Source organism: Elusimicrobium sp. (assembly GCA_015062115.1).
Taxonomy (GTDB): domain Bacteria; phylum Elusimicrobiota; class Elusimicrobia; order Elusimicrobiales; family Elusimicrobiaceae; genus Avelusimicrobium.
The window spans coordinates 1-114,735 of the sequence record SUVG01000002.1; the positions used below are offsets into that span (position 1 = coordinate 1).

Sequence of the window (114,735 nt, forward strand, 5' to 3'; positions counted from 1 at the left end):
CCCCTTTCTGCTCCGGATCGGATAAAATCGTTTTCAAAAAGCCCCGGGGATTTTCGGCCCTGCCGGGGCTTTTTATCATCCTATACAGAAAATTATTTTAACATCTTAAAATAACTTTCTTCCCCCAAGTTTCTGTTTCCCTTCTCTTGGCTTTTCGCCGGTTTACCCCCGAAACAGGAACCTTATATACTTACAATAAAAAAATCGTTACCCGCAGTAAAGCCAAAAAAAGGGTTAGTTTTTTGCGTTCGGATAACAACCGGGCAATAAAAACCCCCGACGGAATTATCGGGGGTTATCAATTTTATTTTCCAAGGGGTTTTCCTAACAGAAGTTTGGAGCCGGGAATTTTTTTCAAAACGCGTTTTGTTTTATCGTAAGCGCGCCGTATTTTGCGTAAGCACAAAATAGGGATATATAGTTTTTGGCTTACACCGCGGCATTTGGCATATTCCAGTACAAATTCTTTTAGCAACGCATCATTGTCATACGGTTTCATCAAGGCTTCAAAGGCAGACCAAGCGGAAATAGGACTGTTTTTGAACTTAAACCGGTTGATATCCACCAACCAAAATTTATATTCTCCGTTTTCTTTGCGGAAAAGGATATTGCCGGGGGTGTAATCTTTATGCAAGCAACCTTTTTCATGCATATCTGCCGTGTATTTGGCGACGGCTTTCAGCAAATCTCTGTCTTCGCTGTTTTGGCGAATCGTTTGCAAGCCTTCCACTTGTTCGCTGAAAAAGTAGGAAAAGCGAATCAGCCAACCGTCTTTTTCAATAATATACGCAAACGGCGCCGGGGTTTGGATACCGCGTTTAAGCAGTTCCAAGGCATTTAAGTAAGTGGTTTTGGCTTTAGGGGTACGCAGACCGACGGAATAAAAAATACGATTGATGATAGGCGGGATACAGTATTTTTTTACATTGATTTTCGAGCCGTTTTCTATCGGGCTATCGAACACTTTAATCAAGTTGCGGGCTTTGTGAATAGTGGTGCCGTGTTCTGCAAAATAAAACGGCATATTTTCTACAAAGTCTTTAGGGAGTTGGGTGTTCGGTGCGAAAAAAAACTGGCGTTTAATGGCTTGTTCGGACATGGCGATAGGGCCCCTTTTTATGAAAATCGTTATTATATATTTTACTAATTATCTTTCGTTTTGGGCATGGGTATTTATTTGCTTAAAATATAAATGTTTTCTTGTTTTGATTGAATAGATTTTATATAATAATTATAAGAGCCGCGGATAAGACGTTTGCAAAAAGGATTGCAATTGGCGGCTTTTATTGATAAAATATAAAAGAAGTAATTAACCCGATTTTTAACGAGAACCATGATCCCTCCGACGAGAAATCAAGGAAAGGGGGTCTATGGCTGTCGTTTTCTCTGCTTAAAAAGCAAAGAAAAAGAGAGCGATTCTCGTTCTAAAACAGGCAAAAAAATGAACCTGACAAAAGACCAAAAGAAACAAAAGTCGCAAGACTTAGCTTCTGAAATTACCACTGCCGGCACCTTGTTCTTCACGGCCTATCAAGGCTTGAAGTTCGTGGATATGGCTGCTCTGCGTGCGGAATTGGTTCCTACCGGTGCGAAATTCCGTGTAGAACGCAACGCTATCGTAGAACACGCCATTCGCCAGGCCAACATTGAAGGGGCTGATTCCAAGCTCTTCCAAGGGCCGACGGCTATTGCGGTAGGCGGCGATATCGCTGCTGTTGCCAAAGCGTTGGTGGACTTTCAGAAAAAGTTTGCGGCTTTGAAGCTTCGCGCTTGCTATGCGGACGGTGTCTGGTACAACGAAGAACAGGTTAAACAATTGGCTACCATCGGTACCAAAGAAGAAAACCTTTCCAAATTGGCCGGTACCTTGCACAACTTGGTTGCGCAATCCGCTCAAGTGTTGCAAGCTCCGATACGGGATTTTGCCTACGTTATTAAAGCTGTTGAAGATAAACAAAACGGCAAATAATAACGCGTCAGGTGTCAGTTGGCGTTATGCCAACTGATGCCCGGTAAAATCTAAACCCGCCAAGAGCGGTAGTAGCCCCGCAAGGGATAAAGGTACGGGCGTAAACTAGGTTTGCGCAGAAGGCCGCTACTCTATAGTAAAAAAGGAAATAATAAAATGGCTAAATTGACCAATGAAGAATTAGTAAATGCTATCGCTGAACTCACCGTTTTGGAACTCTCCGAACTCGTGAAAGCGATTGAAGAAAAATTCGGCGTAAAAGCCGCTGCCCCGGCCGTGGCCGTTGCCGCCGCTGCCGCCCCGGCTGCTGCTGCCGCTGAAGAAAAAGATGAATTCAACGTCGTGTTGACCGCTGTTGATGCCGCCAAAAAAATCGGCGTAATCAAAATCGTTCGCGAAATCACCGGCTTGGGCTTGAAAGAAGCCAAAGACCTCGTTGAAGGTGCCCCGAAAGCCGTGAAAGAAAACGTTGCCAAAGCCGAAGCTGAAGAACTCAAAAAGAAAATTACTGAAGCCGGCGGTACCGTCGAACTCAAATAGTTCAACCGATGAATTATTTAATCCCAATCCCCCGGTTTTCCGGGGGTTGGGATTACGTGCCCTAAACAGGGTGCAACGACGGGCGGCGATTTTGGCGGCGAGTGCGTGCCGCGAAGAACTCCGACCGTTGACACTAGCAGGAAGAATAAGAAATGATTGAAAAACAAACAAATTTCGGCAAAATTTCCACCAAACTTCCCTTACCCGATTTGCTGGACATGCAAAAACAGTCCTTCGTGGACTTTTTGCAATTAGATGTCCCTCCCGCCAAGCGGGAACTCAAAGGCTTACAAGCCGCTTTTGAAGATGTCTTCCCGATCGAAGCACCCGACGGAAGCATGAGACTTGAATTTTTGAAATATGAACTGGGTGCCCCCCGCTATGCCACCCCGGCCGAAGCCGCCGTGCGCGATAGCACCTATTCTGCTCCCTTAAAAGCCTTGATGCGCTTGTATGTAAAGCAGAAAAACGGGAAAATGAAAGAAGCCTCCGACCAGGATGTTACCCTTTGCGATTTGCCTTTGATGACCGACTCCGGCTGTTTCGTGTTTAACGGCGCGGAACGCGTTGTCGTCAGCCAAATGCACCGCTCTCCCGGTATTATTTTTGAAGAAGACGAAGAAAAGAAACAATCCACCTTCGGTAAACGCTTGTATGTTGCCCGCATTATTCCTTATCGCGGTGCGTGGATTGAATTTTCGTTCGACTTGATGAACGCTTTGTGGGTCCGCATTGATCGCAAGAAAAAAGTGCTGGCCTCTACCTTCCTTCGCGCTTGCGGCTTGGAAACCAACGCACAGATTATCCAAACCTTCTACAAATGCGAAGATATTGAAGTGAAACCTTCCAACTTAGATACCGTCATCGGTCGCTATGCCGCCGACGATATTTACGATCCGGCCACCGGCGAAGTGCTTTGGAACTTGGACGACAAAGCCGCCTTGCCGATTGACGACAAACTTTTCAAAACTTTAATTGAAAAGAAAGTAAAAACCATTAAAGTAATTTCCGGTAAACCGCGCCAGGAAGACCCCGGTATTTTAGCCACCTTGGAACACCGCAAAGATTCTATCCGCACTGCGGCCGAAGCACAAGCCGAAATTTACAAAAAGATGAGAGGGCAAGATTTCGTCGTAAAAGAACAAGCCGAAACCTTCCTTAACAACTTGGTTTTTGATAATATTCGCAGATATGATTTGAGCTTCGTCGGTCGCTACAAAATCAACAAAAAATTTGCGAAAATGTTTGATTTGATTAGCCAATTCAAATTCAAAAAATTGCATACCCCGTCCGAAAAACGCCGCACCTTGGCTCCGGAAGATGTGATTGTAACCGTGAAATATCTTTTGGCGCTCAACGCCGGCGAAGATGCCCAAAAACAATATGGTGATGACTTCTCTTTCAAAGTCGACGATATTGACCACTTGGGTAACCGCCGTGTGCGCGGTATCGGGGAATTGTTGGAAAACCAAATTCGCGTGGGTCTTTCCCAAATGGCTAAGACTGCCCGCGACCGCATGAACCGCGAACTCACTTCTTTGACCCCGCGCGCTTTGGTAAACGCGCAACCGGTACAAGCCATCGTTCGCAAGTTCTTCGGTACTTCCCAATTATCTCAATTCATGGATCAAATCAACCCCTTGGGCGAACTTACGCACAAACGCCGCTTGTCCGCCTTGGGGCCCGGCGGGTTGAACCGCAAACGCGCCGGCTTCGAAGTGCGCGACGTACACTACACGCACTACGGCCGCGTCTGCCCGATTGAAACCCCCGAAGGTCCGAACATCGGTTTGATCACCTCTTTGGCGTGCTACTCCAAAGTAAACAAATACGGCTTGATCGAAACTCCCTACCGCAAAGTGGTAAACGGAAAAGTGACCGATCAAATCGAAGAATTGACCGCTGACGCCGAAGACGATAAACTCGTCGCCCAGGCCAACACGCCTACCACTAAAGACGGTAAATTAGATACCGACTTGGTAGCCTGCCGTGTTCGCTCCGATTACCCGATGGTTGCTCCGAAAAACGTTAACTACATGGACGTTTCTCCGTTGCAAGTCATCAGCGTATCCGCGGCCTTGATTCCGTTCTTGGAACACGACGACGCCAACCGCGCCCTCATGGGTTGTAACATGCAACGCCAGGGTGTGCCGCTTTTGATGCCGGAAGCCCCCTATGTGGGTACCGGTATTGAACACGAAGTCGCCCGCGACTCCGGTACCTCTATGGTAGCCAAACGCGACGGCCGTGTACAATTTGCGGACGCTTCCAAAATTATCATTGAAGCCAAAGACGGTTCTGTGGACGTGTATGAATTGTTGAAATACAAACGCTCCAACTCCGATACTTGTATCAACCAACGCCCGATTGTTAAAACCGGCGATAATGTAAAAGCCCGCCAAGTAATTGCCGATGGCCCGTCCATGGATAACGGTTACTTAGCCTTGGGCCGCAACATGCTCGTAGGTTTTATGTGTTGGGAAGGGTACAACTACGAAGACGCCATCTTGGTTTCCAGCCGTCTGGTGAAAGATGATGTATTCACCTCTGTTCACTTGCACGAATTTACGGTAGATGCCCGTAACACCAAATTGGGTGCGGAAGAAATCACCCGCGATATTCCCAATATCGGTGCGGAAGCCTTGTCCCACTTGGACAATGACGGTATTGTTCTTCCTGCCACGGTGGTAGAACCCGGCGATATTTTAGTCGGGAAAGTAACGCCTAAAGGCGAACAACAACTTACCCCGGAAGAAAGACTTTTGAAAGTAATCTTCGGTAAAAAAGCCGACGACGTGGTGGACGCTTCCTTGCGCGTACCGCCCGGCACCTCCGGCAAAATTTTGGGTACCCGCGTATTTGTACGCAAAGAAAAATTGACCAAAGCCGAAGAAAAAGCGCGCTTGAAAGAATTGGAAGAAGAAAAGAATTCTACGTTGGAACTCTTAAAAGAACAACGCAAACGCGCCTTGGCCAATGCCAAAGAAACCATCAAGAAGGAAGCGGAACTTAAGAAGGAAGAAGCCCGCATTACTTCCCTCTACAAATTGATGGAAAAGAAAGCCGTGGAACACTACGAACGCGAAATTGAATTCTCCAAACAAGGCGACGAACTCGCCGTAACGGTGAACAAATCCGTCAAAGTGTACATCGCTTCCAAACGCAAACTGCACGTAGGCGATAAGATGTCCGGTCGCCACGGGAACAAAGGGGTTGTAGCCCGCATTTTACCGGAAGAAGATATGCCTTACTTACCGGACGGCACCCCGCTTGATATCGTGCTTTCTCCGCTCGGTATTCCTTCTCGTATGAACGTCGGGCAGTTGCTTGAAACGATGCTCGGTTGGGCTGCGCACCACCTCCAATACAACGCTGCCACCCCGGTCTTTGATGGCCCGAGTGAAGCCGAAGTTGTGGAACAAGTCCGCAAAGCCAAAGAGAAAATTTTAGACGATAAAGGCCTTACCGGCAAAGCACGCGAAGAATACGCCGCCAAATACTTGCCGGACGATTACTGCCGCATCACGCTTTATGACGGCAGAACCGGTCAGCCTTTTGAAGAAAAAGTAACCGTCGGTTATATGTATATGATGAAACTGATCCACTTGGTGGAAGACAAGGTTCACTCCCGCTCCACCGGGCCGTACAGTTTAATCACGCGCCAACCTTTGGGCGGTAAAGCCCAGTTCGGTGGTCAGCGCTTCGGGGAAATGGAAGTGTGGGCCATGGAAGGTTACGGTGCTACCTATACCTTGCAGGAATTCCTGACGGTGAAATCCGACGATTTTGTCGGCCGCACCAAGATGTATGAATCCATCGTCAAGGGCGAAGCTCCCACCCAGCCCGGCGTACCGGAGTCCTTCAAAGTACTTATTAAAGAACTCCAAGCGCTTGGTTTGAGCGTAGATTTGCTTAAAAAGGTAGAAGACGGCGCTGCCGCGCCGTCTGCCTCCGAAGAAGAAACGGAGGCCAACGCCGAGGCTGAAGAAGCCGGAGCCGCTAACTAAGCCGGGGATTTGAAACCATGCAAACGAAAAAAGTTAAAAAATTAAACGAACTCAACTTCTTTGATTTTGATGCCATCAAATTGGGCATTGCCAGCCCGGAACAGATTTCGGCGTGGTCTTTCGGGGAAGTAAAAAAACCGGAAACCATCAACTATCGCACCCTTAAACCGGAGCGCGACGGTCTGTTCTGCGAACGCATTTTCGGGCCTACGAAAGATTACGAATGCTCCTGCGGAAAATACCGCTGGGTAAAATTCAAAGGCATTAAATGTGACCGCTGCGGTGTGGAAATTACGGAATCTAAAGTCCGCCGCGAACGCATGGGCCACATTGAATTGGCCGTGCCGGTGGCTCACGTGTGGTTCTTGAGAAAGAACCCCTCCCGCATCGGTATTATCTTGGATATGCGCACCAGCGATTTGGAACGCGTGGTCTACTATGCTTCTTATGTAGTAATTGAAGACTGTGTAGATAGCGTAACCGGCCGCGTAGACTTCAAAAAAGGCACGCTCCTTACCGACGTGCAAGTGCGCGAAGCCCGCAAAAAACACGGTGCCCGTTTGAAAGTGGACATCGGTGCCCCGGCTATTAAAACCTTGTTGGAAGGTATCGATTTTGACAAAGAAATCCCTGCCTTGCACGAACAATTGATTGCCACGCAAAGCGAAATGGAACGCACCAAACTCATCCGCCGCATTAAAACGATGGAAGAGTTCAAAGAAAGCGGCAACCGCCCGGAATGGATGATTTTAAGTGTTCTTCCCGTTATCCCTCCGGACTTGCGCCCGCTCGTTCCGCTCGATGGTGGCCGCTTTGCCGCTAGCGATTTGAACGATTTGTACAGAAGAATTATCAACCGCAACAACCGCTTGAAACACATTGAATCCTTGCGCGCCCCCGAAGTGATGATTTACAACGAAAAGCGCCTCTTGCAAGAAGCGGTGGACGCTTTGATTGAAAACGGCGCCCGCGGTAAAGTATTCATCGGCCCCGGCGGCAGACCGCTTAAATCTTTGTCCGACAGCATTAAGGGTAAACACGGCCGCTTCCGCCAAAACTTGTTGGGTAAACGCGTGGACTATTCCGGTCGTTCCGTCATCGTCGTCGGCCCGAACTTGAAACTCCACCAATGCGGTTTGCCTAAACTTATGGCCTTGGAACTCTTCAAACCTTTCATCATCGGCGAACTTATGAAGAAAGAAGGCGTGACCTTGAAATCCGCCAAAAAGATGTTGGAAAGAGTTCGCCCGGAAATTTGGGATATCTTGGAAAAAGTAACCAAGAATCACCCCGTTATGTTAAACCGTGCTCCCACCTTGCACCGCTTGGGTATTCAAGCCTTTGAACCGGTACTTATTGAAGGTAAAGCCATTCAGTTGCACCCGCTTACCTGTGCCGCCTTCAACGCTGACTTCGACGGTGACCAGATGGCCGTACACGTACCGCTTTCTTTGGAAGCGCAAATGGAAGCCCGCACTTTAATGCTTGCTTCCAACAACATTTTATCTCCTGCTTCCGGTAAACCGATTGCCGCTCCGTCCCACGATATGGTCTTGGGTGTAAGCTTCTTGACCAAAGTGAAAGACGGCGATATCGGTGAAGGTTCTATCTTCGGTAGCAAGGAAGATGCCTTAGTGGCCTTGGAATACGGAAAACTTTCCTATCACGCCAAAATTAAAGTGCGCGGCATCAACGCTATCCCTGAACCGGGTGCGAACGGCAAAGCCGAAACCGATGCTTCCAAATGGAAAGATTATACCTCCGTGGGCCGCATTATTTTCAACCAAGCCATGCCGAAAGGTTGGGAATATATCAATAAAACCATCGGTAAAAAAGAATTGGGCGCCTTGGTGGACGAATGTTACAAGAGCAAAAAGTATGGCCGCTATGAAGCCGTACAACTCTTGGATAAAATCATGAAAATGGGTTATCACTATGCCACCTTGTCCGGCTTGTCTATCTCCATTGCGGATATGACAATCCCGTCCGTCAAACAAAAATATATTGACGACGCCAAAAAGAAAGTGAAAGAAATTCAAGCCCAAGCCGAAGCCGGTATCATTACCGAAGGTGAACGCTATAACAAAGTTATCGATATTTGGACTCGCGTTACGGACGATGTAGCCAACGAACTCTTCAAAGAAATGAAAAAATTTGAAGAATCTAAATACGATCCGTCCAACAAAGAACACAGCGGTCAACGCTTTAACTCCGTCTATTTAATGGCGGACTCCGGCGCCCGCGGTTCCCGCCAACAGGTACGCCAGTTGGCCGGTATGCGCGGTCTTATGGCTAAACCGCAAAAGAAACTTACCGGTGGTCAAGGGGAAATTATCGAATCTCCTATTACCGCTAACTTCCGTGAAGGTTTGTCCGTACTCGAATACTTTATTTCCACTCACGGTGGTCGTAAAGGTTTGTCCGATACGGCTTTGAAAACCGCCGACGCCGGTTACTTAACCCGCCGTTTGGTGGACGTTGCCCACAATGTGGTAGTAACGGAAGAAGACTGCGGTACCCACAACGGTATTGTGGTTAAATCTTTGATGAGCGGTGAAGAAATGGTGGAACCCATTGAAGAACGTATTTTGGGCCGCACCAGCTTGGAAGATGTCGTGGTGAAAGTGAAAAAAGCCGACGGCACCGAAGAAGAAAAAACCATCATCAAAGAAGGCGATTTAATTACCTTGGAACAAAGCAAGCAAGTCAAAAAATATGGTGTGGAATCTGTACGCATCCGCTCCGTATTAACCTGCGAAGCCCCCTTCGGTGTGTGCTCTCGCTGCTATGGCTTGTCCTTGGCTACTTCTTCCAAGAGCAACCCCGGCGATTCCGTGGGTATCATCGCTGCCCAATCCATCGGTGAACCCGGTACGCAGTTAACCCTTCGTACCTTCCACATCGGTGGTACGGCCTCCCGCGTGCTCTCTCGCAGCCAAGCGGTGGCCGAAATCGACGGTAAGGTAACCTTCAAAGATATCAAGATTATTACCAACCGCTACGACAATAAAATTTGTATTTCCAGAAACGGCTCTATCTTTGTTGAGGCCGGAAATGGTACAATAAAAGAATACAAGATTCAGTACGGCGCTTCCGTGTACACCGCGGATAAAGCGACCGTCAAAAAAGGCTCGCTCCTCGCGGAGTGGGACCCGCACTCTATCCCCGTGCTCGCGGAAGTTTCCGGCACGGTCCGTTTGACGGATGTGGTGGAAGGTATCACCTTGCAGGAAGAGCGCAACAAAGTAACGGGCGTAATCGAACGCAAAATTACCGCTAGCCGCATGGGTAAGAAAAACCCGCGCATTAGCATCGACGGCAAAGACAAGAAAATCAATTTCCCCTTGCCTATCGATACGATTTTGATGGTAGAAAACGGTGAAGAAGTGGAACCGGGTGATGTGCTCGCTAAAATCGGGCGCGAAGCCGGCGGTACCAAAGACATCACCGGCGGTCTGCCCAGAATCGCGGAATTGTTCGAAGCTCGCAGACCCAAGAGCCCCGCTATTATTTCGGAGTTCGAAGGTATTGTAAGCTTGGAAACCTCGCCCAAAGGTTTGATTGAGGTGGTTGTACGCAACGAAGAAACCAACCAGGTTAAACAGTACAGCATTCCGCAAGGAAAACACCTTGTAGTATATGAAGGCGACCATGTAGGTGTGGGTGAAGCCCTTACCGACGGCGCCATCGACCCCCACGACGTGCTGCGCGTGAAGGGCGAAAAAGAAGCGCAAGAGTTCCTGTTAAACGCTATCCAAGAAGTGTACCGCTTGCAGGGCGTAACAATCAACGACAGACATATCGAGGTTATTGTCCGTCAGATGTTAGGGAACGTGAAAATTCTGGATGCAGGAGATACGCATTTCCTCAAAGGCGAAGTGTTAAGCCGCGCCAGCTGGCTTAGAGAAAACGCCAAGATGAAAGCTGCCGGCAAACGCTTGGCAGATGCTGAAACGATCCTTTTGGGTATCAGCAAAGCGTCTCTCGCTTCCGAATCCTTTATTTCCGCGGCTTCGTTCCAAGAAACCACCAAGGTTTTGACGGATGCCGCTATCACGGGCCAGGTAGATGAACTTGCTGGTCTGAAAGAAAACGTAATCGTAGGCCATTTGATCCCCGCGGGAACTGGTATTTCCGCCAGACAAATTGCTGAAGAATTTGAACAAAAACGCAAAGAAACAGGAGAGAAGTAATAATGCCGACAGTAAACCAATTAGTAAAATACGGCCGGGCTAAAGAGTCCACTCGGACCAAATCCCCGGCGTTGCAGGCCTGCCCGCAAAGACGCGGCGTCTGCACCCGTGTTTATACCACGACCCCTAAAAAACCGAACTCTGCTTTAAGAAAAGTAGCGCGTGTAAAACTCACCTCCAAAGTGGAAGTAACCGCTTATATTCCGGGTGAAGGACATAACTTGCAAGAACACTCCATCGTGCTCGTGCGCGGTGGCCGTGTGAAAGACTTGCCGGGTGTGCGCTATCACATCATCCGCGGTGCGCTGGACGCTTCCGGCGTAGAAAACAGAAAACAAGGCCGCTCTCTTTATGGTGTAAAGAGACCGAAAGCCGGAAAATAATTTTTTAGGAGTTGAATAGTAATATGCCGAGAAAAGGTTTAAGACCCAGAGACAGAAGACCGCAGCCCGCGCCGGACTACAAATATAATTCCGTGCTCGTTGCCCGGTTCATTAACAAATTGAATTTTGAAGGCAAAACCGCCACCGCCACCCGCATTTTGGATGACGCCATGGCCATCATTGCCGAAAAAACCAACGAAAACGCTTTGGAAGTTTTCAACAAATGCATTGAAAACGTTCGCCCGCTCGTTGAAGTAAAAGCCCGCCGCGTAGGTGGTGCTAACTACCAAGTACCCACTGAAGTAAAACCCTTGCGCAGCACCTCTTTGGCCATGAGATGGTTGATTGGTGCCGCTCAAAGCCGCAAAGGCCGCCCGATGGCTGAAAAATTGGCCGAAGAAATTATTTTGGGCTCCAAAAAAGAAGGTACTGCCTTTAAGAAACGCGAAGATGTGCACAAAATGGCCGAAGCCAACCGTGCCTTCGCCCACTTCAAATGGTAATTGGGAAATAAGATATGGCTGAATTTAAAACCTATCCGTTAGACAAAATCAGAAACATTGGTATTATCGCTCACATTGACGCGGGTAAAACCACCACTTCCGAACGCATCTTGTACTACACCGGTAAAGTGCATAAAATCGGCGAAACGCACGATGGTGCTTCCGTTACCGACTGGATGGAACAAGAAAGAGAAAGAGGTATCACCATTACCTCCGCCGCTATTTACTGCGTATGGAAAGATTGCCAACTCAACATTATTGACACTCCCGGCCACGTGGACTTCACCGCCGAAGTGGAACGTTCTTTGCGTGTGTTGGACGGCGCCGTCTGCTGTTTCGATGGTGTGCAGGGTGTAGAACCCCAATCTGAAACCGTGTGGCGCCAGGCGGACAAATACCATGTTCCCCGTATCGCTTACATCAACAAAATGGACCGCATCGGCGCGGACTTTATCCGCTCCGCCAACTCCATTAAGGAAAAATTGGGCGGTAACGCCTGCCCGATCCAACTTCCTATCGGTGCCGAAGACAAATTCATCGGTATCGTGGACTTGGTAAAAATGAAAGGTATTATTTGGGACGGCGACCACAACGGTGCTACTTTTAACGAAGTAGAAATTCCGGCTGACCTCGCGGACGCTGCCCAAAAAGCCCATACGGAAATGATTGAAAAACTCGCCGATTTCGACGAAGTCATCATGGAACGCTACTTAAACGGCGAAACGGAATTTACGGTTGAAGAAATCAAAGCCGCTATCCGCAAAGGTACGCTTACCGGTAAATTCTTCCCTGTAATTTGTGGTTCTTCCTACAAAAACAAAGGCGTGCAACCGCTTTTGGACTGCGTAAACGATTATCTACCCTCTCCTGTAGATGTACCCGCAGTCAAAGGGACTAACCCCAACACGGGCGAAGAAGTATTCCGCAAACCTGAAAACAAGGAACCTTTCTGCGGTCTTATCTTCAAAGTACAAACCGACCCCTTTGTGGGTAAACTCAGTTTCTTCCGCATCTATTCCGGTACTATCAAAGCCGGTGATGCTGTATTCTTCCCGGGCAAAAACGCCACGGAAAGATTCGGCCGTATGATGCGCATGATGGCCGACAAACGCGAAGAAGTAAAAGAACTCGGTGCCGGTGAAATTGCCGCTACCGTGGCTATCAAAAACTCTCGCGTAGGCCAAACCATCTGCTCTCCCGAACATCCGATCGTGCTTGAAAGCATTTCCTTCCCGGAACCGGTAATTTCTATCGCCGTGGAACCGAAATCTAAAGCCGACGAAGAAAAAATGTCCAACGCGTTGGCCCGCCTCGCCGAAGAAGACCAAACCTTCCGCGTCCGCACCGACGAAGAAACCGCCCAAACCGTTATCAGCGGTATGGGTGAACTCCACTTGGACATCATCGTGGATCGCATGAAACGCGAATTTAACGTGCAAGCCAACGTAGGCGCTCCGCAAGTAGCCTATCGCGAAACCATCACCAAAACGGTGGAACAAGAAACCAAATTCGTCCGCCAGTCCGGTGGTCGTGGTCAATACGGGCACGTATTCTTGCGCCTCGAACCGCAGGAAAAAGGCAAAGGGTTTGAATTCGTTAACGAAATTACCCAAGGCCGCATTCCGAAAGAATACATCCCTGCCATCGAAAAAGGTTGCCGCGAAGCGTTGGACTCCGGTGCTATGGCCGGTTACCCCTTGGTGGATATTAAAGTGGCCGTATTTGACGGTTCTTTCCACGAAGTGGACTCCTCCGAAATGGCCTTCAAAATCGCTGCTTCTATGGCCTTGAAAGACGGTGCCAAAAAAGCCAACCCGGTTATTTTGGAACCGATCATGAAAGTAGAAGTTGTGGCTCCGGAAGCCAACTTGGGCGACATCATCGGTGACCTCAGCTCCCGCCGCGGTCAAATCGGTGAAATGGGTGTGCGCGGTAACGTGCGCTACGTAAAAGCCGAAGTTCCGCTCGCTGAAATGTTTGGTTATGCTACGAACGTACGCTCCTTGTCTCAAGGTCGTGCTTCGTTCACCATGGAACCCAGCCACTATGCTGAAGTTCCGGCCAACGTTGCCAAAGCGATTGTGGAAAAACGCACTGCTGAAAAAGTGGCCGCGTAATTCACGCAAGCATTTAACAATAAACTCCCCGATATGCCATTGGCTATCGGGGAGTTTTTTGTTGGCAGAAGAACTAAAAATAAGAGAGGAGAAACTTTTGTATTTGGTATAATATCTCATACCTAAATAAAGGAGAAAAGAATGAAAGTAATCGCTTTATTGTTTGCTGCCTTGTTATTCGTGGGATGTGGCACGGTGGAAAAAGGTTATTCGCCGATTGATTTGAAGGCCAAAAATTATGCCGAAGCCTTGAAATCTGCAGATAAATCTTGCCAAATCGATGCCGATTGCACCTCTGTTTCCAAGGGTTGTTGTTTGTGCCACGGCAAAGAAGCCGTTAATAAAGATGCCGCCAATGCGCTCAAATCGTTTTGGTTGAACGAATGTGCCACTGCCGCTTGCACCTTGCAAATGTGCTATGTGGAAATTAACACTTCCTGCCAAAAAGGCCAATGTGTAGGTACACCGAAACCCATGCGTGAGTACGCCGCCTTCTAAGGAGAAAAAATGAAAAAACTATTATTGTTAACTTGCTGTGCGGCTGTTCTTTCCGCGTGTGCGGCCTCTAACCCCGGCATCAATGCCGTTCCTGCCAAACTAACCGCCGCTATTAAAAAAGCCGACAAATCTTGCCAAGTAGATGCCGACTGTGTGGCCGTTCAAAAAGGTTGCTGTATGTGTGCCGGTTACGAAGCCGTCAACAAAAATGCCGCTACCAAAGTGGAAAGCGTGTTTGAAAAACAATGTGCCAGCGGTGCTTGTACGCGTGAAATGTGCTATGTGCAAATCGAGCCCATTTGCAAACAAAATGTTTGTACCGGAAAACTTATTTTGCCCAAAGGCCAAAACTAATTACTGTCTTGATTTAAAAAACCCCGCCTATTAACAGGCGGGGTTTTTTGTATCTTCCAGTAACTGGATAATTCCCGTCAAATTTTTTTCTTTGGCTAGATCCAAAGCGGTCTTACCTTCGTTGTTCTTAATTCGGGAATCAATGGTGGGTTGTTGTAATAAAATTTCCACTATATCTTTATGTTCGTTCCATACTGCCACATGCAAAGGGGTGTTGCCATTGGCGGCATAGGGAGTGTTCACAAATTCGGGGTATTCGGCCAAAGTAGTGCGCAGGGTTCTTTCGTCCTTATCAATAACCGCCTGAAGAACAGGGGAGATAAAATTAGGTTTTTTAAGTCCCTTTTCCTCTTTCTTGGATTGTTCTGCTTGTTGTTTTCTTCGTTTTTTCTCGACTTGTTGAAACTCTTCCCATTTAAGGCGCTCTTCTTTTGGCGTCTTCATTTTTTTCCAATAGTAGGTAATGCCAAATATAGTATTGACGATGAAAGCAATAAATAAAACAGGGCTTAACACAAACAGCAAAAATATCATTAACCAACCTGCACCTTGAGAGGCTGTTGGGTCGTTTGGATAGTTCATTTTTGCCAAAACACCACAACCATAAGGAAACACAAAAATAATGCAAAATAAACCTATGAGAATATAACGGCTGATTAAATATTTTCTTTTAATGCGCACATAAGAAGGTTCGGGAATAGTATCCGGAGCTTGCTGTTTGGTCAAATGCGGAATGGGCTTTTTCTTGGCTGCGCAAAAAAAAGCAATGAGAAGGCCTAAAGGAATGATGGCTGATATTAAAAGAATCATAAAATCACCTTTTCTCTATTTACAAAAAGCTCCAGTTATTATACAATATACTAAGCGAATTTTAGTGCTAAAACATTGAAAGCGAAAGGGTGAAACACGCGAGTAAAATGTATAGCGCAAAAGCCCGTAAATTTGGTATAATAAAATGTACTGAATTGGACTTAGGTAAGAAATTCCTAGCACCGGCTCGTCGAGGATAACGAACCGGAGTAGGGATTTCTGCCGAATAATTTTTTTGTAAAAAACATTTAAGGAAAACCAAAAATGGCAGAAAAAACAGAAAAAAAGGCTAAAGTATTGAGCCAAGAAAGAATCCGCATTAAATTGCGTTCTTACGACCATCGCATGTTGGACGCCTCCGTTTCCCGCATCGTGGAAACCGCGCAGAAAACCGGCGCCATCGTGGCGGGTCCTGTTCTTCTCCCGGTTCGGATTAAGAAGTACACCGTGCTTCGCTCTCCCCATACCGATAAAAAGAGCAGAGAACAATTCGAAATGCGTATTCATAAAAGACTCATTGATCTGAAAAGTCCCACCTCTAAAACCGTCGATGAATTGATGAAACTCGACTTGCCTGCCGGCGTAGATGTGGCAATCAAAAGCAACTAATTAATTAGGAACTGAAGAGATATGACAGAAGAAATCAAAAATGCTGCTGGTGCCCAAGAGGCAACCCCTGTTGCTGAAGTGGCCAAAGCAGAAACTGTCAAAGAAGCGCCCGAAACTTTCCGCTTTGTATTAGGCGAAAAACTCGGTATGACGCAAATCTTTGATGAAAAAGGCAATCTTCATGGCGTTTCCGTTGTAAAAGCGGGCCAATGCAAGGTTGTGCGTGTCAGAACCCAAGAAAAAGACGGCTATACCGCCGTATGCGTGGGTTTTGGCGAAGTGAAAGAAAGCAAACTTAACAAACCGGAACTCGGTTACTTCAAAAAAGCCAACGTCGCTCCGGTCAGACACATGAAGGAATGCCGTGTCGCGGACGTGAACGGTTTTGAAATCGGTCAAGTCATTTCACTCGAAAAAATCTTTAAACCCGGTGATTATGTAGACGTACAGGGTAAAATCAAAGGCCACGGTTTTGCTGGCGCCATGAAACGCCACGGCTTTGCCGGTCAGCCCGCTTCGCACGGTGCTTCCGACAGAGAAAGAGCCCCGGGTTCTTTGGGTTCCCGCCGTTCTTTGGGTAAAGTGCTCTCCGGTCAACGCATGGCTGGTCACTACGGCACCACCACCCACACCGTATCCAAAATTGAAGTTGTAAAAGTGGACAACGAAAACGGACTTATCTTCTTGAAAGGTTCCGTGCCCGGTGCCAAAGGCTCCATCGTGTCCGTCTTGGAAACTTCCAAATACAAAAAACACTATGTGGCGCCTCAGGAACATAAAGTATCCGCTTCCAAGGCTGCTAACAAGAAGTAAGGACTTTGACCCATGGAAACTAAAGTTTTAGATATTAAAGGTAAAGAAAAAGGGACTGTCGCTCTTCCGGATAGTTTGTTTGCCGTAAAAGCCAACCCTACCTTCCTGCACGAAGTCATCACCGCCTTTTTGGCTAACCAAAGACGCGGCACCGCTGATGTAAAAACCCGCAGCGAAGTTTCCGGTACCGGTAAAAAACCGTGGAAACAGAAAGGCACCGGCCGCGCCCGCCAAGGCAGCCTCCGCGCCGTTCAATTCCGCCACGGTGGTATCGCTTTTGGTCCTACCCCGCACTCCTATCGTCAGGACTTGCCGGCCGCCAAAAGAAGAACCGCTCTTGCGATGGCTTTGTCCACCAAACTCGCCGAAGGCAACTTGGTTGTACTCGATTCTTTGACCCTCAAAGAACCCAAAACCAAAGCTTTCGCCGAAATTTTGGAAGTATTGTCCGCCGGACGCAAACCGCTCGTGTTGGATAACTTCGCTGATGCTAATGCCGCTTTGGCTTGCCGCAACGTGGCGGGTTTAACCCACATGCAAACGCAAGACATCAACGCTTATGTAGTGTTGAACAGCAGCAAAGTCATCTTGACCCAAGATGCTGTAGCCAAACTCAGCGATACGTTTGCTAAGGAGGCCAAATAATGACCACCTATACTACGCTTAAAAAACCCCTTTTGACTGAAAAAAGCTTAATTGAACGCGATACCCACAACCGCTATGGTTTTGTGGTAGCCAAAAACGCGTCCAAAGGTGAAATTAAAACTGCGGTTGAAAAAATCTTCAATGTAACCGTAGTGAAAATCAACACCATTTCCGTCACGGGTAAGACCCACCGCATGGGTCGTTTTGAAGGCAAAAGACCTGATTACAAAAAGGCTTTTGTAACCTTGAAAGAAGGCGATAAAATCGAATTGGTGGAAGCCTCTTCGAAGTAGATGAAAGGAGAAACTACTAACTATGCCTATTAAGTCATTTAGACCTTACACCCCTTCCCGCAGAACGATTACGGTTTCGGATTACTCCGATATTACCAAAACCACTCCGGAGAAGAGCCTTACCAAAGGTCTGCGCAAAACCGGCGGTCGCAACAACACCGGTATGATCATGGTTCGCCACATCGGCGGTGGTCACAGACGCGCATACAGACAAATTGATTTCAGACGGGAAAAATTCGGGATTCCTGCTAAAGTCGTATCTATCGAATACGATCCGAACAGAAGCGCCCGCATTTGCCTGTTGAACTATGCCGACGGTGAAAAAAGATATATTCTTCACCCCCTCGGTGTAAAAGTGGGCGACGTACTTATGTCCGGCCCGGCCGCTGATATTAAAGTGGGTAACTGCCTTGCTCTTAAAAACATTCCCGAAGGTACTTTTATCCACGCCATTGAACTGAAAGTCGGTAAAGGTGCGCAACTTGCGCGCAGCGCCGGCAGCCAAGCTCAACTTATGGCCAAAGAATCGGACTATGCCCATATCAAAATGCCGTCCGGCGAAATCCGCTTGGTACCCAGCGCTTGCTGTGCCACCATCGGTCAAGTTGGCAACGTGGATCACTCCAACATTGTCATCGGTAACGCCGGCCGCAACAGACACCGCGGTCAAAGACCTACCGTCCGCGGTAGCGCCATGAACGCTGTTGATCACCCGATGGGTGGTGGCCGCGGTCACGGTAAAGGTGGCAACATTCCGCGCTCTCCGTGGAACCAACAAACCCGCGGTTTGAAAACGCGCTCTACTAAGAAAGCGTTTGGCTGGATGATTGTCAGCGACAGAAGAAAAAACAAGGCTAAGTAATTATGGGAAGATCAACTAAAAAAGGTCCTTTTGTGGATTTAAACCTGTTGGAAAAAGTTCAAGCGATGAACGCTTCCAACGAGAAAAAACCTATTAAGACGTGGGCAAGAGCCTGCACCATCGTGCCGGAATTTGTAGGACACACTTTCCTCGTGCACAATGGCAGAAAATTTCTTCCCATTTACGTTTCCGAACGTATGGTAGGTTATAAACTCGGTGAATTTTCTTTCACCCGTTTGTTCAAAGGTCACGGTGGCATGACGAAAGATTCCACCGCCCTGAAATAAGAGTTGAGGATTTGATATGGAAGCTTGTGCAAAAGCTAAATTTCAACGGTTTGGTAGCCGCAAGGTGAACCTGGTGTTGGATCAAATTCGTGGTAAAAACGTGAAAGCGGCGGAAGATGTATTGCCTTTCGTTGCCAAACGCACCGCTGATTTGGTTGCCAAAACCCTTCACAGCGCCGCTGCTAACTTGGAAGTGAAAGCCGGCAAAAAACTGGACTTCAGCAAAGTCTTCATTAAAGAAGCGTTTGCGAATCTCGGCCCCAGCGGCCATTTGAAAAGAGTGCAGCCCGGCCCTCAAGGCCGCGCTATGCCCTACAAAAAGAGCATGTGCCACTTGACTGTTATCGTCACTGACGAAAAAAAGGGAGGTCGCTAATTTATGGGACACAAGATTCACCCCCGGTCCATTAGACTTGGTTATATTCAGGACTGGCGCTCCAGATGGTTTGCCCCTAAAAATATGCCTGCGTTGATTATGGAAGATTTCCAAATCCGCAAGATGATTGAAGACAAATTCAAAATGGCGGCCGTTAGTTATGTAGGTATCGAAAGAGCCGGCGCGTTCTTGCGCGTCAATGTTCACACCGCCCGCCCGGGTGTGGTGATCGGTAAAAAAGGTGCCGACATTGAAGCCCTTCGCAAAGAATTGGAAGCCTTTACCGGCAGCAAAACCTTTGTGAACGTAATTGAAATCAAGAACCCGGAAACGGATGCTCAGTTGGTGGCTCAAAACATCGCTATGCAACTCGAAAAACGCGCCCACTACGGTGCCGCGATGAAAAAAGCGATTGAAAAAGCCCTTTCCAGCAAAGCGCTTGGTATCAAAATTATGGTGTCCGGCAGACTCGGCGGTGCTGAAATTGCCCGCACAGAATGGAAACGCGAAGGCCGCGTTCCGCTGCACACCTTGTGCGCCGATATTGACTACGGTTTCACCGAAGCCAACACCATCAGCGGTAAAATCGGCATTAAAGTCTGGATTTTCAAAAGAACTCACTTCGCCAAATCTCCGAAAGAGATTATGAATGAACTTAAGAAACATCGCGACATGGAAACCGGTTCCACCGAAGGCGTAACGGAAGTTGCCGCCCCGGAAACCAAATAGAGGACTTTGACTTATGTTAATGCCTAAAAGAGTAAAATACCGCAAGCCCTTCAGCGCGCCCCGCATTAAAGGTAATGCCAAACGCGGCACGGAAGTGGTATTCGGTGAATTTGGGTTGAAAGCCTTAGAACCCAAATGGATTACCGCCCGGCAGATTGAAGCTGCCCGTATTACTTTGTCCCGCTTCATCAAGAAAAAAGGTAAACTTTGGATCCGTGTATTTCCGGACAAAGCCATTACCAAACACCCCGCCGAAACCCGTATGGGTAAAGGTAAAGGTGCGCCCGAATACTGGGCCGCTGTGGTGAAGCCCGGCAGAATTTTGTTCGAATTGGAAGGCGCTACGCTGGAAGATACCAAAAGAGCCATGCGTTTGGCTTCCGACAAACTGCCGATCAAAACGAAACTGGTAACCAGAAGGTAGTTTATGAAAACGAACGAAAAAGAAGTTTTGAAGAAAAAAACGTTGGCCGAACTGAACGAAGCGCTCGGCAAAGCCCAAGAAAAGAAATTTAACCTTCTTTTCAAACACAGCACCACTCCCATCGCCAACCCGATGGAAATTAGAGCGGTAAGACGCGAAATTGCCCTTTTGCAAACGCTGATCAACCAGAAAAAAGAGCAAAAATAGAGGTTCAAAATGGAAAATAAAGAAACCCGTGCCAAAAGAAAAGTGCTGAGCGGTGTGGTAGTGTCCGATAAAATGGACAAAACCCGCACGGTATGTGTAGAACGCTTGGTGCATGATGAACGCTATGGCAAAACGCTTAAAAGAGCGGCTAAATTCCATGCTCACGACGAGGCCAACGAAACCAAAATCGGTGATAAAGTGGAAATTATGAGCACCCGCCCCGTTTCCAAAACGACGAAATGGCGCATTTCCAAAATTGTGGAAAAAGCCAGAGCTTAGTTTCTAAAAACTACGGAGTTATTAAAGTATGATTCAATTAAGAAGCATCGTCAATGTGGCCGACAATTCCGGCGCGCGTAAAGTTCAATGCTTTAAAGTGCGCGGCGGCCACCACCGGGATATCGCAACTTTGGGAGACGTTATTATGTGCTCCGTCAGAGATGCGATCCCTACCTCCGCCATTAAAAAAGGCGACGTGGTCCGCGCCGTAGTAGTTCGCGTGGCCCGCGAAAGAAGAAGAAAAGACGGTTCCTACATTCGTTTTGATGACAACGCCGTTTGCATCATCAACGATAATGGGGAACCCAAAGGCACCCGTGTATTCGGTCCTATTGCCAGAGAGCTGCGCGAAAAGAATTTCTTGAAAATTATTTCCTTGGCTCCTGAGGTGGTATAGTATGATCATCAAGAAAAAAGATACCGTTTTAGTATTGTCCGGTAAGGACAAAGGCAAGAAGGGCGAAGTGAAATCTGTTAACCCGTCCAAAAACAAAGTAGTAGTAGCGGGTGTAAACATGGTTTCCAAACACGTGAAACCTTCTCAAAACAAGCAGGGCGGCATTGTACAAGTAGAAGCCGCGTTGGACGCTTCCAACGTAGCCATTGTCTGTGGCAAATGCAAAAAAGCCATGACGCCCAAAGTGCAAATCTCGGCTGACGGCACCAAAACGCGCGTCTGCCGCAAATGCAATGAGCCGATCATTTAATCTAGGTACAGTTAAAAATGACTAAGAAAGAAACTAAAAATGTAACGAAGGCGCCCGAAGGCTATACGCCCAAATTGCAGGCCCTTTACAGAGAAAAAGTGCTTCCGGCCTTGCTCAAAGACATGAACGTCAAAAGCCCCATGGCCGTGCCGAAACTCACGAAAATCGTGATTAACATCGGCGTCAAAGAAGCTCGCGAAGATATCAAAGCGCTGGAAATCGCCAAAGACGATTTGACCGCTATTGCCGGTCAAGCCGCTCAAATCCGCCGTGCTAAAAAATCTATCTCTAACTTCAAACTTAGAGAAGGTATGCCCATCGGTGTGCGCGTAACCTTGCGCGGTGCCAGAATGTATGAATTCTTGGAACGCTTCATCTGCATTGCTTGCCCCCGCATCCGCGACTTTCAGGGCTTCAATGCCAGCTTTGACGGTAAAGGCAATTTGAACCTGGGTATTAAAGAACATTATATCTTCCCGGAAATTGATGTTGAAAAATCGCCTAAAGCCCATGGTATGAACATTACGTTCGTCACCACTGCCGCCGACAACGCCAGCGGTCGCTTGCTCATGGATTACATGGGTATGCCTTTCCGCAAAGCGGCTAAATAAAAGGAGCAAGAAACTTTATGGCTACTAAAGCATGGGTTGCAAAAATGGCTAAAGACCAAAAGTTCGCCGTGCGCTATCACAACAGATGTCAAGTCTGTGGGCGCGCGAGAGGTTACTACCGCGACTTCGGCCTTTGCCGTATCTGCCTGAGAAAAATGGCACACCAGGGTTTAATCCCGGGTCTTAGAAAATCGAGTTGGTAATTTAAGGAGGAGGTACCTTTTTCGGGCCAACTCCGTATAACGGAAAGTGGTTTGGAGAGGTAACCTATACACATGGATCCGATCGCAGATTTCTTAACCAGAGTAAGAAACGCTAACATGAAAAAGAAAGAAAAAGTGGATATCCCTTTTTCTAAAATTAAAACCGAAATTGCGCGTGTACTGAAAGAAGAAGGCTACATCGCCAATTTCAAAGCCGTCCACAACGAAACCAAAGGCGGCGTCGTCAGAGTGTTCTTGAAATATACGCCTGAAAACGAATGCGTAATCCAAGGTTTGAAACGTATTTCCAAACCCGGTTCCCGCGTTTACAGCGCTTACAACAACATTCCGAAAGTACGCGGTGCTTTTGGCGTAACGATTCTTTCCACCTCTAAAGGTGTAATGACGGACGCTCAAGCCAAAGCCGAAAAAATCGGCGGCGAATTGTTGTGCCAAGTTTGGTAAGGGGGGAATATGAGCAGAATTGGTAAAAAAATCATCAATATTCCCGCCGCTACCAAAGTGGAAATTAAAGACAGCGTAATCACCGCCACCGGCGCTTTGGGCACCTTGTCTTATTCCATTCCGGAAGGCATTACCCCGAACTTGGAAAACGGCGTATTGACTTTCTCCGTAGCCGAAAACCGCGTGAAAGAACTCAACGCTTTGCATGGTACTACCCGCGCTAACGTTTTCAATATCATTGAAGGCGTAACCAACGGTTTTACCAAAGTGTTGGAAATCAACGGTTTGGGTTATCGTGCCAATGTGGCCGGTACCAAACTGAACTTGGAACTCGGTTTCTCTCACCCCGTCAATTTGGATATCCCCGCCGGCCTTACGGTCGTGGTGGATCCCAAATCCGGCGCGGTATCGATTAAAGGTAGCGATAAGTTCAAAGTGGGCGATTTCGCTGCTAAAATCAGAAGACTTAGACCGCCGGAGCCCTACAAAGGCAGTGGTATCAAATATCAGGGCGAACATATTACTCGCAAAGCTGGTAAAACTGCGGCGGGAGGTAAATAATTATGGCTACTAAACAAGAAAGATACCAATACAGAAAAGACCGCAGCCGCGGACATCTTTTGAGAAACGGTGCCGTCCGCCCGAGACTCTCCGTTTACAGAAGTCTTAAATACATTTACGCCCAAATTATTGACGACAACACCCACAGCACTTTAGTGTCTGCTACCACGTTGTCTAAAGAATTTGAAGGCAAGTTTGAAACCTCCGCCAAGAGCATCGAAGCGGCGAAAGCCCTGGGTGCCGTCATCGCCAAAAAAGCGATTGAACAAGGCATTACGGAAGTAATGTTTGACCGCGGCGGACGCGTTTACCATGGCAGAATCAAAGCTCTTGCTGATTCCGCCAGAGAAGCAGGATTGAAATTCTAAGGTCATAGGTGAATTTAATGTCCAATGAAACGCTCGTGAAAAGCGACAACAGAAAAGAAGCGAAAGGCAAAAGAGCCGAGTTTCAAAAAGCAAAACCGGCGGTAGAAGGTAAAACCACGGTTATCCACGTTGCCAGAACGGCCAAGGTAGTCAAAGGCGGTAAACGCTTTGGCTTCCGCGCGCTCGTAGTAGTCGGAAACGGCTTGGGCAAAGTGGGCGTTGCTATTGGCAAGGCGAATCAGGTTCAGTTGGCTATTGCTAAAGCTGAATCCCATGCGCGCAAACACATGATCACGTTCCCGATCGTGGGCGAAACCATTCCGCACGAAACCATCGGTAAATTCGGTGCCGCTTCCGTGTGGATGAAACCCGCGGCCCCCGGTACCGGTGTAATCGCCGGTAGCGGTGTGCGCTTGTTGTTTGAAGCTGCCGGTATCAAAGACGTGTTGGCCAAAAGCCTTGGCAGCACGAACCCGTGCAACTTGGTCTATGCGACCTTGGAAGCTTTCAAACAATTGAAAAGCAAAGAAACCGTGAACGCTGTGCGCGGTAAAGCCGCCCCTGTGGCTGAAGCCCCCAAAGCGGAAACCGAAGCCGCGAAGGCCGAATAGTTTTGTGGAGAGATAAAAATGGTAACTTTGAATAAACTTTTCCCTAAACATGGGTCTAGAAAAGAAAAAAGACGCTTGGGCTTAGGCCCCGGTTCCGGTTTGGGCAACTACTGCACCAAAGGGATGAAAGGTCAGTCTTCCCGCTCCGGTAACACCCGCAAAGAAAGTAAAGAAGGCGGACAAATGCCTCTTATCCGCCATACGCCGAAAAGCGGCTTTTCCAATAAAGATTTTGCCAGACGTTTTGATTATGTAAACGTTGGCTCTTTGGAAAAAGCCTTTGCGGCGGGTGCCGAAGTAACCCCCGAAGCCTTGAAAAAAGCCGGTATCATCCATGATGTTACCCGCGTGAAAGTGTTGGCCAATGGTACCATCACGAAGGCTTTGAAAGTGTCTGCTCACGGTTTTTCTGCCACCGCCAAAGCGGCGATTGAAAAAGCCGGCGGCACTGTAACTGTTATTGAACAAAAGACCAAATAATGTCTAACAACACAGTTGCAAATATCTTTAACGCCCCCGAACTCAAGAAGAGACTTCTCTTCTTGATCGGGGCGTTGGCTGTTTTCCGGATTGCCGCTGCAATCCCAATACCCGGTATCAATACGGAAGTTTTGAAACAAATGTTCGCTGCCCACCAAAACGGTATTCTCGGTTTTATGAATATCTTTTCGGGCGGTGCTTTGGGCAGATTTTCCATTTTGGCTTTGGGTATCATGCCGTACATTAACGCCTCCATCATTATGGGGTTGGTGCGCGGGGCTCACATTTTCCCGGCATTAGACCGCATGCATAAAGAAGGTGAATCCGGCAGAAGAAAAGAAAACCAGATTACCCGTATTTTTGCACTGTTTTTGGCCCTTTTACAAGGGTCTATGATGACTTTTGCCATCACGCGTGTGGAAGGCGCGGGCGGCGTATCGGCGGTAGTGAATCCGTCTTTTATGTTCTTCGTCACCACTGTGCTCACCCTGGCGGCGGGCACGATGTTTGTTATGTGGTTAGGTGAACAGATTACCGAAAAAGGGGTAGGGAACGGTATTTCTCTTATCATCTTTGCGGGAATCGTAGACCGCTTGCCCGGTGCTATTATGGAAGTGGTCAACCGCGTGAAAACGGACGAAATGGACTTTTTTATGGCGCTCGTTATTTTCGGTGCGGCTATTGTTATTACGGCTTTGGTGGTGTGGTTGGAAACGGCCCAACGCCAAATCCCGGTGCAATATGCCAAACGCCAGGTAGGGAACAAAACCTATGGCGGGCAAACCAGTTATTTGCCGCTTAAAATCGATCAAAGCGGTGTAATTGCCGTAATCTTTGCCTCCTCCGTTATTTCCTTGCCGTTAACGATTGCCAGTTTCAACCAAGAAGCTCCTTGGGCGCAAAAGTTGTTGGAATCTATGAATCATAGCAGCGCGCTGTATATGATTCTGTTTTCCGCGCTCATCATTTTCTTCTGCTATTTCTACAATTCGATGACGATTAACCCGTCCGATTTGGCTGATAACATGAAGAAATGGGGCGGTTTTATTCCGGGTATTCGCCCCGGAGAACCCACCAAGAATTACATTGAATGGGTGATGAACCGCTTGACCTTCTGTGGGGCTATCTTTGTGTGTTTAATTGCGGTCATGCCGGACGCTTTCCGTGCGAAATTCGGCGTGGACTTTTATTTTGGCGGAACGGCGCTCCTCATCGTTGTAGGGGTAGCGTTGGATACGGTCGGCCAAGTACAAGCCCACTTATTGGCCCGCAACTATGAACCGTTGATGAAAGGCTCCAAACGGATTAAAGGCCGCTGGTTTAACGTCGGTCAATAAGGTTTTAATCAATTTTGCTTTTGTGCTTTGTGTCGGTTTTTAATCGCACTTGGCACAAAAGCAACTTTTGTGAAATACTGTTTTTTGAAAAGTTTTAATTTGCCGTAAGGACGATTTTGCGTTTGGGTCTGTGAGGGCCTAAACGCAAAGTTGTCTGTAAGTTAATGAGGATTGATAGAAAGTGAATATTGTTTTGATGGGCTGTCCGGGTGCGGGAAAAGGCACCCAATCAGCAAAGTTGCAACAAAAGTTTGATTTACAACATATTTCCACGGGAGAAGTCCTTCGTAAAGAAATTGCATCCGGTTCGGAGTTAGGCAAACAAATTGCCGGGATTATCAATAACGGAAATTTAGTACCGGACGAAATGATTGCTTCCATGTTGGAAAACAAAGTCAAGAATACGGAAAAAGGAATTATTTTTGACGGATTCCCCAGAACGGTGGCACAAGCCCGGGTGTTGGACGAAATGATGAAACGGTTGGGCCGCGATCTTACCCATGTGGTAATGATTGATTTGCCGGAAGGGGAAGTGATAAACCGTATTTGTTCCCGCCGTCAATGCAAAAAATGCGGAGCAATTTTGCATGTGGATATAAAGGCTCCGTTGGCGAACTGCCCCGTATGTGAGGGGGAATTATACACCCGTGCAGATGATACGCCGCAAAGCGCCAAACACCGCTTGGAAGTATATCATCGCGATACTTTACCGGTGAAAAATTATTATCTAAACAGCGGGAAATATGTGGAAGTAAAAGGGGATCAAACCCCCGAACAGGTTTTTGAGGACATTGTAAAAGTCCTTGAGAAGGTAAAATGATTGAAGTAAAAAACGAAAGCGAAATCCAAAAAATGCGTGAAGCCGGCAAAGTTACCGCGGCGGTTCTTAAGTTGATGACCGAAATGGTAAAGCCCGGTGTGTCCACGCTTGAGTTGGACATCGCAGCCGAAAAAACGATTCGTTCCTTCGGAGCGACACCGCTTTTTCTCGGTTATTACGGGTTTCCGGCCAGCATTTGCGCCTCGGTAAATGAAGAAGTCGTGCACGGAATCCCAAAAAAAGATAGAATATTAAAGAGTGGTGATATTATCAGTATAGATACAGGAGCCCGCCTTGACGGTTTCTGTTCTGATGCCGCAATCACCCTCGGCGTGGGAGAAGTTTCTGATGAGGCCCAAAGATTGATGGACGTTACCAAAAAATCTTTGTATAAAGCAATCGGCCAAATCAAACCGGGCCGTCGTTTAGGCGATGTGCAAAACGCGGTGGAAACTTTTGCCAAGTTACATAATATGGGTTTGGTTCGCGATTATTGCGGGCATGGTATTGGCCGTAATATGCACGAAGAACCGAGCATACCGAACTTCGGTAAGCCGGGTACCGGCCCTGTGTTACAAGCGGGAATGGTACTCGCAATAGAACCCATGTTGACTGCGGGAACTTATAAAGTCAGGGAGTTGGATGATGGCTGGACGGTGGTTACAATGGACGGCAAATATGCGGCCCATTTTGAACACACGGTAGCCGTTACCGCTAACGGCAGCGAGATTCTCACTGCTTTTGAATAAAATGCTTCGCGCTTCCGTAAAAGGAAAAGCGCGGATTGCGTTTGTTCTGGATTTATCCGCACTCGGAGTTGTATGAGCGATAAAATCGAAATTGAAGGTAAAGTTCTGGAAGCCCTGCCCAACGCAATGTTCAAAATTGAAATACCGGGCGGTAAAGTAATTCTGGGACACATATCCGGCAAAATGAGAGTTCATCATATAAGAATTCTTCCGGGCGACAAGGTGAAGTTGGAACTTTCCCCATATGATCTGACCCGCGGAAGAATAACTTATAGGGAGAAATAAATGAAAGTTAGAGCCAGTGTAAAAAAGATATGTCAGAAATGCAAAATCATTAAACGCAACGGCGTCGTCCGTGTGGTTTGCGAAGTCGCGAAACACAAACAGCGCCAAGGTTAATTTATAGGAGTTTTATAAAATATGGCTAGAGTCGCAGGTATTGATTTACCGAAAAACAAAAGAATAGATGTCGCGTTGGAATACATTTATGGCATCGGCAAGAAAAACGCGAAAGAAGTGCTTGCCAAATTAGAAGGCCAAATTGATCCCGCCACCCGCGTGAAAGATTTGACCGAACAACAAGCCGGTCTCTTGAACACGATCTTGCAAAAAGAATACAAAGTTGAAGGTGAACTTCGCCGTGAAGTTGCCCAAAACATTCACCGCATGATCGAAATTGGTTCCTACAAAGGCCAGCGCCACCGCCGCAATCTGCCCGTCCGCGGCCAACGCACCAAAACCAACAGCAGAACCCGCCGCGGCAGAAGAAAAACCGTGGGTTCCAAAACCAAATAACTTTAGAAGGATTTAATATATGGCAGAAGAAAAAGTAACAACGTCCGCGGCTAAAACTGCGGCGAAAGGTAAAAAGAAAAACGCGAAAGCCCCTGCTTTCGGTGTCGTGCACATTTACTGCTCGTTCAACAACACGATTGTAACCGTGTCTGACGATAAAGGTAACACGATTGCTTGGTCTACCGCCGGTTCTCACGGCTTCAAAGGCACCAAGAAAAGCACTCCGTTTGCTGCGCAAATCACCAGCAACAAAGCGGCCGAAAAAGCCGTTGCGCTCGGTATGCGCGAAGTAGCCGTTAAGGTCTGCGGGCCTGGTCAAGGCCGCGAAACCGCCGTGCGTGCCGTACAACAAGCCGGCCTTATCGTGTCTTCCATTAAAGACATTACCCCCATCCCCCACAACGGATGCAGACCGCCCAAAGCCAGGAGAGTATAAAATTTATGTCTAGATATACAGGACCCAGCTGCAAAAAATGCAGAAAATTAGATTGCAAACTTTTCTTAAAAGGAACCAAATGTTACACCAACTGTGTGATTGACAAATTGGCCGCCGTTACCAAACGTGGCGGTAAAGTAAGAAAAGCCAAAATTTCCGAATACGGTATCCGCTTGCAAGAAAAACAAAAAGCCAAATTGCAATCCGGTATGTCGGAAATTCCGTTTCACAATATGTTTGCCGCCGCGGCCAGAGCCGAAGGCCAAACCGGTGAAAACTTCCTTCGCAAATTGGAAACCCGCTTGGATAACATTGTGCGCCGCTTAGGTTTTGCCGTTTCTTTGAAAACCGCCCGCCAAATCGTTCTCCACGGTTATGTGACGGTAAACGGTAAATCGGTAAATGTTCCTTCTTACCAATTGCGTATTGGTGATAAAGTAACCTTGGATAAATCCTTGGCCGAAAACGTACAAGTGAAACAAGGTTTAACCGAAACCGAAAAACGCAACCAGCGCCCCAGTTTCTTGGAATATGACGCGGAAAAATTAACCGGTAAACTTTTGAGATGGCCCGACAGAGCGGAAATGTCCTACCCTGTCAATGAGCAGCTGATTGTAGAATACTATTCTAAATAGTTTGGAGGCTTATAATGGCTTTGAACGAAATTAAACTTCCCCAGGCGATTCAATTAGAAGAAAAAACCGCGTCCGACTTTTACGGCAAATTCATTGCCGAACCGTACGAAAGCGGCTATGGCCACACTGTAGGTAACTCTCTGCGCCGGATTTTGCTTTCCGGTATGGAAGGTGCCGCTGTTACCGCCGTCAGAATCGCCGGTGCCGTGCACGAATTCAGCACGGTTCCCAATGTCCGGGAAGATGTTATCAACATTTTGCTCAACCTCAAACACCTTCGCGTGAAGATGGAAGGCAAAACTCGTGAATATTTGCAATTACACGCCGCCAAACCCGGTGTTGTAACGGCCGCCGACATTGAAGAAACCGACGGGGTTGAAATTGTCAATAAAGACCTGGTTTTGGCTACCTTGGAAGTAGGTGGCAGTCTGGAAATGGAAATTGAAATTTCCCGCGGTAAAGGCTATGTTCCCGCTGAAGATTTGGCCAAAGTCCAACGCCCGGCCGGGTTTATCCCCATGGACGCGTTGTTTTCCCCGATTGTGAAGGTTCACTATGATGTGGAACCTGCCCGTGTCGGCCAGAAGACGGACTATGACCGCTTGATTTTGGAAATCACCACGGACGGCACCTTGGCTCCTGCTAAAGCGCTTCACCGTGCTGCGGTGTTGTTGTCCAAATCCTTGCACATTTTCACGATTGAAGGAGAAGAAGATTGCGTAGCTACCACTAGCGATGAAGCCGTGGTAGAAGAAACCGTCGCTACCGGGGTAAACACCTCCAGCGCCGCTTCTAAGCAAGATGAGTTGTTGAACCAATCTATTGAATTCATCGAACTCTCTTCCCGCTCCATCAATTGCCTCAAGTCCGAAAACATCAACACGGTGCGCGACTTGGTGAAAATGACCGAAGATGACTTGAAAATGATTAAGAACTTCGGTGCCAAATCTATGGACGAAATCAAAGAAAGACTCGCCGAAATGAATCTTTCTTTGGGTATGAAATTTTAAGGAGTAAGTTTTAGTATGATTAAGAATACCGGATACAGAAAACTTGGCAAGACTGCGTCCCACCGCAAAGCGATGCTTAACAACATGGCTACCAGCATTATCCTTCACGAAGAAGTGACGACGACCGTGCAAAAAGCCAAAGAAGTAAGACGCGTGGTGGAAGGACTCATCACTTTGGCCAAGGCCAATAACGAACGCGCCGCTAAAGATACTTTGAAAGATGCGACCGCCGTTAAAAAACTGTTTGAAGTGTTGGCTGTCCGCTATGCCAACCGCGCCGGCGGCTTCTGCCGCATTTACCGCGCGGGGCTGCGCAAAGGCGACAACGCCGAAGTAGCCATCATCAAATTGGTTGACTAGGGGAAACTAAATGGTAATAGACTATCTCGGGGGACTTTTTTCTTCTGACTTGGGAATGGACCTTGGCACGGCCAACTGTCTTATCTATGTCAAAGACAAAGGGATTGTGCTACGCGAACCTTCTGTGGTTGCCGTGGAAAGAGAAACCGGCGAAGTGAAGGCAGTAGGCTCTAAAGCCAAGCAAATGCTGGGCAGAACCCCCGCCAACATTGTGGCCGTGCGCCCGATGAAAAACGGTGTAATTGCGGACTTCGAAGTTACGCAAGAAATGATCCGCTATTTCATTCGCAAAGTGCATAGCCGCAGCAGTCTGTTACGCCCCCGGATTGTTATTGGTATCCCTTCGGACATTACCGGCGTAGAACGCCGCGCAGTGGACGACGCCGCCCGTCAGGCCGGCGCCCGGGAAGTATATTTGATCGAAGAACCCATGGCTTCGGCCATGGGTGCCGATTTGCCGATTGCGGAACCGCACGCCAGCATGATTGTTGACATCGGCGGCGGCACAACGGAAGTGGCCGTCATTTCGCTGGGCGGAATGGTCGTAGCCAAATCTATTGATGTTGCCGGTGACGAGTTGACCGAGTGCATTGTGCAGTATTTCCGCAAAAAATACAATCTGATCATTGGCGAAACCACCGCCGAGGAAGTAAAGATTAACTTGGGTTCCGTTTATCCCTTGAAAGAAGAAAAATCCATGGAAGTAAAAGGACGCGACCAGACACAAGGTTTGCCGCGCACCTTGACGGTTACTTCGGAAGAAATCCGTCAGGCTTTAATGGAACCGGTGCGGTTGATTATTGATGTAATCAAAAGCACCTTGGAAGAAACCCCGCCGGAATTGGCTGCTGACCTCGTAGACAGAGGTTTGGTGGTTGCCGGAGGCGGAAGTCTTTTAAGAGGAATTACGGAGTTAATCCGTAAAGAAACGGATATCCCCGTCCACCGCGCGGCTGATCCTCTTAGTTGCGTGGCGTTGGGCACGGGTAAATTTTTGGAACAACTGAACGAAAAAGGTTCCCGTTTCTTCGGTTCCCGCAGTAAATCTTTCTAGCCTAGGGCTTTTGAAACCATTTAAGCGGACACGCGTTCTGTAAAAGGGACCGTGTCCGTTTTTTTATTTGGGCACACAAACCGAAGGCCAAGTGCCTTGAGATTAAAAACAAACGGGCCGCACCAGCCCTAAAACGATTTTTATTTTTATGTTGCATACCAAAAACAAACAACGCAAAAAAACCTCTTCCGGCGCGCGCAGACGCTTTTTGTTGCCGGCGGTGTTTTTGTTGCTCTCTTTTTTGCTTATGATTTTGCCGTTGGAAGGCTTTGTTTCTTCCGTCAAGGCGGTTCTATCGTATATTTTTATTCCGCAAATTCGCCTTGCGCACGGTACGGCTAAATATGCCGAAAACGTACATCAAACGGTACAGGAGTTGCTCAATACCCATCGGGAAAACGGCGAACTGAAACAACAGTTGGAAATGAACCGTTTGGAAGCCCAGCAATCTGCCAGTGTTTTTGCCGAGAACGAACGCTTAACCCAAATGATGAACCTGAAATCTAATAAAAGATGGAACGGGGTTTGGGCGAAGGTGGCGTATCGGGAGCCCAGCCAGTGGAACTCGGTTATTATCGACAAAGGTTCAGCTGACGGAATCAAAGAAAGAAGCGCCGTTATTTCTGTGGAAGCCGGGAAAGAAGGATTAGCCGGCGTGGTGGTGGAAGTGACGGAAAAAACTTCTAAAGTTTTGTTAGTGCGAGACGAAGATTTTTCTGCCGCCGTCTTTTTGGAAGGCGGTAAAGAGGAAGGCCTTTTAACCGGAAACGGTTTGCGTCCGGTACGCATTAAATATATCCCGCTTTTGACGAAGGTTCAGCCGGGGGACAAAGTCTATACGGCCGCCACCAGCAGTATTTTCCCGGCGGGTATTTTGGTGGGAGAAGTGAGTGCCGTCCGCGGCGAAGACGACTTCCAAACCGCCTTGGCGGTGGAGGTTATCCCACAAGTGCGTTCCTCTGCGGTAAAAGAAGTTTTTGTGATTTTGGAAGGAGGGGAAAAGTAATTTATGTGGAGTTTTTGTAAACTGATTTTGCTTTTTCTGTTGGCAACCGTATGCCATTGGGCGTTGGCTACCTTGTTCTCTTTCTGCGGTTTAAGCGTAAATATGATGCTTGTTTTTGCCGTGGCTTTTTGTGCAGTGTTAAAGCCGGTTTTCGGTTATTCCGTTGCCTTTTTATGCGGACTTTTTTTAGATTTTTTCGGCACAAAATTATTCGGCAACAATGCTTTTTCCTTTACGGTAGCCGCTTGCACGGTATATGCGCTTGCTCAACGGTTTGATTTTGAGGCCGTTTTCCCGCAAATGTTCAGTGTGTTTGGTTTAACCATCGGGGTTGCCGTATTAAATACATTGCTTTTGTACTGGTTTACTTCGTCTGCCATGTGGCCCGGTTTTTGGAGTTTGTTAGGCGGGGCGGTGGTAGTTTCTTTGGTGGCGCCGGGCGTTTTTTGGTTGGTTCGCCGGGTGCTGGGGCAAGGAATCGTTTGCCGTTAACCTGTCCGGAAGGATAACAAATGGCCGTTACTAAAATTTTCTTTAATATGCGTTTGAAGGTAATGATGGCACTTGCCTGTATGGTATGTGCCGTGATTGCTTTGCGCCTTATAGATATTCAGGTATTACGCCATCAAACTTACCTGCAAATGGCCGAACGGAACCGTACCCAGGTAATCTATCAAACGGCTCCGCGCGGACGCGTATTTACCGCAGACGGTGTAGCCGTGGCTTCTAACGAGCCTTCTTTCAGTTTTTATTATCTCGCCGCCGGGAATAAAGATCCGGAGTATTTAAGCCGCTTGGCGCACGATTTTGCCCCTCATCTTAAAATGACTTCCGAAGAAGTATTGGAAAAATTGGAAAAAGGGGTAAAGAGCGGCAAAGCCACCGTGCTTGCGGAAAACCTTTCCACCAAAAGCACCGTAGCCTTGCAGGAACTTCAACTGTATTACCCCGGTGTGTATTTGGTGGAAGAAACCAAGCGCAATTATCCGTACGGCGGTTTTGCCAGCCACTTAATTGGCTATTTGGGAAGTATGGACGACCGCGAGTGGCGCAAACGCGACCTAAAAATGGGATACCGCTTAAATTCCAAATTGGGCAAGAACGGTATTGAGAAAAAATTTGAAAAAGAACTGAAAGGCCGAGACGGCGGTGTTTATTTGGAAGTAGATTACCGCGGCCGTGTAAAAAGCATTATTGAAGATAAAAAATGGGCTGCCGGAAGCGATGTGTATTTAACGCTTAATTTTGATGTACAAAAAGCGGCGGAAGAAGGCCTTAAAAACTCCCTTACCGGAAGAGGCGCGGCCGTTGCGTTAGATCCCCGCACGGGGGCGGTACTGGCCCTGGCCAGTGCGCCTTCGTACGACCCGAACATTTTTGTTCCGTACAGCGATGAAGAATTTCCCAAAAAATCTAAAAAAATCAGCGAATATAACTTGGCAATTCAAGGTATTTATCCGCCTGCCTCCACCTTCAAAGTAATCACGGCCGCTGCCGCTTTGGAAGGGGGGCATATCCAGGTGGAACGCAAAATCAACTGTCTCGGTCATTACGATTCCGGCCCGCGTGTTTTTAAGTGTTGGGGCACTCACGGCCCCGTGAACTTTTTTGAAGGCATGAGCAATTCTTGCGATGTTTATTTCTACACGATTGCTTCCCAAATCGGGGCTGCGTCTATTGAGAAAATCCAACGCAAATTTATGTTCGGCCGCCAAACGGGGATTGATTTGCCGGGGGAAAAGGCGGGCAATATGTACGGCCCCACCCGCCGGGCCCGCAACAAAACTTATTGGTTTGTGGGAGATACCCTGAACCTTTCCATCGGGCAGGGCGAATTATTGGTAACCCCTCTTAAACTTGCCCAATTTGCCGCTGCTATTGCCAGCCGCGGAAATGTGTATAAGCCTTATTATGTGGAAAAAATTGTGAGCAATCAAACGGGTAAAGAAGAAAAACTGGGCAAAACCGAAATTTTACAAAAGGCCGAATTAAAACCCGAAACCTACGATTTAATTTTTGAAGCCCTGAAATATACCGTGGACAAAGGTACCGCCGCCCGCGTAAAACTGAAAGGAAAAGATGTCTATGGCAAAACGGGTACGGCGCAGAATCCGCACGGAGCCGACCACGGTTGGTTTATGGCTTTTGCCGCCGAACCGGGGCAGGAGCCTTCTATCGCGCTAGCCGTGTTTGTGGAATTTGGGGAAGGGGGCAGTAGTGCCGCCGGCCCGATTGCCCGCAAAATGCTGGAAGCCTATTTCGGTATGAATAAACCCAAGCCTGCCGCGCCTGCCCGCACGGCGGAAGATTACCGCGAATTATTGCCGGAGGAAAATATCAATGCTGTCGTTTAAAAACAAAACCGCATCCGGCCGAAGCCGTATGGATTTTTTACTTTTCGGAGCCATGATTGGACTTGTAATCATGGGGGCTTTGTGCATTATGTCGGCGGTGAACAGTTTGTCTTTTACAAACCCGGTCGTGCGTACTCACTTGGTGGCGCTGCCTATCGGGGCATTTGCCTTTTTTGTAGGGTGGAGTTTTAACTATCAAATTTATGACGAACAATGGAAAGCCCTGTATGGTTTTATTTTGATGTTGTTGGTGGGAGTATTGCTGTTCGGCTCGTATCAGCGGGGTTCTCGCTCTTGGTTTGTATTGCCGTTTTTCTCTATGCAACCTTCCGAAATTTGCCGTGTGGCTACTATTTTGGTGGCAGCCGCTTTTTTGGATAGACGCGGGCGCCGTATTCGGGAAGTGCCCACGCTGTTTGGGTTGGGAGCAATCCTCTTACCGATTTTCGGGCTGATTATGATGCAACCCGACTTCTCTTCCGTAGTGGTTACTTTGCCTGCGTTGGCGGTGCTCCTGTTTTGTACCGGGGTGAATATTTTTTATCTTATTTTGGCGGGCCTTTTTGCCGGGGTAACCGGGTTTTTTACGATTACTTGGACCTATCTTTATCTGCACCCCGAACTCATGGATTTTTGGCTGTTTAGAACTTTTTATGAACTTGGGCACAACGGGTGGTATATTACGGGTTTTTGTGTGCTTGTTATGTTGTTGGGGTACGCGGCTTGGTGGTTTTTTAAGCAACTTCGTATTTTTCTTCCGTCTATCTATTTCGTTTTGGCTACGCTTGTGGTGTTGGCGGGCTTATTCGGCGGAATGTTTGTGGATCACCAGATGAAACCGCACCAACGCAAGCGCGTGGAAACTTTTTTGGCCCCTACCGCAGACCCCCAAGGGGCGGGATACAACGTGTTACAAGCGCAAATTGCCATGGGGGCGGGTGGTGTGTTTGGCAAAGGGCTTTTTTCGGGTACCCAATCGCGCCTCGGTTTCGTGCCGGAAAAACATACCGATTTTATTTTGGCTGTAGTAGGTGAAGAGTTAGGCTTGTGGGGCACTTTGGGCGTTTTGGGGCTTTATTTGCTCATTTTATGGCGCATCATCGTGGTAGCCTACAGTTCCAGTGACCGATACGGATATTTGGTTTGTTCCGGCGTTTTCGGTATGTTCTTTACTTATGTGTTGGTAAACTTCGGCATGCTTATCGGCATTGTGCCGGTGGCAGGGATTCCGCTGCCGTTTATCTCGTACGGAGGGTCTAACCTGGTGGCCAGTTTTTGGGCACTTGGGGTAGTGCAATCTGTGTACGCAAGGCGGATTCGGGCATAAAAAGATGATGAATACGCCAAAAATTTATAAAATACGAGTAGTATTCCGTTGGTTGAAAAACCAAGCGGACAGAAACACTTTTAACGCGGTAAGAAAAATGGTGCTTACGGCTGGGTTGCCGTTTGAGCCGGCCAAAGTAAATAAAAATTGGCCGCGCTTGGCATACGGGCCGTCCCCTGCGTTGGGGCAACGGGCCGAGCGTGAGTACCTGGACATTTATTTGCAGAAGTCTATTGCGGCGGAAGAAGTACAAAGCGCATTGGAAAAAGCAGCCCCGTCCGGGCTGGAGTTACTGAGCGTGCGCAGAGTACCTTATCCGTTGCCTTCCGTGCAGAACTTGGCGGCCGCGGCCCGGTACCGGGTGGAAGGGAATTTTTCTTCCTATCAACCTGGGCGGAAGTTGGAAGAGTTTTTAAGTTCGGGGCGGGTGGAAATTACCCGTCGGGCGGAAAACGGCCTTTCGTGCGTGAAGGAATTGAGTGCGCATATCGGCCCGTGCCGCACGATATCCCCGGAAGTTGTATCCCTGACGGTTTTATCCGTGCAAGGGAAATGGATTAACCCGGAAGAAATAATCGCCGCGTGGCTGGGTTTGGAAGTTCCGGCCGGTGAGGAAAACTTTACGGTGGAAGGTTTAACTTTTATAAGAGAAGGACTTTTTTGGCAAGATTCCCAAGGGGAATTTCACCTGATTTAGGGCCTTTTTAAGAGAGGATTTTTAATATGAGTAGAAATTTGGAAGGATTACCGACCGTAGAAGTATTGGTCAATACATCTTTTGAAGAAACGCGCATTGCCATTTTGGAAGATGAACGCGTCAACGAACTGATTTGGGAACGCCGCGGTTCGCTTAACATTGTGGGTAATATCTACAAAGGTACCGTGGAAAATGTACTGCCCGGTATCTCCAGTGCGTTTTTGAATATCGGGTACGAAAAAAATGCGTATCTGTACATTTCCGATGTGCTCGGCGGAGACAAAAAGAACATCGATAAAGTACTCCACAAAGGCCAGGAAGTAATGGTGCAAGTGGTAAAAGATGCCATCAGCACCAAAGGCATGAAGGTAACCATGGATGTTACCCTTCCCGGCCGCTACTTAGTGTTAACGCCGCATCAAAGTTTTGTGGGCGTATCTAAAAACATTGAAGATTCGGATGCCCGCCACAAACTGAACGATATTATGCAAGAACTTGCCGCCAAACACTTAAACGGCATGGGTTGTATCGTCCGTACGGAAGCCGAAGAAGCCAGTAAAGAAGAGTTGGAACGCGAAGTCAAATACTTATATCGCCAATGGCAATCTATCGTCAAAAAATTTGAAACTTCCCGCTCTCCGCGCTTACTGCACGAAGATATGGACGCCGTACTCCAAGTGGCGCGCGATGTGCTTTCCGAAAACGCTAAAGTGTATATGCTTGATAACAAAAAAGACTACGAACGGGTACTCGATTTTGTGGAAAAGAACTCTCCCGATTTGGCTGACCGCGTGAAACTTTATAAAGGCAAAACACCGATTTTTGAAGCCTATAACATCGAGCCGGAAATTGACAACCTGCGCAAAACCAAACTTCCTTTGCCCAATGGCGGAAGTATCATTATCCAGGAAGCTGAATCTCTTTGTGCTATCGATGTAAACACCGGTAAATTTACGGGTAACAAATCGCAGGAAGAAACCGTTACCCAAACCAATATCGAAGCCGCGCAGGAAATTGCTCACCAACTTCGCTTGCGTAATATCGGCGGCATCATTGTAATTGATTTTATCGATATGCGCAAAGCCTCCAGCCGCCACCGCGTGGTGGAGGCCTTGGCCAAAGCCGTTCAGGGAGACCGCGCCAAAATTCGTATCTTGCCGATTACCCGCTTGGGCCTTGTGGAAATGACGCGCGAACGCAAACGCGCCAGCACGGGCAGTTTTATCAGCGAAGAATGTCCCCAATGCCACGGTTCGGGCCGTGTGCTTTCCGCGGAAAGTATGCGCATTAAAATTCAACGCGAAATTTACGATTTAACCAACGGCCGTCCCGGCGGTAATTTGCGCGTGGTGTTACACCCTGTGTTAGCCGAAGCCATCAAACAACGCCAACACGATATCGAACAAAATATCCACCGCACACTTAAAATTCAGGCCGATCCGCAACTGGCTTGGGAAGATTATAAAATCGTATTGGAATAATAAACGGGGCCCGGCCAACTACCGGGCCCGGCTTTATGATTTATGAAAAGAGTTTTTAGTTATATTTTATCTCTGCTGCTTTGTTTGTTTTCCGGTGCCGTTTATGCGCAGGACGAAGTGTCGTTTACCGTTGCCGGGCGCGATAAAGGCTCCGTGGAAGCCATGGAAGCAAACGGGGTAATGTATGTGGATTTGCAAAAAACCGCTCGCAAGTTGGGAGCGGAAGTAGAACTTTTTGCCCAATCTAAGCAGGCTAAAGTAACGGGGAAGGGCTTTTATGCCATTTTAACGGCTTCTTTGAAGGAAATTATCGTTAATGCCCGCCCAAAAACGCTCAAAGCACCTATTATCATCAACGGAAGCAAAATGATGGCTCCGGTGGAATTTTTTCTGTTGCCGTCTTTTCAAAAAGCGATAGGGAAAGAGATTTCTTATCACAAAAAAACTTTTACGGTGGAACGCCCGTATGACCTGCAACGCACGGAAAATAAACTAAGTAAGCAGGATAGTTTGATTGTTTTTGATAAGCAGAAAAAATTGACTTGGACGACTTCCCAACCCAACAAACATACCGTACTTGTTACCTTCCCGGGGGCAACCGTTAAGCGGGACGAATTTTTCCGCTTGAAAACAGACTTTATTTCGTCTGCCGATATCCGCCAATCGAGCGACAATGCGGTGTTAAAAGTAATTTTAGGTAAAGATGCAAACGATTGGAGTTTTACCGAACAACAAGGGAAATTGGTGTTTCGGGCCGGGGCCAAAAAGGCCGACCCGGTGCTTACTCCCGAAAAACCGACCGTTCTAACGCCGGAACCTGCACAAGAACCCGCGCCGAAGGCTCCCTTTGTTCAAGGCCCCAGCGAAGTTGCGCCCAAACCTTCCGTATTGACGGAAGATGACGGGTTTGTAGAAATGTTTGCTGAGGAAAAGCCCGCCCCTGTGATGTCCCCCGCGCCAAATACGGACGACAAAAACAATCAACCTGCCAAAACCGCGCCCGTTATCAAAACGGAACCGCACCCGTTAGCCATAAAACCGGCGCACAAAAAAATGCGTATTATGGTGGATCCCGGTCATGGCGGTAAAGACCCCGGCGCTGTGCGTAGCCGCTACCGCGAAAAAAATTGGAATTTAGATGTTTCCAAAGAACTCGTCCGCTTGCTTAAAAAAGGCGGTTTTGAAGTAAAAATGACGCGCGAAGATGATACTTTTATTTCCCTTTCCGGGCGTTCTAAAGCCTCCAATACTTTTAAGGCGGATTTATTTGTATCCATTCACACCAATGCGTCTAAAAACCGCCGTGCGCATGGGTTCCAGGTTTATTTCCGTTCTGAAAAAGCCACCGACGAAGAAGCCGAAGAAGTTGCTGCCTTGGAAAACGAAGCCATGCAGTACGAAGAAGTGCACTATAATTTTGTAGATGCGCTGTTGCAATCTTTGGCCAAAAACGAATACATTAACGAAAGTTCCAAAGTGGCGGGCTATGTGCGTAATGCCGTTTACAAACAACCCGGCATCGGCATTGCCGTCAACCAAAACAGCAGTGTCCGTCAGGCCAACTTTTATGTGTTAAAAGGGGTACAAAGCCCGGCGGTACTGGTGGAAATGGGCTACATCAGCAGCACCAAGGACCGCGCTCGCCTGTCCAACTCTACCGTGCGCAAACGCATGGCGCAAGGTATTTATAACGGTATTTACAATTACGCCAAAAAAGAAGGTTGGATAAAATAACAGTTTACTACGAAAAAACCCTCGGTATTACCGAGGGCTTTTTTATAGTTTGTACATGGTTTGGCCCATTTTACTAAATCCATTTGAGGGATGTAGTCCTAACATTTTTTTACAGAAACTTCTTGTAACACGGGAGCCTTCGGCAGAATAGAGTTAGACCGTACTTATATGGGAGGAGTAGAGCGCGGGGAGCGAAATTTGGCTCTTTTGAATATCCGCAAAATTGCACAAGGGCTTGGCATTAGCGTAAGCGAATTATTTTCTTTTTCCGAAGGACTAAAATAGTAAAATAATTGCATGAAGGCATTACTGAACCTTTTTATTTCGTTTGCCAAAATCGGCCTGTTTACCTTGGGGGGAGGGTATGCTATGCTTCCCCTGATGGAGCAGGAACTGGTGGATAAACAACACCTGTTTGAGCGGAAAGATTTTTTGGATATGGTAGCCGTTGCCCAAGCGGCTCCCGGGGTAATGGCTGTTAACTTATCTATTCTCGCAGGGCATAAAACCAAGGGTTTTTGGGGTGCTTTTTTTGCAGCACTCGGGGCGGCCTTTCCTTCTTTTGTCATTATTCTTTTGATTGCGGTTTTCTTTCGCAAATTTGCCGAAAACACATATGTTCAACGCGTATTTATGGGCCTTCGTCCTGCGGTGGTGGCCCTGATTGCCGTGCCTGTTTTTAACTTAGCCAAAACTGCCGGCGTAAATTGCAAAACGGTTTGGGCTTGTGTGGCCTGTGCATTAGCCGTTTGGCTGATGAAAATTTCTCCCGTTTACATTGTTCTGGTCATGGGCCTCGGCGGATATTTATTTACCCGCAAACAGGAGGTTAAATGATTTACCTGAAATTATTTTTAACCTTCTTCAAAATCGGTCTCTTTAACTTTGGCGGCGGATATGCCATGATTTCTTTTATCCAAAACGAAGTGGTTTATAAACAGGCCTGGCTGTCTACGGCGGAGTTTACCGATGTAGTGGCTATCAGCCAAGTAACGCCCGGCCCGGTGGGTATTAACATGGCTACTTATACGGGCTATATGGCCGCCGGAGATGCGTGGGGGGCCCTGGTAGCCACCTTGGCGGTTTGCCTGCCTTCGTTTGTACTCATGATTTTAGCCAGCCGTTACTTTTTGAAATACCAACACACCCGCACGGTGAAATCTGTTTTTAAGGGCCTTCGCTTGGGAGTAGTGGGGCTGATTGCGGCGGCGGCCTTATCCCTTTGCAATGCGGAAAACTTTGTGGACTATAAAAGCGTACTTTTATTTTTAGGTGCGTTTTTGGCGGTGTGGAAATGCAAAAAAGGGCCGATAGCAGTGCTGGCGGTCAGCGCGGTGTTGGGCATTTTGTTCTATTAAAAGATAAATAAAAATGCGTTAGTTGTTTTGTAATAACTCCGTTTTTACGACGGGGTTATTTTTTTGAAAAAATAATTGTTAGTCTTGCCTAACTTTTGTATAATATAATTATCAAAACGAAAAAGAGGGAATAAAATGAAAAGAAGATCAGTTGTTTTAGTTGCTTGTATGTTGTTTGCGGGAGGGGTTTATGCACAGGAAAATTCGCAACGCCAATATTTGGCAAACGCTCTTGTGCGTGCCAGTAAAAAGGCCCAGCAAAATAAATATGCTCAGGTAAATTTATCGTTTGAGTGGGAAAAGAAAATATGGTTGAGTGATATGGTACATCGCCGTCGGCCCGGGTTTCGCGATGTAGTACTGCAAGTGGAAAAAGATTCCAAACGTTGCGTGGGGGTATTATTGGCCGGGCAACAACGGGTGGTTACGGCGGCTTCCTGCGCGCAGGGGAAAAAGGGGTTTGAATTAAAAGAAATTTCCTTGGGGTTTGCTAACGGCAAGAAGGGCAATATATCGGCCGACTTCGTGCAAATTAAACAAGGAGTGGCACATGTGACGGTCTCGCGAGAATTGACCGAAGGGATAGAAGGGGCCGCCTTTGAACAGGTACCGCAAGGTCACTCGTTACGGGAATATTTCGGTTCTTCCGTTTTGACAGAACTTTCGCAATTTTTTATTTCCAAAGGGGTTCTTTCCCCAAAGGCCCGAGGTTTTAATCGCGAACGCTTAACACTCAAACAAGGGGAACCTTTTTTCTATCGCGGGAAAGTGGTGGCATTGGTAAACTCGGTTCCTACGCGGTTGCCTATTGCTTTTCCGGGCAGGATTTCGGAAGAGAATTTAGTGATTCTTAGATCGTAAGAAACAAAAAACGCTGCCCGTTTTACAGCCATGAAACGGGAAGTCTCCTATACAATCCCTGTCGGGTTTTGGTCCCGACAGGGGTTTTGTTTGTTAAATTTTATAACCCGCCAACCCTTAGGAACAACTTATTTTTTGTGCCGTTTGGTCCCGCCATTACCCGGTTTATGAGTACGCTGGGCACTATTATTGTTTCTTTTTCTGGTGGCAGAAAAAGAAAGAGTTGTTTTTTAATTGAAGAAAAAAGAGCAACATTTCTAAAACAGTGTGGCTACCCTCGTCGAAAGAGGGCGGAAAAAGAAGCATTTCTCGCCCAAGGCTTGACCCGTTTTTTTTTTTTCTTACAATGTACCTAATCGGCAGACAGGAAGGATTGTAGTGTTGTTTGTTTGCCGAAAACCAGTTTATAAGAGGTTTTGTATGGAAAAGGGTTTTACTTTGATAGAACTTTTGGTTGTAGTGTTAATCATTGGTATATTGTCTGCGGTGGCGATGCCTCAATACGAAAAAGCGGTTTGGAAATCGCGTACATCTCAACTTTACACCTCTGTTCGCTCTTTAGCCACAGCGCAGGAATCTTATTTTATGGCCAATGGTACTTATGCTACTGACTTTGCCAGTTTGGATATTGGTTTTGACGGATTACAAGCAAGTGGTAGTAGTTCTTTCGGTACATCTACTTCCAGTAACGATTCTGTTCGCTATAATGATCATTTTGAGATGAGCGTTAATAAAAGTTCTGAATTTACTATTTCTCTTGCTTTATTCAAAAAAGGTTCTTACAAGGGAGGAGGAATTGGATTTCCTCATGAAACCACAACCAGTGGCATCAAAAATCGTGAATTTTATTGCATAGAATTAACTTCATATCTGACGGCCGGTGATTTTTGCAAAAAAGTAATGGGGCTTACCGGCACTCCTGTTACTGCATATGCTGCAAGATATTACCTCATAAATTAGTGTGTTCAAATACTTAATAAAAACCCCGCTTGTTGCGGGGTTTTTGTTTAGTTGGCAGATTCGTTAGCGGGAGTTTTCTTTTTCTTGTGTTTCTGCAGGTTGTTCTTCTTCCGTCGGTTCTTCTTTGTATGTCAGTTCTACATCAGCAAAAATAGAACCTTTATTTTCGTTTAACCAACGGCGGTGCAATTTATAATCGGGGCAGAATTGACCCACCAGTTCCCAATACTCTTGCCCGTGGTTCATATGCACCAAGTGGCATAGTTCGTGTACCATCAGGTAATCTTGCACGGCAAGTGGCATTTTAACAATGCGGTAAGAATAGTTGATATTCTTTTTGCCGGAACAACTGGCCCAGCAGGTGCGTTGGTCTTTTACCACAATGTTGTTAAATTCCACGCCGATTTTTTCCGCCCACTCTTTCGTTTTATTTTTTAAGGTTTCGTTGGCTTTGTTTTTCAGCCAATCGGTTACCAAGTCGGCGGGGTTGTCGGCCTTGGAGGCTAAATAAATATGGAAAACAGTTCCGTCAAATGCCACGCCGGGTTCTTGGTCGGGGGTGAGGTACATGCGGGCTTCGCACAAATTGCCGTTATAAAGCACTTTGTTTTCGCCAGAGGGGAGAGTGTTTTCTCCCGCGGCCTCGTCCGCCTTGCCAAACACTTCCGGCAGGTCTTTTTTCAACCGTTCAATAAATAGTTTTACATCACTTACAATGCTTTGTGTATCTGCCATAATTTTATTATATCAATTTATCCCTTTTTGCCTGATAAAAATAGCGGTTTTATTCTCCATTATTTTATACAATAAACATATACTTTTGGAGGCATAAATGACGAGCCACGAACTGAAAAAAACGCCCCTTGCTTCGCATTGCGAACAGGCAGGCGGAAGAATGGTAGATTTTCACGGGTGGTTGATGCCGGTGCAATTTGCCGGAATCATCGCCGAACATAAAGCCGTGCGCGAAGGGGTGGGAATGTTTGATGTATCCCACATGGGGCAGATTTTCGTAGAAGGAAAAGATGCCTGGGTCTTCTTGCAACATATCAATTGCAATAACATTAAAAACGCGCCCGCGGCCGGCACTTATTCCCATATCTTAACGGAAAAAGGCACCATTATTGATGATGCCATTTCGTTTTGTTTAACCCCCGAAAAATTTTTGGTTATCGTCAATGCTGCTTGCATCGAAGAAGATTTTGCCTGGTTTGAAAAACAAACCTCAGGATTTGAGGTAACCGTTCGCAACGAAAGCCCGCTGTGGGGTATGATTGCCGTTCAGGGGCCGCTTGCGCTTGAAAAAGTTTCCGCGCTTATAGAAGGCGTGCAGGAATTGCCGCGCTTTCATATTCGGGAAATGGAACTCTTCGGCGCAAAAGGTTATGTAACTCGCACCGGATACACCGGCGAAGACGGCGTGGAAATTATGCTTCCGGCCGAAAAAATCGGCGAGTTGTGGAACGCTCTTTTAGCGGCGGGTATTACGCCTTGCGGTTTGGGCGCGCGCGATGTGTTGCGCTTGGAAGCAGGGTATCTGCTTAACGGCGCCGATGCCGACCAAACCCGCACCCCCTACGAAGCCAATTGCGGTTGGGTGGTAAAATTGGCGAAAGACAATTTTGTAGGAAAAGAAGCCCTTGCTTTGCAAAAAGAACAGGGCCTTAAAGAAAAATTGACCGCGTTTGTACTCAAAACGCCGGGCGTGCCGCGTGCAGGATGTAAAGTGTATGTGGGCACGGAAGAAAAAGGGGTGCTGACAAGCGGCACCTATTCCCCGTTATTTAAGGGAATTGCCGTCGGGTATTTAACTACCGATGTGGCGCTTGGCAGCGAAGTGGAAATTGAAATCCACGGAAAACGGGCGAAGGCCGAAGTGGTCAAAACGCCTTTTTATAAAAACCGAGTTTAATTGTAAGGAGAACATTATGTATACCGAAGAAAATTGCCGTTTTTTGAAAACCCATGAATGGGCTCATGTAGAAGGCGAAATCGCCACTGTGGGTATCAGCAACCACGCACAAGAAGAAATCAGCGATATTGTGTTTGTGGAACTTCCCAAAGTGGGCGCCACGGTAACCGCCGGTCAAAACTGCTGTGTAATCGAATCCGTTAAATCCGCTTCCGAAATCTATGCTCCCGTCAGCGGGGAAATTGTGGAAGTAAACGAAGCCCTTAACGGGGATCCGGCCTTGGTAAACCGCGAACCGCACGCCGGCGGGTGGCTTTTTAAGATTAAAATGACCACTCCCGCCGAGTACGAAAACTTGCTCGATTGCGCCGCTTATAAAGCCACTATCCAAAAGTAGTTTTATGTGCTTACCCCCGCTTGCGGGCGGGGGTTTTTTCTTTACAGAGGTTTTATGTTTACGCCCAATACTCCCAAAGATCAAGAAGAAATGCTGGCTAAAATCGGTGTTTCTTCCGTCAAAGATTTGCTTAAACAAATTCCGCAGGAACTACTCTATCCGGCTTTAGATTTGCCCAAAGCCCTTACGGAGCAAGAGTTGTCTGCCCATATGCAGGCCTTAGCCGCCAAAAACCGTCCGCTTAAAAACTTTATCGGAGCAGGTATTTACGAACATTTTATTCCGTCAGCCGTTGGGGCTCTTTCTTCCCGCGGAGAATTTTTAACCGCTTACACGCCCTATCAAGCCGAAGCCAGCCAAGGCACTTTGCAAACCATTTACGAATTTCAAAGTTGTATTTGCGCGCTTATGGAAATGGATGTGGCTACCGCCTCGCATTACGACGGGGCAACCGCCTTGGCTGAAGCCGTTTGCGCGTGTCTGCGTGTAAACGGACGCAAGGAAGTGTTAATTCCCGCCGCGCTTCACCCGCATTACAAAGAGGTGCTAAAAACTTATTTGCGCTATTTTGAAGAAGTGGTATTAAACGAAGTCCCCTTTGACGAAAAAGGAACATTGGCCCTTAATTCTTTGAAGGAAAAACTGTCCTCGGGTGTTTCTTGCTTTGTGCTTTCTCAACCCAACTTTTTGGGTGCCTTGGAAGAGGCCGACACTGTTTCTGCCCTCGTGCATGAAGCCGGTGCTTTGTTGGTGGCTCTTGTCAACCCGCTTTCGCTCGGGGTGCTTAAAGCCCCCGGAGCCTATCAAGCCGATTTTGCCGTAGCAGAAGGGCAACCCTTGGGTAACCCGATGAATTTCGGCGGGCCGGGCCTGGGTATCATGGCCGCCAAAAAGGCTTATATGCGCCAACTCCCGGGTCGTATTGTGGGAATTGCGCAGGATAAAAATGGCGAACGGGCTTTTGTGCTTACCCTGCAGGCACGCGAGCAACATATCCGCCGCGAAAAAGCCGCCTCCAACATTTGTTCCAATGAGGCGTTGTGTGCACTCAACGCAGTTATTTATTTAACGCTATTGGGCCCCAAAGGCTTAAAGGAAGTGGACGAACTGAATTTGGAACGCTCCCACCGTTTGGCGGAATTGATTTCTCAAGTTCCCGGATATCAAATAAAATTTTCCGCACCGTTCTTTAATGAGTTTGTGGTTAACTGCCCCAAACCCGCTTGCGAAGTAGTGGAAAAAATGGCCGCAAAAGGAATCGGCGCGGGATATGCGCTCGGTAAAGACTTCCCCGGTATGGAAAATTGCCTGCTCGTGTGCGCCACGGAAATGCGCACGGAAGAAGACTTAAAAGCCTATGCCGATGCTTTGGGAGGAATTTAATATGGAAAAAATCTTAAAACATAACGAACTTTCCATTGAAAAATCCCGCTCGGGCCGCCGCGGAGTGCGCTTTGAAAAAGCACAAAAAGAGGCCTCCGGTTACTTGCCCTCAAACCTGTTACGCACCCAAGAACCGCGTTTGCCGGAAATGAGCGAGTTTGATACTGTCCGCCATTTTACGCGTCTTTCTCAATTAAACTACTCGCTGGATTCCCAATTTTATCCTTTGGGTTCTTGTACCATGAAGTACAACCCCAAAGCGTACGATTCTTTAAGCGTATTGCCTGCTTTTGCCGCCGCACACCCATTTGCCCCGGCCCAAGCGGTGCAAGGATCTTTGGAAGCCTTGTACAATTTGCAGGAACTGCTCAAAACGGTAACCGGCCTGTCGGCTTTTACTTTACAGCCTGCGGCCGGAGCCCATGGAGAACTGACCGGCATTTTGACTATTCGCGCTTACCATGATGCCCGCAAAGATTTTGCCCGCACGGAAGTAATTGTGCCGGATACCGCTCACGGAACCAACCCTGCTACAGCCAATATGGCTGGATATACGGTGGTTAATATCAAATCTGCTGCCGACGGTTGCGTGGACAAAGAGGCCCTGCGCGCGGCTTTGAGCGAAAAAACTGCCGCCGTGATGTTAACCGTACCGAACACGGTGGGCCTTTTTGAAAAAGATATTCGCGAGATTGCCGATATGGTGCATAAAGCGGGGGCTTTGTTCTATATGGACGGGGCTAACTTCAACGCGCTTATCGGGATAGCCAAACCGGCTGATTTCGGGGTAGATGTCATGCACTTAAATTTACACAAAACCTTTGCCGCACCACACGGCGGCGGTGGCCCCGGTTCCGGCCCGGTGGGAGCGGCGGCACATGTAGCGCCTTACCTGCCTAAACCTTTTGTGGTAAAGAAAGACGGACTTTATTCCTTGGAAGATGACCGGGCGGAAAGTGCCGGCAGAATGAAGGCTTTTTACGGAAATGCCGCTATTTGTTTGCGCGGGTATTGCTATTTGCGTCAGTTCGACGGCAATACTTTGCGCACCGTTGCGGAAAATGCCGTCTTAAATGCCAACTATGTGCGCGAAAGTTTGAAAGGAAAATTCAATGCCTTTTTTGATGCGGTTTGTATGCACGAGTGTGTATTGAGTATTGTTCCCTCTCAAATGAACGGGATTCATACCTCCGATATTGCCAAACGCCTGTTGGATTACGGTTTCTATGCGCCCACTATTTATTTCCCGCTGATTGTTCCCGAAGCCATGATGATTGAGCCGACGGAAACGGAAAGCAAAGAAATGTTGGACGCTTTTGTGGCGGTAATGGAAAAAATTTATAACGAAATTCAAACCGAACCGCAAACCGTGCATGATGCCCCGCACACTCAATGCGTGTGTAGGATAGACGAAGTCTCTGCCGCGCGCAACCCGAACCTGAAATGGTAAGGTAGCCCGGCAAAAGTTTACTTTACGGCCTCCGTTTTTATTTTAGGCGGAGGCCGTTTGGAAATAAAATGAATTTATTGGTTTCAACCCCTGCCCTTGATGTATATGAGCAAATGGCATTTGACGAACAAACCGTTCGCCTCCGTCCGCAAGAGATAACCCTTCGCTTTTACCGTTGGACGGACGGCTCGGCGGTTACTTTCGGTTATGCTCAGTTTCTGCGCGAAGTGGAAAAGGGGGTGGTCGCGGAAGGGTTTTTCGGCCCTAAAGCCCGCAGACCTACGGGCGGCGGCCTGGTGTTTCACAGGGACGACTTAACTTTTTCGTTGGTTTTCCCTTCGCAAGAACGCCCGACGGATATTTATAAAAAGTTACATGGTTTTATTTTGCGTTCATTGGCCGAAGGCGGGCAGAAAAGCCGCGTTTTTGATACTGCTTTGCCTGCTTCCGCTTATACTCCCAGCGTGAATAATCAGGCCAGCGCGTGTTTTGTGCGCCCCGTGGAAAACGATTTGCTTGCCGAAGACGGACATAAGATCTTGGGAGGAGCTATTCGCCGATTTGGCCAAACTGTGTTGTATCAAGGTTCGCTACAATTGTCCGGCGCACGGGAAAATGCCGTCTATAAAAACGCATTGATTCGCGCCGTACGCACTTTTTTGGCTACCGATTTACGACCGGCCGCGGCCGATGCCGAATGGGTGGAGAAGGCGCGGGCGCTGGCAAAAAACCAATATCAAACCCTCGCTTGGACGGAGAAATTTTGATGGCTATTCTCAAAATGTTACTGGCTTTTGTGTTGTTGCCCACGGTTTTTTTTACCTTGGTGGAAACAGGCAGAATTTTGGTCGGGGTGTTGGGGCATTTTGCGGCGGCGGTCAGTTTTCTGCTCGGGGGATTGATTTACGCGGGTATTCATTACGGATACTATAATTTTTCGCGTATGTATGTGTTTATGCACGAGATGACCCACGCTTTAGCCGCTTTGTTATGCGGGTGCCGAATTAAGGATATTTCTATCGGGCAAAATAGCGGCTATGTAAAGATGGACCGATGCAACGCTTTTGTTGTGCTGGCCCCGTATTTTGTGCCGGGATATGTGCTTTTAACATTGTTTGTCTATATGATAGGGGACTTGTTTGTTGATTTAACCCCCTATCGGCAAATTTTTCTGTTTTTAGTCGGTTTTTTTACTTCTTTTCATTTTATCCAAACCTTCAAAACCCTTTTCGAAGCCGACCAGCCCGATTTGAAACTTGCGGGAGGAAAGATTTTCTCCGTCGTGATAATTTCTTTGGCGAATTTGGTTATTTTGGCACTTGTTTTGAAGGGGCTTTTCCCCGAGGCTGTTTCGTTGGGGGCCGGGGCAAAAAATGTGTTGAGGGGAACCCTCAATACCTGGCGAATTTTAGTAAACTATATAATAGAGCGTGTGATTAACGCAATGTAATATGGGCAAAAAACATAAAAATAAAAACAAAAAAAGAAGATTTTTAAGAGGTCTTCGTTGGTTTATCCGCACCTGTTTTGTGTGGTGTATGCGTTTGTTTTTATTTACGGCGATGTTACTGCTTCTTCTTTTTTCCGCCGTGTGGCTTTTATTTTTAAGAACTTTTAACGCCCAACATATCAGCGAAGTAATTACCGAAGAACTCCAAAAACGCTTAGACCGCCCGGTAGCCATTTCTTCTTTGGACTTAAAGTTTATAAATACCGTGGAATTGAAGGGGTTTTATGTATTGGATACCGAAGGTGCCCCCGGCCAAGCCTTGTTGGCGGCCGATTCGGTTACTTTGCGGTTCAAACTTCTTCCGCTTTTGGAACAAAAATTGGTTATTGACGAAGTTTCCCTTCATGCCCCGCGCTTTAGTGTCATCCGTTCCGTGGATGGTACATACAATATCCCGCAGATTAAGTTGACGGAGTCTTCGGCTGTTTACACCAGTGCGGGTAGCGGAAAAAAATTGACGGTTAGCGTAGAAGACTGGACGGTTAAAAACGGGGTGCTCAGTTTTAAGGATATAGGCACCGGGGTTACGCATGCGGTTTACGGGTTAGATTTGCATTTCGAAAAACTCCGCTTTGATGAACTTTCCCGCTTTACCATGGATATGGTGATGCGTACTAAATGGAAAGATAATATTTCCGATGTGGAAATTAAAGGTTCCGGGCATGTGAACTTCGCCGATTTCAAATGGAACGAATTTGCCCTTCGCAGTTTGCGCGCCCAAGTGTTTTTATTTCAAAAACCCGTTCATCTGTTGATTGATTTAGATAATCTGCGTACTCCTTATTTTAATGTGCGCGCAGAAGTGCCTGCCTTTGAAGAAAAAGATTTATCCCTTTTCAAAATAGGGGATACGGCTTTTTCTCTGCCGAAGTCTTCCATTACGGCTAAAGGGCAGTTGTCTAAAAATTACCATTACCTGAAACTTTCGCAAGCCACGGTTTCTGCTGCAGATGTAAAGGCGGAAGGAAACGGCTATTTCGATTTTACGCAAGCCCCGTACACGGCAGATTTATCCCTCTCCACCAACTATTTCAAATTAGCGGGGAAAAACAAATACTATGCTCCTATCGGGAAATATAAATTGACGGGGCAGGCTTCTCTTTCCGGGCAAGTGTTGCGCAAGGACGGCAAATTTTCGCTTCCGCTTTTTGTGGTAAATGCCAAAGAAGCCGCCGGAGCCTTCTATGGGTTCCCGGTAGAAAAAGCCACGGGGGAATTTCGCGCCAAGAATAATTTTACCGATTTGTACGCGTCTGTTTCTTCGGGGAAAGTGACGGTACATAAATCCGTTTTTGACAAACTGAAAATGAGCGGCAGTTGGCGCAAAGGGAATTTGTATGCGTATATTGCTTCCTGCGAACTGAACGATATTCCCTTAAAAATGAGTTTATCTGTTAATAACCTAAAAAGTTCCCGCCGCAAAATTCGCACGGCCATTTACCGCAAACATTTAGACCCGATGGCTTTTATTGGTACCGTGCAAGATTTTGTTACCGTTATTATGCCGCTTACCAAAGGGAAAGGAAAATTCAAAGCCCCCGTCAGCGGAGATTTGGCGTGGTTGCGCAATTTCCGTGATCGGTTGCCTAAATTTATGCCGAACTTTGCTGGCACTTTAACGGCGGATACTTTTTCCAGCCAAGTCCTCTCCGGAAACCGTTTTAATGCCGAGTTCGATTTTACGGGCCTTCGTGCGGGCATGAAGAATTTGTCTGGGCAAATAGAAGCGCGCTTGGAAGGCGGGGTGATTCACCAAATGGAAAAACTCGCCGAAGAACAACGCGCGTTAAATGTTACATTTCAACCGTTTATCATTATGCATCGCATGGAACGGGCCGGAAGTTTCAAAGTCGGGCAGGTGCTGAAAGATGTTCCGTTTACCGATATGGCGGCTTCTGCTCGCTTTGAAAACGGTAAAATGCAAATTAACAATGCCTATGTGGTAGGCCCCACGCTGTCGGCGGCGGTGAGCGGTTGGACAGACTGGGTGCACGAAAATTTTGATATTATTATATGGACGATGTTTACCAATACTTCGCGCTCGGGGGCTCTGGCTGAAAACCTGACCGACGAATCCGGCAACCCGGCTTTGGCGTTTCGGGTATCGTCTTCCATGTTAAAACCGAAACTGGAAATGTTGCGCGCCAAAAAGACAGGGGCTACTATTCAAGCCGCGGAAGAAAAAGGGTTGCAAACCAAATTTGAGACGGGACAAGAGTTTATTAAAGGAGAATACCATGCCAAAAAATAATTTGGACGTTTTATGCCTTTTGCAAGAACACGGAGCCATTTTGGAAGGGCATTTTGTGATGCCTTCCGGCTTTCATAGCCAAACTTATATTCAAACTTCTCTGCTGATGCAACATCCCAACTTAGCCCAGCGTATCGCGGGGGCATTGTCGGATAAATTTACTAAAAAAGCAGATGTAATTATGGCGTTGACTCCTTCGGACTCTGTCCTCGCGCAAGAAGTAGCCCGCGTGCGCGGCGTGCGTGCCATTTTTGCTTCTAAAGACGATAACGGACAAATGATTTTCAAACACAATTTCACCATTAAAGAAGGGGAAAATGTGTTAATTGTGGACGATGTGGCTGTTTCCGGCCGCAAAATTAACAAAGCGATTGAACTTGTGTCCTCTCACGGCGGAAATGTGCTGGGAGTGGGCGTGATTGTGGATCGTTCCATGGGATATTTGCCTTTAACGGTTCCGTTAAGAGCGTTGTTGTCGTACCCGATGCAAACTTTTACGGCGAAAGAGTGCCCTCTCTGCGCTGCCAAAATTCCGTTTACGGAAGTGGAAGAATTAAACAAGGGTAATTAAATAATAAAGGAAAAACCGTATGACAGAAATTAAACTAAAAATAAAAGAAGAAAGAAGAATACAAGCGGGGCATTGGTGGATTTTTTCCAACGAAATAGACGGCTTGGACACTTCCATTGAACCCGGTACTTTGGTGCGCGTGATGAGCCACGAAGGGAAACAAGTAGGCATCGGGCTTTTTAATCCGCACAGTTTAATTGCCGTACGGCTTTTGCTAAAAGGCGAAGGGGAATTGGCGGAAGATTTTGTGTTTGAAAATATTGACGACGCCTACACCCGCCGCAAGGAAATCGGTGTACGCAAATGCGGGCGTATGTGCTACGGCGAAGCCGACCATATGCCGGGCTTGGTTATCGACCGCTACAACGATGTGCTTGTTATTGATATTTTAACGGCCGGCATGGAAAAATTGAAACCCGAAATTACCAAAGCCGTGCAGAAAATCTTTAAGCCCAAAGGCATTTACTATAAAAACGACAGTTCCTTCCGTGCTTTGGAAGGCTTAACCAATACGCCGGAAATTATCGGCGAAGTGCCCGAAGAAGTGGAAATTGAAGAAAACGGCGTAAAATACTTGGTTCCTTTGCGCGGCGGACAAAAAACCGGTTTCTATTTCGACCAACGCGAAAACCGCGAATTTCTAAAACCGTATTTCAAAGACAAATTAGTGTTGGACTTATACTCTTACATCGGTTCTTTCGGTATCACGGCCGCTTTGGCGGGTGCCAACCAGGTGTGGGGGTGTGATTCTTCTGCCGCGGCTGTGGAATATGCCAAGAAAAATGCCGAACTCAACGGTGTAAGCGATACGGTTGTTTTCCACCGCGATGATGCCGAACGCCTGCTTTCCGCCATGAAAAAAGGTGCCCTGCCCGACGAACCCGATATGGTACTTTTGGATCCGCCCGCTTTTGTAAAAAGCCGCAAAGCGCTTCCTCAGGCGGTGGGGTTGTATGTAAAACTCGTTAAAATGGCCTTGGAAGGCTTAAAATCCGGCGGTTATTTGGTTTTCTCTACCTGTTCGCACCATGTGTCCCGCGAATTGTTTGTAGATATTATCCGCCAAGGGGTCAGCAAATCCGGGCGGGAAGCCGTGCTTGTGGAACTGCGCGGCCAAGCGAAAGATCACCCGGTGTTAATCGGTATGCCGGAAACGGAATACCTGCACTTCGCTTTGGTGCAAGTTAGATAGAGGAGGATAGAAGTAAACGCAGTTTTGCGTGAATAGAATTTAATCTGTTTTTGGAACCATATACAAGATATGGTGTATGCCGAGTAATCGGCACGCAAACAGGCCAAAAACAGTCGTCTTAGGCGCAAGATAAACGGACTAATTACCCGTTTGTTTTGTGCCGAGTGTCTGCCGTCCTATGGGCGGCAGGCCACGGCTGTTTCTTATGAGCTACCTGTTTGCGGCTCTGAGAAAACAGCCGTTTTTGTTTTCTTGAGCTCGATAAAAAGGGAGAAAGGAAAATGAAAGAAGGTTTTACATTAATAGAATTATTGGTCGTAGTGCTGATTATCGGTATTTTATCAGCGGTGGCTCTTCCGCAATATACAAAAGCCGTTACTAAGGCCCGTTTTACGGAAGCACTTATTTTGCTGAAGAGTGTTAAACAGGCTAAAGATGTCTGTTTTTTGGCAACGGGAGAACAGTGTTCTTACTGGGAAGAGTTGGATGTAGAAGTTCCCAATCAAGTTACAGTTCATGGTGCAGAAACAAAATATTTTTATCTGGATGCTATGGATGGTTGGAACGGTGCCAATGGCCCTGTGATTGGCTATAAAAAAGAAAAAGTATGTATTTGCTATTATGACGAAGAAGACCCAATTCTAGGAACAAAAGGAAAATTAGTCCTTTCTCAAGGAGTTGGGGGGTGTTCGACGGACGAACCTACTATGGATTATGCTAAACTATTAAATATTCCCGAGGTTTCGGAAGATAAATGTGGTTGTTGTTAGAGAGAAATAAAAGGAATATTTCCAAAACCCATTTATTTTTGTTATAATATATGGGTAATGCCGAGGTAGCTCAGTGGTAGAGCACTGGTCTGAAAAACCAGGTGTCGACAGTTCGATCCTGTCCCTCGGCATTTCGTTTTTTATATGAGAATTTTTAATCCGCCCTTCGGGGCGGTTTTTATTTGAAAAATTAAGAGAAGATCAGCCCGGCGGCAAATTCCAAAAGTTGTTTTTCGTTCGGGCCGAAACGGGAAGGAATCGGGGAGTCTGCGTCCAGTACGCCCCAGACATCTTTTCCGTTGAAAACAGGCGTTACCAATTCGCTGCAAGACGAAGGGTCGCAGGCAATGTGTCCTTCAAACTCGTGTACATCGGGCACGATTAGCGTTTCCTTTTTTTCCCATGCGGCCGCGCAAACTCCTTTGCCGGGATAAAGCACCACGCAGGCGGGTTTTCCTTGGAAGGGGCCCAAAAGAAGAGTATTGTTGTTTACGCGGTAAAAGCCTATCCAGTTTATCTGTTCCAAAGCCTCAAACAGCGCCGCCGACACATTAGCCGCGCGGGCAATCGGGTCGGTGGAAGTTTCCACAAGAGCGGAAAGTTGTTTTTCCAACAAAGCATAAGGATAGGTTTTCGTCATATTTTTATTCTACAAAATCCTTATATTTTTTATTGCACTTTGTCCTGAAAAATATATATATTTTATGTATATGGGCTTGCCGGTTTTTATCCCCCGGCCTCTAGGAGAATTATGCCAAGAATTGAAGTAGACCCCAACAAATGCAAAGCTTGCTATTTGTGCGTAAACGCCTGCCCGAAAAAATGTTTGGGCAAATCCAATACCATAAGCAAAAAAGGATATTTTCCGGCGGTTATGGAACGCCCGGAAGATTGTATCGGTTGCACCATGTGCTATATGATGTGTCCCGATATTGCCATTACGGTAATTAAAGAATAACAATTTTAAGGATTTTTACTCATGAGCGAAAAAACTTTAAGAAAAGGAAACGAAGCCCTCGCCGAAGGTGCAATCCGCGCCGGGGCCCGTTTCTTTGCCGGGTATCCTATTACCCCGCAAAATGAAGTGCCGGAATATATGTCTGCCCACATGGCCGAAGCCGGCGGTGCTTTTGTGCAAGCCGAAAGCGAAGTGGCCGCTATCAACATGGTATATGGGGCCGCGGCTACTGGTACGCGCAGTATGACATCTTCTTCCTCTCCCGGTATCAGTTTGAAGCAGGAAGGTATTACTTATTTAGCCAGTGCGGACTTGCCGTGTTTAATCGTCAATGTAATGCGCGGCGGCCCGGGTTTGGGCAGTATCGGCGGAGCGCAGGGTGATTATTTTCAAGCCACCCGCGGCGGCGGTAACGGAGATTACCGCGTCATTGTTCTTGCCCCGAACTCGGTGGAAGAATTGGGTAATTTTCCGAAACTCGGTTTTGAACTTGCCGAAAAATACCGTATGCCCTGTATGATTTTAGCCGACGGTATTTTGGGCCAAATGATGGAAAGTATGTCCTTTAATTTTGACCCTATTGACCCCAATACCTTGGGTAAATTTGATTGGGCGGTGGATATTCATAAAAACGGCCGCCCGAAAAATAAAGTTTTTTCTTATAAAGGCGACGATTTAATTGCCGATGTGACCGAACGCGCCAAACGCTACGGACTGATCGAAAAAACCGAATCTCTTTACGAAGAACGCAATACGGAAGATTGCGATGTGTTGTTGGTAGCCTACGGCCTTTCTTCACGTGCGTGCCTGGAAGCGGTCAACAAAGCCAAAGAGGAAGGCCTAAAAGTGGGGCTTTTCCGCCCGATTACCTTGTGGCCTTTCCCCTCCAAACGCTTAAGCGAACTGGCCGCAAAAACCAAAGCCATTTTAACGGTAGAACAAAGTTTAGGGCAGTTGGTGCAAGATGTTAAACTCTCTGTCAACGGGAAAACGCCCGTCTATCTAAATGCCTATCCTGCCGGCGGCCAGCCGGACGGATCTTCTATCCTTACGGCCGTGCGTTCGATTTTTGACGGTTCCAAAGAAGGTCTTTTCGATTTGCAGGAACATGCAGACGGCTTTGCCTATGAGTGCAAACGCGACTCTTCGTTAGGAATCCAGGGCGACTGGAAAGGAGGCAAATAGATTATGACGATTCTTGCCAAAAAACCTCAATGTTTAACCGATTTACCCATGCACTATTGCCCCGGATGCGGACACGGAATCGTGCACCGTTTAATGGGGGAAACTTTTGATGAACTCCATATCGCTGATCGCGTAATTGGGGTGGCCCCGGTGGGCTGTGCCGTGTTTGCAGACTCTTATTTTGCGTGCGATATGGTACAAGGGGCTCACGGGCGCGGCCCGGCGATTGCTACCGGCATCAAACGCTCCAAACCCGGTTCTATTGTGTTTTCGTACCAAGGAGACGGAGACCTGGCCTCTATCGGCATGGCCGAAATCGTACATGCCGCGGTGCGTAGCGAAAATATCACCGTTATTTTTATCAATAATGCCATTTACGGTATGACGGGTGGCCAAATGGCTCCTACCACCTTGGTCGGGCAAGTGGCTACCACTGCCCCCAAAGGGCGCGATCCGAAACTGCAAGGTTGGCCGATTAACATGTGCGAGATGCTTTCGCAAATTACCGGAGCCAAATACTTGGAACGCGTAGCGGTAGATTGCCCCCAAAATGTGATGAAGGCCAAAAAGGCTATCAAAAAAGTATTTGAAAACCAAGTAAACGGAGTGGGCTTTTCCATGGTGGAAGTTCTTTCGCAGTGTCCCACCAACTGGCACGCCAATGTGCCCCAAGCCTTGGAATTTGTGCGCACGAAAATGATGCCGCAATATCCGTTGGGCGTATTTAAGGACGAGGGGGCCAAGTAATATGTATCAAGGAATTAGAATAGCCGGTTTCGGCGGTCAGGGTGTAGTTTCCGCAGGTATTTTGCTTGCTCAAGCCGGGGTGGAGGATAAAAAGAACGCCAGTTGGCTCCCTTCCTATGGGCCGGAAATGCGCGGCGGTACGGCCAATTGCTCCGTAGTAGTAACGGACGGAGAAGTCTATACGCCGATTGTTTCCGCGCCCGATACGGTTATCGTGATGAACGAGCCGTCTTTACCTAAGTTTGAACCGCTGCTTAAAAAAGGCGGACTTATGATTATTAACAGTTCGCTTATTAACTCCCGCCCTACGCGAGATGATATCAAAGTGGTCTGCGTACCGTGCAACCAAATTGCCGAAGGGTTGGGTATGGATCGAATTGCCAATTTGGTGGCTTTGGGGGCTTTTATCAAGTTGACGGGGGCCGTTACCTTGGAAAGCGTTACAAACGCCATGAAAAAGGTTTATAAACGCGCTAAACCGGAAATGCTGGAACTAAACAAAAAAGCACTGCAAGCCGGTTTCGAGGCGGTTTAACAACAGGTTTAAGAAACCCCGGGGAAACCCGGGGTTTTTCACATAGGGCCTAGGAGTTATCTGGGGCTTTTGGCTCTTGTTAAAAAACCCTTAATTGGATAAAGTATGAGAAAGGAGACTTTATGAAAAAATTGATTTTAGGTGTACTTTGTTGTACTTTACCTTCTTTGTTGTTTGCACAAATCTCTAAACATTCCGGCAAGATAATCAAAGCGGGAAAAGCGGCCGGGACATCGTTTGCTGTTCCTAAAATTCCTGCAGATGTGGCCGTCGGTTTGCGCCCTGATTATTGGAAAACGGCTACGGTAATTATGGATAAATTAAAAAATTATCAGCCTGCTCCTATTAAAGTTTCCACTCTTCGTTATGAAGAGGGCTTGGAATTGTACCGCACATTAGATTTTAAGAAGCCGGAAGTGTTACGCGCGGAACTTTTGGCTCACGGAGAAGAGGAAAGTGCCCGTATTTTCGAACAATACCGCGACGATTTAAAAAACTTTTTAGATATTAAAAAAGAATTTGATATCTTTTTGGGATACCAGAAATTTGAACCCAAACCGATTACTTTTTCCGAGCAAACCCGTTTGGTTAAAATGTTGGAAGAAGCCCAATCTGCTTTGTCCGGATTGAGCATGGTGCTGGGAAAAAAGACTCCTGCTATTCATTATGCTACCTTGTGGGTAAGAAATGTATATGCTTCTATCAGCCCGATGGCTGCCAGTTTAATGGCTCCGGCGCAGGAATCTTTGTTGGAAAAAACTTTTCACGAGGGCAGAATTTTTAATGTAGATGAATTTTTGCTTAAAAATCCAAACGGAGCCCCTCTGCGTTCCCCCTTCGCCACTCCTAATGCCGAAGAAGTTTCCGAAGCGTTAGGGCAAGCGCAGCAACTTCCTGCCCGTACGATTGCCTTTTTGAACGATGACCCTGAAATTTTAGAGTGGGCGCGTGATTGGGGCATGAAAGGATATTTCGGCAAAGGGACTCGTGTAGCTACTTTTGATTCCATGGAAAAATTGGTAGATTGGGTAACCAGTGGCGTAAAGTATGATGTGATTTTCTTGGACTATGTGTTGGAAGACGGCTTGAGCGTGTATGTAGCAGATGAACTGCGCGCGGCCGGCAACATGGAGACGGTGGTTCTCTTAAACAGTGCTTTGGAACCCCATGAAGTTCCGGCGGAAGATTTGTTCCAGCACGGGGTAGACGGGTTTGTTACCTCCGTAGGTTTCCGTCCCGATACAGGTTGGGTGGGTATTACCAACGCTTTGCATAATTATGAAGTATACAAAGCCAAAAACGGTTGGAAACGTTAATTTTATTGAAAACTCCAAACAAAAACCTCTGCTTCGGTAGAGGTTTTTTTATGAAAGGTTTTCTCTGGGGTCTCGTCGTTCCAGACAGGCTGCCAACCAAGTAAATAAAAGCCCGGGAACGGCTGCCAAGCAACAACACAAAACCGCTATTTTAAGAGTCCAGCCGTCCGAAATACGCCCCACCAAGATGGGGGAAAAAGCATCGCCCAGGGCATGAATAATAAATATATTAACGGCAAAAGCCATAGAGTGAACCTTGGTGCGGGTAGAGGATACAATCGCCGCGGAAATCGGCCCTGTAGGCAAAAATAAACAAATAACGGCCAACCCGAAAGAGGCTATTGCTGTATAAAAATTTTGTGTTTGTATGCCTATCCAGGCCGGGGCGAGTAACCCCACAAGTGATAGCCCCATCACCCAAAAATAGGCTTTTCCTGTTTTCTTTAATAACAAGTCGGCCAATTTCCCGCCGGTAAAAGTTCCTATAGCCCCGCATACTACCACCAACGCACCGAATACGGTGCCTGCCTGTGCCACGCTCATATCCAAATAACGATGCAAATAAGTCGGCATCCAGGCAGAAAGTCCGCCGATAATAAAAGTAATCATGGCATGGGCTAAGCAAATAAACAAAAAAGGTTTGTTTTTAAGCAGGGCCAAATAATCGGTTAATTTGGGTTTTTCTTCTTTGGTTTGCAATTCGCGCCGTTCGTCTTTAAGCCCGACCCCGGCCCAAAGCCCCAAAAACACGCCCGGTATGCCTGCCAACATAAAGGCCGCCTTCCACCCCCAATGTTGACCAATAAGCCCGCCCAGCAGGTAGCCAAGCGCACTGCCGGCCGGAAGTGCCAGGCCGAATAATGCCAACGCGGTGGCGCGCTTTTCCTGCGGATATTTTTCGGCCAAAAACGGTTGGGCAATAGCGGTAAAACCGCCTTCCCCGATGCCGATAAAAGCCCGTGCAAACAATAATGAAAAGAAATTTTTGGCAGCGGCACAGAATAGAGTAGCCGCGCTCCACATAAGCGCACTGGTGGCAATCCAACGGGGGCGGGGGGTTCTGTCGGCAAAGTAACCCACAAGCGGAGCATAACACATATATACCACTATAAAAACGGAGGCCAAACTGCCGAGTTGCAAGTCGGTGAGGGCTAAGTCTGTTTGTAATAGCGGAAAGACGGAATAGAGCACTTGCCTGTCAATATAATTTAACAGGTTAAGGCCAAATAATATCCAAAATAATTTGCGAGTGCTCATAAGGTTTCTTTTATTATTCTATAAAATTAAAAATAATTGTATAATGAAGTATCTTTAGGAGGAACTATGAAAAAAGGTTTTACACTTATTGAACTTTTGATTGTAATGGTTGTATTGGGTATTTTGGTAACGATTGCCATGCCGAAATATCGTGCGTCGTTGGAGCGCGGTCGCGCCATGGAAGGAATTACCAATTTGCGCGCCGCCAGCGATGCTATGAATGCCAAATATATTATGAACGAAAATGTGTACACTCGGGATGGAGTTGTAGATTCAAACCAAAATTTTTTAATGGGAAACATTGCTAAAAGCCGAAGTTTTACTGCTCCTCGGTTGGAAAGCGGTGGGGACACAACAGCCACTATTCGCGTGATTCGGGAAGGCGGAGAATATGAATTGTGGGCTGAAAATGTAGACGGCGAATTAAAATATATTACCTGTACCGGTGATACGGAACTTTGCCAAGCCATCGGTGCGGAACTCGTCGGTACTCAATATATCTTTGATTTTAGAAAGTAATTTGTTGCTAAATAAAAGGCCCGCTTCGGCGGGCCTTTTTTATTGCTCAAAACAGTTGATTACTTGCGGTTTTGGCGCAAGGCCTCGAACAGTACAATAGCCGCCGAGGAGGAAAGATTTAAGGAGCGCACGGGGCCCGTCATCGGGATTGTGAGGAGGCTTTCTTTATAGCGTTCGTAAAATTCCTTCGGTAACCCGCAGGACTCGGCCCCAAATACCAAGTAGGCATCGGGGGGAAAGGTTGCGTTCCAAAAGGTTTTTGTTCCTTTGGTGGATAAGAAAAACATTTGGTTTTCTCGGGGCTGTTCTGCGGTTAGAAAGTCTTCCCAAGTTTCATGGCGTTTGTAATCTAAGTTGGGCCAATAATCAAGCCCGGAACGGCGAATTTCTTTGGAAGCAATCTTAAATCCCAATTTCCCTACCAAATGAAGGCGCGTGCCGGTTGCCACGCAAGAACGGCCGATATTGCCGGTATTAAAAGGAATTTCCGGGTTTACAAGTACAATGTTAAGCATAAAACCTCTAAAGCAAACAGCCGGAAACGGATATTTGCGGCTTGAACGGACATCCGTTCAAAAATACCTTCCCGGCTGTTTGCAGGTGTTAAAACTTCCTATTCTTCCCAACGGATATACAACGGAGTAAGCACGCTGGGGATATCATTGTTGGCGGGCAAGATGCGCAAAGCATAATCTTGGCGGCCGCTGTTCAAAGGAGACATGGATATTTCATAGATATACGCATCTCCGTCTTTGCCGGTGCAGTTCATATCGAAGGCTTCTTTTTTCACGATATCACCTAATGTTCCGCGTTGACCCAAGCAAAGTTCCACTTGGATATCTTCCGGGTTCAGACCGCCCAAGTTTACACGGGCTTTGAAGCCCACTTTATCACCCATCAAAATGGCGGTTTCGGGTTGAGGCGTAATATCCGTTACGCTGACGCGGTACCAATTTTCCGCAATTCTGCGGCGCCATTGGGCTACAGCCTGCGCTTTGTTGTCACCGTTTAAGATAATGCCGTAGTTGTTGGCCGGCACATAGAAGCGTTCGTAGTATTCTTTTACCATGCGGTTGGTATTGAAGAAGGGCGCAATATGGAAAATAGATTCCTTCATTAAGTTAAGCCAGGTAGCGGAAATACCGTTTTCGTCTTTGGCGTAATAGGCGGGTGCGATTTCTTGTTCAATTAAACTATACAAGGCATCAGCTTCCACGGTGTTGCGTTCTTCGTCGGATTTGTAATTTTCTTTTCCACCGATAGACCAACCGAAATCACACGGGCCCACTTCGTCCCACCAACCGTCTAACACGGAAAGGGCCAACGCACCGTTTAACGCGGCTTTCATACCGCTCGTACCGCTGGCTTCCATGGGGCGGGTGGGGTTGTTGAGCCACACATCTACGCCTTGTACCATGTAACGGGCGGTGTTCATGTTGTAGTCTTCCACAAAGACGACTTTGCCTTTGAAGCGCGGATCGTTTTGTGTAAGGCCGACGATGAGTTTAATAAATTCTTTCCCGGCGGTATCGGCGGGGTGCGCTTTCCCGGCGAAAACAAACTGTACCGGGCGAGCGGGATTGTTGACAATTTTGTCCAAGCGGTTCAAATCTTTGAAGAGCAAAGTAGCGCGTTTGTAGGTGGCAAAGCGGCGTGCAAAACCGATAGTCAATACATCGTCGCGCAAGACTTGGCTGTTTTTCTTTACCGTCATCATATCAAAGCCTTGGCGGGTCAGTTGGCGTTTCAAGCGGTTTTGTACCAACTTCACTAATTTTTCTTTGCGTACGCTATGAATTTTCCACAGTTCTTCGTTGGGAATATTTTTCAAATTATCCCACAAAGGAAGATAAGAGGGATCCAGTTCCCCGAATTTGTTATCGTTGAAAAGATATTTGCGGTACAAATCGTTGAGTTCGTGGGAAATCCAGGAAGCGCTGTGAATCCCGTTTGTAATGCTGGTAACGGGGACTTCGCTAATCGGCAATCCGGGCCACAGATTTTTCCACATTTCGCGGCTGACGGCTCCGTGCAATTTGGCTACCCCGTTGCAGAAAGCGGAGAGGCGGAGTGCTACTACGGTCATGCAGTAGGTGGCAGATTCGGGCGTTTCTTTCCCTAAGGCTAAAAATTCTTCCCAAGAAATATGCATTTCGTCGGCATATTGTTGCATGTATTTGCGCACAAGGGCCGGGTCGAAGTGCTCGTTCCCTGCGATAACAGGCGTATGCGTGGTAAACACGGAAGAGGCCCATACAATTTCGCGCGCTTCGGCGAAGGAGAGGTTTTTAGCCTTCATGATATCAATAATGCGTTGGAAAAGGAGGAACGCGCTGTGCCCTTCATTGATGTGGTAAACGGTAGGGTTAATGCCCATGGCCGTTAAGGCTTTTACACCGCCGATACCGAGGATAACTTCCTGGCGGATACGGTTTTCGCGGTCACCGCCGTAGAGTTTTTCGGTAATGGCGCGTTGCGCGGGGGTGTTTTCCTGCAAGTTGGTATCTAATAAATAAAGAGAGGTGCGGCCTACCGGTACGCGCCAAATGCAGGCTTTTACCGTTTCGTTAGCTAGCGGAATATCAATAATAATTTCTTTGCCTTCTTTATCAAGGACGCGTTCTACCGGCATGTGGGCCCAGTCGTTATCCGGGTATTCTTCGTTTTGCCAACCTTCGCGGTTTAATACTTGTTGCACATAGCCTTGTTTGTAGAAAAGCCCTACACCGATAATCGGCATACCGAGGTCGCTGGCAGATTTGATGTGATCCCCCGCCAACATACCCAAACCGCCGGAATAAATCGGCAATCCTTCCCCGATACCGTATTCCATGGAGAAATACGCCGCGAGCAAATCGCCGTTTTCGCGTTTATTTTGCTTGTACCAGGTTTGCGGGTTGTTTTTGTAGTTATAGTAGGCTTCTTTTACTTTGTTGAGGTCATTTACGAAATTTTCATCTTTGCTGAGTTGTTCAAAGCGTTCTTGCGGCACACAGCCTAAAAACCATTTGGGGTTTCTTTTCGAGGTAGTCCAGAGTTCGGCATCTACTTTTACGAAGAGCAAAATGGCCTGCCAGTTCCAAGTAAACCACATATCATTGGCTAATTCTTCTAAAAATTTAATATTCTCGGGCAAATTGGGTTGCACGTTAAACGAGTGAATTTTCATGTCGTCTCCTTCGTCATTAAAAAGATATTAAAGATTATATAAAATTAAAACTCCCGTGTAAGCATAAAAAAAAGCCGCTCCCGGTTGGAAGCGGCCCTTAAAGCGTTATTTTTTACAGAACAGCCGTAAGAATAATGAAGTAAGCAATCATCAAAGCAGCGCCTAACCCGAGGGCGGCTTTGGCCCACTCTTTACTCTTAATTCCCAATTTAGAAGCACAAATAATATTGGGGATATTTCCGGGGATTAACATTCCGCCGGAGATAATCAAACTCATAAGCAAGAATTTCAAGGTGCGCTCATCAATGGCAGGGGTTACTTCAATAGCGGCCAAGGTGGCGTTATCCAATACGGCGGACAAAGAGTTAATCCAATACAACCAACCCGCGGATAAGTGGGAAATAGTCTGCATGGCGAGCGGTTTTAACCCGTCCCCCAAGAAAACAAGCGCCATGACGAACAAATATACTTTGGCCGCACGGATAACGATACTTTTGACGGAGTGTTCATCTTCCGTATGGGCGGCTTTGGCTCCGGGGGCTTCTTTAATGGTGCTTTCGCGCAAGGAACTGGCCATGCCGGACATAAACAAAATACCGCCGAGAACATACCAACCGATTAGTTCAATGAGGAAAAAGAAGTTTTGGTCGGCATGGAAGGGTTCCCCGGAAAGTTTGGAAATGACTACCGTACCCAACGGTTCCCCGATAGAGGTAAGTACGGCGCCCATACCGATAGAGAAACAGGAAAAGGTAACCATTTTAATACGCCCTTTGCGCTCCAAGGGAAGCATTACCACTACTTCAGCCAAAATCAACGCGGCAATAATGGCCGTAATAAAACTGGAAGTGGCACCCAATAGGAAAACGATTAAAAACAGCGTAGCGCGCAGGCCGATAATTTTAATAGATTTGTGGGTCAACTTTTGCAAATACTTGTTGCAGTATTTGAACAAAATGCCCGCTACAAAAACGGCTACCGTAATTTTGATAGGGTCTTCCAAGGCGGTTAGAACAAGGTGCCCGCTCCACATTTTGGACACGGTTACGGCAAAAAGCCCGCAAGCAAACAAAAAGGCTTCCAAGTTTTCTTCCACTTTGTGTACGGTAAGCGGCAAGAAAAGCACTACCAAAATCAGTAGCGACAACAACACTGTCTGTACAACGGATAATTCCATGTTTCTTCCTCCGAAATAATGGCAAAAAGCCAACAAAAAGCGTCCCGTACGAGATTCGAACTCGTGATCTCCGCCTTGAGAGGGCGGCGTCCTGGGCCACTAGACGAACGGGACTTATACTTTTATTTTAGCAAATTTCCGTGCAGGGTGTTCTTTCCCCTACAGGGGGCTTAAAATGCTAAAATGTATATGAATATAATTTTTTACCTCATAGCAAGGAGTTTTAACCCATGGAAATAGGTATCGTAGGCCTGCCCAATGTAGGCAAATCCACCCTTTTTAACGCGCTCACTTGTGCCGGCGCGGAAGCCAGCAACTATCCCTTTTGTACCATTGAGCCGAACGTCGGTATTGTGGCTATTCCGGATAAGCGCTTGGATAAATTGTTTGAAATGTTCCAACCGCCTAAAAAAACGGCCGCTTACATTAAATTTGTGGATATCGCCGGTATCGTAAAAGGGGCCAGCCAGGGGGAAGGCCTCGGGAATAAATTTTTAGCCAATATCCGTGAGGTAGATGCCATTATCCATGTGGTGCGTTTGTTTGATGACGAAAACGTAACGCACGTGATGAACTCGGTCGATCCGTTGCGCGATATTGAAATTATCAATACCGAACTGATGCTTGCGGACTTGGAAAGTGCCACCAAAATTTGCGACCGCTTAAACTCCAACGCCAAAAGCGGTAAAAAAGAAGCCATCGCCGCACTTGAAAAAATGAAGGAAATAAAAACCGCTTTGGAAAACGGCAAACCTGTTTCTTCTTTGGGCTTGGAGCCGGAAGAATTGAAGGAATATCAATTTTTAACTTCAAAACCCGTTTTGTATGTGGGCAATAATTCCGAAACCCGCAATGCCGCCAATGCCGAAAAAGTGGCCGCTTATGCCAAAGAAAACGGCGCGGGGTTTGTGGAACTGTGCGTTAAGTTTGAGGCCGATATCGCCGAATTTTCCGAAGGAGAAAAAAAGGCTTTTTTGGCCGAAACCGGCAGCGATTACACCGGCCTTGAAAAAGTGGTGCGCGAAGGCATGAAACTCTTAAACCTCTGCACCTATTTTACCGCCGGTGCGGAAGTGGAAGTGCGCAGTTGGTTAATTCCTGTCGGGTGTACGGCTCCGCAAGCCGCAGGCAAAATTCACAGCGATTTTGAAAAAGGCTTTATCCGCGCCGATGTTTACACCTTTGACGATTTGGTGAAATACGGCGACGAAAAATCGCTCAAAGAACACGGCCTTATCCGTTCCGAAGGGAAGGAATATATTGTAAAGGACGGCGATGTTTGCCTGTTTAAGATCAATGCCTAATATCACTTGTAAACATTACGGAGTTTGCGGCGGTTGCGCGCTACTCAATCTGCCCTACGGGGAACAGGTTGCTAAAAAGCAGGCCAAACTGCAAGAAACGCTGAAAGATTTTTGGACGGCGGATATCCCCGTTACGGTTACCGATAACCCGCTTTATTTTCGCAACAAAGTGGAACTGGGCTTTTGCCACCAAGTAAAATGGCGCGAAGATTACGACAAAAAAGACCCCGCCAACAAAACGCGCCCGTTGGAATTTGAAAACGCCTTCGGTTTCAAATACAAAGGCCGCTGGGATCGCGCCGTGGATATTACCGAGTGCGTACTGTTTAACGATAAATTGATTTTATTGTTAGAGGCTATCCGCAACTGGGCGAAAGAAGAAAATTTGGACTATTACGACCAACGCAAACACACGGGTGTACTGCGCCACTTGATGGTGCGTGAAGGAAAGAACACCGGGGAAGAAATTGTAGTTTTGTTTGTAACGGACGATTTCAACGAAAAAACCTTTGTGTCTGCCGTGGAAAAAGTACTCCCCAATGCTCATATTATGGCGGCGGTTAATAATGGCCTGGCCGACACGGCCGCTCCGGAAAGTTTGCGCGTGTTGAAAGGGAAAGACCACATTTTTGAAAAAATTATTCTTACGGACGAAAAGGGAAATAAAGAACGCGAGGTAACCTTTACGCTTTCTCCCCAGTCTTTCTTTCAAACCAACACGCTGACCGCGCAAAAAATGTACTCGCGCGTGCGCAGTATCGTCAAAAAAATTGCTCCCAAACGCATTTACGATTTGTACGGCGGCGCGGGGAGTTTTTCGCTCTCTTGTGCCGATTTGTGCGAAAAATCTATTTGCGTGGAAAGTGTGGCCCCCGCTATTTATAACGGAATTGAAAACGCCAAACTGAACGGGGTATCCAATGTGCAGTTTTTCTGCTCTAAAGTTGAAGATTTTGTCAAAGAGCAACCCATTGAGCGCAAAGACGCGCTGATTATTTTGGATCCGCCCCGCGGCGGTATGCACCCCAAAGCCGCTAAAGCAGTGGCCGAATCGGGCGTGGAAAATGTGCTATATATTTCCTGCAACCCGGTTACATTGGCAAACGACCTCAAAATCATCACGCAATACTACGATATTTTAGATGTTGAGGCCTTTGATTTCTTCCCGCATAGCGAACACATAGAAACCTTCGTGCAACTGAAATTGAAATAAGGAAATTTCATGAAAAAACCTAGTTTTTGGCGGTTGCTTGGGGCGTATTTAATTGATTTTGCGATTACTTTTTTTGTCGCTTGGATGATGTGGAACCTTTTTGAGGTATGTTTTCCCCAAGCATTCTTGGGTAAAAGTGGCCTTGCTTCGCTATTTTGTGTTCTTGTGATGTGTGCTTTTATTCCCAATCTGTTGTATTTTGTGGGGAGTGAATGCATGTGGAAAAAAACACTTGGGAAGCGGGTACTAGGTGTAGAAGTGCTTGAAGGAAACCAACGGCCATCAGGAAAAAAATTATTGAAAGCATACGGAATAGATTTCTTGCTTTCCATTCCTGCGTCAATCGTGTATAGTATGATGGGGTTATTTTTACAATCTATCATTATTTTTGATCGTCGTTTTAATACACTTGATTATTGCATAATGGTAGGAATCGTGCTATCGTGTTTGAGTATGACTGTATTATATTTTGCCATTTGTGAAAGTATTTTTGGTAAAACCCTCGGTAAAAAACTAATGGGCTTGCAAGTGGTGCAACAAGAAATAAAATGACTATAGATGACGCTTTAAAAACTTTAAATCCCCAGCAATTGGAAGCGGTGGAATATAATGATGGGCCGTGTTTGATTGTGGCCGGTGCCGGAACGGGTAAAACCAAAACCCTCACCACCAAAATTGCCAAACTCATTGCGGACGGACTCAATCCTTCTCGTATTTTGGCCGTTACCTTTACCAACAAAGCCGCTCAGGAAATGCGCGAGCGTGTGGAAGCGTTGGTGCCCGGTATGGGCAACCGCGTGTGGATACATACCTTTCACTCGTTTGGGGTGCGTATTTTGCGCCAGCACGCAGGGGTGATCGGCCTGTCGCGCGATTTTGCCATTTATGATGATGCCGACCAAAAAAAGGTAGTCAGTTTGATTTTGGAGCAAATGGGCATCAAAGACCCTAAAAAAGAAATCAACCAAATTGTCAGTATCATTTCGCGTGCTAAAGATGATATGGTCTCGCCTGACACGCTGATGCAAAGCGCTACGGCCAGCGGCATGGACGGAAAGATTCGGGCCGCGGAAGTGTACCGCCGCTACGAACAAAAACTCAAAGAAGCCGGCGCGCTGGACTTTGGAGATTTGCTCGTTAAAACCGTTGTTTTACTGCGCGACCATGAGGATATCCGCTCCTACTACCAAGAATTTTTCCAATATATTTTGGTGGACGAATACCAGGATACCAACCATACCCAGTATCTCATTACCAAGTTTCTTGCGGCCAAACGTCGCAAACTGTGCGTCGTGGGCGACCCCGACCAAAGCATTTACTCGTGGCGCGGGGCGAATATCCGCAATATTTTGGAATTTGAAAAAGATTTCCAAGATACCAAAACCATTACTTTAGAGCAAAACTACCGCTCTACCAAAGTTATTTTGGAAGCCTCCAACAAACTTATTACCAAGAACAAAAAACGCAAAGAAAAAAGTTTGTTTACCGATAAAGGCTCCGGCGACCCGATTGAAGTGCGCCAGTTAACCTCGGAAGGCGACGAAGCCCGCTGGGTAAGCCAAAATATCAAAGCCTTGGTGGACGAAGACGGCGCAAGCCTCAAAGATGTGGCCGTTTTCTACCGCACCAACGCGCAGAGCCGCAGTTTTGAAGATTGTTTCCGCCGTTATCAAATTCCTTATCGTTTGGTCGGTACCGTGCGTTTCTACGACCGCAAGGAAATAAAAGATATTATGTGCTATGCGCGTATTCTTATCAATCCGGCCGATAATGTCAGCCTTTTACGCATTATCAATACCCCTACGCGCGGCCTTGGAAAGGTGGCACAGGATAGGCTTTTGGTTTATGCGGAAGAAAAACATTGTTCGTTGTATGATGCCCTTAAAAATGCCGCTTTTGTGCCGGGGCTCAGTTCTGCCGCGGTGAAAGCCGCCATTAAACTGGTACAACTGTTCGAAAATTGGCGCGGAGATATGTTGCTTACGGATCCGGCGGATATTTTCCATAAAATTCTAATTGAATCGGGGTACATGGACGCCGTAAAAGCCGAAATGGAAAAAGACCCCGAGGCCGAATCCCGCCTGCAAAACTTGGACGCGCTTATCAACGCCGTAAAAGAATACGAAGACCGTTGCCGCAAAGGGGAAAAAGAGCCTTCCGTGTCGGACTTTTTGCAAGAAATTTCGCTCCTTTCGGGAGAAGACGATTCCAACGCGGGCGAAGGCGGCGCGGTAACCCTGATGACCGTTCACTTGGCTAAGGGGCTTGAGTTTGATGATGTTTTTGTTACCGGGCTAGAGGAAAACCTGTTCCCTATCGGCCGCGATAACGAAGACGAACTGGAAGAAGAACGCCGATTGTGTTATGTAGCCATGACGCGTGCGCGTAAACGCCTGTATTTAACTTATGCTTCTTCCCGCCGCAAATTCGGGCAGGTGCAGAACAATTTGCCTTCCCGTTTCTTGTTCGAAAGCGGCCTTTTGGACGAAAACGAAATGCAGGAAACCAGCCAACCCCGCTATACAGATTATCAATCTAAATACGGGTTGTACGGCGCGGGGGCTTCGGGCGGATATCGGGGCGGAAATTACGGAAACGGGTATGTTCGCGGGCGGAATAATTTTGGCGGGAATCGCTATCAAAATTTTGAAGGATATGCCAGCAAGAGCCGTTTTCAAAAACGCTACGACCAAGACGGCTACGAAATCGAAGAGGACGATTTGGATTATACTTCCTCGTCTTATGGCGGTTCGTCGGGCATTGGTTCTTTGTATGCGCGGCCGTCTTTTAGTAAACCTTCCGGCTTTAGCGGAGGGGGGAGTTCGCCTGCCTCCTCTTCTGCCGCCCACGCGAAGCCGCCGTCTGCCCCGGCGGAAAAAAATGCCGACGGCGTGGCCGTTGGCGGTTTGGTAAAGCATGGGGTATTCGGGCAAGGGAAAATTGTGCAGATAGCCGGTTCCGGCGAAAGCACTAAAATTACCGTGGTGTTTGGTAACGGTACGCGCCGAACTTTTATGCTTAAGTTTGCCCCGCTGGAAATTCTGTAATCATTGAGATTTCCCAAATAAAACCCCCCGCTGTTAAGCGGGGGTTTTTTATGAAAGCTGCTCACAAAAACCCCGCATGTAAGTGCGGGGATGAAGTGTGAAACCCGCTACTAGAAAACTTTGTTTTCTCTTTGTTGTTAGTAGCGGGCAAAATCAAGCGAAGCTGAGATTTTGGAGTAAAAGAAACCCCGGGCGTAAGCCCGGGGAGTTTCATAGTTGATTTTCCCAAGATTTCATAAAAAAAGAGAGCCTTTCAAAAGGCTCTCTAAATGGTTTCCGGACTAGGACTCGAACCTAGAATGACGGGACCAAAACCCGTAGTGATACCATTTCACCATCCGGAAGTAAATTTATTTCATCACAGTGTTTGAAAAGCGAGTTAAAAAAAACGGTTTTGCTGTGCTGAATACTACTTTACTTCATGTGCTTCTGTGGAACTGATGTTTTTCTCTGGCCCTTGAGGATTCTTTAGCAATTCTTGCCGATAGGCTTTCAAAATGCTTTCCTCTAGGTACTCCCGAAACTCTTGATTGACTGGGTGAACCATGTCTTTATGAGTTCCGTCCGGTAATTTCCGGGAAGGCATACACAGAAAAACGCCCTTCGTTCCTTCCACTACCTTCATGTTTCTTACAACGAAAGAATCGTCAAATGTTGCGCTGGCAAATGCCTTCAGGCGATCCTCTCCCATAAGATGAATCCTTATCTCCGTGATTTTCATCAGTCAAACTCCTGTGAAATGTCGTAAAGAACACTGTTCGTTCCGTATTTTGCAAATTCTTTACTAATTTCTTTGCATCTTCCTCAGTTTCAACCAAAGCAAAAACTGTGGAACCGGAACCGGACATCAGGACTGCATCGGCATTTGTCTTTTTCAAATCGAGCAGTACATTTCTTACAGAGTTTGTAAAAGGAACAACACATTCCTCCAGCCGGTTGAACAACAGGTGTTTCCACCCGGCCAGGGGTCTGGCGCATCTTATGTCTGTTATTAGTTTATCTAATTTGGAAAGATTTGTCAACACTTCCTCTTTTCCCGGCAAGGTCAAACGGGCAAAAACCCCTTTAGTGGGTACTACCGTATTGGGGTAGGCCAATACCAAGTAGGGCAAGGTTTCCCCTGCGGGCACCGGGGTTAATTTTTCGCCGATGCCTTCCCCTTTCAAAAAGGTATCTTCATACATAAAGAGCGGTACATCTGCGCCCAGTTTAGCCGCCGCGGGCAAGAGTTCGTTTTTATCTTTCTTAAAAATTTCGCAAAGAGCCAGCAAAACGCCGGCCGCGTCCGAAGATCCGCCGCCAAGCCCGGCCCCGGTGGGGGTGTGTTTATCAAGAACCATATTGATGCGGGCCTGCAAGTTAAAATGCTCCAAAAAAGCGCGGGCCGCGCGGCAAACCAAATTGCTTTCATCTGCTTTTAGCATCTTGCCCACGGGGCCCGTCAGCGTTAGAGCCAGCGTGGTTTCTGCGGCGGGTTCGGCTTCCAGAGTTAAGGAGTCGCCGATGTTGATTTTGGCAAACAAAGTAGCCAGTTCGTGGTATCCGTTAGGCAGTTTTCCCGTTACTTCCAAAAATAAATTTACCTTTGCAGGACAAAAGCGTTCTACTTTCATAGATTATTCCTTTCCGTGTTATGCACCAGGGCACCCCAGTGGTATTCTTCGCAGGCGAGCAACTCTCCGGTTTCGGAGAATACACGCCGCCGGCCTTCCAGCAAGCCGTCCGTATAAAATTCTTCCAAGTGGACTTTCCCGTTAGGAGAGTAGGATAAGCGTTCGCCGTCCAATTTACCGTTATTGTAATTCTCGCGATACCAAATTTCTCCCGTAGGGAAGAAAATTTCCCGTTCTCCGTGCAGTTTTCCTTCTTCAAAATGTTCCCGGGTTTCCACTTCCCCGTCGGCATAAAAGGTTTTTCGTTCGCCGTGTAATTTTCCGTTTTGGTAATGTTCTTTTATCAAGAACCGTCCTTTTGGGGCTCCTTTTACGCTAACCGTTCTTTCTCCTTCCAAGCGTGCATTTTTGTATGTGCATTTGGATACCACTACCCCTTCTTTGGTGTAGGTTAAATACTCGGCCTTTCCGTTTAATAAGCCGTCTTTGTATTGTTCTTGGCTGAGGATATCCCCGTTATCGGAAAAGCGGCGCATTTCGCCGTTTAATTTATTATTTTTATAGTGTGCCTCGGTTTTGATTTGGCCGTTTTCGTCAAATTCTTTTACTTCTCCGTCCGGAATTACACCCAATACTTCCAAAGATGCCCCGTTGGAAGAAATCGTTTCCTCGGCTACTTCCTTGCCGTTGATATAAAAGGAGTTGGAACTTTTGGTGCTTTTTAACACCGTGCCGGGGTAATGTGCTTCGGGCTTGGTTTCCGATTTAGAGAGAATTTTGGTGGAGTGGCGTTCGGTAATTTGTATCAGGTGCCCGTCTTTGTATTCTTCACTGAAAGAAACCGAACCGTCGGCGAGGTTTTGCACTTCTAATTTCCCGTTTAATTTCCCGTTGATTAAGTTTTTTATTGTGGCGGAAGAAACCTGGTATTCGGTTATTTCTCCGTCGGGAATTTTGCCGGAGGTATTGATAACATTTTGTTCCTTATCCAAAAATTCTTTTGCCAAGGGAAGGGCTTTGTAATAAGTGCGTCCGGTGGGGGAAATGATACAAATTATTTTTTCTTTCATAAAATTCCTCTGTTATTGAAGTAATTTTACAATACTTTTAGGGTGAAAGTTTTTAATTCCCTGCTTTTTGGAAATCGTTTACCTGCCTGAAAAACCGATTCCATGCCGGGGTATTTTCGGTAAGACGGCGGTTAAAAAGTTTTTTGTGCCGTTCAAAAATCTCGTGTAATTTTTTGTTGGTTTTGTCGTCGGTTTTGTTTTGGCGAGCGGCAAATTCTTCGGCCGATTTACTTTCGCGCGCATTTTTGTAAGATTCTTTTTCATCGTCAACCAACACCCGCATCACTTCGCGCTTGGCTCTTGCCCCGAAAAGGGGTTCCGTTTCGTTAGCCAAATCGGCGTTGCGCATACGCCGTTGGTTGAGGAAAGCGTCCAGGCGTGCGCTGGCTTCGGGGCCGAGTGCTTTATTCTTTAAGGGGGGGCGAAGCTCTTCCAGTGTAATTTGTAAAAAAGAGGCGGAGTTTTTCGGCTCGGCCGAAGGAACGGGCTTGGCTGGGCGGGTTTCGTAAGGAATCGTAATAAGTTTTACATTTTTTTCTTTAGGAGAAAACTTTTTAAGTTGTTTTTTAACCGATTTCCACAAATTTTCCGTTTGAATTTTCGGTTGGGGAACTTGATAAACCCGTCCGGTATTTTGTGTAGCGTACTGTACACCGATATTTTGCGTGAGTTGCAGGCCGAAACGCAACGAATTCGCAAAGAAGTGAAGCGAAATGCCGAGTAATACAAAGCCCAAGATGATTTTGAATCGGCTCATGACCTTTTCCTAACGCTTCCGTTACAGCGAGTTGGAGCGCGTGTTGATATTGCGGATATTTTTGGCGTTTTGCGTCATCAATTGGTTGAGTTGTTTGTTTTGTTCGGTTAACAGTTCGCGTTGCTTAGTCAAATAATCGGTAAACGTAGCAGAAACGGAGGCTTCTTGTTTCAGTTTCCGTTCGGTGGCGGTGGTAATCATCAACGCTTTGTTTTTCACCGTTTCGCCGAAAGTGGTACCGATATCGGTTAAGGTTTTTTGATTGGCCAGTTGCACGGCGCTGAGAGCGCGTTTCATGCGGGCTAAATCGGCTTGCGGAGCAACACCTTTGATTTCATCGGACTCCATGGTTACTTCTATAATTTGCGGTAAGGGTTTTTGAGGAACGGCAGGATTCTTCCGTACAAAGGCAGCCAATTCTTTTTTCGTAATTTGTTGTGCTTTTTGATCTAAGGGGTAGCCTTGCGCCACAGAGGATCCGATGAAGAAAGCCGGATAATTGATGCGTTGCATTTTGTGTTTTCGCATCATATCGTGCAATAATTCTTCATTTTTGGGTACAGATAAGTCATATTCTGTTAAAGCAACTTTTCCACTGTATTGCTCTTTAAATTTTTGGGCCCAACCATCTTTTTTCAAGCGTTGGCAACGTCCACAGTGAGGACTGACAAACAGCATGGCCGGTAACGGGGTGGCCGGTTTCAGATTAGCAAGGTCGGGAGATTGAGCGGCTGACAGCTTGGTATTTTTCCCAAGTTGTTGAGGTTGTAGTGCGGCTAATTTATCCGAGTGGGCAAGGGCTTTCATGCTTACACCGGCAAACTGTTGCAGCCAAAATAATTTAATTTTTTGATCCTGTTCTTTGGATGTACAACCACAGCAAAGTACAGCGATAACACTTAAAAACAGAAAATATTTTTTCATCATATAAACACCCCTTTTCCCCACTATAACAAATTTAATAAGTTCCGTACAATGCGTGGGCATTACGCGTGGTAATTTCCGCCAGTTCCGCCAGCGGCATATCCAGGTAGTCTGCCACAAATTGAGCAATCAAGGGTATATTGGACGGGTCGTTGCGTTTGCCGCGTTTTCCCTGAGGGGAAAGGTACGGACAGTCCGTTTCCAAAATAATTTTGTCCGCGCCCGCTTTTTTGACGGCTTCGCGGATATATTCGTTTTTCTTATACGAAAAACAACCGTTGATACCGAGTAATAACCCCATGTCCAAAGCCTGTTTGGCTTCTTCGTACCGGGCGCAAAAACAATGTAACACCCCCGGGTGCGCGGTAGAGGTGGAAGGAGTCCACCCGTGTTTAAGCGTCTGGAAAGTGTCCGTGTAAGCGGCATAATCTTCCCCTTCTCGGCGGACATGAAGAACCACGGGCTTATTTGTGTGATTGGCCAAAGAAAGCAGTTGGCTGAAAACTTGTTGTTGTAAATCTTTCCCGGCAATATCCAGGCAGGTATAATCCAGGCCGATTTCGCCCACCGCCAAATTTTTTTTATGCGAAACAAGGGTGCTTAATTCTTGCAGGCCCGCTTCGGTAAGCAAAGGGGCGTATTCGGGGTGAACCCCCAAAACCGCATAGATTTGTTGCGGAAATTTTTCGGCTAAAGCCAAAGCCTGTTTCCACTCTTCGGGTGCGCAGCCGATTTCAATACTTTGAATCACCCCGGCTTGCGGAAGTGCTTGCGTGATTAAGGTATCCCGGTCTTGGTCAAAAGCGGGGTCGTTTAAGTGGGCGTGAGAATCAATAAATTGCATATTTATATTTTATCTTTTTTGGTGTTCCCTTGCATTAAAACGAATTTTTGATTTTAGCTTTTCTTTTCTAATCCAAAAAACAGTTTGCAGGAGTTTGTTTTTTTCTGCAATACTCGAAGGAAGAGGGCAAGAAGAAAAGAGTTTCAAAATTAGCAGTCTTGAAAAGGGGTTGACAAGAATAACAGAATTGCATATAATTTTAGCAGAGGGTTTTTTAGAGTGCTAAAATAAAAAGCCTTTTTTCGAAGAAATACGGGACAAAAATTATGAGAATCCTAAAACCGGAAGTCGCCAAAGCGCGTAAAGAAAAAATTTTGAGGTGGGTGGTTCAGCAGTTTGTGGAAACCCGCCGTCCTGTCGGCTCGCAAATGATTGCCACCTCTGCCCTGCAAGATGTATCCAGTGCTACGGTGCGCAATATCATGAAGGAACTGGAAGAAGAAGGCTACCTCTATCAACCGCATACTTCCGGCGGACGTATCCCTACGGATAAAGCCTACCGCTATTATGTAGATTATTTGGCCAATGTACAAAAAATGGCCGCGCAAGAACGCCAACGCATTGAAGAACAATATGATGCCCGCGTAAACGAAGTGGATAATATGCTGGTGCAAACTTCGCGTTTGTTGGCCATGCTTTCCGGCGCGGCGGGGTTTGTCTATACCTCTAATGTACAGGAACAACGGGTGCAACGGCTTGATTTTATTCCGTTGGCTCCCGGCATGATTTTGGCTATTTTGGTTACCGAGTCCGGCGCGGTGCGCCATTGGCCCGTACGCACCGGGTATGTGATAGAGCCCTCCCGCTTGCGCATTTTAAGCCGTTTTATTAACGAAGAGATTACCGGCCTTACTTTGGCCGAAGCGCGCCGTATTTTGTGGGCTCATGTTCACTCCGGCCACCAAGAACTGGCCGGCGTGGCGGACTTGGCTACCCAAGTATTAAAAGATATGGAGCGTCCGCAAGGTGATAACGAACTGTATGTGGAAGGGCTCGGCCGTCTGTTGGAAAACACCACGGAAGAAGATTACGAAGATTTGAAGCAAATGATGCGTGTGGTAGAAGAACGCGACCGTTTTTCTTCGATGTTAAGCGAAAAAATGACGGATATGGAACGGTCTAATAAAAGGCTCAATGTCAGCATCGGCAGTGAAAACGAACTGAAAGAACTTAAAAACTTAAGCATCGTTTCTACTGCATGCCGAGTGGGGGATAAAACGGTAGGGATGATTGGTATTATCGGCCCGAAACACATGGAATACACAAGGGTAATGTCGTTAGTCAATTTTATCGGCAGTCTGCTTGAAACTTCCATGCAAAATTGGACGGCCCTGCCTTTGGGGGACGAAGAAGATTATGAGTAAGAAACATCAACATAAACCGGCGGAACAAGCCGCCGAAACGGAACTGGAACAGCAGGATTTACCGAAAGCGGAAGAACCGGAAGTAAAACCGGAAGAAGTGCCTGCTGAAGAAAAAAAGCCCGATTATTACGACCAGTTGCTCCGTTTAAGTGCGGATTTTGACAATTACCGCAAACGCACCGAACGCGAAAAGGCATCTTTTTTGGCCTATGGCAAAAAACAACTGGCCGAAAAACTGTTGCCTTCTTATGAAGTTCTTTTGCGCCAACAGGAATTGTTGGAGAAAAAAGACGCCGAAGGCACTTGCGCCGAAGAATTGAAAAATTTTCAAGCGGGCTTTCGCATGATCGTTACGGAAATGGAAAAAGCCTTCAAATCCGAAGGGATTGAACGCATGGACGTGCTCAATAAACCGTACGATCCCGATACACAGGAAGTAATGGCCATGGTGCCTGCTTCTGCCGAACAAGACGGTCTGGTTTTGCAAGAAGTGCAAATGGGTTTCTTGTTGGACGGCAAAGTGTTGCGCCCGGCACGCGTGCTGGTGGGGCAACATACGGAAGGGTAATACCCTTTCTACAATTTAGGTGGGGTAAACCGAGATTTAACTTAAAGGAGAAAAAAGTATGGCTAAAATTATTGGTATTGACTTAGGAACTTCTAACACGGCTGCCGCCGTTATGGAAGGCGGTAGAGGAACGATTATTCCCTCTGCCGAAGGAAGTTCTATCGGCGGAAAAGCTTTTCCGTCTTATGTTGCGTTTACGAAAGACGGGCAACGCCTCGTAGGGGAACCGGCTCGCCGTCAGGCCATCGCCAACCCCGAAGGCACTGTAACCGCCTTCAAACGCAAAATGGGGGAAAACTACAAATTTAACTTGCGCGGTCAGGAATTTACGCCTCAACAACTTTCCGCGTTTGTCTTGCAAAAAGTAAAAAAAGACGCCGAAGCCTTTTTGGGCGAAACGGTAGAAAAAGCCGTTATCACGGTGCCTGCTTATTTTAACGATAACCAACGCCAGGCCACCAAAGATGCCGGCCGCATCGCCGGGCTCGAAGTGGTGCGCTTGGTAAACGAACCGACCGCCGCCGCGTTGGCCTTCGGTATCGACAAAGCCGGTAAAGAACAAAAAGTTCTCGTTTTCGACTTGGGTGGCGGTACTTTGGACGTAACCATCATGGAAATGGGAAAAGAAGGTACCTTTGATGTGCTTTCCACCTCCGGGGATACGCAACTGGGCGGTACGGATATGGACAATGCCATCATTTCTTGGATGATTGACGAATTCCGCAAACAAACCGGTATCGATTTGACCAACGACAAACAAGCCGCTCAACGCTTGAAAGACGCCGCCGAAAAGGCCAAAATCGAACTTTCCACCACCATGGAAACCGATATTAACTTGCCTTACCTTTCCGTAGGGGAAGACGGCCCGAAACACTTGGAACTTCGTTTGTCTCGTGCCAAATTGGAAAACTTGGTGGACGACATTGTTAAACGCTGCGGTAAATCGGTCAATCAAGCCTTGTCCGATGCTTCCTTAAGCGCTTCCCAAATCGACCGCATCATCTTGGTCGGCGGCCCTACCCGCATGCCGATTGTGCAAAAATATGTGGAAGATTTGGTCGGTAAAAAAATTGAACGCGGTATTGACCCGATGGAATGCGTGTCTATCGGTGCGGCCGTACAAGCCGGTATTTTGACCGGGGAAGTGAAAGATGTGCTTCTGTTGGACGTAACCCCGCTTTCCTTAGGTTTGGAAACCTTGGGCGGCGTGTGCACTCGCCTGATTGAACGCAACACCACGATTCCGGTGCGCAAAACGCAAGTATTTTCTACCGCTTCGGACAACCAACCCGCGGTAACCATCAATGTCTTGCAAGGGGAACGCCCCATGGCTAAAGACAATGTGCCGCTCGGTAAATTTGACTTGGACGGTATCCCGCCGGCTCCGCGCGGTGTGCCGCAAATTGAAGTAACGTTTGATATTGATGCCAACGGTATCTTAAATGTTTCCGCTAAAGACTTGGGCACCAATAAAGAACAACATATCACCATTACTTCTTCCAACAAACTCAGCGATGCCGAAGTAGATAAATTCGTCAAAGAAGCCGAAAAGTTTGCCGAAGAAGATAAAAAACAAAAAGAAATCATTGAAGCCAAAAACCAAGGCGACAGCGTGCTTTTCCAAACGGAAAAAGCCCTCAAAGAATACGGCGATAAAGTATCCCAAGAGGAACGCGGTAAAATCGACCAAGCCCTTAACGACTTGCGCGATGCTTTGAAAACCGACGATGCCGCCAAAATCAAATCCGCCACCGATGCGGCTTTGCAAGCCAGCCAAAAATTAGGCGAAGCCATGTACAAAGCCCAACAAGGTGCCGCCGGTGCGGCCGGGGCCCAACCGGGTGCCGATGCTGCCCAAGCCGGTGCGGCCAATAACGGCGGTAAAGATGATGTGGTAGAAGCCGAAGTGGTTGATAAATAAGTTCTTACCCGCACTTATAAAAAGAGCAGAGACTGGTTTGTTTCTGCTCTTTTTTGTTGGGTATCTTCCGCGTTTTCTCTTAAAAAAGTAAAATATAAATATGCCCCAATATTTAGCAGATATCAAAGAAACCGAATTTTTCTTAATGGACGAAGAAGCCCACCACGCCACCAGCGTTGCCCGCCGCAAAGAAGGGGACGAAATCCGCGTGTTTGACGGTAAAGGCCGTCAATACATGGGCCGAATAGACCGCGTCCAAAAGAAATTCGTACGCGGTACTTTGCTTGCCCCGTGCGAAGTGCGCCGTGTGCCGCTTTCGTTAGAACTTTGTTTTGCTCCCAATTCCCGCGTAGGGTTGGAGGAAGTGCTTGATAAGGGCACCCAACTCGGGGTTTCTTTCTTCCGCCCGATTATCACGGAAAGAAGCGAATATGATGTGCTGAAAAAATGGGACGGGAAAAACGACCGCTGGCATCAAATTATGATTTCTGCCTGTAAACAATGCAACACTCCTTTTGTGCCGCAGATTTTGCCTCCTGCTAAATTTACGCAGGTATTGGCTGAACAAAAACCTTCTTTAATTACTTACGAAGCCGAACAAACCCATACGCTTGCTTGGGGTATGGAACAACTCGGCAACCCGCAAGCCGTGCGTGTATTTGTGGGGCCTGCCGGCGGTTGGACGGAAGAAGAAATCTCTTTGGCGGCAGAATACCGCATTTTGCCCGTTACTTTGGGTGTAAACATTTTGCGTGCCGAAACGGCCTGTATTGCCGCAGCGGCTAAACTTTTATAATGACTACTTTTTTTATTAAAACTTTCGGTTGTCGCGTTAACCAAGTGGAAAGCCAAGCCATTTTGGAACAGTTTTTGCGTTCGGGTATGGCAGTGGCCGATTCCTTTGAAACGGCTGATATTTGTGTGCTAAACACTTGTACCGTTACGCATCAAGCCGATAAAGATGTGGAAAAGCAAATCCGTCAAATTTTGCGCCGCAACCCGAAGGCGCGTTTGGTACTTACGGGTTGTTATGCTGCGGCACATAGCCGGTCGGTAAAGGAAAAATTCCCCCAAGCCGAAATTGTTGGTAAGTACGATTTGGGCAAAGCCCTGTTTAATACCGAAGATGTATGCTGGACGGTTTCCGGCCATGAAGGGCACAGCCGTGCTTTTATCAAAATACAAGACGGGTGTGATTGTTTCTGTTCGTATTGTATTGTTCCGTTTGCGCGGAACATAAAACGATCCAAACCGTTGCAAGATGTATTGAGCGAGATTAAAACCTTGGAAGAAAAAGGTTTTGCGGAAGTTGTGCTGACGGGCATTAACATCGGCAATTATCTTTGTCCCCAAAGCGGTGCGGATTTGGCCGCCCTTTGCGAAGAAATTGCCCGTTTGCCCGGAAATTTCAGGATTCGTTTTTCCTCTATTGAACTTCAAACGGTAACCGAGGGTGTCGTGCGCGCGATGGCCGCTTATCCGCATCGTTTTTGCAATTACTTCCATTTGCCTTTACAAGCCGGGTGCGACAAAGTACTGCGGGATATGAACCGCCACTATGATACAAAAGCCTATCGGGCCCGCGTGGAAGATTTACGCGCCCGGGTACCTCATATAGGCATTTTTGCCGATGTGATAGCGGGCTATCCCACGGAAACGGAAGCCGATTTCGAAGAAACTTATTCTTTTATCGAAGAAAATTGTTTGGCGGGGTTGCATGTGTTTAGTTATTCTCCGCGGCCCGGTACCAAAGCGGCTCTTTTACCGCAACTTCCCTTGCAGGAAATCAAACGCCGTGCCGAACGCTTGCGCGACTTGGATAAAAAACTGCGCGCGCGGTTTGCCGCCTCTCTTGTAGGAACGGAACAAACAGTGTTTATGGAAGAACGCAAGGACGGTTTGCCTCACGGTATTAGTGGCAACTTTCAGCAAGTGGTGTTGGAAGGGGAAAATATCCCTACCCGCGGCTTGGTGCGGGTTCGCATCACCCGTGCGGAAGGGCCGTTGTGTTTCGCGGAAGTTTTATAGATTAGAATATCACATCAAAAACGGACGAGCCAAAACTCGTCCGTTTTTATTTTTTATGGGTTTTGTTATTTTGTAAAACTGGCCCCGGCCATATCAAACGCGTCTTTTAGATTCATCGGTTCCGGGCCGGCATTTACCACGCGGCTAATAAATAATTCGTGGTTGGAGATGGAGTGAATTATTTCGTCCAACAAAAGCCCTCTGTCGGCTTCGCGTTCTACGGCATCAATCACGGTTTGCGCATTTTTGGGAGCCAAGATATTTTCAACTCCGCAATGCAACATTTTTACTGCGCTGGCTTCCTCGTAGCGAACCCTGCCCTTGAAAAGAGGAAAACTGATTACGCACCCTTTATAGTTAAGGCGTTTTTTCAAAAGGCCCTTAATCATTTTGTCCGACAGCATGGCCTGGCTATCATTATCAATGTTGGGGAAAATCATATCCGAAGGCATAATGGCATCGGCCCGGCGGAAAATGTGTTTGTAGGGTACAAATTCCGCATCTTCCATTTGCGCCAAAGTTTTCAGTACACCCGAAACTCCCGGGAAATACTTGATGCAGTTAAGCGCGCCGCCGTTGGATAACCCGGCGATAAAATCACCGGCCAAATGCGTAACAGTTAACGGGACATCGCTAAAAGCGGGGGAGGAATAGCCCAAGTCAATCACGGGAGCCAACACCCAATCGAGCCCTGCCGCGCGGGCCATACGGGCAATTAAATTGCCTTTTTTGTAGGCCGCGTCTTGCGGGCTGGGAAAGGAAGAAAGAGAGTTATTAAGCGGCAGGGAAGGCGCATCGGTAATAATTTCGCTTAAATCTTCCGCGATATCGGCGCAGAACAATAATTCATCGTAAGGGGATATTTCGCTCATGCGGCGGGTAAAGTCGAGCGTTTCTTGGGCTGTTCCGCCATAAACGCAAAAACCGCCTACGCCGCGACGGGCTAAATCTTCGGCTTCTTGCAAACTGCTTTCGCCAAACCAAAAACCGGGAAAAACAATACGCGCTGGTTTCATTTTTTTCTCCTGGAAAATGCGCTATAAATTTTCAAGTACGGACGGAAAGAGAGATTCTTCCGTGTCGGAAGGGGCAACCATAACCCCTTCGGTTTCCGTCATTTCGGCGGAAGCATCTTCCGTTTCGTCCGGAAGGAGTTCCGGCTTTTGCGGAGTTTTCAGCCATTGCAAAAGAGACGGAATTAAATACTTATCCAACATTTCATGAGAAGTTAAATCGTAGGCGGTCAAAAAGGTAACTTTGCCTTCGCCTGCCGTTAAAAAAGCCACATTGCGAAGCACGCTGGCTTCCAAAAACATTTTTTTATCCGCGGCCCCGGCGGCGATTAAAGTGTTGCCCTTATAAAGCCGCATGGCAGGAATAGAAAGTACCGCGCGGTTGTTGGTAGTGGGGCTGATGAGGGCCAGTAGCGCAGTGTCGGGCCAAAAGGTCATGCTTTTGGCAGCCACATTGGCACCTAACCCCGCGCCTAACACAACAATGCTTGCGGCCGGAACTCTTTTTTTGTCTAAAAAGGAAAGTGCCGCGTCCACATCGCGGGTCATTTTGTTAAATTGGTTATCCACCCCTTCGCGGGCGAATTTGCGGTAATCTTCTTTATTGGTGCTTTGCCCGTGGCCTCTTAAGTCTAAAGCCAAATAGCCAAAGCCTTCTTTGGCAAGGGCGTTCTTAAAAGTGGAAAATTGTTCTTTATTTTTACCTAAATCGTGCAATAACACGACGGTACGGTTGTTTTCTTGTGCGGGAGAATAGAGGGCGGATAGTATCCATCCGTCCTGCGTGGAAAGGGAAATAACTTCTTCCGCGCCGAAAAGCGGAAGAGAGGCAAAAAATGCCAAGCAAAACGGCGCGGAAAATTTAAGCAAACGGTTGAACATCTAGCAGTCCAACACCTCTTCGGGTCTAAACCAAAGTGCAATTTCTTTTTCGGCATCTTCCGGAGAACCGGAGGCGTGCACGCAGTTTTGCATTACATCGCCGATAAAGCGGCCGAAACTGCCGCGGATTGTCCACGGAGCGGCTTTTTCCGGGTTGGTGCTGCCGATTTCCTGACGGATTTTGGCAATGGCGTTTTCGCCTTGGAACACGAAGGCATAAATTTTATGGTTCGGCACATTGTTGAATTCACCCATCATGTATTGGATAACTTCATCTAAGAAGGGTTTGCCTTCTAAGTTTTTGTAATGGGCGCGCGCCAACTCTTCGGTAAGCGAAACTACCTTGGCCCCGGTCATTTGCAGGCCGAGGTGATCTAAACGGTCTAAAATAAGACCGCTGATGCGTTTTTCAATAGCATCAGGTTTAATAAGAACAAGGGTTCTTTCTATATATCTCATAAAAACATTATACCAATATAGCAGAGCGTGTCAAACTCATTTTCGTACGCGAAGGAATTTTCGTGTGCCTTTGCGTGTATTTAAGTATAATAAAAAGTAACGAATTGTTTTGTTGTATAGATAAACATATCCTGTTCGGCTTAGCGAAAGGAGAAGGAAAATGGACACAACTGCACCTGTTTCCAAAAATATTCTTATTGTAGCGGGCGATGTATCCGGCGATTTGCACGCGGCCGGGTTGATTCGGGCATTGAAGGAAACCGAGCCCGGAGTTTGTATTACTTCCGTCGGCGGACGCTTGATGAAGGAAGTGAGTGACCGTTTCCTTTTCGATTTAGCCGCGCAAGGTGCTACCGGGTTTGTGGAGCCCATTAAAAAAATGCCGTTGTGGATTCGTCTTCGCAACGAGTTGCGCGATTATATGGAAACCCAACATCCCGTTGCGCTTATTGTGGTAGATTTTTATGGGTTTAATCATCAAGTGCTGAAACTGGCCAAGGAGCGTTGTATTCCGGCCTATTATTATGTCACTCCCCAAGTGTGGGCCAGCCGTCAGTACCGTGCCAAAAAATTGGCCGCTCTTACCGAAAAGATGTATGTTATCTATCCTTTTGAACCCGAATTTCACCAAAAACGCGGTGGAAATGCCGTATTTTTAGGAAATCCCCTTCTTGATATTATGCCCGCGCCGCTTTCCAAATCATATGAAGTGGCAGACCCCAAAAACCACGCGTGGAAATTGGGGCTTTTGCCCGGGAGCCGTATGGGGGAAATCAGCCGGTTGGTTCCTGTATTTTACGAAGCATTCAAAGAAACCGTGCAAAAGTTTCCCAATACACAGGCTTATATGTTTTTACTGCCTAATGCAGATGAACGGGTCTTTTTAGATTTACTGGGAGAAGAGCCTCACCTGAATTTTCATTTTATAAAAGATAAAAATTACGAACTGCGCAGCCAAATGGACTTTTTGTTAGCCTGTTCCGGCACGGCCACCTTGGAAAATGCCCTCTTGGGTGTTCCCATGGCAGTGGCTTACAAAATGTTCTGGCCCACTTACCAAATTGCCAAAATGGTGATTAAAGTGCCGTATATTTCGCTGGTAAACATTTTGGCGGGGAATAAGCCCGTGGTAAAGGAACTTATCCAACACCAAGCCAATGCCCAAGCCTTGGCGGCCGAAGTGCAGGATATGTTCGAACACCCGCAAAAACTCAAAGCCATGCACGAGGAATTATTGAAATTGCGTGCTTCTTTGGGCGAGCCGGGGGTGGCAAAACGCGCTGCGACGGATATTTTGCAAGATTTAGCACACAGGTAAAAATTTATGTCTTCCGCACCGGACTTGCAGACCTTGCTGCAAAAATTCAAGGAATACAACCCCAATCAGGATACTTCCCTGATTGAAAAGGCCTATCATTTTGCCGAAAAAGCCCACGCCGACCAAAAACGCGAGAGCGGCGAACCGTATTTTATGCATTGCCGAAATGTGGCCAGTATTCTTATGGAGTTTAACCTGGACGCCGACACTGTTTGCGCCGGGTTGTTGCACGATACGGTGGAAGACACCTCCGTTTCTTTGGAAGACATTAAGCGGGAATTTAACAAACAGATTGCCCACATGGTGCAGGGGGTTACCAAAATCAGCGATTTGAAATTTTCCTCTACTGACGAAGAAACCGTAGAGAATTGGCGCAAAATGTTAATTGCCGTGGCGGAAGATGTGCGCGTGATTCTAATTAAATTGGCCGACCGTACCCATAATATGCGTACCATGGATGTTATGCCTCCCGAAAAACAGAAATTTAAGGCCTACGAAACCATTTCCCTCTATGCGCCGCTTGCGCAACGCTTGGGAATGTTTACGATTAAAACCGATTTGGAAGACCTTTCCTTCAAATATCTCCACCCGCAGGAATACACCTTGCTGAAGGAAGAAGTGGAAGCCCGCACGGCTGACCGTCAAGCGGCTTTGGAAAATTTCAAAAAACATTTAGAGCCTGCTTTGCAAAACGAAAAAATGGAATACCGCATTTTGGCACGTGCCAAAAACTATTATTCCATTTATCGTAAAATGCAAAAACATAATTGTTCTTTTATGGAAATTCAGGACTCTCTGGGTGTGCGTATTATCACCAAGACCTTACAAGACTGTTACAAGGCCTTGGGTATCGTACACAGTGTATTCAAGCCTCTTGCCGGCACATTTACCGATTATATTGCGACGCCAAAGGCCAATATGTACCAAAGTATCCACACTACGGTGCTGGCCCCTACGGGAGATATTATCGAAATTCAAATTCGCACGGAAGAAATGCACCGCACCTGCGAATACGGTATCGCCGCGCACTGGCGTTACAAATTAGGGGCTACCAAGCAAGATAAAAACTTTGACGAAAAAATTAACTGGATCCGCCGTTGGATTGAGTGGCAACAAGATTTAACCGCCCCGCGCGAATTTTTGGAAGGGTTCAAAACCGATGTGAACCTGCAACAAATTTTTGTGTTTACGCCTCGTGCTGATGTAAAATCTCTGCCGGAAGGTTCTACCCCTATTGATTTTGCCTATGCTATTCATACGGATATCGGTGACCATTATGTGGGAGCCAAAGTGAACAACCGCATGGTGCGCATGGACTACACTTTCAAAACGGGCGATGTGTGCGAAATTATCACCCGCAAAAACGGAGAACCCAAACGCGATTGGCTGGAATTTGCCCGCACGGCAGGCGCCCGTAGCCATATCAAACGCTATCTGCGCGGAAAAGGAGTGGAACTGTGAGCCCGAAGATTTGTCCCCGATGTTTTTTGCCTTATGAAGAAACGGATAATTTTTGTCGCCGTTGCGGTAAAAGTTTGAAACCGGGCAGCGGGTTTCTCTGCTCCCATACGGGCATCATTTTGCTTACGCTGGTGTTGGGGCCGTTTGCCTTGCCGGTAGTATGGAGTTCTAAACTGATAGGAACTGTAGCCAAGTGGATTTACACAATTGTGCTGGTACTGATTGGCATTTATTTGATTCAGGCTTGTGTGGCGGCCTTTGAGTTGGTGCAGGATGTTTCCCGTAGTTTGGTTTCCCCGACCTTCTAATTTTTGCTATCCTCTATCCCTTCATATTTAGTACAATATAGAGTACCTTTTTCAAATAAATTAAGGAGAAAGAAATGACAGACACTGAAGTAAAGCATAATGTGACCAAAAACGGCCACCCGAAAGGGCTGTATATGCTGTTTATGGTCGAAATGTGGGAACGCTTTAACTACTATGGTATGAGAGCACTTCTTGTCTATTTTATGACGAGTGCTGTGATTGGTTTTAGCGATCCTGTGGCCTTTAAAATCTATGGTTGGTTTACGGCTTTGGTATATCTTACCCCGGTTCTCGGCGGTTGGATTGCGGATAACTATATCGGGAAACGTCACTCTATTACGATTGGTGCTATCTTGATGGCGTTAGGCCAATTCGTCCTTGCCTCCTATGGGTTTGTTCCGGCTCGTGTAGCCTTGTTTGCCGGTCTTGTACTTATCATTTTGGGGAACGGTTTTTTCAAACCGAACATTTCTTCTATTGTAGGGGAACTCTACGAACCTAATGATTCCCGCAGAGATGCCGGTTTTACCATTTTCTACATGGGTATTAACGTAGGTGCGTTTATCGCTCCCTTTATTACCGGTTATGTAGGTGAAGTAACGGCTACTTCTCCCGCCTGGGTACAATGGCGCTGGGGTTTTATGGCCGCCGGTATCGGTATGATTATCGGTCTTGTTTGGTACTTGGTTGAACAAAAACGCTTTTTGGGCGAAATCGGTTTGTATCCGGTTTCTAAACACAAAACCCAAGCCGCTATTGAAGAAGATAAGCCTTTGACCGCTGAAGATAAAGATAAGATTAAAGCCGTAGTAACCTTTACGTTTATTGCGATTTTCTTCTTTGCTTTCTTTGAACAAGCCGGTTCTTCTTTGAGCAGATTTGCCCAAACCTCCGTTTACTTGCCTACCTTCCAATTCCCTGCGTGGTTGGGTAACTTTGTTTTGGAAATCAAAGCCTCTTGGTTCCAATCTATTAACCCCATTTCCGTAGTAATTTTGGCTCCTTTGTTTGCCAAAATGTGGGTTAAATTGGGAAGCAAAGGCAAAGAACCGTCTATTCCCTTAAAATTCGCCATGGGTGTATTTTTAACGGGTTTTGGCTTCTTGGTTTTGGCCATCGGTTCTATGTTCTTGACCCCCGAACACCAAATCAGCATGATGTGGTTGGTCGCTCTTTATGTAATTCACACCTGCGGTGAGTTGTGCTTATCGCCGGTGGGGTTGTCCATGGTTACCAAATTGGCTCCTGCCAAACTTATGTCCATGTTAATGGGTGTATGGTTGGCTGCCTCTTTCTTCGGTAACTTGATGGGCGGCTACTTTGCCACCTTGTCTGCAGAGTTGAAATCTATGACGACCTTCTTTGCCATCCCTGCCTGCATTTTGATGGTATTTGGGTTGTTGGTATGGTTGTTCTCGGGCAAAATCAAAAAATGGATGCATGGCGTTCAATAATTTTTACCTGAGCAATAAAAAAACCCCGAGGGTTATCCTCGGGGTTTTTTGTTAGAAGTTTTTATTCTTCGTCTTTTTTGAATTTAGCGGTAAATTCATCTTTTCTTTTGTTAAATTCTTTTACCACTTTATCTTTGCCTTCAGCTAATTTTTCTTTGGCTTCTTCGGTGCGTTCCGCCAGTTCGCGGCGCACATCGGCAGCGTGTTTTTTCACTTTTTCTTTTAATTCACCCGCGTGTTCCAAAAGATATTCTTTTTGGTCTTCGTAGGTTTCATCGGCCCAACGTTTAAGTTTGCGGCGGGTCGTTTCGCCTTTGGCGGGAGCAAAAAGCACCCCCACGGCAAGCCCTGCTACGGCTCCCAATAAAAACGCGGCCAAGCCTTTTCCGGCACAATCACATTTATGACACATATTTACCCCTCCTTTTGCTTTGCTATAATGTATATATATTGTACAACAAATGGCGGAAATAAATTCCTCCTATGTATAGTATAATGGCAAAGTGTTTTTTTGCCACAGTTTGTTTTGAATTAGTTTAAGAGGAGACCTATATGCCTAATCCGTCCGCTCCGCGCCAAAACGGGAAACAGTTAGACCCGCAAGTGCGCAAAAGAAATTTTGATGAAGTGGCCCAAATCTTTACCAAAGAAGAAGCCATGGCCGAAGCCGACCGCTGTTTGAATTGTAAAAATGCCCGTTGTCAGGCCAATTGCCCCGTAGGAGTGCAGATTCCGGCCTTTATTGCTTTGCTTAAGGAAGGCAAAGTGGGCGAAGCCGCCAGCAAAATTATGGAAACCAGTTTGCTTCCCGCTATCTGCGGTCGTGTGTGCCCGCAGGAAAAACACTGCGAAGGTAACTGCGTGTTAAAGGAACGCTTCGGTTCGGTAAATATCGGTATGTTGGAGCGCTATACGGCTGATACGGCCCGCAAAGAAGGTTTATTAAAAGCCCCTGTGTGCGGAGAATCTACCGGTAAAAAAGTAGCGTGTATCGGTTCCGGGCCTTCTTCTATTGCGGCGGCAGCGGAACTGGCCCGCGCCGGGCATGAAGTAACCGTTATTGAAGCCCTGCACGCCTTTGGCGGGGTGCTTCGCTACGGGATTCCGTCCTTCCGTTTACCGCGCGAAGTGATTGACCACGAAATCGAAACGGTTAAAGCAATGGGGGTAAAGTTCGTGACGGATGTTCTCGTCGGTGCGACAGAAACTATTGCCGATATGCTAAAAGAGTACGATGCCATTTATGTCGGTAGTGGCGCCGGTTTACCTACTTTAACGGGAATCCCCGGCGAAAACGCCGTAGGGGTATACAGTGCCAACGAATTTTTAACGCGTGTAAACTTGATGCAAGCCTATAAATTCCCGGAAACGGATACTCCGATTCACATTGGTAAACGCGTAGCCGTATTGGGCGGCGGGAACAGTGCCATGGACGCGGCCCGTTGCGCCATGCGTTTAGGGCCCGATAGCGTAACCGTAGCCTACCGCAGAAGCGAAGCGGAAATGCCTGCTCGCGTAGCGGAAGTGGAGCACGCCAAAGAAGAAGGAGTAGCATTTGAATTTTTAGTAACACCCAAAGAAGTAGTGGTAGATGAAAACGGCCATGTAGCGGGCTTGAAATGCACCCGCAACGAATTGGGCGCACCCGATGAAAAAGGCCGCCGCCGTCCGGTGGAAATTCCCGGGTCGGAATTTGTACTTCCGGTGGATACCATCATTGTAGCCATCGGGCAAAAACCCAACCCGATTATTGCCAAAACCACCCCGGAACTTAAAACGACCGAAAGAGGCGTTTTGGCCTTGGACGAAGAAGGCAAAACCACTATGCCGGGTGTATATGCCGGCGGAGATATTATCCGCGGCGGTGCTACCGTACTGCTTGCCATGAAAGACGGCATTGAAGCCGCCGGGCGCATTAACCAGTATTTGAAAGAGGGAAAATAGTATGGAAGAAAATACCATTTTAGTCAAAGAGAATTTAAGCGATACCGTTGTAAAGTTTGTTATTTACAAACCCTTGATTGCCAAATCTGCCAAAGCCGGGCAATTTGTCATTTTGCGTGGCCGTGAAGGGGGGGAAAGAGTCCCTGTTACCTTGGTAGATTGGGATAGTGAAAAAGGCACGATTACGGTTATTATCCAGGCCATCGGGAAATCTACATCTATGTTTAATTCCTTGGAACAAGGGGAAAAATTTCTAAATGTGGCCGGCCCGTTGGGGACTCCCGTAGAAATTAAAAATTACGGTACGGTAGCTGTGGTGGGCGGCGGTGTAGGTATTGCCGAAGTGTACCCGATTGCTCGCGCGTTCAAAGAAGCGGGGAATCGTGTAATTGCCGTTTTGGGTGCCCGCACAAAAGATTTGCTTATTCTGGAGCCAGAAATGTCTGCCTTGTGCGATAAAACCGTCAGCACGACCGACGACGGCTCTTTCGGCATGAAAGGTTTGGTAACGGACGCTATACAAAAACTTCATGACGAGGGAGAAAAAATAGCGGCCGGTTTCATCATCGGGCCGATTCCTATGATGAAGTTTTCTTCCCGCTTAATGGATAAACTGGGCATGGAGCCTTTTTCCAGTCTGAACCCCATTATGTTGGACGGAACCGGTATGTGTGGTTGTTGCCGTGTGACGGTGGAAGGCAAGGTTCGCTTTGCTTGTGTGGAAGGGCCGATGTTTCCTTCCAAAACCATTGATTTTGACGAGTTGATCCGCCGCACGAGTGAATACAAACCGCAAGAACAGGAAAGTTTGCTTTTGCATGAAAAAGACCATGTCTGCAAATGCGGACTTCACTGATAGACAGTTTGAATTAAAAAACCCCGGGAATACCCCGGGATTTTTTATGTAAAGTTGCCCACAAAAAAGGCCCGTTTGAACGGGCCTTTTCAGTTGAATCTTAAACTAGTAGGCTTGCGTGTTGCCGTCCGATTCGCTGGGCGGGAGAAGTTCGTCGTTGCGTTGTTGTTTCAGGTTGACGGCTTCCAACGCAGCATTTAATTCCTCAAAGAGAGCCAATACTTGGACTTGTTTATCCTCATTGGTGCCTTCTCCGTTTACAACGGCCGTTGCTTTTTGTACGAAGGTTGCGGCGGCGGCTTTGGCTTCTTTCTTTAACAATTCACTCCAAGTAGCCACAATTTGTTCTACTTCCAACTCGATGCTGTTAATCTCAGCCAATGCGGCCTCTTCCCAATCGAGTACCGGCGCATCAGCCGCCGCAGGATCCTCTGCGTAAGCGCCATAACCCTGTTGATCAGCCGGAATAAGCCCGTTGAGATAGGTGTTAGAACGGTGGGAATATTCTTCCAATAAGGTGTTCCACTCGTTCATTTTATCTTCTTCGGATTTGGCAGATTTCATCAACGCATCGAATTTTTGGAAGTATTCTTCCCAAATTTTGCGTACTTCTTTTTCTCCGTTTTCCGGGTCGTACATGGCGGCTTGTGCGGCCCATTGTTCCACATAATCTTTATAGGTTTCTGCGTGGTTGTCTATGGCTATTCGGGAGGCTTGTTTATTCATTTCATCAATTTTGCCGTAATAGCGAGACATTACTTCATTAAGCGCATTTAATTTTTCTTCGTTGGTTTTAGAAGAAGTGTAAACAAAGTCGGCTTCTTGTTTGAAGTCTTTTTGCCATTTTTCTATTTGGGCCATAGCATCCGGCAAAGCCATAAACTGGAAGAAAAGTTGCATTTTAACTTCTTCCGAGGTGTTCTCTTGTACGGCCGCATAGAGAGATTGCGTGTACATGCCGTGCAATTCGTCTGTCCACTTACCAATGGCTTGATTCATCTGGTTGTATTTAGCGGTATCATCGACTTCGCTTTCATAGATGGCTTGCATTTCGGCTCTGTAGCCGTCTACCCACTTATCCGCCAAGGCGTTTCCGTTGGGCAGGCCCGCGAACTGCTGTTGTAAGAACTGGCGGAATTCCGGCCCGGTTTCGGTCATGGCGGCTTCGTAAGTTTGACGAATCACCTCTTTGTTCTTGGCTTCGTTTCCTTCTACGATAGCATTGTTAAGGCGCATGCGGTTAGCGGCCGATTCGTAGAGGGCTTTGTCTTTGTCGGACAGGAAGGACATATTCCCAATACCGATATTGGAAAGCCCGCGGCGCGCCAAGATGATCGGGGCTACGATAAAGTAGCCTTCGGAATTATCCTGCACGGCAGCAGCCACTTTGTTATAGAGTTCTAAGCCGTTGTCGGCAGCAGCATTATCGGCCGGTTCTTGCGGCTTAAAGAGGTCGCCGTATTTATTCAACTCGGCTTGGTGATCAGCCGTTTGTCTGTTTACGAGCCAATCTTTGAAACCAAGATGATAGGTGGCGGCATCTAAGGCTCTCCAAGCACCAAAGAAAAGCAAGTTGCCGGTGTAGCCGCGCCAGAACTGCGTGCTGGTAAGCAAGTTGCTGGCCAAGATATCTAACTGACCGGAAGTAGCCAAATGACCGGTTAATTGATAGGTATAGTTTTCTGTCCAGTTAGCGGCATTGAACCCCAAACCTTTATGGGCTTGTACAGGGTCAAAACCTTTGCCCCAACCGGCTTTAGGACTTGCACCTAAATCGCGCGTAATGGCTAAAGAAAAACCGTTTTCCGCTTGGGATAAACCAAATACACTTTCACCGACAGCTCCACCTTGGGCCATAAATTTGGCATCGTAAGCGGTGCGCTTAGCGGCATCACCCAAGACACTCCACGCTTCGTTAATTTTATAGATTAACGCTTTATCAGCCGGATTTTTATCCGGATGTAATGTTTTAACAAGGTTGCGGTAAGTTTGCTTTACTTCGCGCGCACTTGCCGTCGGTTTCACTCCAAGAACCTTGTAATAATCGGGCACGGCCGCTTCAATAGCTTTGAGTTCTTTGCCCATTTTCCCGAAAGTGGCGGCATCTACACGTACCCACCCGTCGGCCGTGTGTGCCCAATAGTTAAATTTCCCTTGGTTGAGACCTTTGTAAGTTGCAAAAAGGAGTTCATCTTCGTTTTGCAATTGGCGCACCGTGGCGTTAGTCAATCCCGTAGGAGTCCAAGAGGAAACCAGGTTAAATTCACTCCATTTAACAGGGTTCCCGGCTCCGTCCACTAAGTTGCGCGTAAAGAATTTCCAGTCATCGTAGTTTCGAATCCCTTTGCTCAGGCGCGGCATTGCGCTTTCTGCTACACGGGCCCCGGTATATTGAAGGCCCGGTACATGCGCACCGATTTCGATTTGGGTAATCGGGGCTTTGGGGCTTCTTAAAAATTGGAAGAACTTGCGGTTTTTAAGCACGCGCGTGGAGGTAACCACTTTCGTTGTCGTGGCAGTGGCACTTGCCACCTCGGAAGCTAACACCGGCAGATTACCGGGATTGGCTACTTTGGCTGCGTGCGTATAAACCAAGGTTTGCCCGGTTTTTCCCATATTGTGTACTACGTTTTGGTAGCGTACACTTTTCTTCAATTGAACAGCCGCAGCTTGTAACTTGCGTCCCTTTCGTGCAGTCTTGGCTGCTTTTGCCATAGGACCAAGTGCTAAAACGGTTCCTTTACTGGCGCGCCATGCTATACCAATAAGTTCCCCACCTACGTACCACAGCAAAGCTTCCCCTGCCAACCGGGCAAATAGTGCCATGTGTTCATCTTCCTTCTTTTTGCTGTTATAGCCGTTGTTTAAGTGCATCATATGCCAACGGCCATTAGAATCGCGACCTAAGCCACCATATGTAATGAGTTTTAATTTTCCATAGTAGTCTCGACATTCCGTCGTATTAGGCGCATTGGAGGGCAAAATACGAGGAACAGAAGTTCCCGAATTAAGCACGCGGATATTTCCGTTTGTATCGTAGGCAATATTGCTACAATTAGATTTTACCCCTTGTCTGAAACGGAGTTCGTCATTGGCAAAATAATTATAGATAGTAGCCAACTGATCGGAAAGTTCCTTCATCTGCTCAGAATCCAAACCGTAATCTTCAATAGATAGATAGTGAGTAGATTGCAACGGATAGAATAAATCTACCACGCGTGCCGCCAGCATGGCCTGCGTGTGAGGGTCTACCTGTGGAGTGTTACAGTAAAATACATTTGTCCCGGACAAATCTTCCGGGTTAAAGGTGGGGCATGTGTGTTGTTTTTCTACCAATTTCCCGACAGCTTCCAACGCAAAAATGCGCACCGGGATGGAATATTTTTTCGGGCTGCTCATGTCCACCAAAGAGTTTATTATTGCCCGTGTATTGATATCCTTGGAGTACTTTGCCGTCTGGTACATGCTCTGCATTACCTGGTAAAAAAGCGAAGAATAAGGTTGTTCAAATTTGGGATTGCGTTTAGAAGGGCCTTCATCAAACATATCCACGATACTCTTAGGATCTGCTTTTCCGGTAAACAAAAAGAACATAGTGGCATAATCAGCCGTTAAGAGCAAGAGCTGAAAATCGGTAGAGTCGGCTTTCGGGTTTTTGGCTTTGTAGTCTTTTATTTCCTGAAAGAAACGATTTTTCATCCCTTCATAAATATCTTTTTCTCTAATGTTTGTGATAAAATCGGCTCTGGCTTGTTTGGCCCAGGCTTCGTTCATGGCTTTTAATTTTGGGGCCATTTCAATATCGTAAACGGTATTTCTTTTCAACTTTGCTGCTGCTTCGTCATAGTTTTTAATCTGTATGGAAACCAAAAATTCCTTCAACGGGTCTTCTTCCCCGATTGCTTGGTAAAACTCATGAATTTTCCACAAAGCAATACGCAAGGACCCTCTCGCCATTACATCATTAACTGTAGAAGGGGTAGCCTTTTCCCCTTGGATATAATCTAATCGGTGCATCATGCGAAGTTGTACACGGGGGAGTAAATCCAAAAGGCCGGCTTTGGTTTCTTCGTCTAAAGAAGACGTGTCGAAAGCTTCTATAGAGTTCCCAAACACTTCTGTGGCATAGGCCGTGCTGAGATAATGCCCTTGGTCATAGATGTAGGGGTCAATCATATCGACCAATTGGTCTAAAGTAAAATCGGGAGATTTTATTTTTTGCAATACATCTTCGCCGTCCGGATAGCCGATACGGGCATAACCGGGGCGTTGGCGTTCAAAATTTTCTTTGGCGACTCCCTGTGTGTGCAATTCTTCCATGGCCGCGTAGATTTCTTCCATGGTTTCGGCTTCATCATATTTTTGAAGGGCCGCTTCCAATTGGTCTTCTTGTTCTTGGGCTTTGCGTTGGGCTTCCTCTGCTTGTTGTTGAAGGGTGGCCAACATGTCCGCTTGAGAAGGTTTAGCCGATGCGGCTTGCGCCCATACAGACGGGGAAGGAAGCAGGCAGTTCAGGGTAAAAACAGCCAACATGACGCGGCAAAAAATAGATTTCATAGAATCTCCTATTAAATAAAACAAAAGGGTATATTTCTATTATATCGTTTTTTCGTCTATTTTCCAGTCATAAAAGGCCTATTTTTACATAGAAAAAGGGCCCACGAAAAAAGTGGGCCCTTTTGGTGGTATTTTTTATTACAGTAATTTAGAGGCAAGATCCGCCAAGCGGCTGCGTTCCGTTTTGGTGAAAGTGATATGCCCGTAGGACTTTTGCCCTTTCAAACGATCCACCAAATAGGTAAGCCCGTTGGATTCCACATCCAAGTACGGCGTATCAATTTGGTAAGGATCCCCGGTTACCACCACTTTGGTTCCGTCTCCCGCACGGGTAAGAATCGTTTTCATTTCATGCGGAGTGAGGTTTTGTGCATCGTCCACAATCATGTATTGGCCGGGTAAACTTCTGCCGCGCATGTGCGTAACGGAAGCGATTTCGATTTTTCCGCTATCCAGCAGGTAATGGGCTTTTTCTTCGCCTTCGTCCGGGTTTTTCCGGTCGGCGAGGAAGGCCAAGTTATCGTAAATGGCGCCCATCCAGGCTTCCAATTTTTCTTCCTTCGTACCGGGCAGGAACCCTAAATCTTTCCCTACGGGTACAATGGAGCGGCACACCACCAAGCGGCGGTAGGCATTTTCGTCCATGGTGCGCTGCAAGCCGGTGGCCAGGGTGATTAAGGTCTTACCCGTACCGGCCGTGCCGACGAGGGTTACAATATCTAAACTGTCGTCCAGCAATAATTCCATGGCAAAGCGTTGTTCTTTGTTAAGCGGTTTGATGCCCCAAGCCATTGGTTCTTGCGAGGATAACGGGCGGAGCACACACTCGCCGTTATTGGATACACGCCCGATAGCCGATTTTTTACTGCCGTCATTGGTTTTGAGAATAATAAACTGGTTAGGAAAGAAAAGAGTAGGGTCCATGGCCAGTTGTTTATCGCGATAGAAGGCATCTATCTGTTCGGAGGAAACTTCCACTTCCGACACGCCGGTGTAAAGTTCGTCCACGTTTACTTTATCGGAAGTATAGTCTTGTGCAAAAAGCCCCAAAGCCTCGGCTTTTAGGCGCATGTTAATATCTTTGGTTACTACAAAAACAGGGGAAGCATTTTTTTTATAAGACCCTTCTTTTTTCCCCAAGGTATAGGCAATGTTGAGAATCGCGTTGTCTGCTTTGTTAAAAGCCATGGATTGCGGCAAGGCGGAAGGTTTATCCATTTCGATTTTTAAGGTTCCGCCCTTGGGCAACTTGACCCCTTCGTTCAGGCGCCCCAATTTGCGCATTTCGTCCAAGGCGCGGGAAACCATGCGGGCATTTTTACCGCGGGTGTCTCCTTCGCTCTTAAAAGCATCAAGTTCTTCGATGACAGCCATTGGAATAATAATGTCGTTATCCTCAAAGGCGTGTAGGCAGTTGACGTCGTGCAAAAGCACGTTCGTGTCCAGAATAAATGTTTTTTTCATAACGGCCTCTCTTTTTTATGTAGGGTCCTTCTACTTTTTATTATACGCACATTACCGACGAAATCAAGCCCTTTTTCAAATAAATTTTTTTTGCCGATACCCATTTTGGTAGGAAATTGCTATAAATATATATATGAAATATCTTTGTATCCACGGACATTTTTATCAGCCTCCCCGCGAAAACGCTTGGTTGGAGGCCATTGAATTGCAAGACAGCGCTGCTCCGTATCACGATTGGAACCAACGCATTTGTGCGGAGTGCTACTCCCCTAATGCGCTGGCTCGGGTACTTAACGAGAAAAAAGAATTGACCGACCTGACCAGCAACTATGCCCGCATCAGTTTTAACTTCGGGCCGACGCTTTTATCGTGGATGGAAAAAACGGAGCCGGAGGTTTATCAGGCTGTTTTAGAGGCTGACAAACAAAGCCAAGAGCGTTTTTCCGGACACGGAAGTGCTATTGCCCAAGCATACAACCACATGATTTTGCCCCTGGCCAATGCACATGATAAAGAAACCCAAATCAAATGGGGTATTTACGATTTTAAGAAACGCTTTGGAAGAGAACCCGAGGCTTTGTGGCTGGCTGAAACGGCCTGTAATACCGAAACGCTTTGTGCATTGGCCGATGCCGGCATGAAGTATGTTATTTTGGCGCCCGGTCAATGTGCCCGTGTGCGCAAAATCGGCGAAAAAACCTGGCAGGAAGTCGGCGCGGGGGTGGACCCTAAGCGTGCGTATTTATGTAATTTACCCAACGGTAAAAAAATCGCACTTTTCTTTTACGACGGGCCGATTTCGCAAGGGATTGCTTTTTCGGATACTTTATCTTCCGGAGAGAAATTTGCTTCCCGCTTATTAAGTACTTACAACTCTTCTGCCGAAGCACAACTTATGCATATCGCCACTGACGGAGAAACTTACGGACATCACCAAAAGTTTGCCGAAATGGCGCTTGCTTACTGTTTGAAAAAAGTGGAAGAAAACCCCGAAGTGGAACTTACCGTGTATGGGGAGTTTTTGGAAAAACACCCGCCTACCTACGAAGCACAAATCGTGGAAAATTCTTCCTGGAGTTGTTTCCACGGAGTGGAACGCTGGCGTTCCGATTGCGGGTGCAATTCGGGTCGTCCGGGTTGGCACCAAAAATGGCGCGGGCCTTTGCGTGCCGCTTTGGACTTTGTGCGGGACGAACTGATTAAAACTTTTGAAACCAAAGGACGCGAATATTTCAAAGACCCTTGGGCTGCCCGTAACGATTATATTGAACTAATCTTGGATAGAAGCCTGGACGCGCAGCACCGCTTTTTCTTGCGCCATGCTACCGAGCAAGCGTGGGTAGATCGCCCGACGGCTTTAATGCTGTTGGAAATGCAACGCAATGCCATGTTGATGTACACCAGTTGCGGTTGGTTTTTTGATGAAATCAGCGGGATAGAAACCGTGCAGATTATGCAGTATGCCGCGCGTGCGTTGGAATTAAACCGCGTGGTAACGGGGAAAGACCACGAGCCGGCTTTTATCGAAAAATTGGCCGAAGCTCCCAGCAATATCAAGGAACTTAAGAACGGTGCCATTACTTACGAGCGTTATGTAAAGCCGCAGGTAACTCCTATCGAAAAAATTGCCTTGGAACATGTTGTTTCTTTGTTGGCAGACGAAACGGTCAATCCCAAAAAAGCATATGAGTGCGAGGTTCTTTCTTACGAGCCGCACAAATTTTCGGCTCCGGGTGCCCACTTGTGCTTTGGGGAAATAACCCTCAAATCTACCGTTACTTTATTGGAACGAAAAATGCAGTTTGCCGTTTTCCAAAGAGGTACGGCGGAAGCGGTTTGTGCCGCAGGGCCGGACGGTTCTTTGAATAAAGCGGAAGTGTTTGTTCAATTGGAAAAATTATTCCAAGAAACAAAATACGAGGAGTGTTCTTCTTATATTCGCAAAAAATTTGAAAAACATTATCCGTTGGTATCCATGTTCCGTGATGTTCGCCGAAAAGTATTGGACTTAACTTTGCGCAAAATGGACGAACAGACCGACCAAGCCTTCTCCAAACTTTTTGAAGAACAGTACCCTGTGGCTCGCGGATTACAGCAGTTGGGAGCCCCGGTTCCGGCGCCTTTTTTGCAGGTGGCGGAATTTGTGCTTTCGCTTGATTTGAAAGCGGCGATTCGTGCTTCGCAGGTAGATGTGAACGCCATCGAACAGTTAATGGAAGATGTCAAAACTTTGGGGTTAGATGTTTCCAAAGGTTCGGTAAACGATGCCGTAACGGAAAAACTGACTCTGTTGGCTTTTGCCTTTGCGCGTAATCCGGCCGATATGCAAACTTCCTTGAGACTGGTGGAGTTTTTGAATTATGCGGAAATTTTCGGGTTTAACCCGGATACGGTAAAAGCCCAACAGTTTGTATTCTTGGGAATGCAAACTTTGGGGAAAGAGACCAAGAAAAAGGATATTCTCCGTGCGTTGGCCCGCAAACTAAAGATCGCCCTTTAGTAACAAAACAAAACTATATTAAAAAGCCCCCGTTTACAGCGGGGGCTTTTCGGTTAGTTTAATTTTTTTCAGAGCTGCTACCTTGGCTTTGGCTCTCGGTTCGTCTTGTTGCGCGGCTAGTAAGTAATAGTGGAGGGCTTTCTTGTCATCTTTTTCCGTGCCGGTGCCGCGTTCATATAAATCGCCGGTAAAGGTTTGGGCCAGCGGACTTTTTTCATCAGCGGCTTTTTTCATAATTTCAAAGCCTTGTTCGGGGTTTTTTTCTGTCCCGATGCCGTCCAAATAACAGATAGCCAAATTGATGCGGGCTTCAAAATCGCCCTGTTCGGCGGCGGCCCGATACCACTTAAAGGCTTTTTCTTCGTTTTTTTCGCAACCTTCTCCCGCGTTGTGCAGTCCCGCTACTGCTACTTGGGCGCGGATATGTCCGCCGCGGGCGGCCGTATCAAACCAGTTAAAGGCTTGGAAGGGGTCTTGCGGTGTTTTTTTACCTTGATAATAGAGTAACCCCAACTTATATTGGGCTTCCGTATCTCCTGCGGCCGCCTTTTTAAGGAGAGTCTTTACCGGGTTGTACGTATATTTACGCAGGAAAAAAAGAGCCAGTGCCAAGACAAATAAAATAGCAACGGCAGTGCGCGTTTCAAGCATTTGCATTAGTAAAATTCCTCCTCGCGGGGTATGGAAGTTTTTTCTTGGGATAATTTTTTCCACTTGTCGGCGAATAATTTATTGGGTGCGGTGCCGATTCCGTTTTCATACAAAACAGCCAGATAGGCTTGTGCCTCTTTTACGCCGTTTTTGGCGGCTTGGCGCGTCCAACGGAAGGTTTGATAATCGCTTTTGGGCGTTCCGTAGGCTTGGGCATACCATTGGGCTACTTGCCATTGGGCGGTGCGCAGATTTTTTTGTGCCGCCAACAACATATATTGGAAGGCGAGGCCTTTGTTTTGTTCGGCTTCGTATAAACGGGCCAAGTGATATTGCGCCCGGCGGAAGTGCATATCCGCCGCTTGTTTGATAAGTTCTTTGGCTTGTTTCGGTTGGGTTTCTAGCAGAGCTAATCCTTTTTTCAAAGCCGCGGGGGCAACCCCGTTTCGGGCGGCATAATCCAGCAGGCGGGCGGCTTCTTGTTCGTTTTTTTCCGTTCCCAATCCTTGTTCGTACATAAGAGAGAGTTTGAAAGAGGCGTGAGGGTTGGCGTTATGCGCCAGTTGCTTAAAAAGCAGAAAGGCTTTCTGTTCGTTTTTCTTTACTCCGCGTCCGCTTAAAAGCATAGAGGCTTGAAAATAAAGGGCCCGTTCGCTGCCTTTTTTGGCGGCTTTCTTGAAGTATTTGTAGGCTTTTTTATAGTTTTGAGGAGTGCCTTTGCCCCGGTAGTGGTGCCAGGCCAAATCAAAAAGGGAGTGAATATCTCCGCCGCGGGCTTCGCGTCTTACCTGTTTGAAGGTATGGCGTTGCAGGCGGTACTCCTCTTGCCGGGCGGCTTTTTCGGCGGCCTCTTCTGCAGTAAATCCCCAAAGAGGAATTAGCAGAAAAAGAGCGGTTAAAAAGAATCTTTTTTTCATTTTGTTTTAACCAATTTTCGGTTTTCTAAGGTTAGCACTTCGTCTGCATAATCGGCGGCATGGGCATCGTGCGTAACCATAACAACGGTTAAATTTTTTTCGCGGCTCATGCGTGCGAAATCTTCAAATACTTGCAATTTGCGTGCCGCGTCCAAGTTTCCGGTGGGTTCGTCCGCCAGCAAAATGGGCGGTTCGTTGCGTAAGGCACGGGCAATGCTGGCGCGTTGTTTTTCTCCGCCGGAAAGATCGGCCGGGAGTTTGTGAATCATGTTTCCAAGGCCAAATTTTTCCAAGAGTTCTCGGGCTTTTTTGGGGTCGGGATTTCCGCGCATCAGTGCGGGCATATCCACATTTTCCAACAAAGAAAATTCCGGAAGCAATCCGTCAAACTGAAAAACAAATCCCATTTTCGCAAGGCGTAAAGCAGAACGGGCGGCTTCCGTTTTGAGCGCGGTAATTTCCTGCCCGTCCACCAGAATCTTGCCCGCAGTGGGGGCATCTAACAGGGCAATCAGGTTCAGTAATGTGCTTTTGCCCGAACCGCTAGGCCCCAATAAAACGGTAAATTTTCCGCGACGAAGCGTGAGGGAAACATCTTCCAATACGCAAAGATTTTCTCCGCCTTGATCGTAAACTTTTGTTAAGTGTTGTAATTCAATCATAAAATCATCCGTAACGAATAGCATCTGTCGGGTGGACGCGGGAGGCTTTGGCCGCCGGATAAAGCCCCGCGGCAAAACAAATAAGGTAACTTCCGCCCACTACAGCCACGATGTCCCACAACTGCATGCGTACGGGCACTTTGGTTAAATAATAGATGTCGCCCGGCAGTTCCACGATATTAAAACTGGCAATAATCCAGCACAACAGGCAAGCCAACAAAAGCCCCAATACAATGCCCAAGGTGGCAATCACCATGGCTTCCCACATAAAAACTTTGCGGATAAGTTTGGGGCTGGCCCCGATTGCGCGTAAAATGCCGATATCGCGCAACTTTTCGGTTCCCAATAAAATTAAATTTCCGGCAATATTAAGAGAGGCTACGCCGATAATGAGGAAAAGAATAATAAACATCATGGTTTTTTCCAATTTTAATGCGGCGTAAAGGGTGCTGTTCATTTGGGCAAAGGTGCGTACGGAGTAGCCATAACCAACGGCTTGCTGAATTTGTCGGGCGGCTTCGTCGGCTTTGTTGAGATTGTGCAACTTTACGGCTACGCCCGTAACCCCTTGTTTGAGGCCCAAAAAGTCGCTCGCGTGCGGTAACAGTGTGTAAGCAATGGTGTTGTCAAACTCGTAATATCCCGTTCGCAAAAGTCCGCTTATTCTAAATTTTTTCATTTTAGGGAACATACCTGCTGAGGTGGAAATGGACTGAGGGGAAATCATCACCACATCGTCACCGATGTCCATGCCCATATTGGCAGCCAGTTCCGTTCCCAGCACAAGCGGAGGGGGGGCATCTTCGGGCCAATTTTCGGGAGAGAAGGAACCTTCCGTTACGGAATCGGCTAAGGTGTTAATGTTTTTTTCCTGTTCGGGGTCTAGCCCGCGGATAATAACCCCCATGCTTTGCCCGGCATAGGTAAGAATAGCCTGTCCGTAAATATGCGGAGCGGCTGCCGATACCAAAGGGAGTTCCTCGATGTTCTTTATTTTTTCCGGGTAGGAGTTTTGGCTCATCTGCCCAAAAACAAGAATATGGCTTTGCGCCCCGATGATTTTATCTTTAATATCGGTTTGAAAACCGTTCATGACGGATAATGTTGTAATCAATGCAGCCACCCCTACGCTTACACCGGCTACGCCGATGAGGGTGGTAATGAAGGCAAAAAGGCCTTGGCGACGGGTTAGATACCGAACGGCCACAAATCGTTCAAATTTCATAAGAGTATTTTACCTTATTTGTCTATAGAGTGGGTTGTTTATCTATAGGGTGTTTATTTATGTTATACTTTTAAGAGTTCCGTTTGTGTGAGGTTTTATGAAAGGTTTTACATTGGTTGAGCTGTTGGTAGTGGTTTTAATCATCGGCATTTTGGCCGCTATGGCCATGCCTCACTATGAAAAATCTGTGTGGCAAAGCCGAAATGCTCAATTGAAAACGGCTGCCCGCACGATTGCAGACGCACAAAAAATGCACTATATGAAAACGGGAAGAATTCCTACCAGTTTTAATTCGCTAAGTGTCAGTATCCCGCTCAAAGTGAAAAAAACAAATGCCGGTACGGGCAGCAATGTGTGCCAAATATTAACTCCCAAAGGAGAAGGTATTTTGGAAGGGGATAATTTTATTGTAGTGTTAAATAACGGGAGCGAAACCAGCGGTTCCAGTATGGCCGTGTGGACGGAAGGGAAATATAAGTGCAACGGGTTTAGTTGGTCGGTAATAGGCGGAACTTTTAGATGTATGGAAGCTCGCAACAGAACCTCTACCATCAAAGAAGGGGACTTTTGCGAACAGTTGGAAACCGCTACTTATGTAAATACTTCCGCGGGTTGGGCGCGTTACGAACTTCCTTAAGTTTTTAGGTTATTAAGCCTATAGTTGAATTTGTTTGTTGAATTTGCTATACTAATATTGCGGGGTAGAGAAGCCTGGTATCTCGCAAGGCCCATAACCTTGAGATCACTGGTTCAAATCCAGTCCCCGCAATGTTTTGATTATTATACCGCCCGAAAGGGCGGTTTTTTTATGGGTTTTCTCGGGCGGTCTTTTTATGTACAATAAAATATATCAAAGAAAAAGAAGGAGTATAAGCATGAAAATTGCAGTTTTTGTAGGGGGAAATAAAGATTTTTCGGCCCAGCGTTTAGGGGTAAAATTAGCCGAAGAGTTACAATACTTCGGGGAAGATGTTTTGTTGGTAGCGGCAAAGGGCAAGGTTAAATTTTCCGCGTATGTATCTTTGAAGGAATATGCCGCCACGGCTAAGCCGAAAACGCTGGCTTCTTTTTTAACAAAAGAAAAAGTGGGACGCGTTATTTCTCTTATGGATTTGACGGGTTGCCAAGCCGCCTTGGAAGCCAACATCCCCTTTATGTACGGGGAAACGGAAGGGTTCAAAGAAGATAAAGCCGTTAAAAACAAAAAGGCAATTCTTAAACAGGCGCAACGGGTAATTGTCATTAAAAATACACCCGCCCCGCTAAACAAAAAAACCTATGCAGGCCTTTGCGTTCAAGAAGTGCAAAACCCGGCTGTATGGGTGGAACGCTATGATTATCAAAAACCCGCTTGTTTCAAGAAGGAAAACAATATCTTGGCGATTGGCAAACTAACCAAAGAAAGCGGTTTTGACACTTTGCTTAAAACTTGGGCTCGCTTGGCGCCTGCTCACCCTTCTTGGCATTTAACTTTAGTGGGGGACGGTACCTCCAAAACCGCGCTTACCAAGTTTATCAGTAAACATCACTTGCAGGACAGTACCGAAATAGTCTCCGCTTCCGGGGATACATACAGTTTATTACGCAACGCGGATATTTTTGCTTATCCGGCCCTGAATCCCGCGCGTATAGATGTTTTATTAGATGCCATGGCCAGCAAATTACCGTGTGTGGCGTGTGAATCTGCTTTAGTAAACGAGATGATTCTTAACGGGGTGAACGGTGTGATTGTCAATGCCGCGGAAGAAGAACCTTTTACGATTGCTTTAGATGATATGATGGTTAACTGGGGTAAACGCGTAGGAATTGCCGTGGAAGCCAGTAAACTCAAAGGGAAATTTCCGTTTTTGGCTTTTGTACAAGCGTTTAATTTTTAGTTATAGGGCGTAATTCCCGGGTACAAACCGGGAAATTCTACCACGAGAGGAAACAGCATGCGCATTACTTGCGTGATTGGTACATTAGGTGGTGGCGGTGCGGAACGCGTGATGACTTACCTGTGCGGCGGGTTAGCCGCCCGCGGGCATGAGGTTACGCTTCTTACCTTGGACGAATCTGTCCCGGATTTCTATTCCGTGCCCGAAAATGTAAAACGGGTGCGCGTTTCTTTGCCCACTTTCAAAAATGCGGGTTTTTGGGGAGGGTTCCCCCGTTTATGGAAATTAACCCGGTCGGTTCAACGCACCCGCCCCGAAGTGCTGATTAGCTTTATGACCATCAGCGTGTTGGCCTCTTGTTGGCTTCTTCGTATTCCCGCTATTTATGCCGACCATTTGGATATCCGCCATTTAGCCTATTCCCGCAAATGGAAAATTTTGCGTAACTGGTTATTGGGGCGCGCGAAAAAAGTAACCGTTCTTTCGGAGCGGGACCGCAAATTCATTTCTCTCTTTCACCCTTCTTGGAAACCGGCAGTTGTTTACAACCCGGCCCTGCCTTTAGCGGAAGAATCGTTCCCGCGGCCTGCCTTCATGCAGGAGAATAAAAAGTATGTAATTGCGGTAGGAAGGTTGGTTAAGCAGAAAGGTTTTGACCGTTTGTTGGAAGCCTGGCGCCGCGTGTGTGAAGATTTCCCCCAATGGCGTTTGTGCATTATCGGGGCCGGGGAAGAAGAAAGCGAACTGAAGGGTTTGGCCGAAACATTGGATATTCAGTATGCGGTAGATTTTGTTTCGCCCCAGTACAGTTTAACACCCGTTTACCGGCATGCCGATTTGTATGCCATGTCCTCGCGGGCCGAAGGGTTCCCTATGGTGCTTTTGGAGGCTATGGCGGCGGGGTTGCCGGCGGTCAGTTTTGATTGTACGGGCCCCAATGTAATTATTCGTGATGGAGAGGACGGTTTTTTGGTAAAACAAAATTATACCGAACGCTTAGCCGCCAAACTGGCGGAGTTGATGAAAGACGATGCGTTGCGGGAACGCTTTGGCAATAAAGCGCGGGAAGTAACCCAACGCTTTTCGCTGGAGACTTATTTAGATGCGTACGAGACTTTGTGCCGGGAGGCAATAAAATGAACTGGAATGATCCTCGCGTTCAGTTAAGTTTGAAAGACCTTCGCGAAATGCTGGATGCCCGCGGGCGTGATAGCCGTTTGGTTCGTGCCGCTTTCCGGTGGAGTCGTACAAAAAAGAAGTTTTTGGAACGCACCAAGCAATGGTTCTATGGCTTAAAAAGCCATGAGGATAAAAAAGGCGCTCCGATTCGCGTGTTGTTTTGGCTGGTGGGCGGTTTGGGGGATGCGGCTTGCGCGAAGCGTTTGGTAGCGGCATATCGGGAGATGTTGCCCATGGCCCGTTTTGATATTTATTCCGGTTTGCCCGGGGTAGCACAGGCTTTATTCGGGGCGGACTTGCACACGCATATCTTAAAGGACAATAAAATCTGTTGGGCCGATTACGATTTGGCCGCCCAGGTTTGTTTATCCATTAAATTTTTGCACGTGAACGAGGAACGCTTTTCCGCCTTGGCTCCTTCCTTTTTGCCGGTATTGGAACGCGCACAGCGGGCGCAAAAGTCGCTGGGGAGTTTGTTAGAAGATATTTTTCTGACGGAAAGTATTTTGGGCCGATGGTTATATGCCAACGGAGGGCAACGGTTTGATTTGCTTTCTTACACGGGGGGAACGGAGATTTCCGAAGAACCGAACGAACGCATCTATGTGCCTGCCGATGCCTTAAAACGCTGGGATTTGGCCGCCGGTACTTATGTTACTTTTCATGACGGAACAAGCGAAGCACAGCAAGTAGGGAATACCCGCCCCACTCGTGCGTGGCCTCGCGAACGTTGGCGGGAATTTTTGCGTTTATTTAAGAAAGATTTTCCCCATATTAAACTTGTGCAGTTGGGGGGAAGCAACAGTCCCGTTTATCCGGAAGCCGATGTAAATTTGGTGGGAAAAACCAATGTAACCGATTTGCCGGCTCTTATGTCGGGCGCCAAATTACATATCGATACGGAAAGCGGCCTGGTGCATTTGGCCCAGTATTTAGATGTGAAAAGCATTGTATTGTTCGGGCCGAGCAGCGTGCCTTTCTTCGGTTACGGTAAAAATCGTAACATTGCCGCCGGCCCTTGCGGCGGGTGTATGTGGACAACGACGGATTGGATGTTCAAATGCCCTCTCGGCAAAAAAGAATCTTCTTGTATGGAAAATGTTTCGGCACAAACCGTGCTGAAAGAAGTGGCCGAAGAATTGGCCCGCTAAAATAAGTTTTATTTGGAGCGGAGTTGGGAGAGAAAAATATTCCAATCTCCGCTTTTTTTTGCCCAAAAGAAAAGTCCCGCCAAAAAGAGAAGTCCTCCGCCAAGAAGTGAAAAAAACACGCTCTTTATCGGCACGAACCACGCCCAAATTGCCACCGGAAAAAGCGCAAGAATATTGATAGCCGCCACCCGCGAGGCTTCTTTTAGGGAAAGTACATACGCCACCCGCGGGAAATGACGCTTAAAGAAAAAGTAATTAACCAATAATCCCGCCACGCAACAAGTCAGTTGGGTGTACGGATAAGCGAAGGCTCCCCAAATATGCATGGTCAGCGGAACGGAAACAATAAACAACCCGATACAGAAAAGAGCATAGGGCAAACTTTCTTTTAATTTCCGTCCGGCCGCCACCAAATTGTTTTGCATGGAAACCAATACCAAAAACCACATAATTCCCATTAACGGTCGCAGAAAAGAGGCCGCATTGTGTACATCTAAAGTGCTGAATTGCCCGCGCTTAAAAAATAAAGTAATAATTTCCGTTGCATAAAAACAAGAGAAAAGGGCCAACGGAGTAAGTAAAAATAAAAGAAAATGCTGGGCGGATAGAAAATCGCGGTTTACTTTTTCCCATTTTTCTTCGGCGGCGCTTTCGGTCAGTTGTATTTTGGAAATATTTGCTACGCGGAAGGTGAGAATTTCGGTGGGGGAATCGGCCAGTTGCTTGGCATAGTTTAAGGCGCTGACAAGGCCCGCCGAAAAACCGCTTAATAAATAAAGCGGCAGCACGGTGCTGAGGATATTGGCCGTTTCGATTAACTGGTTACTGAGCAGATTTTTGGCAAAGACCTTTTGAAGGGAAACTTGTTGCGGTAAAAAATGCCAAGATAATTCTTTTTTTAGAAGAATCAAAAACACAAGCAGTTGGATAAAATTGGACGCCAAAAAACCGTACACCATACTGATAATGCCCCAATTCCTCCCGAAGGAAATTAAAAATAAAAGAGGCAACAACGCATTGAGGGGGGATAGTAAAGTGGTGGCAAAACGGCGGTGCATTTCAAGTACCGATATCAAAAAGTTTACCGGTAATTGAACTGCAAAAAGCAAAAAGCCCGCTTGAATAAGTCCTTTGTCCGCTGTTAACAGGTTTTCTTCAAAACGCGAAAACAAATCGGCAATCGGCAACGGAAAAAAGAACCCCGCCGCGGTGAGTAAAACGGCTCCCAGTACATACAAATAAAAAAACAGATTTAACAAACCTCTGCCGCTTTCGGGTGTTTTTGCGTTGAGGGCCATGGCTTCGGGAATAATGACGGCCTGGTTCAAGCGTTGGGAAAAAGTAACGCCAAATCCCATCAGCATCATCAAGTAAAAATAGACATCCGTGGAGGCTCCCGCGCCGAAGTACGCGGCAATCAAAAGAGCATTGGCAAACGAAATCAGTTTCCAAACCAAAGTGGCCCCTACCGCCAACGCGGCACCGAAACGATAAGAGGTGGGCTTAAAAAGATGAACCATATTTGATATTATAATAATTTAGGAGAATATATACTGTGACTACCCAATTTGAACCTGTTATCGGGTTGGAAATCCATGTCCAACTCGCCAGCAAAACCAAGTTGTTTTGCACTTGTCCCAACGGTGTGAGTGAAGATACAAAACCCAACACCGCGCTTTGTCCCGTCTGTGCGGGGCACCCCGGCACCTTGCCTGTTTTAACGGAAGGCGCTTTGGCCTTAGCGGTGCGTGCGGGGTTGAGCATGAATTGCGCCATCAATGCTCGCTCGTCTTTTTCGCGCAAACATTATTTCTATCCGGATTTGCCCAAAGGCTACCAAATTACCCAATACGACGAACCGATTAACGGTGCGGGCGAAATTGAAATCACCTACGGCCCCAAAGATAATTTGCAAAAAAAGAAAATCGGTATTCATCACGCGCACTTGGAAGAAGATGCCGCTAAATCTTCCCACTGTGCGGAGTATTCCCTGGTAGATTTTAACCGCGCGGGAAGCCCGTTGTTGGAAATTGTATCCATGCCGGATATGCGCTCTCCGGACGAAGCCTACGCTTATTTAACGGAAATTAAACGCCTGATGCGTTGGGTAGGGGCTTCCAACTGTGATATGGAAAAAGGGGAACTTCGTGTAGATGTGAACATTTCCTTGCGCCCTGCGGGAACGGAAAAATTCGGTACGCGTGCCGAAATTAAAAACTTAAACTCTTTCAAAGCCGTTAGAGATGCTCTTACTTACGAAATCAACCGCCAAACGGAAATTTTGAATGCAGGCGGCGAAGTGAAACAAGAAACCCTGCAATGGGATAAAGAAGAACTTGTCACTAAACCCATGCGCTCTAAAGAAGCAGCGTTAGATTATCGCTACTTCCCGGAACCGGATTTGCCTCCGGTGGTATTGTCTGCCGAGTGGTTGGAAGAAACCCGCGCACAAATGCCGGAACTTCCTGCCGCTAAAGAAGCGCGGTTTATGGCGGCGGGTTTATCGGCTTATGATGCCGGTGTGCTGACCAGTTCCCGCGAAATTTCCGATTACTTCGAACAAGTAACCGAAGACGGGAAAGTGTCCTTGAAAACGGCCTCCAACTGGATTCAAACCGATTTACTCGGTATGTTGCATGCCGAAAAGAAGGAAATAGAAGATTCTCCTATTCCGGCTAAGCGTTTGGCAGAACTGCTGGCTTTGGCGGAAAGCGGAAAGATTAACCGCAAACAAGCCCGCGAAGTTTTTGACGAAATCTGGAAAACGGGCGAATCTCCGGCCGCCGTGGTGGAAAAACGCGGCATGGTGCAAGTGAGCGACGAAGGCCAATTGGAAGAATGGGCCAAAGCCGCCATTGAAGCCAACCCCAAAGCCGTGGCCGATTATCAAAAAGGCAATAAAGCTGCTATCGGCGCCTTGGTGGGCGGAGTAATGAAGATGAGCAAAGGCAAAGCCAACCCGCGTATGATTAGCCAAATGCTCGCCAAATTGTTGGGGTAACCCCCAGCCGATTTTGTAAAAAGCCGGGTCTTTAGGGGCCCGGCTTTTCTAATACAAAACAAGCCTTGGAAAAAGGCAGAGCAAAGAGTAAATTTAAGTTAAGCATAAAAGAAGGCAGACCCGGGGGGAAATTTATTGACCGGGGGCTCTAAAGTCTGCTAATATTTATGTGTAGAAGTAAAAACCTAAAACGGAGAAACAAATGAAGAACTTACTGAAAGTAGTTTTAGTTTTGGCTTTGGCCGCCGGCTTGACCGCCTGCAAAAAGAACGTAAAAGATGACGCCAATGCCGATTTGACCGCCGCCACCGGTACCGAAATGGTACTTGAAGAAACCGAAGTGGTGGACGAAGTGCCTGCCCAAGAAGTTGCTTTGGGTGTGGTACATTTCAACTTGGATCAATATTCCTTGTCCGCTGATGCCCGCAAAATTGTGGAAGCCAACGCGCAAGCGATTAAATCCGCCGCTTCCGTTGCCAACTACAAAGTAACCGTAGAAGGTAACTGCGACGACAGAGGCACCACCTCTTACAACATCGCCTTAGGTCAAAAACGCGCCGATGAAGTGAAAGCCTACTATGTCCGCATGGGCATTCCGGCCGAAAACATCGCCACCGTTTCCTACGGCGAAGAAAAACCGGTCTGCTACGAAGGCAACCAAACTTGCTGGGCCAAAAACCGCAGAGCCGATACTTTGTTGAAAGTTAACTAATTCTTGTTTTGCAAGGAGCCCGAATCTCTATGAAAAATATTACTAAACTTATTTTAATGGGAGGTTCGGGCTTTTTGCTGTGTGGCTGCATTGCCAGCGAGCGCGATATGAGCACGCTGAAGTTACAACTGCGGGAACTCAACTCCACCATTGTACAAATGCAGTCCAACCAAGCGGAACTGGCAAGCAAAATGGAAGAATTAAACCGTAACTTGTCCGTTTCCAACGAAAACCTATCGCAGGTAGATGCGCAAATTTCCAGTTTGTCTGCTAAACTGGACGATTTAACCGCCAGCGTCAAACAACCTGCTCTTTCCGCTTCTTCCGCCGAATCCCAACCGGCTCGTGCGGCGGTGTTACCGTCGGACTTGTTTGCCGAAGCCAAAAGCCACTTTGATAAAGGGGCCTATGAACCGGCGGCCATGGGTTTCAAAATTTATATAACCAATTATCCGGAAAGCGAAAATGCCGAACAGGCCTATATGCTGATGGGTGATGCTTATACGGAGTTGGGGCAGTCCAAACCTGCCGCCATTGCGTATGCTACTATTTTGCAAAAATTCCCCAAAAGCAAAAGTATTCCTTCTGCCCGCTTAAAATACGCCCGCAGCATTGTGCCGTTGGGCAAGACCGACGAAGCCAAGAGTTACTTAAACTCCGTGGTGCAGGAATTCCCTTCCTCTCCCGAGGCCAAATTGGCCAAGGCTGAACTCGCCAATTTGAAATAATTACGCGCCCGTTTGCGCGCTACCGCACTTATGAAAAAATCGTTTTCTTTATTAGCCTTGGTGGCTGTGATGTTTATGTCCGTTTTGGCGTTTGCCGCGCCTAAAACCGATGTGTATATCGGCATTACTTCCGTGGGGGATAAACGCCTTCCCGCGATTGGTATGCCCGCTTTTAATTATAATGACGACAAAGCCCAAGCCGCCGCCGTGCAAGTGCGCGATGTAATGCGTGCGGACTTGTTGTTTGCCCGTTATTTTGATGTAACCGAAGACGGCCCTGCGTTTAATTCCAAAAAATTGACCGAAACCCTTACCGCCTGGGGCCGTGCGCGTGCCAGTTATCTGTTGGCGGGCGATATCAGTTACGCTGAACCGTACTACACCATTAAAATTTATGTGTACGATATTTCCACCCGCGCTCCGGTATTTGCCAAAGCCTTTAAGGGCACGCAAAGCAGTTTGCGCCGTTTGGCACACATCGCTTCGGATCAGATTGTCCAATCGCTTACCGGTAAACGCGGTATTGCGGATACCAAAATTGCTTTTTCCAACAATTCCACCCGCAATAAAGAAATTTATGTGGTGGACTATGACGGCGAAAACTTGCAAAAATTAACCAACGATAAAAGCATCGCCATTTTGCCCAGATGGTCTAAAGACGGGCGCATTTTCTACACTACTTACAAATACAGAAACCCGGATATTTTTGCCATTGATTTACGCAAAGGCAAAATCGCGCCGATTATTATTCGCGGCGGGTTATCGTTAATCGGCGGGGTATCCCCCGACGGGAAAGCCTTGGCGTTTACCAGCTCGGGCGGTTCCAACCCCAGCATTTATATTTATAATTTGGAAACCCACAAAAAAACCCGCATTACCAACAAAGCGTCCGTGGACGGTTCGCCGTCTTATTCGCCGGACGGAAAGTATATTACTTTTGTGTCTAACCGGGCGGGGAATCCGCAAATTTATGTTATGGAACTGGCCACCGGGGAAACCCGCCGCCTGACCAAAAATTTCAACTGGTCGGATAGCCCCCAATGGTCGCCCACCGGAGAGTGGATTGTATTTACGGGCCGCGAAGCACCGTACCACCCGATGGATATTTTCTTGGTAGATTTAACGGGTACGCAAATTCGCCGTTTAACTACGGACGCAGGCTCCAACGAAGACCCCTCTTGGTCTCCCGACGGGCGGTTTATCGTATTCACTACCACTCGCAACGGCCGCCGCCAACTGTATATGATGGATATGGACGGCAGTGCCCCTCACTTGTTGGCAGATTTGAAGGGAGATTCCTTCACACCGCACTGGAGTTTTTAGTAAGAATTTTTACCGATGAAAAAGGAACGGAATTATCCGTTCCTTTTTTATTTATTGTGTTGTTAAACCCGCCTTGTTACCCGGTTTGTAGAACGCGTCTCGGGGCGACTACTTTTTTTGTTTTTTGGGGGGCCGTAAAAAAGAGTGTTTCTCGCCCAAGGCTTGACCCGTTTTTTTTTTTTCTTACAATGTACCTAATCGGCAGACAGGAAGAATTAAAATGTTGTTTGCTCGCCGAAAACTTATTTATAAGAGGTTTTGTA

116 protein-coding genes, 4 tRNA genes and 2 pseudogenes (1 of these 122 only partly in view) are annotated in these 114,735 nt (G+C 47.1%); 95 read left to right on the top strand and 27 right to left on the bottom strand.

Translation table 11 applies throughout. From position 1 onward, the window contains the following. Positions 1-304: 304 nt before the first annotated feature. On the bottom strand, positions 305-1,099 hold the full coding sequence (locus E7027_01205; GenBank protein MBE6420753.1) for a tyrosine protein kinase: 795 nt from the start codon (positions 1,097-1,099) through the stop codon (positions 305-307). A gap of 234 nt (positions 1,100-1,333) precedes the next feature. On the opposite strand from E7027_01205, the gene E7027_01210 reads away from it, so the two are divergent. The 9 genes from E7027_01210 (at position 1,334) to E7027_01250 (ending at position 14,564) form a co-directional block, all read left to right on the top strand. Beyond that, positions 1,334-1,969, top strand: a complete 636-nt coding sequence (locus tag E7027_01210) for a 50S ribosomal protein L10 (GenBank protein MBE6420754.1) — start codon at positions 1,334-1,336, stop codon at positions 1,967-1,969. A gap of 165 nt (positions 1,970-2,134) precedes the next feature. Beyond that, positions 2,135-2,509, top strand: a complete 375-nt coding sequence (locus tag E7027_01215; GenBank protein MBE6420755.1) for a 50S ribosomal protein L7/L12 — start codon at positions 2,135-2,137, stop codon at positions 2,507-2,509. A gap of 152 nt (positions 2,510-2,661) precedes the next feature. Next, positions 2,662-6,516: a DNA-directed RNA polymerase subunit beta gene (rpoB, locus tag E7027_01220; protein MBE6420756.1), complete on the top strand. Its 3,855-nt coding sequence runs from the start codon at positions 2,662-2,664 to the stop codon at positions 6,514-6,516. A gap of 17 nt (positions 6,517-6,533) precedes the next feature. After that, positions 6,534-10,709 (top strand): DNA-directed RNA polymerase subunit beta', encoded by a 4,176-nt coding sequence (gene rpoC / locus E7027_01225; protein ID MBE6420757.1) that lies wholly within the window; start codon positions 6,534-6,536, stop codon positions 10,707-10,709. A 2-nt stretch (positions 10,710-10,711) separates the two neighbouring features. Continuing rightward, positions 10,712-11,092, top strand: coding sequence for a 30S ribosomal protein S12 (locus E7027_01230; GenBank protein ID MBE6420758.1), 381 nt, complete (start codon positions 10,712-10,714; stop codon positions 11,090-11,092). Between the two features lie 23 nt (positions 11,093-11,115). Further along, positions 11,116-11,595 carry a 30S ribosomal protein S7 gene (gene rpsG / locus E7027_01235; protein ID MBE6420759.1) on the top strand — a complete coding sequence of 160 codons (480 nt, stop codon included), beginning with the start codon at positions 11,116-11,118 and terminating at the stop codon, positions 11,593-11,595. A gap of 14 nt (positions 11,596-11,609) precedes the next feature. Further along, positions 11,610-13,712 carry an elongation factor G gene (fusA, locus tag E7027_01240; protein MBE6420760.1) on the top strand — a complete coding sequence of 701 codons (2,103 nt, stop codon included), beginning with the start codon at positions 11,610-11,612 and terminating at the stop codon, positions 13,710-13,712. A 141-nt stretch (positions 13,713-13,853) separates the two neighbouring features. Then, positions 13,854-14,210, top strand: a complete 357-nt coding sequence (locus tag E7027_01245) for a hypothetical protein (GenBank protein MBE6420761.1) — start codon at positions 13,854-13,856, stop codon at positions 14,208-14,210. Positions 14,211-14,219: 9 nt separating this feature from the next. Beyond that, positions 14,220-14,564, top strand: coding sequence for a hypothetical protein (locus tag E7027_01250; GenBank protein MBE6420762.1), 345 nt, complete (start codon positions 14,220-14,222; stop codon positions 14,562-14,564). 30 nt (positions 14,565-14,594) lie between these two features. Here the strand turns inward: E7027_01250 and E7027_01255 are convergent, their stop codons facing one another. Next, positions 14,595-15,374 carry an ankyrin repeat domain-containing protein gene (locus tag E7027_01255; GenBank protein ID MBE6420763.1) on the bottom strand — a complete coding sequence of 260 codons (780 nt, stop codon included), beginning with the start codon at positions 15,372-15,374 and terminating at the stop codon, positions 14,595-14,597. A gap of 264 nt (positions 15,375-15,638) precedes the next feature. Between E7027_01255 and rpsJ the strand changes: the two genes are divergently transcribed. From rpsJ to E7027_01470, 43 genes and pseudogenes are all read left to right on the top strand, one after another. Next, positions 15,639-15,983 carry a 30S ribosomal protein S10 gene (gene rpsJ, locus E7027_01260; GenBank protein ID MBE6420764.1) on the top strand — a complete coding sequence of 115 codons (345 nt, stop codon included), beginning with the start codon at positions 15,639-15,641 and terminating at the stop codon, positions 15,981-15,983. Positions 15,984-16,004: 21 nt separating this feature from the next. Further along, a complete protein-coding gene (locus tag E7027_01265; protein ID MBE6420765.1) occupies positions 16,005-16,796 on the top strand; it encodes a 50S ribosomal protein L3 in 792 nt (263 codons plus the stop codon). A 12-nt stretch (positions 16,797-16,808) separates the two neighbouring features. Next, on the top strand, positions 16,809-17,441 hold the full coding sequence (gene rplD / locus E7027_01270) for a 50S ribosomal protein L4 (protein MBE6420766.1): 633 nt from the start codon (positions 16,809-16,811) through the stop codon (positions 17,439-17,441). Continuing rightward, a complete protein-coding gene (locus tag E7027_01275) occupies positions 17,441-17,734 on the top strand; it encodes a 50S ribosomal protein L23 (protein ID MBE6420767.1) in 294 nt (97 codons plus the stop codon). Before rplD ends, E7027_01275 begins: the two co-directional genes overlap by 1 nt. Before the next feature lie 22 nt (positions 17,735-17,756). Then, entirely contained in the window at positions 17,757-18,596 is an 840-nt protein-coding gene (gene rplB, locus E7027_01280; GenBank protein ID MBE6420768.1) for a 50S ribosomal protein L2, read from the top strand. Positions 18,597-18,598: 2 nt separating this feature from the next. After that, positions 18,599-18,883 (top strand): 30S ribosomal protein S19, encoded by a 285-nt coding sequence (gene rpsS / locus E7027_01285; GenBank protein MBE6420769.1) that lies wholly within the window; start codon positions 18,599-18,601, stop codon positions 18,881-18,883. 16 nt (positions 18,884-18,899) lie between these two features. After that, positions 18,900-19,259, top strand: coding sequence for a 50S ribosomal protein L22 (locus E7027_01290; protein MBE6420770.1), 360 nt, complete (start codon positions 18,900-18,902; stop codon positions 19,257-19,259). 3 nt (positions 19,260-19,262) lie between these two features. Beyond that, the gene (gene rpsC / locus E7027_01295; GenBank protein MBE6420771.1) at positions 19,263-19,988 is read left to right on the top strand and encodes a 30S ribosomal protein S3; all 726 of its coding nucleotides are present in this window, start codon (positions 19,263-19,265) and stop codon (positions 19,986-19,988) included. A gap of 13 nt (positions 19,989-20,001) precedes the next feature. Next, entirely contained in the window at positions 20,002-20,412 is a 411-nt protein-coding gene (rplP, locus tag E7027_01300; protein ID MBE6420772.1) for a 50S ribosomal protein L16, read from the top strand. A gap of 3 nt (positions 20,413-20,415) precedes the next feature. Beyond that, positions 20,416-20,619, top strand: a complete 204-nt coding sequence (locus E7027_01305) for a 50S ribosomal protein L29 (GenBank protein MBE6420773.1) — start codon at positions 20,416-20,418, stop codon at positions 20,617-20,619. Positions 20,620-20,628: 9 nt separating this feature from the next. After that, complete coding sequence (gene rpsQ, locus E7027_01310) at positions 20,629-20,898, top strand: 30S ribosomal protein S17 (GenBank protein MBE6420774.1); 270 nt, start codon at positions 20,629-20,631, stop codon at positions 20,896-20,898. Positions 20,899-20,926: 28 nt separating this feature from the next. Next, positions 20,927-21,295, top strand: a complete 369-nt coding sequence (gene rplN, locus E7027_01315) for a 50S ribosomal protein L14 (GenBank protein MBE6420775.1) — start codon at positions 20,927-20,929, stop codon at positions 21,293-21,295. 1 nt (position 21,296) lies between these two features. Then, a complete protein-coding gene (locus E7027_01320; protein MBE6420776.1) occupies positions 21,297-21,605 on the top strand; it encodes a 50S ribosomal protein L24 in 309 nt (102 codons plus the stop codon). 17 nt (positions 21,606-21,622) lie between these two features. Continuing rightward, on the top strand, positions 21,623-22,216 hold the full coding sequence (gene rplE, locus E7027_01325) for a 50S ribosomal protein L5 (GenBank protein ID MBE6420777.1): 594 nt from the start codon (positions 21,623-21,625) through the stop codon (positions 22,214-22,216). A 17-nt stretch (positions 22,217-22,233) separates the two neighbouring features. Then, complete coding sequence (locus tag E7027_01330) at positions 22,234-22,419, top strand: type Z 30S ribosomal protein S14 (protein ID MBE6420778.1); 186 nt, start codon at positions 22,234-22,236, stop codon at positions 22,417-22,419. A gap of 72 nt (positions 22,420-22,491) precedes the next feature. Then, a complete protein-coding gene (rpsH, locus tag E7027_01335) occupies positions 22,492-22,884 on the top strand; it encodes a 30S ribosomal protein S8 (protein ID MBE6420779.1) in 393 nt (130 codons plus the stop codon). Positions 22,885-22,893: 9 nt separating this feature from the next. Continuing rightward, positions 22,894-23,445, top strand: coding sequence for a 50S ribosomal protein L6 (locus tag E7027_01340; protein MBE6420780.1), 552 nt, complete (start codon positions 22,894-22,896; stop codon positions 23,443-23,445). 2 nt (positions 23,446-23,447) lie between these two features. Next, entirely contained in the window at positions 23,448-23,813 is a 366-nt protein-coding gene (locus E7027_01345) for a 50S ribosomal protein L18 (GenBank protein ID MBE6420781.1), read from the top strand. A 17-nt stretch (positions 23,814-23,830) separates the two neighbouring features. Next, on the top strand, positions 23,831-24,424 hold the full coding sequence (locus E7027_01350) for a 30S ribosomal protein S5 (protein MBE6420782.1): 594 nt from the start codon (positions 23,831-23,833) through the stop codon (positions 24,422-24,424). An 18-nt stretch (positions 24,425-24,442) separates the two neighbouring features. Beyond that, positions 24,443-24,904: a 50S ribosomal protein L15 gene (locus tag E7027_01355; protein ID MBE6420783.1), complete on the top strand. Its 462-nt coding sequence runs from the start codon at positions 24,443-24,445 to the stop codon at positions 24,902-24,904. Further along, entirely contained in the window at positions 24,904-26,241 is a 1,338-nt protein-coding gene (secY, locus tag E7027_01360; GenBank protein MBE6420784.1) for a preprotein translocase subunit SecY, read from the top strand. Before E7027_01355 ends, secY begins: the two co-directional genes overlap by 1 nt. A gap of 181 nt (positions 26,242-26,422) precedes the next feature. Next, positions 26,423-27,061 carry an adenylate kinase gene (locus E7027_01365; protein ID MBE6420785.1) on the top strand — a complete coding sequence of 213 codons (639 nt, stop codon included), beginning with the start codon at positions 26,423-26,425 and terminating at the stop codon, positions 27,059-27,061. After that, positions 27,058-27,810, top strand: coding sequence for a type I methionyl aminopeptidase (gene map / locus E7027_01370; protein MBE6420786.1), 753 nt, complete (start codon positions 27,058-27,060; stop codon positions 27,808-27,810). The genes E7027_01365 and map overlap by 4 nt, the downstream gene beginning before the upstream one ends. A gap of 72 nt (positions 27,811-27,882) precedes the next feature. Next, a complete protein-coding gene (infA, locus tag E7027_01375) occupies positions 27,883-28,095 on the top strand; it encodes a translation initiation factor IF-1 (protein MBE6420787.1) in 213 nt (70 codons plus the stop codon). After that, positions 28,096-28,209: a 50S ribosomal protein L36 gene (gene rpmJ, locus E7027_01380; GenBank protein ID MBE6420788.1), complete on the top strand. Its 114-nt coding sequence runs from the start codon at positions 28,096-28,098 to the stop codon at positions 28,207-28,209. A gap of 21 nt (positions 28,210-28,230) precedes the next feature. Then, positions 28,231-28,605 (top strand): 30S ribosomal protein S13, encoded by a 375-nt coding sequence (gene rpsM, locus E7027_01385; GenBank protein MBE6420789.1) that lies wholly within the window; start codon positions 28,231-28,233, stop codon positions 28,603-28,605. 19 nt (positions 28,606-28,624) lie between these two features. Beyond that, positions 28,625-29,041 (top strand): 30S ribosomal protein S11, encoded by a 417-nt coding sequence (rpsK, locus tag E7027_01390; protein ID MBE6420790.1) that lies wholly within the window; start codon positions 28,625-28,627, stop codon positions 29,039-29,041. Next, complete coding sequence (rpsD, locus tag E7027_01395) at positions 29,011-29,676, top strand: 30S ribosomal protein S4 (protein ID MBE6420791.1); 666 nt, start codon at positions 29,011-29,013, stop codon at positions 29,674-29,676. The genes rpsK and rpsD overlap by 31 nt, the downstream gene beginning before the upstream one ends. A gap of 14 nt (positions 29,677-29,690) precedes the next feature. Then, complete coding sequence (locus E7027_01400; GenBank protein MBE6420792.1) at positions 29,691-30,686, top strand: DNA-directed RNA polymerase subunit alpha; 996 nt, start codon at positions 29,691-29,693, stop codon at positions 30,684-30,686. A 15-nt stretch (positions 30,687-30,701) separates the two neighbouring features. Further along, positions 30,702-31,046 (top strand): 50S ribosomal protein L17, encoded by a 345-nt coding sequence (locus E7027_01405; GenBank protein ID MBE6420793.1) that lies wholly within the window; start codon positions 30,702-30,704, stop codon positions 31,044-31,046. A 10-nt stretch (positions 31,047-31,056) separates the two neighbouring features. Next, on the top strand, positions 31,057-32,100 hold the full coding sequence (locus E7027_01410; GenBank protein MBE6420794.1) for a rod shape-determining protein: 1,044 nt from the start codon (positions 31,057-31,059) through the stop codon (positions 32,098-32,100). A gap of 148 nt (positions 32,101-32,248) precedes the next feature. Beyond that, positions 32,249-33,106, top strand: coding sequence for a rod shape-determining protein MreC (gene mreC / locus E7027_01415; protein ID MBE6420795.1), 858 nt, complete (start codon positions 32,249-32,251; stop codon positions 33,104-33,106). A gap of 3 nt (positions 33,107-33,109) precedes the next feature. Continuing rightward, positions 33,110-33,598, top strand: a complete 489-nt coding sequence (gene mreD / locus E7027_01420; GenBank protein ID MBE6420796.1) for a rod shape-determining protein MreD — start codon at positions 33,110-33,112, stop codon at positions 33,596-33,598. Positions 33,599-33,618: 20 nt separating this feature from the next. After that, positions 33,619-35,460, top strand: a complete 1,842-nt coding sequence (mrdA, locus tag E7027_01425) for a penicillin-binding protein 2 (GenBank protein ID MBE6420797.1) — start codon at positions 33,619-33,621, stop codon at positions 35,458-35,460. Continuing rightward, entirely contained in the window at positions 35,447-36,787 is a 1,341-nt protein-coding gene (locus E7027_01430) for a rod shape-determining protein RodA (GenBank protein ID MBE6420798.1), read from the top strand. The genes mrdA and E7027_01430 overlap by 14 nt, the downstream gene beginning before the upstream one ends. A 4-nt stretch (positions 36,788-36,791) precedes the next feature. Next, a complete protein-coding gene (locus E7027_01435; GenBank protein ID MBE6420799.1) occupies positions 36,792-37,484 on the top strand; it encodes a DUF2344 domain-containing protein in 693 nt (230 codons plus the stop codon). Between the two features lie 26 nt (positions 37,485-37,510). After that, on the top strand, positions 37,511-38,965 hold the full coding sequence (locus E7027_01440) for an Rne/Rng family ribonuclease (GenBank protein MBE6420800.1): 1,455 nt from the start codon (positions 37,511-37,513) through the stop codon (positions 38,963-38,965). Positions 38,966-39,007: 42 nt separating this feature from the next. Further along, a complete protein-coding gene (locus E7027_01445; protein MBE6420801.1) occupies positions 39,008-40,699 on the top strand; it encodes a hypothetical protein in 1,692 nt (563 codons plus the stop codon). 150 nt (positions 40,700-40,849) lie between these two features. After that, a pseudogene (locus E7027_01450) lies at positions 40,850-40,984 on the top strand (XRE family transcriptional regulator). 12 nt (positions 40,985-40,996) lie between these two features. Then, entirely contained in the window at positions 40,997-41,536 is a 540-nt protein-coding gene (locus E7027_01455; protein ID MBE6420802.1) for a chromate transporter, read from the top strand. Next, entirely contained in the window at positions 41,533-42,057 is a 525-nt protein-coding gene (locus E7027_01460; protein MBE6420803.1) for a chromate transporter, read from the top strand. Before E7027_01455 ends, E7027_01460 begins: the two co-directional genes overlap by 4 nt. Before the next feature lie 135 nt (positions 42,058-42,192). Continuing rightward, a complete protein-coding gene (locus tag E7027_01465) occupies positions 42,193-42,918 on the top strand; it encodes a hypothetical protein (GenBank protein ID MBE6420804.1) in 726 nt (241 codons plus the stop codon). Between the two features lie 420 nt (positions 42,919-43,338). After that, positions 43,339-43,878 (top strand): prepilin-type N-terminal cleavage/methylation domain-containing protein, encoded by a 540-nt coding sequence (locus tag E7027_01470; GenBank protein ID MBE6420805.1) that lies wholly within the window; start codon positions 43,339-43,341, stop codon positions 43,876-43,878. Positions 43,879-43,941: 63 nt separating this feature from the next. Here E7027_01470 and E7027_01475 read toward each other — a convergent pair whose 3' ends face one another. Beyond that, the gene (locus E7027_01475; GenBank protein MBE6420806.1) at positions 43,942-44,613 is read right to left on the bottom strand and encodes a M48 family metallopeptidase; all 672 of its coding nucleotides are present in this window, start codon (positions 44,611-44,613) and stop codon (positions 43,942-43,944) included. A 97-nt stretch (positions 44,614-44,710) separates the two neighbouring features. On the opposite strand from E7027_01475, the gene gcvT reads away from it, so the two are divergent. The 11 genes from gcvT to E7027_01530 all read left to right on the top strand — a co-directional run bounded on the left by gcvT (position 44,711) and on the right by E7027_01530 (position 55,445). Then, positions 44,711-45,790, top strand: coding sequence for a glycine cleavage system aminomethyltransferase GcvT (gene gcvT, locus E7027_01480; protein MBE6420807.1), 1,080 nt, complete (start codon positions 44,711-44,713; stop codon positions 45,788-45,790). A 16-nt stretch (positions 45,791-45,806) separates the two neighbouring features. Further along, entirely contained in the window at positions 45,807-46,187 is a 381-nt protein-coding gene (gene gcvH / locus E7027_01485) for a glycine cleavage system protein GcvH (protein ID MBE6420808.1), read from the top strand. A 54-nt stretch (positions 46,188-46,241) separates the two neighbouring features. Further along, positions 46,242-47,570 carry an aminomethyl-transferring glycine dehydrogenase subunit GcvPA gene (locus E7027_01490; protein MBE6420809.1) on the top strand — a complete coding sequence of 443 codons (1,329 nt, stop codon included), beginning with the start codon at positions 46,242-46,244 and terminating at the stop codon, positions 47,568-47,570. A gap of 10 nt (positions 47,571-47,580) precedes the next feature. Further along, positions 47,581-49,020, top strand: coding sequence for a glycine dehydrogenase subunit 2 (locus tag E7027_01495; protein MBE6420810.1), 1,440 nt, complete (start codon positions 47,581-47,583; stop codon positions 49,018-49,020). Positions 49,021-49,088: 68 nt separating this feature from the next. Next, on the top strand, positions 49,089-49,787 hold the full coding sequence (locus tag E7027_01500) for a hypothetical protein (protein ID MBE6420811.1): 699 nt from the start codon (positions 49,089-49,091) through the stop codon (positions 49,785-49,787). Further along, positions 49,718-50,470: a hypothetical protein gene (locus E7027_01505; GenBank protein MBE6420812.1), complete on the top strand. Its 753-nt coding sequence runs from the start codon at positions 49,718-49,720 to the stop codon at positions 50,468-50,470. Before E7027_01500 ends, E7027_01505 begins: the two co-directional genes overlap by 70 nt. A 1-nt stretch (position 50,471) precedes the next feature. Beyond that, the gene (locus tag E7027_01510; GenBank protein MBE6420813.1) at positions 50,472-52,781 is read left to right on the top strand and encodes an AsmA family protein; all 2,310 of its coding nucleotides are present in this window, start codon (positions 50,472-50,474) and stop codon (positions 52,779-52,781) included. Beyond that, a complete protein-coding gene (locus E7027_01515; protein MBE6420814.1) occupies positions 52,768-53,352 on the top strand; it encodes an orotate phosphoribosyltransferase in 585 nt (194 codons plus the stop codon). Before E7027_01510 ends, E7027_01515 begins: the two co-directional genes overlap by 14 nt. A 19-nt stretch (positions 53,353-53,371) precedes the next feature. Further along, positions 53,372-54,544 (top strand): class I SAM-dependent rRNA methyltransferase, encoded by a 1,173-nt coding sequence (locus E7027_01520; protein ID MBE6420815.1) that lies wholly within the window; start codon positions 53,372-53,374, stop codon positions 54,542-54,544. A 281-nt stretch (positions 54,545-54,825) separates the two neighbouring features. Then, complete coding sequence (locus tag E7027_01525; protein MBE6420816.1) at positions 54,826-55,314, top strand: prepilin-type N-terminal cleavage/methylation domain-containing protein; 489 nt, start codon at positions 54,826-54,828, stop codon at positions 55,312-55,314. A gap of 59 nt (positions 55,315-55,373) precedes the next feature. After that, positions 55,374-55,445 (top strand) — tRNA-Phe (locus E7027_01530). Positions 55,446-55,504: 59 nt separating this feature from the next. On the opposite strand, the gene E7027_01535 is transcribed toward E7027_01530, so the two are convergent. Next, positions 55,505-55,954: a GAF domain-containing protein gene (locus E7027_01535; GenBank protein ID MBE6420817.1), complete on the bottom strand. Its 450-nt coding sequence runs from the start codon at positions 55,952-55,954 to the stop codon at positions 55,505-55,507. Positions 55,955-56,065: 111 nt separating this feature from the next. On the opposite strand from E7027_01535, the gene E7027_01540 reads away from it, so the two are divergent. From E7027_01540 to E7027_01560, 5 genes are all read left to right on the top strand, one after another. Next, positions 56,066-56,272: a 4Fe-4S dicluster domain-containing protein gene (locus tag E7027_01540; protein ID MBE6420818.1), complete on the top strand. Its 207-nt coding sequence runs from the start codon at positions 56,066-56,068 to the stop codon at positions 56,270-56,272. A gap of 21 nt (positions 56,273-56,293) precedes the next feature. Further along, entirely contained in the window at positions 56,294-57,457 is a 1,164-nt protein-coding gene (vorB, locus tag E7027_01545) for a 3-methyl-2-oxobutanoate dehydrogenase subunit VorB (GenBank protein ID MBE6420819.1), read from the top strand. Positions 57,458-57,460: 3 nt separating this feature from the next. Continuing rightward, a complete protein-coding gene (locus E7027_01550) occupies positions 57,461-58,204 on the top strand; it encodes a 2-oxoglutarate oxidoreductase (GenBank protein ID MBE6420820.1) in 744 nt (247 codons plus the stop codon). 1 nt (position 58,205) lies between these two features. Continuing rightward, on the top strand, positions 58,206-58,739 hold the full coding sequence (locus E7027_01555; GenBank protein ID MBE6420821.1) for a 2-oxoacid:ferredoxin oxidoreductase subunit gamma: 534 nt from the start codon (positions 58,206-58,208) through the stop codon (positions 58,737-58,739). 122 nt (positions 58,740-58,861) lie between these two features. Continuing rightward, positions 58,862-60,055, top strand: a complete 1,194-nt coding sequence (locus tag E7027_01560; GenBank protein MBE6420822.1) for a hypothetical protein — start codon at positions 58,862-58,864, stop codon at positions 60,053-60,055. A gap of 48 nt (positions 60,056-60,103) precedes the next feature. On the opposite strand, the gene E7027_01565 is transcribed toward E7027_01560, so the two are convergent. Then, on the bottom strand, positions 60,104-61,312 hold the full coding sequence (locus E7027_01565; GenBank protein ID MBE6420823.1) for an MFS transporter: 1,209 nt from the start codon (positions 61,310-61,312) through the stop codon (positions 60,104-60,106). A 66-nt stretch (positions 61,313-61,378) separates the two neighbouring features. Here E7027_01565 and E7027_01570 point away from each other — a divergent pair, with 66 nt between their 5' ends. After that, positions 61,379-61,831 (top strand): prepilin-type N-terminal cleavage/methylation domain-containing protein, encoded by a 453-nt coding sequence (locus E7027_01570; protein MBE6420824.1) that lies wholly within the window; start codon positions 61,379-61,381, stop codon positions 61,829-61,831. Between the two features lie 59 nt (positions 61,832-61,890). Here E7027_01570 and E7027_01575 read toward each other — a convergent pair whose 3' ends face one another. From E7027_01575 to E7027_01590, 4 genes are all read right to left on the bottom strand, one after another. Beyond that, positions 61,891-62,346, bottom strand: coding sequence for a tRNA (cytidine(34)-2'-O)-methyltransferase (locus tag E7027_01575; protein ID MBE6420825.1), 456 nt, complete (start codon positions 62,344-62,346; stop codon positions 61,891-61,893). Positions 62,347-62,444: 98 nt separating this feature from the next. After that, positions 62,445-65,000, bottom strand: a complete 2,556-nt coding sequence (locus tag E7027_01580; protein ID MBE6420826.1) for a glycosyltransferase family 1 protein — start codon at positions 64,998-65,000, stop codon at positions 62,445-62,447. Between the two features lie 112 nt (positions 65,001-65,112). Beyond that, entirely contained in the window at positions 65,113-66,177 is a 1,065-nt protein-coding gene (locus tag E7027_01585) for a DUF1646 domain-containing protein (GenBank protein ID MBE6420827.1), read from the bottom strand. Positions 66,178-66,217: 40 nt separating this feature from the next. Next, a tRNA-Glu gene (locus E7027_01590) sits at positions 66,218-66,291 on the bottom strand. 116 nt (positions 66,292-66,407) lie between these two features. On the opposite strand from E7027_01590, the gene ychF reads away from it, so the two are divergent. The 4 genes from ychF to E7027_01610 are packed head-to-tail and all read left to right on the top strand — an operon-like array spanning position 66,408 to position 71,741. Continuing rightward, positions 66,408-67,481: a redox-regulated ATPase YchF gene (ychF, locus tag E7027_01595; GenBank protein MBE6420828.1), complete on the top strand. Its 1,074-nt coding sequence runs from the start codon at positions 66,408-66,410 to the stop codon at positions 67,479-67,481. Further along, positions 67,453-68,694 (top strand): 23S rRNA (uracil(1939)-C(5))-methyltransferase RlmD, encoded by a 1,242-nt coding sequence (gene rlmD / locus E7027_01600; GenBank protein MBE6420829.1) that lies wholly within the window; start codon positions 67,453-67,455, stop codon positions 68,692-68,694. Before ychF ends, rlmD begins: the two co-directional genes overlap by 29 nt. A 9-nt stretch (positions 68,695-68,703) precedes the next feature. Beyond that, complete coding sequence (locus E7027_01605; protein ID MBE6420830.1) at positions 68,704-69,246, top strand: RDD family protein; 543 nt, start codon at positions 68,704-68,706, stop codon at positions 69,244-69,246. Next, the gene (locus tag E7027_01610; GenBank protein ID MBE6420831.1) at positions 69,243-71,741 is read left to right on the top strand and encodes an ATP-dependent DNA helicase PcrA; all 2,499 of its coding nucleotides are present in this window, start codon (positions 69,243-69,245) and stop codon (positions 71,739-71,741) included. The genes E7027_01605 and E7027_01610 overlap by 4 nt, the downstream gene beginning before the upstream one ends. 270 nt (positions 71,742-72,011) lie before the next feature. Here the strand turns inward: E7027_01610 and E7027_01615 are convergent. The 7 genes from E7027_01615 to E7027_01645 form a co-directional block, all read right to left on the bottom strand. After that, a tRNA-Gln gene (locus E7027_01615) sits at positions 72,012-72,085 on the bottom strand. Between the two features lie 65 nt (positions 72,086-72,150). After that, positions 72,151-72,462, bottom strand: coding sequence for a septation protein SpoVG (locus E7027_01620; protein ID MBE6420832.1), 312 nt, complete (start codon positions 72,460-72,462; stop codon positions 72,151-72,153). Beyond that, entirely contained in the window at positions 72,389-73,354 is a 966-nt protein-coding gene (gene ispE / locus E7027_01625) for a 4-(cytidine 5'-diphospho)-2-C-methyl-D-erythritol kinase (GenBank protein ID MBE6420833.1), read from the bottom strand. The genes E7027_01620 and ispE overlap by 74 nt, the downstream gene beginning before the upstream one ends. Beyond that, entirely contained in the window at positions 73,351-74,424 is a 1,074-nt protein-coding gene (locus E7027_01630; GenBank protein MBE6420834.1) for a toxin-antitoxin system YwqK family antitoxin, read from the bottom strand. The genes ispE and E7027_01630 overlap by 4 nt, the downstream gene beginning before the upstream one ends. Positions 74,425-74,476: 52 nt before the next feature. Further along, entirely contained in the window at positions 74,477-75,181 is a 705-nt protein-coding gene (locus tag E7027_01635; GenBank protein MBE6420835.1) for a hypothetical protein, read from the bottom strand. A gap of 21 nt (positions 75,182-75,202) precedes the next feature. Next, positions 75,203-76,108: a hypothetical protein gene (locus tag E7027_01640; GenBank protein MBE6420836.1), complete on the bottom strand. Its 906-nt coding sequence runs from the start codon at positions 76,106-76,108 to the stop codon at positions 75,203-75,205. A gap of 31 nt (positions 76,109-76,139) precedes the next feature. Further along, entirely contained in the window at positions 76,140-76,949 is an 810-nt protein-coding gene (locus E7027_01645; protein ID MBE6420837.1) for a TatD family deoxyribonuclease, read from the bottom strand. A gap of 266 nt (positions 76,950-77,215) precedes the next feature. On the opposite strand from E7027_01645, the gene hrcA reads away from it, so the two are divergent. The 5 genes from hrcA to mtaB all read left to right on the top strand — a co-directional run bounded on the left by hrcA (position 77,216) and on the right by mtaB (position 82,830). Further along, the gene (gene hrcA / locus E7027_01650; protein ID MBE6420838.1) at positions 77,216-78,313 is read left to right on the top strand and encodes a heat-inducible transcription repressor HrcA; all 1,098 of its coding nucleotides are present in this window, start codon (positions 77,216-77,218) and stop codon (positions 78,311-78,313) included. Next, positions 78,306-78,881, top strand: coding sequence for a nucleotide exchange factor GrpE (locus E7027_01655; GenBank protein ID MBE6420839.1), 576 nt, complete (start codon positions 78,306-78,308; stop codon positions 78,879-78,881). Before hrcA ends, E7027_01655 begins: the two co-directional genes overlap by 8 nt. 58 nt (positions 78,882-78,939) lie before the next feature. Beyond that, the gene (gene dnaK / locus E7027_01660) at positions 78,940-80,802 is read left to right on the top strand and encodes a molecular chaperone DnaK (GenBank protein MBE6420840.1); all 1,863 of its coding nucleotides are present in this window, start codon (positions 78,940-78,942) and stop codon (positions 80,800-80,802) included. A gap of 100 nt (positions 80,803-80,902) precedes the next feature. After that, positions 80,903-81,598, top strand: coding sequence for a 16S rRNA (uracil(1498)-N(3))-methyltransferase (locus tag E7027_01665; protein ID MBE6420841.1), 696 nt, complete (start codon positions 80,903-80,905; stop codon positions 81,596-81,598). Then, on the top strand, positions 81,598-82,830 hold the full coding sequence (mtaB, locus tag E7027_01670; protein ID MBE6420842.1) for a tRNA (N(6)-L-threonylcarbamoyladenosine(37)-C(2))-methylthiotransferase MtaB: 1,233 nt from the start codon (positions 81,598-81,600) through the stop codon (positions 82,828-82,830). Before E7027_01665 ends, mtaB begins: the two co-directional genes overlap by 1 nt. A gap of 65 nt (positions 82,831-82,895) precedes the next feature. Here mtaB and E7027_01675 read toward each other — a convergent pair whose 3' ends face one another. The 3 genes from E7027_01675 to E7027_01685 are packed head-to-tail and all read right to left on the bottom strand — an operon-like array spanning position 82,896 to position 85,184. After that, positions 82,896-83,846: a hypothetical protein gene (locus E7027_01675; protein ID MBE6420843.1), complete on the bottom strand. Its 951-nt coding sequence runs from the start codon at positions 83,844-83,846 to the stop codon at positions 82,896-82,898. A gap of 21 nt (positions 83,847-83,867) precedes the next feature. Then, entirely contained in the window at positions 83,868-84,725 is an 858-nt protein-coding gene (locus E7027_01680) for an alpha/beta fold hydrolase (protein MBE6420844.1), read from the bottom strand. Then, positions 84,726-85,184, bottom strand: coding sequence for a nucleoside-diphosphate kinase (locus E7027_01685; protein ID MBE6420845.1), 459 nt, complete (start codon positions 85,182-85,184; stop codon positions 84,726-84,728). It abuts the gene before it with no gap. A 160-nt stretch (positions 85,185-85,344) separates the two neighbouring features. Here E7027_01685 and lpxB point away from each other — a divergent pair, with 160 nt between their 5' ends. The 4 genes from lpxB (at position 85,345) to E7027_01705 (ending at position 89,725) form a co-directional block, all read left to right on the top strand. Beyond that, on the top strand, positions 85,345-86,502 hold the full coding sequence (gene lpxB / locus E7027_01690) for a lipid-A-disaccharide synthase (protein MBE6420846.1): 1,158 nt from the start codon (positions 85,345-85,347) through the stop codon (positions 86,500-86,502). Positions 86,503-86,508: 6 nt separating this feature from the next. Further along, complete coding sequence (locus E7027_01695; protein ID MBE6420847.1) at positions 86,509-87,963, top strand: bifunctional (p)ppGpp synthetase/guanosine-3',5'-bis(diphosphate) 3'-pyrophosphohydrolase; 1,455 nt, start codon at positions 86,509-86,511, stop codon at positions 87,961-87,963. Continuing rightward, positions 87,960-88,271, top strand: a complete 312-nt coding sequence (locus E7027_01700; GenBank protein MBE6420848.1) for a hypothetical protein — start codon at positions 87,960-87,962, stop codon at positions 88,269-88,271. The genes E7027_01695 and E7027_01700 overlap by 4 nt, the downstream gene beginning before the upstream one ends. Before the next feature lie 74 nt (positions 88,272-88,345). Next, positions 88,346-89,725, top strand: coding sequence for a peptide MFS transporter (locus E7027_01705; protein MBE6420849.1), 1,380 nt, complete (start codon positions 88,346-88,348; stop codon positions 89,723-89,725). A 61-nt stretch (positions 89,726-89,786) separates the two neighbouring features. Here the strand turns inward: E7027_01705 and E7027_01710 are convergent, their stop codons facing one another. Next, positions 89,787-90,137: a YtxH domain-containing protein gene (locus E7027_01710; GenBank protein MBE6420850.1), complete on the bottom strand. Its 351-nt coding sequence runs from the start codon at positions 90,135-90,137 to the stop codon at positions 89,787-89,789. Between the two features lie 140 nt (positions 90,138-90,277). Between E7027_01710 and gltA the strand changes: the two genes are divergently transcribed. Both gltA and E7027_01720 read left to right on the top strand, forming a co-directional pair. Then, positions 90,278-91,669, top strand: coding sequence for an NADPH-dependent glutamate synthase (gene gltA / locus E7027_01715; protein ID MBE6420851.1), 1,392 nt, complete (start codon positions 90,278-90,280; stop codon positions 91,667-91,669). 1 nt (position 91,670) lies between these two features. Next, entirely contained in the window at positions 91,671-92,525 is an 855-nt protein-coding gene (locus E7027_01720) for a sulfide/dihydroorotate dehydrogenase-like FAD/NAD-binding protein (GenBank protein MBE6420852.1), read from the top strand. 105 nt (positions 92,526-92,630) lie between these two features. Here the strand turns inward: E7027_01720 and E7027_01725 are convergent, their stop codons facing one another. Both E7027_01725 and E7027_01730 read right to left on the bottom strand, forming a co-directional pair. After that, positions 92,631-97,082, bottom strand: a complete 4,452-nt coding sequence (locus tag E7027_01725) for a hypothetical protein (protein MBE6420853.1) — start codon at positions 97,080-97,082, stop codon at positions 92,631-92,633. Between the two features lie 138 nt (positions 97,083-97,220). Then, positions 97,221-98,546, bottom strand: coding sequence for a PhoH family protein (locus E7027_01730; GenBank protein MBE6420854.1), 1,326 nt, complete (start codon positions 98,544-98,546; stop codon positions 97,221-97,223). 133 nt (positions 98,547-98,679) lie between these two features. Here E7027_01730 and E7027_01735 point away from each other — a divergent pair, with 133 nt between their 5' ends. Continuing rightward, the gene (locus E7027_01735) at positions 98,680-101,046 is read left to right on the top strand and encodes a DUF3536 domain-containing protein (protein ID MBE6420855.1); all 2,367 of its coding nucleotides are present in this window, start codon (positions 98,680-98,682) and stop codon (positions 101,044-101,046) included. A gap of 33 nt (positions 101,047-101,079) precedes the next feature. Here E7027_01735 and E7027_01740 read toward each other — a convergent pair whose 3' ends face one another. The 4 genes from E7027_01740 to E7027_01755 are packed head-to-tail and all read right to left on the bottom strand — an operon-like array spanning position 101,080 to position 104,501. Further along, positions 101,080-101,703 (bottom strand): sel1 repeat family protein, encoded by a 624-nt coding sequence (locus E7027_01740; GenBank protein MBE6420856.1) that lies wholly within the window; start codon positions 101,701-101,703, stop codon positions 101,080-101,082. Beyond that, positions 101,703-102,614, bottom strand: coding sequence for a sel1 repeat family protein (locus tag E7027_01745; GenBank protein ID MBE6420857.1), 912 nt, complete (start codon positions 102,612-102,614; stop codon positions 101,703-101,705). The genes E7027_01740 and E7027_01745 overlap by 1 nt, the downstream gene beginning before the upstream one ends. Further along, positions 102,611-103,276, bottom strand: a complete 666-nt coding sequence (locus E7027_01750) for an ABC transporter ATP-binding protein (protein MBE6420858.1) — start codon at positions 103,274-103,276, stop codon at positions 102,611-102,613. The genes E7027_01745 and E7027_01750 overlap by 4 nt, the downstream gene beginning before the upstream one ends. Before the next feature lie 4 nt (positions 103,277-103,280). After that, positions 103,281-104,501, bottom strand: a complete 1,221-nt coding sequence (locus E7027_01755) for an FtsX-like permease family protein (protein ID MBE6420859.1) — start codon at positions 104,499-104,501, stop codon at positions 103,281-103,283. 97 nt (positions 104,502-104,598) lie between these two features. Here E7027_01755 and E7027_01760 point away from each other — a divergent pair, with 97 nt between their 5' ends. The 5 genes from E7027_01760 (at position 104,599) to E7027_01780 (ending at position 108,708) form a co-directional block, all read left to right on the top strand. Next, entirely contained in the window at positions 104,599-105,138 is a 540-nt protein-coding gene (locus E7027_01760) for a prepilin-type N-terminal cleavage/methylation domain-containing protein (GenBank protein ID MBE6420860.1), read from the top strand. A gap of 58 nt (positions 105,139-105,196) precedes the next feature. Next, a tRNA-Met gene (locus tag E7027_01765) sits at positions 105,197-105,270 on the top strand. Positions 105,271-105,334: 64 nt separating this feature from the next. Further along, complete coding sequence (locus E7027_01770; GenBank protein ID MBE6420861.1) at positions 105,335-106,378, top strand: glycosyltransferase family 4 protein; 1,044 nt, start codon at positions 105,335-105,337, stop codon at positions 106,376-106,378. Positions 106,379-106,435: 57 nt separating this feature from the next. After that, positions 106,436-107,518 carry a glycosyltransferase family 4 protein gene (locus E7027_01775; protein ID MBE6420862.1) on the top strand — a complete coding sequence of 361 codons (1,083 nt, stop codon included), beginning with the start codon at positions 106,436-106,438 and terminating at the stop codon, positions 107,516-107,518. Continuing rightward, positions 107,515-108,708 (top strand): glycosyltransferase family 9 protein, encoded by a 1,194-nt coding sequence (locus E7027_01780; GenBank protein ID MBE6420863.1) that lies wholly within the window; start codon positions 107,515-107,517, stop codon positions 108,706-108,708. The genes E7027_01775 and E7027_01780 overlap by 4 nt, the downstream gene beginning before the upstream one ends. A gap of 8 nt (positions 108,709-108,716) precedes the next feature. Here the strand turns inward: E7027_01780 and E7027_01785 are convergent, their stop codons facing one another. Further along, positions 108,717-110,228: a hypothetical protein gene (locus tag E7027_01785; GenBank protein MBE6420864.1), complete on the bottom strand. Its 1,512-nt coding sequence runs from the start codon at positions 110,226-110,228 to the stop codon at positions 108,717-108,719. Between the two features lie 26 nt (positions 110,229-110,254). On the opposite strand from E7027_01785, the gene gatB reads away from it, so the two are divergent. From gatB to E7027_01810, 5 genes and pseudogenes are all read left to right on the top strand, one after another. Next, positions 110,255-111,709, top strand: coding sequence for an Asp-tRNA(Asn)/Glu-tRNA(Gln) amidotransferase subunit GatB (gene gatB, locus E7027_01790; GenBank protein MBE6420865.1), 1,455 nt, complete (start codon positions 110,255-110,257; stop codon positions 111,707-111,709). Positions 111,710-111,911: 202 nt separating this feature from the next. Next, the gene (locus E7027_01795) at positions 111,912-112,421 is read left to right on the top strand and encodes a peptidoglycan-associated lipoprotein (GenBank protein ID MBE6420866.1); all 510 of its coding nucleotides are present in this window, start codon (positions 111,912-111,914) and stop codon (positions 112,419-112,421) included. A gap of 29 nt (positions 112,422-112,450) precedes the next feature. After that, positions 112,451-113,149 (top strand): tetratricopeptide repeat protein, encoded by a 699-nt coding sequence (locus E7027_01800; GenBank protein ID MBE6420867.1) that lies wholly within the window; start codon positions 112,451-112,453, stop codon positions 113,147-113,149. A 30-nt stretch (positions 113,150-113,179) separates the two neighbouring features. Beyond that, positions 113,180-114,472 (top strand): Tol-Pal system beta propeller repeat protein TolB, encoded by a 1,293-nt coding sequence (tolB, locus tag E7027_01805; GenBank protein ID MBE6420868.1) that lies wholly within the window; start codon positions 113,180-113,182, stop codon positions 114,470-114,472. Positions 114,473-114,734: 262 nt separating this feature from the next. Then, a pseudogene (locus E7027_01810) lies at position 114,735 on the top strand (prepilin-type N-terminal cleavage/methylation domain-containing protein) (it continues 116 nt past the right edge of the window).

Coding starts and splice junctions, on each gene's coding strand:
- E7027_01205 (MBE6420753.1), bottom strand. CDS start 1,099: ATGTCCGAACAAGCCATTAAACGCCAGTTTTTTTTCGCACCGAACACC.
- E7027_01210 (MBE6420754.1), top strand. CDS start 1,334: ATGATCCCTCCGACGAGAAATCAAGGAAAGGGGGTCTATGGCTGTCGT.
- rpoB (MBE6420756.1), top strand. CDS start 2,662: ATGATTGAAAAACAAACAAATTTCGGCAAAATTTCCACCAAACTTCCC.
- rpoC (MBE6420757.1), top strand. CDS start 6,534: ATGCAAACGAAAAAAGTTAAAAAATTAAACGAACTCAACTTCTTTGAT.
- E7027_01230 (MBE6420758.1), top strand. CDS start 10,712: ATGCCGACAGTAAACCAATTAGTAAAATACGGCCGGGCTAAAGAGTCC.
- rpsG (MBE6420759.1), top strand. CDS start 11,116: ATGCCGAGAAAAGGTTTAAGACCCAGAGACAGAAGACCGCAGCCCGCG.
- fusA (MBE6420760.1), top strand. CDS start 11,610: ATGGCTGAATTTAAAACCTATCCGTTAGACAAAATCAGAAACATTGGT.
- E7027_01245 (MBE6420761.1), top strand. CDS start 13,854: ATGAAAGTAATCGCTTTATTGTTTGCTGCCTTGTTATTCGTGGGATGT.
- E7027_01250 (MBE6420762.1), top strand. CDS start 14,220: ATGAAAAAACTATTATTGTTAACTTGCTGTGCGGCTGTTCTTTCCGCG.
- E7027_01255 (MBE6420763.1), bottom strand. CDS start 15,374: ATGATTCTTTTAATATCAGCCATCATTCCTTTAGGCCTTCTCATTGCT.
- rpsJ (MBE6420764.1), top strand. CDS start 15,639: ATGGCAGAAAAAACAGAAAAAAAGGCTAAAGTATTGAGCCAAGAAAGA.
- E7027_01265 (MBE6420765.1), top strand. CDS start 16,005: ATGACAGAAGAAATCAAAAATGCTGCTGGTGCCCAAGAGGCAACCCCT.
- rplD (MBE6420766.1), top strand. CDS start 16,809: ATGGAAACTAAAGTTTTAGATATTAAAGGTAAAGAAAAAGGGACTGTC.
- E7027_01275 (MBE6420767.1), top strand. CDS start 17,441: ATGACCACCTATACTACGCTTAAAAAACCCCTTTTGACTGAAAAAAGC.
- rplB (MBE6420768.1), top strand. CDS start 17,757: ATGCCTATTAAGTCATTTAGACCTTACACCCCTTCCCGCAGAACGATT.
- rpsS (MBE6420769.1), top strand. CDS start 18,599: ATGGGAAGATCAACTAAAAAAGGTCCTTTTGTGGATTTAAACCTGTTG.
- E7027_01290 (MBE6420770.1), top strand. CDS start 18,900: ATGGAAGCTTGTGCAAAAGCTAAATTTCAACGGTTTGGTAGCCGCAAG.
- rpsC (MBE6420771.1), top strand. CDS start 19,263: ATGGGACACAAGATTCACCCCCGGTCCATTAGACTTGGTTATATTCAG.
- rplP (MBE6420772.1), top strand. CDS start 20,002: ATGTTAATGCCTAAAAGAGTAAAATACCGCAAGCCCTTCAGCGCGCCC.
- E7027_01305 (MBE6420773.1), top strand. CDS start 20,416: ATGAAAACGAACGAAAAAGAAGTTTTGAAGAAAAAAACGTTGGCCGAA.
- rpsQ (MBE6420774.1), top strand. CDS start 20,629: ATGGAAAATAAAGAAACCCGTGCCAAAAGAAAAGTGCTGAGCGGTGTG.
- rplN (MBE6420775.1), top strand. CDS start 20,927: ATGATTCAATTAAGAAGCATCGTCAATGTGGCCGACAATTCCGGCGCG.
- E7027_01320 (MBE6420776.1), top strand. CDS start 21,297: ATGATCATCAAGAAAAAAGATACCGTTTTAGTATTGTCCGGTAAGGAC.
- rplE (MBE6420777.1), top strand. CDS start 21,623: ATGACTAAGAAAGAAACTAAAAATGTAACGAAGGCGCCCGAAGGCTAT.
- E7027_01330 (MBE6420778.1), top strand. CDS start 22,234: ATGGCTACTAAAGCATGGGTTGCAAAAATGGCTAAAGACCAAAAGTTC.
- rpsH (MBE6420779.1), top strand. CDS start 22,492: ATGGATCCGATCGCAGATTTCTTAACCAGAGTAAGAAACGCTAACATG.
- E7027_01340 (MBE6420780.1), top strand. CDS start 22,894: ATGAGCAGAATTGGTAAAAAAATCATCAATATTCCCGCCGCTACCAAA.
- E7027_01345 (MBE6420781.1), top strand. CDS start 23,448: ATGGCTACTAAACAAGAAAGATACCAATACAGAAAAGACCGCAGCCGC.
- E7027_01350 (MBE6420782.1), top strand. CDS start 23,831: ATGTCCAATGAAACGCTCGTGAAAAGCGACAACAGAAAAGAAGCGAAA.
- E7027_01355 (MBE6420783.1), top strand. CDS start 24,443: ATGGTAACTTTGAATAAACTTTTCCCTAAACATGGGTCTAGAAAAGAA.
- secY (MBE6420784.1), top strand. CDS start 24,904: ATGTCTAACAACACAGTTGCAAATATCTTTAACGCCCCCGAACTCAAG.
- map (MBE6420786.1), top strand. CDS start 27,058: ATGATTGAAGTAAAAAACGAAAGCGAAATCCAAAAAATGCGTGAAGCC.
- infA (MBE6420787.1), top strand. CDS start 27,883: ATGAGCGATAAAATCGAAATTGAAGGTAAAGTTCTGGAAGCCCTGCCC.
- rpmJ (MBE6420788.1), top strand. CDS start 28,096: ATGAAAGTTAGAGCCAGTGTAAAAAAGATATGTCAGAAATGCAAAATC.
- rpsM (MBE6420789.1), top strand. CDS start 28,231: ATGGCTAGAGTCGCAGGTATTGATTTACCGAAAAACAAAAGAATAGAT.
- rpsK (MBE6420790.1), top strand. CDS start 28,625: ATGGCAGAAGAAAAAGTAACAACGTCCGCGGCTAAAACTGCGGCGAAA.
- rpsD (MBE6420791.1), top strand. CDS start 29,011: ATGCAGACCGCCCAAAGCCAGGAGAGTATAAAATTTATGTCTAGATAT.
- E7027_01400 (MBE6420792.1), top strand. CDS start 29,691: ATGGCTTTGAACGAAATTAAACTTCCCCAGGCGATTCAATTAGAAGAA.
- E7027_01405 (MBE6420793.1), top strand. CDS start 30,702: ATGATTAAGAATACCGGATACAGAAAACTTGGCAAGACTGCGTCCCAC.
- E7027_01410 (MBE6420794.1), top strand. CDS start 31,057: ATGGTAATAGACTATCTCGGGGGACTTTTTTCTTCTGACTTGGGAATG.
- mreC (MBE6420795.1), top strand. CDS start 32,249: ATGTTGCATACCAAAAACAAACAACGCAAAAAAACCTCTTCCGGCGCG.
- mreD (MBE6420796.1), top strand. CDS start 33,110: ATGTGGAGTTTTTGTAAACTGATTTTGCTTTTTCTGTTGGCAACCGTA.
- mrdA (MBE6420797.1), top strand. CDS start 33,619: ATGGCCGTTACTAAAATTTTCTTTAATATGCGTTTGAAGGTAATGATG.
- E7027_01430 (MBE6420798.1), top strand. CDS start 35,447: ATGCTGTCGTTTAAAAACAAAACCGCATCCGGCCGAAGCCGTATGGAT.
- E7027_01435 (MBE6420799.1), top strand. CDS start 36,792: ATGATGAATACGCCAAAAATTTATAAAATACGAGTAGTATTCCGTTGG.
- E7027_01440 (MBE6420800.1), top strand. CDS start 37,511: ATGAGTAGAAATTTGGAAGGATTACCGACCGTAGAAGTATTGGTCAAT.
- E7027_01445 (MBE6420801.1), top strand. CDS start 39,008: ATGAAAAGAGTTTTTAGTTATATTTTATCTCTGCTGCTTTGTTTGTTT.
- E7027_01455 (MBE6420802.1), top strand. CDS start 40,997: ATGAAGGCATTACTGAACCTTTTTATTTCGTTTGCCAAAATCGGCCTG.
- E7027_01460 (MBE6420803.1), top strand. CDS start 41,533: ATGATTTACCTGAAATTATTTTTAACCTTCTTCAAAATCGGTCTCTTT.
- E7027_01465 (MBE6420804.1), top strand. CDS start 42,193: ATGAAAAGAAGATCAGTTGTTTTAGTTGCTTGTATGTTGTTTGCGGGA.
- E7027_01470 (MBE6420805.1), top strand. CDS start 43,339: ATGGAAAAGGGTTTTACTTTGATAGAACTTTTGGTTGTAGTGTTAATC.
- E7027_01475 (MBE6420806.1), bottom strand. CDS start 44,613: ATGGCAGATACACAAAGCATTGTAAGTGATGTAAAACTATTTATTGAA.
- gcvT (MBE6420807.1), top strand. CDS start 44,711: ATGACGAGCCACGAACTGAAAAAAACGCCCCTTGCTTCGCATTGCGAA.
- gcvH (MBE6420808.1), top strand. CDS start 45,807: ATGTATACCGAAGAAAATTGCCGTTTTTTGAAAACCCATGAATGGGCT.
- E7027_01490 (MBE6420809.1), top strand. CDS start 46,242: ATGTTTACGCCCAATACTCCCAAAGATCAAGAAGAAATGCTGGCTAAA.
- E7027_01500 (MBE6420811.1), top strand. CDS start 49,089: ATGAATTTATTGGTTTCAACCCCTGCCCTTGATGTATATGAGCAAATG.
- E7027_01505 (MBE6420812.1), top strand. CDS start 49,718: ATGGGTGGAGAAGGCGCGGGCGCTGGCAAAAAACCAATATCAAACCCT.
- E7027_01510 (MBE6420813.1), top strand. CDS start 50,472: ATGGGCAAAAAACATAAAAATAAAAACAAAAAAAGAAGATTTTTAAGA.
- E7027_01515 (MBE6420814.1), top strand. CDS start 52,768: ATGCCAAAAAATAATTTGGACGTTTTATGCCTTTTGCAAGAACACGGA.
- E7027_01520 (MBE6420815.1), top strand. CDS start 53,372: ATGACAGAAATTAAACTAAAAATAAAAGAAGAAAGAAGAATACAAGCG.
- E7027_01525 (MBE6420816.1), top strand. CDS start 54,826: ATGAAAGAAGGTTTTACATTAATAGAATTATTGGTCGTAGTGCTGATT.
- E7027_01535 (MBE6420817.1), bottom strand. CDS start 55,954: ATGACGAAAACCTATCCTTATGCTTTGTTGGAAAAACAACTTTCCGCT.
- E7027_01540 (MBE6420818.1), top strand. CDS start 56,066: ATGCCAAGAATTGAAGTAGACCCCAACAAATGCAAAGCTTGCTATTTG.
- vorB (MBE6420819.1), top strand. CDS start 56,294: ATGAGCGAAAAAACTTTAAGAAAAGGAAACGAAGCCCTCGCCGAAGGT.
- E7027_01550 (MBE6420820.1), top strand. CDS start 57,461: ATGACGATTCTTGCCAAAAAACCTCAATGTTTAACCGATTTACCCATG.
- E7027_01555 (MBE6420821.1), top strand. CDS start 58,206: ATGTATCAAGGAATTAGAATAGCCGGTTTCGGCGGTCAGGGTGTAGTT.
- E7027_01560 (MBE6420822.1), top strand. CDS start 58,862: ATGAAAAAATTGATTTTAGGTGTACTTTGTTGTACTTTACCTTCTTTG.
- E7027_01565 (MBE6420823.1), bottom strand. CDS start 61,312: ATGAGCACTCGCAAATTATTTTGGATATTATTTGGCCTTAACCTGTTA.
- E7027_01570 (MBE6420824.1), top strand. CDS start 61,379: ATGAAAAAAGGTTTTACACTTATTGAACTTTTGATTGTAATGGTTGTA.
- E7027_01575 (MBE6420825.1), bottom strand. CDS start 62,346: ATGCTTAACATTGTACTTGTAAACCCGGAAATTCCTTTTAATACCGGC.
- E7027_01580 (MBE6420826.1), bottom strand. CDS start 65,000: ATGAAAATTCACTCGTTTAACGTGCAACCCAATTTGCCCGAGAATATT.
- E7027_01585 (MBE6420827.1), bottom strand. CDS start 66,177: ATGGAATTATCCGTTGTACAGACAGTGTTGTTGTCGCTACTGATTTTG.
- ychF (MBE6420828.1), top strand. CDS start 66,408: ATGGAAATAGGTATCGTAGGCCTGCCCAATGTAGGCAAATCCACCCTT.
- rlmD (MBE6420829.1), top strand. CDS start 67,453: ATGTTTGCCTGTTTAAGATCAATGCCTAATATCACTTGTAAACATTAC.
- E7027_01605 (MBE6420830.1), top strand. CDS start 68,704: ATGAAAAAACCTAGTTTTTGGCGGTTGCTTGGGGCGTATTTAATTGAT.
- E7027_01610 (MBE6420831.1), top strand. CDS start 69,243: ATGACTATAGATGACGCTTTAAAAACTTTAAATCCCCAGCAATTGGAA.
- E7027_01620 (MBE6420832.1), bottom strand. CDS start 72,462: ATGAAAATCACGGAGATAAGGATTCATCTTATGGGAGAGGATCGCCTG.
- ispE (MBE6420833.1), bottom strand. CDS start 73,354: ATGAAAGTAGAACGCTTTTGTCCTGCAAAGGTAAATTTATTTTTGGAA.
- E7027_01630 (MBE6420834.1), bottom strand. CDS start 74,424: ATGAAAGAAAAAATAATTTGTATCATTTCCCCCACCGGACGCACTTAT.
- E7027_01635 (MBE6420835.1), bottom strand. CDS start 75,181: ATGAGCCGATTCAAAATCATCTTGGGCTTTGTATTACTCGGCATTTCG.
- E7027_01640 (MBE6420836.1), bottom strand. CDS start 76,108: ATGATGAAAAAATATTTTCTGTTTTTAAGTGTTATCGCTGTACTTTGC.
- E7027_01645 (MBE6420837.1), bottom strand. CDS start 76,949: ATGCAATTTATTGATTCTCACGCCCACTTAAACGACCCCGCTTTTGAC.
- hrcA (MBE6420838.1), top strand. CDS start 77,216: ATGAGAATCCTAAAACCGGAAGTCGCCAAAGCGCGTAAAGAAAAAATT.
- E7027_01655 (MBE6420839.1), top strand. CDS start 78,306: ATGAGTAAGAAACATCAACATAAACCGGCGGAACAAGCCGCCGAAACG.
- dnaK (MBE6420840.1), top strand. CDS start 78,940: ATGGCTAAAATTATTGGTATTGACTTAGGAACTTCTAACACGGCTGCC.
- E7027_01665 (MBE6420841.1), top strand. CDS start 80,903: ATGCCCCAATATTTAGCAGATATCAAAGAAACCGAATTTTTCTTAATG.
- mtaB (MBE6420842.1), top strand. CDS start 81,598: ATGACTACTTTTTTTATTAAAACTTTCGGTTGTCGCGTTAACCAAGTG.
- E7027_01675 (MBE6420843.1), bottom strand. CDS start 83,846: ATGAAACCAGCGCGTATTGTTTTTCCCGGTTTTTGGTTTGGCGAAAGC.
- E7027_01680 (MBE6420844.1), bottom strand. CDS start 84,725: ATGTTCAACCGTTTGCTTAAATTTTCCGCGCCGTTTTGCTTGGCATTT.
- E7027_01685 (MBE6420845.1), bottom strand. CDS start 85,184: ATGAGATATATAGAAAGAACCCTTGTTCTTATTAAACCTGATGCTATT.
- lpxB (MBE6420846.1), top strand. CDS start 85,345: ATGGACACAACTGCACCTGTTTCCAAAAATATTCTTATTGTAGCGGGC.
- E7027_01695 (MBE6420847.1), top strand. CDS start 86,509: ATGTCTTCCGCACCGGACTTGCAGACCTTGCTGCAAAAATTCAAGGAA.
- E7027_01705 (MBE6420849.1), top strand. CDS start 88,346: ATGACAGACACTGAAGTAAAGCATAATGTGACCAAAAACGGCCACCCG.
- E7027_01710 (MBE6420850.1), bottom strand. CDS start 90,137: ATGTGTCATAAATGTGATTGTGCCGGAAAAGGCTTGGCCGCGTTTTTA.
- gltA (MBE6420851.1), top strand. CDS start 90,278: ATGCCTAATCCGTCCGCTCCGCGCCAAAACGGGAAACAGTTAGACCCG.
- E7027_01720 (MBE6420852.1), top strand. CDS start 91,671: ATGGAAGAAAATACCATTTTAGTCAAAGAGAATTTAAGCGATACCGTT.
- E7027_01725 (MBE6420853.1), bottom strand. CDS start 97,082: ATGAAATCTATTTTTTGCCGCGTCATGTTGGCTGTTTTTACCCTGAAC.
- E7027_01730 (MBE6420854.1), bottom strand. CDS start 98,546: ATGAAAAAAACATTTATTCTGGACACGAACGTGCTTTTGCACGACGTC.
- E7027_01735 (MBE6420855.1), top strand. CDS start 98,680: ATGAAATATCTTTGTATCCACGGACATTTTTATCAGCCTCCCCGCGAA.
- E7027_01740 (MBE6420856.1), bottom strand. CDS start 101,703: ATGCAAATGCTTGAAACGCGCACTGCCGTTGCTATTTTATTTGTCTTG.
- E7027_01745 (MBE6420857.1), bottom strand. CDS start 102,614: ATGAAAAAAAGATTCTTTTTAACCGCTCTTTTTCTGCTAATTCCTCTT.
- E7027_01750 (MBE6420858.1), bottom strand. CDS start 103,276: ATGATTGAATTACAACACTTAACAAAAGTTTACGATCAAGGCGGAGAA.
- E7027_01755 (MBE6420859.1), bottom strand. CDS start 104,501: ATGAAATTTGAACGATTTGTGGCCGTTCGGTATCTAACCCGTCGCCAA.
- E7027_01760 (MBE6420860.1), top strand. CDS start 104,599: ATGAAAGGTTTTACATTGGTTGAGCTGTTGGTAGTGGTTTTAATCATC.
- E7027_01770 (MBE6420861.1), top strand. CDS start 105,335: ATGTACAATAAAATATATCAAAGAAAAAGAAGGAGTATAAGCATGAAA.
- E7027_01775 (MBE6420862.1), top strand. CDS start 106,436: ATGCGCATTACTTGCGTGATTGGTACATTAGGTGGTGGCGGTGCGGAA.
- E7027_01780 (MBE6420863.1), top strand. CDS start 107,515: ATGAACTGGAATGATCCTCGCGTTCAGTTAAGTTTGAAAGACCTTCGC.
- E7027_01785 (MBE6420864.1), bottom strand. CDS start 110,228: ATGGTTCATCTTTTTAAGCCCACCTCTTATCGTTTCGGTGCCGCGTTG.
- E7027_01795 (MBE6420866.1), top strand. CDS start 111,912: ATGAAGAACTTACTGAAAGTAGTTTTAGTTTTGGCTTTGGCCGCCGGC.
- E7027_01800 (MBE6420867.1), top strand. CDS start 112,451: ATGAAAAATATTACTAAACTTATTTTAATGGGAGGTTCGGGCTTTTTG.
- tolB (MBE6420868.1), top strand. CDS start 113,180: ATGAAAAAATCGTTTTCTTTATTAGCCTTGGTGGCTGTGATGTTTATG.